This window comes from Xenorhabdus anantnagensis (assembly GCF_028598555.1).
GTDB classification, from domain to species: Bacteria; Pseudomonadota; Gammaproteobacteria; order Enterobacterales; family Enterobacteriaceae; genus Xenorhabdus; species Xenorhabdus anantnagensis.
Map to the genome: position 1 here is coordinate 57,672 of NZ_JAQRFN010000003.1, position 115,343 is coordinate 173,014.

95 protein-coding genes and 1 pseudogene (2 of these 96 cut by a window edge) are annotated in these 115,343 nt (G+C 41.2%); 52 read left to right on the plus strand and 44 right to left on the minus strand.

What is annotated here, in order from left to right:
• Both PSI14_RS03375 and queC read left to right on the plus strand, forming a co-directional pair.
• Nucleotides 1-580: the 3' portion of a PLP-dependent cysteine synthase family protein gene (locus tag PSI14_RS03375; RefSeq protein WP_273574410.1), read on the plus strand. 473 nt of this gene lie to the left of the window's left edge; only the last 580 of its 1,053 coding nucleotides appear in the window; its start codon lies beyond the left edge, outside the window; the stop codon is at nucleotides 578-580.
• A 32-nt stretch (nucleotides 581-612) separates the two neighbouring features.
• The gene (queC, locus tag PSI14_RS03380; RefSeq protein ID WP_273574411.1) at nucleotides 613-1,311 is read left to right on the plus strand and encodes a 7-cyano-7-deazaguanine synthase QueC; all 699 of its coding nucleotides are present in this window, start codon (nucleotides 613-615) and stop codon (nucleotides 1,309-1,311) included.
• A gap of 212 nt (nucleotides 1,312-1,523) precedes the next feature.
• On the opposite strand, the gene PSI14_RS03385 is transcribed toward queC, so the two are convergent.
• From PSI14_RS03385 to bolA, 9 genes are all read right to left on the minus strand, one after another.
• Nucleotides 1,524-1,916 (minus strand): acyl-CoA thioesterase, encoded by a 393-nt coding sequence (locus tag PSI14_RS03385; protein WP_273553229.1) that lies wholly within the window; start codon nucleotides 1,914-1,916, stop codon nucleotides 1,524-1,526.
• A gap of 148 nt (nucleotides 1,917-2,064) precedes the next feature.
• Nucleotides 2,065-2,457: a ComEA family DNA-binding protein gene (locus tag PSI14_RS03390; RefSeq protein WP_273574585.1), complete on the minus strand. Its 393-nt coding sequence runs from the start codon at nucleotides 2,455-2,457 to the stop codon at nucleotides 2,065-2,067.
• A 148-nt stretch (nucleotides 2,458-2,605) separates the two neighbouring features.
• On the minus strand, nucleotides 2,606-4,486 hold the full coding sequence (gene ppiD, locus PSI14_RS03395) for a peptidylprolyl isomerase (RefSeq protein WP_273574412.1): 1,881 nt from the start codon (nucleotides 4,484-4,486) through the stop codon (nucleotides 2,606-2,608).
• Nucleotides 4,487-4,673: 187 nt separating this feature from the next.
• Nucleotides 4,674-4,949: a nucleoid-associated protein HU-beta gene (gene hupB / locus PSI14_RS03400; protein ID WP_503016452.1), complete on the minus strand. Its 276-nt coding sequence runs from the start codon at nucleotides 4,947-4,949 to the stop codon at nucleotides 4,674-4,676.
• Nucleotides 4,950-5,220: 271 nt separating this feature from the next.
• A complete protein-coding gene (gene lon / locus PSI14_RS03405; RefSeq protein ID WP_273574413.1) occupies nucleotides 5,221-7,575 on the minus strand; it encodes an endopeptidase La in 2,355 nt (784 codons plus the stop codon).
• 208 nt (nucleotides 7,576-7,783) lie between these two features.
• Nucleotides 7,784-9,055 carry an ATP-dependent protease ATP-binding subunit ClpX gene (clpX, locus tag PSI14_RS03410; protein WP_273574414.1) on the minus strand — a complete coding sequence of 424 codons (1,272 nt, stop codon included), beginning with the start codon at nucleotides 9,053-9,055 and terminating at the stop codon, nucleotides 7,784-7,786.
• 134 nt (nucleotides 9,056-9,189) lie between these two features.
• Entirely contained in the window at nucleotides 9,190-9,813 is a 624-nt protein-coding gene (gene clpP / locus PSI14_RS03415; RefSeq protein ID WP_273574415.1) for an ATP-dependent Clp endopeptidase proteolytic subunit ClpP, read from the minus strand.
• A gap of 260 nt (nucleotides 9,814-10,073) precedes the next feature.
• Complete coding sequence (gene tig, locus PSI14_RS03420; protein WP_273574416.1) at nucleotides 10,074-11,378, minus strand: trigger factor; 1,305 nt, start codon at nucleotides 11,376-11,378, stop codon at nucleotides 10,074-10,076.
• Nucleotides 11,379-11,882: 504 nt separating this feature from the next.
• Complete coding sequence (bolA, locus tag PSI14_RS03425; RefSeq protein WP_273574417.1) at nucleotides 11,883-12,206, minus strand: transcriptional regulator BolA; 324 nt, start codon at nucleotides 12,204-12,206, stop codon at nucleotides 11,883-11,885.
• Nucleotides 12,207-12,461: 255 nt separating this feature from the next.
• On the opposite strand from bolA, the gene PSI14_RS03430 reads away from it, so the two are divergent.
• From PSI14_RS03430 to PSI14_RS03470, 9 genes are all read left to right on the plus strand, one after another.
• A complete protein-coding gene (locus PSI14_RS03430; protein WP_273574418.1) occupies nucleotides 12,462-13,049 on the plus strand; it encodes a lipoprotein in 588 nt (195 codons plus the stop codon).
• A 74-nt stretch (nucleotides 13,050-13,123) separates the two neighbouring features.
• The gene (gene ampG, locus PSI14_RS03435) at nucleotides 13,124-14,650 is read left to right on the plus strand and encodes a muropeptide MFS transporter AmpG (protein WP_370688812.1); all 1,527 of its coding nucleotides are present in this window, start codon (nucleotides 13,124-13,126) and stop codon (nucleotides 14,648-14,650) included.
• 253 nt (nucleotides 14,651-14,903) lie between these two features.
• Nucleotides 14,904-15,671, plus strand: coding sequence for a nucleoside-specific channel-forming Tsx family protein (locus tag PSI14_RS03440; protein WP_273574420.1), 768 nt, complete (start codon nucleotides 14,904-14,906; stop codon nucleotides 15,669-15,671).
• Nucleotides 15,672-16,021: 350 nt separating this feature from the next.
• Nucleotides 16,022-16,987, plus strand: coding sequence for a cytochrome o ubiquinol oxidase subunit II (cyoA, locus tag PSI14_RS03445; protein ID WP_273574421.1), 966 nt, complete (start codon nucleotides 16,022-16,024; stop codon nucleotides 16,985-16,987).
• 4 nt (nucleotides 16,988-16,991) lie between these two features.
• Nucleotides 16,992-18,974 carry a cytochrome o ubiquinol oxidase subunit I gene (cyoB, locus tag PSI14_RS03450; RefSeq protein WP_273574422.1) on the plus strand — a complete coding sequence of 661 codons (1,983 nt, stop codon included), beginning with the start codon at nucleotides 16,992-16,994 and terminating at the stop codon, nucleotides 18,972-18,974.
• Entirely contained in the window at nucleotides 18,974-19,585 is a 612-nt protein-coding gene (locus PSI14_RS03455; protein WP_273574423.1) for a cytochrome o ubiquinol oxidase subunit III, read from the plus strand. The genes cyoB and PSI14_RS03455 overlap by 1 nt, the downstream gene beginning before the upstream one ends.
• Nucleotides 19,585-19,917 (plus strand): cytochrome o ubiquinol oxidase subunit IV, encoded by a 333-nt coding sequence (locus PSI14_RS03460; RefSeq protein WP_273553215.1) that lies wholly within the window; start codon nucleotides 19,585-19,587, stop codon nucleotides 19,915-19,917. Before PSI14_RS03455 ends, PSI14_RS03460 begins: the two co-directional genes overlap by 1 nt.
• A 12-nt stretch (nucleotides 19,918-19,929) precedes the next feature.
• Nucleotides 19,930-20,814, plus strand: coding sequence for a heme o synthase (gene cyoE, locus PSI14_RS03465; protein ID WP_273574424.1), 885 nt, complete (start codon nucleotides 19,930-19,932; stop codon nucleotides 20,812-20,814).
• A 142-nt stretch (nucleotides 20,815-20,956) separates the two neighbouring features.
• Nucleotides 20,957-22,324: an MFS transporter gene (locus PSI14_RS03470; RefSeq protein ID WP_273574425.1), complete on the plus strand. Its 1,368-nt coding sequence runs from the start codon at nucleotides 20,957-20,959 to the stop codon at nucleotides 22,322-22,324.
• A 464-nt stretch (nucleotides 22,325-22,788) separates the two neighbouring features.
• Here PSI14_RS03470 and PSI14_RS03475 read toward each other — a convergent pair whose 3' ends face one another.
• Nucleotides 22,789-23,280 (minus strand): YajQ family cyclic di-GMP-binding protein, encoded by a 492-nt coding sequence (locus PSI14_RS03475; protein WP_273574426.1) that lies wholly within the window; start codon nucleotides 23,278-23,280, stop codon nucleotides 22,789-22,791.
• 174 nt (nucleotides 23,281-23,454) lie between these two features.
• On the opposite strand from PSI14_RS03475, the gene panE reads away from it, so the two are divergent.
• Complete coding sequence (gene panE, locus PSI14_RS03480) at nucleotides 23,455-24,369, plus strand: 2-dehydropantoate 2-reductase (protein WP_273574427.1); 915 nt, start codon at nucleotides 23,455-23,457, stop codon at nucleotides 24,367-24,369.
• A complete protein-coding gene (gene yajL / locus PSI14_RS03485) occupies nucleotides 24,329-24,925 on the plus strand; it encodes a protein deglycase YajL (RefSeq protein WP_273574428.1) in 597 nt (198 codons plus the stop codon). The genes panE and yajL overlap by 41 nt, the downstream gene beginning before the upstream one ends.
• A 179-nt stretch (nucleotides 24,926-25,104) precedes the next feature.
• Here the strand turns inward: yajL and thiI are convergent, their stop codons facing one another.
• A complete protein-coding gene (thiI, locus tag PSI14_RS03490; protein WP_273574429.1) occupies nucleotides 25,105-26,553 on the minus strand; it encodes a tRNA uracil 4-sulfurtransferase ThiI in 1,449 nt (482 codons plus the stop codon).
• A 243-nt stretch (nucleotides 26,554-26,796) separates the two neighbouring features.
• On the opposite strand from thiI, the gene xseB reads away from it, so the two are divergent.
• The 12 genes from xseB to pcp all read left to right on the plus strand — a co-directional run bounded on the left by xseB (nucleotide 26,797) and on the right by pcp (nucleotide 40,405).
• On the plus strand, nucleotides 26,797-27,054 hold the full coding sequence (xseB, locus tag PSI14_RS03495; RefSeq protein WP_273574430.1) for an exodeoxyribonuclease VII small subunit: 258 nt from the start codon (nucleotides 26,797-26,799) through the stop codon (nucleotides 27,052-27,054).
• Nucleotides 27,055-27,058: 4 nt separating this feature from the next.
• Nucleotides 27,059-28,006, plus strand: coding sequence for a (2E,6E)-farnesyl diphosphate synthase (ispA, locus tag PSI14_RS03500; protein WP_273574431.1), 948 nt, complete (start codon nucleotides 27,059-27,061; stop codon nucleotides 28,004-28,006).
• Between the two features lie 165 nt (nucleotides 28,007-28,171).
• Complete coding sequence (gene dxs, locus PSI14_RS03505; RefSeq protein WP_273574432.1) at nucleotides 28,172-30,037, plus strand: 1-deoxy-D-xylulose-5-phosphate synthase; 1,866 nt, start codon at nucleotides 28,172-28,174, stop codon at nucleotides 30,035-30,037.
• A 772-nt stretch (nucleotides 30,038-30,809) separates the two neighbouring features.
• Nucleotides 30,810-31,484: a helix-turn-helix transcriptional regulator gene (locus tag PSI14_RS03510; protein ID WP_273574433.1), complete on the plus strand. Its 675-nt coding sequence runs from the start codon at nucleotides 30,810-30,812 to the stop codon at nucleotides 31,482-31,484.
• Nucleotides 31,485-31,639: 155 nt separating this feature from the next.
• On the plus strand, nucleotides 31,640-32,641 hold the full coding sequence (locus PSI14_RS03515; RefSeq protein ID WP_273574434.1) for a LacI family DNA-binding transcriptional regulator: 1,002 nt from the start codon (nucleotides 31,640-31,642) through the stop codon (nucleotides 32,639-32,641).
• 40 nt (nucleotides 32,642-32,681) lie between these two features.
• Nucleotides 32,682-34,136, plus strand: a complete 1,455-nt coding sequence (nhaC, locus tag PSI14_RS03520) for a Na+/H+ antiporter NhaC (protein WP_273574435.1) — start codon at nucleotides 32,682-32,684, stop codon at nucleotides 34,134-34,136.
• The gene (locus PSI14_RS03525) at nucleotides 34,123-35,301 is read left to right on the plus strand and encodes a MalY/PatB family protein (RefSeq protein ID WP_273574436.1); all 1,179 of its coding nucleotides are present in this window, start codon (nucleotides 34,123-34,125) and stop codon (nucleotides 35,299-35,301) included. The genes nhaC and PSI14_RS03525 overlap by 14 nt, the downstream gene beginning before the upstream one ends.
• 838 nt (nucleotides 35,302-36,139) lie before the next feature.
• Nucleotides 36,140-36,820 (plus strand): PAS domain-containing protein, encoded by a 681-nt coding sequence (locus PSI14_RS03530; protein WP_273574437.1) that lies wholly within the window; start codon nucleotides 36,140-36,142, stop codon nucleotides 36,818-36,820.
• Nucleotides 36,821-36,855: 35 nt separating this feature from the next.
• Entirely contained in the window at nucleotides 36,856-37,539 is a 684-nt protein-coding gene (locus PSI14_RS03535) for a helix-turn-helix transcriptional regulator (protein ID WP_273574438.1), read from the plus strand.
• 417 nt (nucleotides 37,540-37,956) lie between these two features.
• Complete coding sequence (locus tag PSI14_RS03540; RefSeq protein WP_273574439.1) at nucleotides 37,957-38,685, plus strand: DUF969 domain-containing protein; 729 nt, start codon at nucleotides 37,957-37,959, stop codon at nucleotides 38,683-38,685.
• Nucleotides 38,682-39,701, plus strand: a complete 1,020-nt coding sequence (locus PSI14_RS03545; RefSeq protein WP_273574587.1) for a DUF979 domain-containing protein — start codon at nucleotides 38,682-38,684, stop codon at nucleotides 39,699-39,701. The genes PSI14_RS03540 and PSI14_RS03545 overlap by 4 nt, the downstream gene beginning before the upstream one ends.
• A 56-nt stretch (nucleotides 39,702-39,757) precedes the next feature.
• Nucleotides 39,758-40,405, plus strand: a complete 648-nt coding sequence (gene pcp, locus PSI14_RS03550) for a pyroglutamyl-peptidase I (RefSeq protein WP_273574440.1) — start codon at nucleotides 39,758-39,760, stop codon at nucleotides 40,403-40,405.
• A gap of 34 nt (nucleotides 40,406-40,439) precedes the next feature.
• Here pcp and pgpA read toward each other — a convergent pair whose 3' ends face one another.
• The 11 genes from pgpA to queA all read right to left on the minus strand — a co-directional run bounded on the left by pgpA (nucleotide 40,440) and on the right by queA (nucleotide 50,526).
• Complete coding sequence (gene pgpA, locus PSI14_RS03555; protein WP_273574441.1) at nucleotides 40,440-40,931, minus strand: phosphatidylglycerophosphatase A; 492 nt, start codon at nucleotides 40,929-40,931, stop codon at nucleotides 40,440-40,442.
• Nucleotides 40,924-41,970 (minus strand): thiamine-phosphate kinase, encoded by a 1,047-nt coding sequence (thiL, locus tag PSI14_RS03560; protein ID WP_273574588.1) that lies wholly within the window; start codon nucleotides 41,968-41,970, stop codon nucleotides 40,924-40,926. Before thiL ends, pgpA begins: the two co-directional genes overlap by 8 nt.
• 101 nt (nucleotides 41,971-42,071) lie before the next feature.
• Nucleotides 42,072-42,488, minus strand: a complete 417-nt coding sequence (nusB, locus tag PSI14_RS03565) for a transcription antitermination factor NusB (RefSeq protein ID WP_273574442.1) — start codon at nucleotides 42,486-42,488, stop codon at nucleotides 42,072-42,074.
• 29 nt (nucleotides 42,489-42,517) lie between these two features.
• Nucleotides 42,518-42,988 carry a 6,7-dimethyl-8-ribityllumazine synthase gene (gene ribH, locus PSI14_RS03570; RefSeq protein WP_273574443.1) on the minus strand — a complete coding sequence of 157 codons (471 nt, stop codon included), beginning with the start codon at nucleotides 42,986-42,988 and terminating at the stop codon, nucleotides 42,518-42,520.
• A 96-nt stretch (nucleotides 42,989-43,084) separates the two neighbouring features.
• The gene (ribD, locus tag PSI14_RS03575) at nucleotides 43,085-44,206 is read right to left on the minus strand and encodes a bifunctional diaminohydroxyphosphoribosylaminopyrimidine deaminase/5-amino-6-(5-phosphoribosylamino)uracil reductase RibD (RefSeq protein WP_273574444.1); all 1,122 of its coding nucleotides are present in this window, start codon (nucleotides 44,204-44,206) and stop codon (nucleotides 43,085-43,087) included.
• A gap of 30 nt (nucleotides 44,207-44,236) precedes the next feature.
• Nucleotides 44,237-44,686, minus strand: a complete 450-nt coding sequence (gene nrdR / locus PSI14_RS03580) for a transcriptional regulator NrdR (RefSeq protein ID WP_273574445.1) — start codon at nucleotides 44,684-44,686, stop codon at nucleotides 44,237-44,239.
• Between the two features lie 122 nt (nucleotides 44,687-44,808).
• Complete coding sequence (gene secF, locus PSI14_RS03585; protein WP_273574446.1) at nucleotides 44,809-45,777, minus strand: protein translocase subunit SecF; 969 nt, start codon at nucleotides 45,775-45,777, stop codon at nucleotides 44,809-44,811.
• 10 nt (nucleotides 45,778-45,787) lie between these two features.
• Nucleotides 45,788-47,635: a protein translocase subunit SecD gene (gene secD / locus PSI14_RS03590; protein WP_273574447.1), complete on the minus strand. Its 1,848-nt coding sequence runs from the start codon at nucleotides 47,633-47,635 to the stop codon at nucleotides 45,788-45,790.
• A 28-nt stretch (nucleotides 47,636-47,663) separates the two neighbouring features.
• Entirely contained in the window at nucleotides 47,664-47,996 is a 333-nt protein-coding gene (yajC, locus tag PSI14_RS03595; protein ID WP_273553282.1) for a preprotein translocase subunit YajC, read from the minus strand.
• Nucleotides 47,997-48,165: 169 nt separating this feature from the next.
• A complete protein-coding gene (gene tgt / locus PSI14_RS03600) occupies nucleotides 48,166-49,290 on the minus strand; it encodes a tRNA guanosine(34) transglycosylase Tgt (RefSeq protein WP_273574448.1) in 1,125 nt (374 codons plus the stop codon).
• Nucleotides 49,291-49,401: 111 nt separating this feature from the next.
• The gene (gene queA, locus PSI14_RS03605; RefSeq protein WP_273574449.1) at nucleotides 49,402-50,526 is read right to left on the minus strand and encodes a tRNA preQ1(34) S-adenosylmethionine ribosyltransferase-isomerase QueA; all 1,125 of its coding nucleotides are present in this window, start codon (nucleotides 50,524-50,526) and stop codon (nucleotides 49,402-49,404) included.
• 104 nt (nucleotides 50,527-50,630) lie between these two features.
• Between queA and PSI14_RS03610 the strand changes: the two genes are divergently transcribed.
• From PSI14_RS03610 to ggt, 3 genes are all read left to right on the plus strand, one after another.
• Nucleotides 50,631-51,218, plus strand: a complete 588-nt coding sequence (locus PSI14_RS03610) for an acyl carrier protein phosphodiesterase (RefSeq protein ID WP_273574450.1) — start codon at nucleotides 50,631-50,633, stop codon at nucleotides 51,216-51,218.
• Nucleotides 51,219-51,439: 221 nt separating this feature from the next.
• Nucleotides 51,440-52,042 (plus strand): peroxiredoxin C, encoded by a 603-nt coding sequence (locus PSI14_RS03615; protein WP_092517121.1) that lies wholly within the window; start codon nucleotides 51,440-51,442, stop codon nucleotides 52,040-52,042.
• 257 nt (nucleotides 52,043-52,299) lie between these two features.
• The gene (ggt, locus tag PSI14_RS03620) at nucleotides 52,300-54,060 is read left to right on the plus strand and encodes a gamma-glutamyltransferase (RefSeq protein ID WP_273574451.1); all 1,761 of its coding nucleotides are present in this window, start codon (nucleotides 52,300-52,302) and stop codon (nucleotides 54,058-54,060) included.
• A 148-nt stretch (nucleotides 54,061-54,208) separates the two neighbouring features.
• Here the strand turns inward: ggt and brnQ are convergent, their stop codons facing one another.
• From brnQ to phoB, 3 genes are all read right to left on the minus strand, one after another.
• Complete coding sequence (gene brnQ / locus PSI14_RS03625) at nucleotides 54,209-55,549, minus strand: branched-chain amino acid transport system II carrier protein (RefSeq protein ID WP_273574452.1); 1,341 nt, start codon at nucleotides 55,547-55,549, stop codon at nucleotides 54,209-54,211.
• A gap of 381 nt (nucleotides 55,550-55,930) precedes the next feature.
• On the minus strand, nucleotides 55,931-57,241 hold the full coding sequence (gene phoR, locus PSI14_RS03630; protein WP_273574453.1) for a phosphate regulon sensor histidine kinase PhoR: 1,311 nt from the start codon (nucleotides 57,239-57,241) through the stop codon (nucleotides 55,931-55,933).
• A gap of 118 nt (nucleotides 57,242-57,359) precedes the next feature.
• Nucleotides 57,360-58,049, minus strand: coding sequence for a phosphate regulon transcriptional regulator PhoB (gene phoB / locus PSI14_RS03635; RefSeq protein ID WP_273574454.1), 690 nt, complete (start codon nucleotides 58,047-58,049; stop codon nucleotides 57,360-57,362).
• Nucleotides 58,050-58,325: 276 nt separating this feature from the next.
• Here phoB and sbcD point away from each other — a divergent pair, with 276 nt between their 5' ends.
• From sbcD to PSI14_RS03655, 4 genes and pseudogenes are all read left to right on the plus strand, one after another.
• Nucleotides 58,326-59,543 (plus strand): exonuclease subunit SbcD, encoded by a 1,218-nt coding sequence (gene sbcD, locus PSI14_RS03640; RefSeq protein ID WP_273574455.1) that lies wholly within the window; start codon nucleotides 58,326-58,328, stop codon nucleotides 59,541-59,543.
• A 17-nt stretch (nucleotides 59,544-59,560) separates the two neighbouring features.
• Nucleotides 59,561-63,271 carry an AAA family ATPase gene (locus tag PSI14_RS03645; protein ID WP_273574456.1) on the plus strand — a complete coding sequence of 1,237 codons (3,711 nt, stop codon included), beginning with the start codon at nucleotides 59,561-59,563 and terminating at the stop codon, nucleotides 63,269-63,271.
• Between the two features lie 21 nt (nucleotides 63,272-63,292).
• Nucleotides 63,293-63,382, plus strand: a pseudogene (locus PSI14_RS03650) (type II toxin-antitoxin system HicA family toxin); the annotation flags it as partial.
• A 60-nt stretch (nucleotides 63,383-63,442) separates the two neighbouring features.
• Entirely contained in the window at nucleotides 63,443-63,835 is a 393-nt protein-coding gene (locus tag PSI14_RS03655; RefSeq protein ID WP_273574457.1) for a type II toxin-antitoxin system HicB family antitoxin, read from the plus strand.
• Nucleotides 63,836-63,874: 39 nt separating this feature from the next.
• Here the strand turns inward: PSI14_RS03655 and PSI14_RS03660 are convergent, their stop codons facing one another.
• The 10 genes from PSI14_RS03660 to mak all read right to left on the minus strand — a co-directional run bounded on the left by PSI14_RS03660 (nucleotide 63,875) and on the right by mak (nucleotide 81,743).
• A complete protein-coding gene (locus PSI14_RS03660; RefSeq protein WP_273574458.1) occupies nucleotides 63,875-65,497 on the minus strand; it encodes an ABC transporter substrate-binding protein in 1,623 nt (540 codons plus the stop codon).
• A gap of 527 nt (nucleotides 65,498-66,024) precedes the next feature.
• Nucleotides 66,025-67,647, minus strand: a complete 1,623-nt coding sequence (locus PSI14_RS03665) for an ABC transporter substrate-binding protein (protein ID WP_273574459.1) — start codon at nucleotides 67,645-67,647, stop codon at nucleotides 66,025-66,027.
• A gap of 95 nt (nucleotides 67,648-67,742) precedes the next feature.
• Nucleotides 67,743-69,389 carry an ABC transporter substrate-binding protein gene (locus tag PSI14_RS03670; RefSeq protein WP_273574460.1) on the minus strand — a complete coding sequence of 549 codons (1,647 nt, stop codon included), beginning with the start codon at nucleotides 69,387-69,389 and terminating at the stop codon, nucleotides 67,743-67,745.
• Nucleotides 69,390-69,516: 127 nt separating this feature from the next.
• A complete protein-coding gene (locus PSI14_RS03675; RefSeq protein ID WP_273574461.1) occupies nucleotides 69,517-71,151 on the minus strand; it encodes a peptide ABC transporter substrate-binding protein in 1,635 nt (544 codons plus the stop codon).
• A gap of 323 nt (nucleotides 71,152-71,474) precedes the next feature.
• On the minus strand, nucleotides 71,475-73,112 hold the full coding sequence (locus PSI14_RS03680) for a bifunctional metallophosphatase/5'-nucleotidase (RefSeq protein WP_273574462.1): 1,638 nt from the start codon (nucleotides 73,110-73,112) through the stop codon (nucleotides 71,475-71,477).
• Nucleotides 73,113-73,243: 131 nt separating this feature from the next.
• Nucleotides 73,244-75,199 (minus strand): bifunctional 2',3'-cyclic-nucleotide 2'-phosphodiesterase/3'-nucleotidase, encoded by a 1,956-nt coding sequence (locus PSI14_RS03685; protein WP_273574463.1) that lies wholly within the window; start codon nucleotides 75,197-75,199, stop codon nucleotides 73,244-73,246.
• A 63-nt stretch (nucleotides 75,200-75,262) separates the two neighbouring features.
• Nucleotides 75,263-76,459 carry a porin gene (locus tag PSI14_RS03690; protein ID WP_273574464.1) on the minus strand — a complete coding sequence of 399 codons (1,197 nt, stop codon included), beginning with the start codon at nucleotides 76,457-76,459 and terminating at the stop codon, nucleotides 75,263-75,265.
• Nucleotides 76,460-77,313: 854 nt separating this feature from the next.
• Nucleotides 77,314-78,561, minus strand: coding sequence for a porin (locus PSI14_RS03695; RefSeq protein ID WP_273574465.1), 1,248 nt, complete (start codon nucleotides 78,559-78,561; stop codon nucleotides 77,314-77,316).
• Between the two features lie 250 nt (nucleotides 78,562-78,811).
• Complete coding sequence (locus PSI14_RS03700; RefSeq protein WP_273574466.1) at nucleotides 78,812-80,071, minus strand: porin; 1,260 nt, start codon at nucleotides 80,069-80,071, stop codon at nucleotides 78,812-78,814.
• A 760-nt stretch (nucleotides 80,072-80,831) separates the two neighbouring features.
• A complete protein-coding gene (gene mak, locus PSI14_RS03705; RefSeq protein ID WP_273574467.1) occupies nucleotides 80,832-81,743 on the minus strand; it encodes a fructokinase in 912 nt (303 codons plus the stop codon).
• Nucleotides 81,744-81,911: 168 nt separating this feature from the next.
• On the opposite strand from mak, the gene rdgC reads away from it, so the two are divergent.
• Nucleotides 81,912-82,823 (plus strand): recombination-associated protein RdgC, encoded by a 912-nt coding sequence (gene rdgC, locus PSI14_RS03710; RefSeq protein ID WP_273574468.1) that lies wholly within the window; start codon nucleotides 81,912-81,914, stop codon nucleotides 82,821-82,823.
• Nucleotides 82,824-82,915: 92 nt separating this feature from the next.
• Here rdgC and PSI14_RS03715 read toward each other — a convergent pair whose 3' ends face one another.
• Entirely contained in the window at nucleotides 82,916-84,064 is a 1,149-nt protein-coding gene (locus tag PSI14_RS03715) for a porin (RefSeq protein WP_273574469.1), read from the minus strand.
• 550 nt (nucleotides 84,065-84,614) lie between these two features.
• Here PSI14_RS03715 and PSI14_RS03720 point away from each other — a divergent pair.
• Together PSI14_RS03720 and PSI14_RS03725 are read left to right on the plus strand one after the other, a co-directional pair.
• Complete coding sequence (locus PSI14_RS03720) at nucleotides 84,615-85,253, plus strand: TetR/AcrR family transcriptional regulator (RefSeq protein WP_273574470.1); 639 nt, start codon at nucleotides 84,615-84,617, stop codon at nucleotides 85,251-85,253.
• Nucleotides 85,254-85,416: 163 nt separating this feature from the next.
• On the plus strand, nucleotides 85,417-87,822 hold the full coding sequence (locus PSI14_RS03725; RefSeq protein ID WP_273574471.1) for a beta-N-acetylhexosaminidase: 2,406 nt from the start codon (nucleotides 85,417-85,419) through the stop codon (nucleotides 87,820-87,822).
• A 111-nt stretch (nucleotides 87,823-87,933) separates the two neighbouring features.
• Here PSI14_RS03725 and PSI14_RS03730 read toward each other — a convergent pair whose 3' ends face one another.
• From PSI14_RS03730 to PSI14_RS03740, 3 genes are all read right to left on the minus strand, one after another.
• Nucleotides 87,934-88,986: an alpha-xenorhabdolysin family binary toxin subunit B gene (locus PSI14_RS03730; RefSeq protein ID WP_273574472.1), complete on the minus strand. Its 1,053-nt coding sequence runs from the start codon at nucleotides 88,984-88,986 to the stop codon at nucleotides 87,934-87,936.
• A 42-nt stretch (nucleotides 88,987-89,028) separates the two neighbouring features.
• Nucleotides 89,029-90,243, minus strand: coding sequence for an alpha-xenorhabdolysin family binary toxin subunit A (locus PSI14_RS03735; RefSeq protein ID WP_273574473.1), 1,215 nt, complete (start codon nucleotides 90,241-90,243; stop codon nucleotides 89,029-89,031).
• Nucleotides 90,244-90,782: 539 nt separating this feature from the next.
• The gene (locus tag PSI14_RS03740; RefSeq protein WP_273574474.1) at nucleotides 90,783-92,696 is read right to left on the minus strand and encodes a BglG family transcription antiterminator; all 1,914 of its coding nucleotides are present in this window, start codon (nucleotides 92,694-92,696) and stop codon (nucleotides 90,783-90,785) included.
• A 207-nt stretch (nucleotides 92,697-92,903) separates the two neighbouring features.
• On the opposite strand from PSI14_RS03740, the gene PSI14_RS03745 reads away from it, so the two are divergent.
• The 6 genes from PSI14_RS03745 (at nucleotide 92,904) to PSI14_RS03770 (ending at nucleotide 97,095) form a co-directional block, all read left to right on the plus strand.
• Nucleotides 92,904-93,230 carry a PTS sugar transporter subunit IIB gene (locus PSI14_RS03745; protein WP_273574475.1) on the plus strand — a complete coding sequence of 109 codons (327 nt, stop codon included), beginning with the start codon at nucleotides 92,904-92,906 and terminating at the stop codon, nucleotides 93,228-93,230.
• 64 nt (nucleotides 93,231-93,294) lie between these two features.
• Nucleotides 93,295-94,539, plus strand: a complete 1,245-nt coding sequence (locus PSI14_RS03750) for a PTS transporter subunit EIIC (protein ID WP_273574476.1) — start codon at nucleotides 93,295-93,297, stop codon at nucleotides 94,537-94,539.
• A gap of 35 nt (nucleotides 94,540-94,574) precedes the next feature.
• Nucleotides 94,575-94,916: a PTS sugar transporter subunit IIA gene (locus tag PSI14_RS03755; protein ID WP_273574477.1), complete on the plus strand. Its 342-nt coding sequence runs from the start codon at nucleotides 94,575-94,577 to the stop codon at nucleotides 94,914-94,916.
• 11 nt (nucleotides 94,917-94,927) lie between these two features.
• A complete protein-coding gene (locus PSI14_RS03760; RefSeq protein WP_273574478.1) occupies nucleotides 94,928-96,367 on the plus strand; it encodes a glycoside hydrolase family 1 protein in 1,440 nt (479 codons plus the stop codon).
• 28 nt (nucleotides 96,368-96,395) lie between these two features.
• A complete protein-coding gene (locus PSI14_RS03765; RefSeq protein ID WP_273574479.1) occupies nucleotides 96,396-96,656 on the plus strand; it encodes an HPr family phosphocarrier protein in 261 nt (86 codons plus the stop codon).
• 46 nt (nucleotides 96,657-96,702) lie between these two features.
• A complete protein-coding gene (locus PSI14_RS03770; protein WP_273574480.1) occupies nucleotides 96,703-97,095 on the plus strand; it encodes a cytidine deaminase family protein in 393 nt (130 codons plus the stop codon).
• A gap of 162 nt (nucleotides 97,096-97,257) precedes the next feature.
• Here PSI14_RS03770 and exbD read toward each other — a convergent pair whose 3' ends face one another.
• Both exbD and exbB read right to left on the minus strand, forming a co-directional pair.
• A complete protein-coding gene (gene exbD, locus PSI14_RS03775; RefSeq protein WP_273574481.1) occupies nucleotides 97,258-97,683 on the minus strand; it encodes a TonB system transport protein ExbD in 426 nt (141 codons plus the stop codon).
• 6 nt (nucleotides 97,684-97,689) lie between these two features.
• Nucleotides 97,690-98,715, minus strand: coding sequence for a tonB-system energizer ExbB (gene exbB, locus PSI14_RS03780; protein WP_273574482.1), 1,026 nt, complete (start codon nucleotides 98,713-98,715; stop codon nucleotides 97,690-97,692).
• A gap of 480 nt (nucleotides 98,716-99,195) precedes the next feature.
• Here exbB and metC point away from each other — a divergent pair, with 480 nt between their 5' ends.
• The 5 genes from metC (at nucleotide 99,196) to PSI14_RS03805 (ending at nucleotide 104,130) form a co-directional block, all read left to right on the plus strand.
• Nucleotides 99,196-100,389, plus strand: a complete 1,194-nt coding sequence (metC, locus tag PSI14_RS03785) for a cystathionine beta-lyase (protein ID WP_273574483.1) — start codon at nucleotides 99,196-99,198, stop codon at nucleotides 100,387-100,389.
• Nucleotides 100,390-100,683: 294 nt separating this feature from the next.
• Nucleotides 100,684-101,355 (plus strand): DedA family protein, encoded by a 672-nt coding sequence (locus PSI14_RS03790; RefSeq protein ID WP_273574484.1) that lies wholly within the window; start codon nucleotides 100,684-100,686, stop codon nucleotides 101,353-101,355.
• A gap of 120 nt (nucleotides 101,356-101,475) precedes the next feature.
• The gene (yqhD, locus tag PSI14_RS03795) at nucleotides 101,476-102,636 is read left to right on the plus strand and encodes an alcohol dehydrogenase (protein ID WP_273574485.1); all 1,161 of its coding nucleotides are present in this window, start codon (nucleotides 101,476-101,478) and stop codon (nucleotides 102,634-102,636) included.
• Between the two features lie 25 nt (nucleotides 102,637-102,661).
• Complete coding sequence (gene dkgA, locus PSI14_RS03800) at nucleotides 102,662-103,492, plus strand: 2,5-didehydrogluconate reductase DkgA (RefSeq protein ID WP_273574486.1); 831 nt, start codon at nucleotides 102,662-102,664, stop codon at nucleotides 103,490-103,492.
• A 344-nt stretch (nucleotides 103,493-103,836) separates the two neighbouring features.
• The gene (locus tag PSI14_RS03805) at nucleotides 103,837-104,130 is read left to right on the plus strand and encodes a hypothetical protein (RefSeq protein WP_273574487.1); all 294 of its coding nucleotides are present in this window, start codon (nucleotides 103,837-103,839) and stop codon (nucleotides 104,128-104,130) included.
• A 9-nt stretch (nucleotides 104,131-104,139) separates the two neighbouring features.
• On the opposite strand, the gene PSI14_RS03810 is transcribed toward PSI14_RS03805, so the two are convergent.
• Complete coding sequence (locus PSI14_RS03810) at nucleotides 104,140-104,808, minus strand: YtjB family periplasmic protein (RefSeq protein WP_273574488.1); 669 nt, start codon at nucleotides 104,806-104,808, stop codon at nucleotides 104,140-104,142.
• 132 nt (nucleotides 104,809-104,940) lie between these two features.
• Here PSI14_RS03810 and serB point away from each other — a divergent pair, with 132 nt between their 5' ends.
• The 4 genes from serB to PSI14_RS03830 all read left to right on the plus strand — a co-directional run bounded on the left by serB (nucleotide 104,941) and on the right by PSI14_RS03830 (nucleotide 110,634).
• A complete protein-coding gene (gene serB / locus PSI14_RS03815; RefSeq protein WP_273574489.1) occupies nucleotides 104,941-105,918 on the plus strand; it encodes a phosphoserine phosphatase in 978 nt (325 codons plus the stop codon).
• A 39-nt stretch (nucleotides 105,919-105,957) separates the two neighbouring features.
• Entirely contained in the window at nucleotides 105,958-107,340 is a 1,383-nt protein-coding gene (radA, locus tag PSI14_RS03820) for a DNA repair protein RadA (protein ID WP_273574490.1), read from the plus strand.
• A gap of 660 nt (nucleotides 107,341-108,000) precedes the next feature.
• The gene (nadR, locus tag PSI14_RS03825; RefSeq protein ID WP_273574491.1) at nucleotides 108,001-109,227 is read left to right on the plus strand and encodes a multifunctional transcriptional regulator/nicotinamide-nucleotide adenylyltransferase/ribosylnicotinamide kinase NadR; all 1,227 of its coding nucleotides are present in this window, start codon (nucleotides 108,001-108,003) and stop codon (nucleotides 109,225-109,227) included.
• 678 nt (nucleotides 109,228-109,905) lie between these two features.
• The gene (locus PSI14_RS03830; RefSeq protein ID WP_273574492.1) at nucleotides 109,906-110,634 is read left to right on the plus strand and encodes an ATP-binding cassette domain-containing protein; all 729 of its coding nucleotides are present in this window, start codon (nucleotides 109,906-109,908) and stop codon (nucleotides 110,632-110,634) included.
• Nucleotides 110,635-110,700: 66 nt separating this feature from the next.
• Here PSI14_RS03830 and ettA read toward each other — a convergent pair whose 3' ends face one another.
• A complete protein-coding gene (ettA, locus tag PSI14_RS03835) occupies nucleotides 110,701-112,368 on the minus strand; it encodes an energy-dependent translational throttle protein EttA (RefSeq protein WP_273574493.1) in 1,668 nt (555 codons plus the stop codon).
• Nucleotides 112,369-112,725: 357 nt separating this feature from the next.
• On the opposite strand from ettA, the gene sltY reads away from it, so the two are divergent.
• Nucleotides 112,726-114,645 carry a murein transglycosylase gene (gene sltY / locus PSI14_RS03840; RefSeq protein ID WP_273574494.1) on the plus strand — a complete coding sequence of 640 codons (1,920 nt, stop codon included), beginning with the start codon at nucleotides 112,726-112,728 and terminating at the stop codon, nucleotides 114,643-114,645.
• Nucleotides 114,646-114,721: 76 nt separating this feature from the next.
• Nucleotides 114,722-115,045 (plus strand): trp operon repressor, encoded by a 324-nt coding sequence (gene trpR, locus PSI14_RS03845; RefSeq protein WP_273574495.1) that lies wholly within the window; start codon nucleotides 114,722-114,724, stop codon nucleotides 115,043-115,045.
• 142 nt (nucleotides 115,046-115,187) lie between these two features.
• Here the strand turns inward: trpR and yjjX are convergent, their stop codons facing one another.
• Nucleotides 115,188-115,343 carry the final stretch of an inosine/xanthosine triphosphatase gene (yjjX, locus tag PSI14_RS03850; protein WP_273574496.1) on the minus strand. 372 nt of this gene lie beyond the right edge of the window, so only the last 156 of its 528 coding nucleotides appear in the window; its start codon lies off the right edge, out of view — the gene reads right to left on this strand; the stop codon is at nucleotides 115,188-115,190.

Here is a 115,343-nt window from a genome sequence, read left to right on the forward strand (position 1 = left end):
GCGAGGAAACAATAATATTGCAGAAAGCATTTTCCGTCAGATGCAACTAGAACCCTTTCCTGAGCCAACTTACATTGTAATGAGTGCAGGAACCGGTGGTACATCTGCAACTCTTGGTCGCTATATTCGCTATCAGGGATATAACACCAAACTCATTGTTGTCGATCCTGAAAACTCCGTCTTCTACGATTGCTATCATCAGAACCGCCGCGATATTTGTGGAAGTACAGGCAGCAAAATAGAAGGCATTGGCCGTCCACGCGCAGAACCTTCTTTTATTCCTACAGTTATCAATGAAATGATCCAAGTTCCCGATCCTGCCACTATTGCTACCATTTATTGGCTTGAAAAATTAATTGGCAGAAAAACCGGAGCATCAACCGGAACTAACGTTTGGGGAGCGTTACAACTCGCCAAGAAAATGCACGATAACAACCAACAAGGGGCAATCGTGACATTACTCTGTGATAGCGGAGAGCGTTACCTTGATACTTATTACAACCCAGAGTGGGTTCGCAATAATATCGGTGATGTCACACAGTATCTAACACAACTACCCAAGTTAAACGGTTATGAGTAACATATCTCCTTCAATTTACAGAGGTAGGTATCATGAAACGAGCCGTTGTTGTATTCAGTGGTGGGCAGGACTCCACCACTTGTTTAATTCAGGCACTCCGTCAATATGATGAAGTTCACTGTGTCACCTTTGATTATGGACAGCGTCACCGTGCTGAAATTGATGTAGCTTGTCATATAAGCAAAGAATTGGGAGCCGCTGCCCACAAAGTACTTGATGTTACTCTATTGAATGCGCTCGCAATCAGCAGCCTGACAAGAGACAATATTCCTGTACCCGATTTCAGCGAAAGTGAAAAAAGTGGCCTCCCAAGTACATTTGTGCCTGGCCGTAATATTTTATTTTTAACTCTGGCGGCAATTTATGCCTATCAGGTTGAAGCTGAAGCCGTCATTACTGGCGTTTGTGAAACTGATTTTTCGGGATACCCTGATTGCCGTGATGAGTTTGTCAAAGCCCTCAACAAAGCAGTCAGCCTTGGTATTGCTCGCGATATTCGTTTCGAAACTCCTCTAATGTGGTTAAACAAAGCGGAAACTTGGGCATTGGCAGATTATTACCAAAAATTGGATTTTGTCCGCAATCAAACCCTCACTTGCTATAATGGCATTCAGGGTGATGGATGTAGCGAATGTGCTGCCTGCCACCTCAGGGCTAAAGGATTAAATCATTATTTAAGCGATGCCCAGACCGTTATGTTAGAAATGAAATCCAAAACACATCTAAGTTAGTCACACCGTTTTATCTAATTACATTGTCTGTGAGAGGTTCGTCGAACCTCTCACTTCATCGCTATTATTTCACTTATTACTTACTTCACTGCTTGCTGTCTAAATTCGTTCCTTTGCCATTGCACGACAACTTCAATACTATTTTGTTAAAAAACACCATTCTGTTAAAAAACGACTTAAAGAATATCCAGTATGATTATTCGGTGTAGCTCTTAATAAGCTTCCATTCTTTTACGCAACTCACCTTCTAAAACCAGTGCCTTTTGAGTTTTCAAATCAATACAGACAAATGTAGTTAAAGCATCAGCAATAACTTGATTATCACTCCTACGTACAATTTCCTGAAAAAATGTGCCGCTTTTATTACGCAATTCCTGCATAGAAGATTTCACTTCTAGCTCATCTGTAATTACAGCAGGATGACGATAATTAATATTGATATTCACCACAACAAAACCAATATTTTTATGATTTAACCATTCCAGCGTGTCATCTTCAGTAAGTAAGTCCCAGCGGGCAGCTTCCAGAAACTCTAAATAGCGGGCATTGTTCACATGCTGGAAAAGATCAATATGATAACCCCTAACTTTGATAATCGTACTCATTGCTATTTTTTCCTTTAAACTCATCCGACCAGATAAGATGTAACAATAGCAAAACAATTTAATTACAATAGTGTTTGATGAATTATTCTTGATCAATGTCACAGCCCTCTTGATCAAATCCCTTTGAATACACAAGAGGGCCTAACACTTAATAAGTTAATTTATCTCGATTTTTTTCTATAAAAATAGGACCAATACCTTGAACTTCCTGCAATTGTTCTATTGCTGTAAAAGGACCATATTTTTCACGATATTCAATAATCGCCTGCGCTTTTTTAGCACCAATGCCATTGAGTTCTTTAGCCAACTCTTCTGCATTTGCAGTATTGATATTAAGAACTCCCTTTCCCTGTATGCGCTGACTTGAAACTTGTTCTCCTCCCTCTTTCGTCTCACTGCTCTCAATAGTGGTTTTATGTTGACCAATAGGTTGTTTCACCATTTTATCAGTAGATTCATTTACTGTAGCGGCATGAGATAATGGCGTGCTAATACACAATGCCATAATGAGTGAATTGAATAATATCCTTAAATATTTCATGTAAATCCCTCTATATTTTGTTGGTGAGCGAAAGATTGCCACAACAATATTTTTGGGCAACAGGCAGGTTTCAAATATGCGAAAGGCCACGAAAGTGGCCTTTTTCTATTACGATTTTACACAAATAGATGCGAGTAACTTCGCAATTTTATTCAATTTGACCGAACTTAATATCCGCATCACTACGTAAATTCATTATTAGTGACTCCAGCATGCTTGCACCAGTCTGATACTGATAACCTATCATATATTGTTTGAGTTGCTCATCTGTAACAGAACCCGGAACCACTTTATCCAATTGGATAAGCACAGCGTTACCAAGCTCGTCTTGAGCTAACCCATATACAGGCTTACCTTCTTTAGGATGCGGTAAAGTGAATGCCACATCAGTAGCTTGGTTGGTTTGTGACATATTTTTTATCACAGTAGGTTGTGCGAACTGAATTCCTGCGGTTTTCAATGCTTGCTCGCCTTTACCTTCTTTCAGAGCAGCCAGTAGTTTTTCACTTTCAACCTGAAGTTGTTTTTCCGCTTTCTGGCGCTTCACCAATTCAGCTACCTCAGATTTAGCCTGTTCAAACGGCTGGACTGTTTCAGCTTTAAAATCATCAACACGCACTATAAAGGCTCTGTCGCCTTCCACTGAAATAACATCAGAGTTAATTCCTGTCGCGCCTTTATCATCAACCAAATTGCCTGAGAAAATGGCCTGAACAACTTGGCTGAAATTAATGTCAGCAGGAACATTATCACGATCAAACCAGTCAGTGGTCACGGCCTGATAACCTGCCGCTTTTTCTGCTACTGCCAAAGATTCATTATTATTAGCCGCTGCATCACTCACTTTTCTCTGTAATGCATAGAACGCATCAACCGCTTTTTCCTGTTTGACAATTTTTTCTATTTCAGGGCGTATATCCGCCAATGGTTTAACTTCCTGAGGTTTAAGATCATCCAAACGGAAGATTGCATATCCATTAGATAATTTGATCACATCCGAAAGCTGCCCTTTCTGTGTCAAATTTGCTGATTTAAGCTCATTAGGTAGGGAGTTTTCTTCCATCCAACCAAGATCACCACCTTTTTGAGCAGAAAATTTGTCTGTCGATTTTTCTGATGCCAATTGACTGAAATCAGCCCCTTTCTTTAATTCATCCAAAACCGATTTAGCAGCAGAATCTGAAGCCAGTTGAATAAAGCTATACTTCTTCTGTTCAAGCTTCGTGTATTGCGACAAATTGTCTTTATAGTACTTTTCAATATCAGTATCAGATACAGTTACGTTCTTCAGCTCATTGGCAGCATCCATTTTGATGTAACTGACTTTAACTTTTTCTGGCACAGTGAAATGCTTACTATTCACATCATAATAATTTTTCAGCTCTTCATCCGTCACAGTTTGCTTTGCTTCAATTGATTTCAACTCAAGGGTAGCAAAATGTACTGTTCTTTCTTGAAAAAGTAGTGCTGCTTCCTGTTTTATTTCTGTCGGTAATGCAATTTCTGCACCGATAAGGACTTGCTCCATTTGACGATTAATCAGATCCTGACGAATCTGTTCCGCAAAACTATCAGGGCTGATGTTTGAGCGGGCAAGCAAGTTTAAATAATCCTGATATTTGTTGTTGTCAAATTTACCATCAATTTGGAGAAACGGTAGATTACGTATCTCCTGTGCAACCTGCTCATCACTTGCTGATAAACCCAGCTTATGGACATATTGCTCAATCAAAGTAGCATTAATGAGTTTCTCCAATGACTGGCGACGAAGCTGCTGTAGCCTCTGTTCATCGCTTAACAAAGTTGAGAACTTATCTCCCAGCTTCTCCTGCTGAGCATTTTTTTCTTGTAAAAATGCCTGCTCCAGCTGAGCACGACTAATGGTTTGGCCATTCACTTTGGCAGCATAACTACCACTTTCACTTGACAGGTAACCTGTTACACCAGTCAACAAAAAAGTCAGGATAATTAGAGCCAACACAATTTTGAGCACAGGACCGTTCGCCGCCGTGCGTAGGTTGTCCATCATAAAGACGTAAAACTCCGCTTTAGTGAAAAAGAAACTGTCATATTACGCTAATTCAAACGCTAAGAGAAAAAAAGCGCACCAATCAATTGATGCGCTTATATTCTAGACTATCAACACGGCCTAGTCAGTTGAAGTTTACCGCGATAACAAAAAACCAGAGCCTGTTTTCTGTTCATTAACTATTACATTAACTATTAACAGCATCTTTTAAACTCTTTCCAGATCGGAAAGAAGGTACTTTTGCTGCTGCAATTTTGATTTCCTTGCCTGTCTGGGGGTTGCGTCCTGTACGTGCAGCGCGTTCACGCACAGTAAACGTACCGAACCCCACTAAAGCGACATCATCACCGTCTTTCAATGCACCAGATACTGAAGAAATGAATGCATCTACTACACGTCCGGCTGCTACTTTAGAAATGTTTACATCAGCAGCAATTTTGTCGATCAGTTGTGATTTATTCACTCTTATCATCCCCATTTTAGTTTTACTATAGTAACGAAACCGATATTAACGAAACCAATAGTAACGAAAACCAATTTATAACGGATAACACGGCTGTTATGCCGTCATATTAATCCTTTCCAGTATTAGCAAGAAATCATGGAACAGCAAAATATTTAATCAGATAATTAGACTAACCTAATTTAGTGGCACAAAAAAAGCTGGCAAGTCTGAATTTACTCGCCAACCTATATTTTATACATAGTTCTTGAGTTAGCTCACTATTTTTGTACTACTTTAGTGATACTACTTCTGCACCAAATACTGGTTCCTGCAAAGCGATAGATAAAACATCTTCTATACGCTTAACTGGATGGATCTCCAAATCTTGGATCACATTCTGAGGGATCTCTTCCAGATCTCGCTTATTGTCATCTGGGATCACAACCGTCTTAATTCCCCCACGGTGCGCCGCCAGTAGTTTCTCTTTTAGGCCACCGATTGGCAGAACTAAACCACGCAGAGTAATTTCTCCCGTCATGGCTACGTCAGCACGAACTGGATTACCCGTCAGGCAAGAAACCAACGCCGTGCACATTCCAATCCCCGCACTTGGGCCATCTTTTGGTGTTGCACCTTCCGGTACGTGAACATGAATATCACGTTTTTCATGGAAATCAGAACTGATCCCCAGCTTATCAGCCCGTGCCCGAACAACAGTCAATGCCGCTTGGATAGATTCCTGCATCACTTCACCCAATGAACCGGTATAAGTCAACTTACCTTTACCCGGTACACTGGCTGTTTCAATCGTCAGCAAATCACCACCGACTTCTGTCCACGCCAGACCTGTTACCTGACCAACTCGATTTTCTGTATCAGCACGACCATAATCCACTCGCTGCACACCCAGATAATCTTTCAAATTTTCTGCGTTGATTTCGATATGCTTAAGTTTCTTATCCATCAATAATGTTTTGACTGCTTTACGACACAATTTAGAGATTTCACGTTCCAAACTACGAACGCCAGCCTCACGAGTGTAGTAACGAATAATGCCAAGAATTGCGCCATCATCTATAGTCAGTTCGCCTTTCTTCAAAGCGTTACGCTCAATCTGTTTTGGCAGTAAATGACGTTTAGCAATATTTAATTTCTCATCTTCGGTATAACCCGATAGACGAATAACTTCCATACGATCCAGCAATGGAGCCGGGATATTCATAGAATTAGAAGTTGCCACGAACATGACGTCGGAGAGATCATAATCAACTTCAAGATAATGATCGTTAAATGCTACGTTTTGTTCAGGATCAAGCACTTCCAACAACGCTGAAGCTGGGTCACCACGCATGTCGGATGACATTTTGTCAATTTCATCCAATAAGAACAGTGGGTTTTTAACCCCTATTTTGGACATTTTCTGGATTAATTTGCCCGGCATTGAGCCAATATAGGTGCGGCGATGCCCACGGATTTCGGCTTCATCACGTACTCCACCTAATGCCATACGCACATATTTACGCCCAGTTGCGCGTGCGATAGAACGACCCAATGAGGTTTTACCCACACCAGGAGGCCCTACCAGACAAAGTATTGGCCCCTTGATTTTGCTAACACGGCTTTGTACCGCGAGATATTCAAGAATACGCTCTTTGACGCGTTCCAAACCATAATGGTCTGTATCCAGCACTTCCTGAGCTTTTACTAAATCTTTTTTTACCTTGCTACGTGAAACCCAAGGAACTTGCACCATCCAATCAATATAACTACGAACAACCGTTGCTTCAGCTGACATAGGGGACATCATTTTTAATTTCTGCAACTCAGCTTCGGCTTTTTCACGTGCCTCTTTAGGCATTTTCGCGTCTTCGATCTTGCGTCTTAGCGTCTCATGTTCATCAGGTGCATCATCCATCTCACCCAATTCTTTCTGGATCGCTTTCATTTGCTCATTCAGGTAATACTCGCGCTGGCTTTTTTCCATCTGTTTTTTAACGCGATTACGGATACGTTTTTCTACCTGTAGCAGATCGATTTCTGATTCCATCATTGCAATCAGATACTCAATGCGCTCAATAACGTCAGACATTTCTAAAACTGCCTGCTTGTCATTGATTTTCAAAGGCATATGTGCAGCGATGGTATCTGCCAACTTTGCCGCATCTTCAATACTGTGCAACGATGTCAATACTTCTGGTGGGATCTTTTTATTCAGTTTGACATAGCCTTCAAACTGATTAATAGCTGTTCTTACCAGAACTTCTTGCTCACGCTCATCAACTTCAGGGGATTCAAGATATTCAACTTGCGCATAAAAATATTCGCCATTATCCGTCAACGTGGTAATGCGGGCACGCTGCAAACCTTCAACCAGAACTTTTACTGTGCCATCTGGCAATTTTAGCATCTGTAAAACAGAAGCCACTGTACCTACGGAGAAAAGATCATTGACTCCCGGCTCATCAGTAGATGCTTCTTTTTGCGCGACCAACATGACTTGTTTGTCATGCTCCATTGCTGCTTCTAGGCAATGAATCGACTTCTCACGCCCAACAAACAGAGGGATCACCATATGTGGGTAAACCACTACATCGCGCAAAGGCAATACAGGGATTTCTATGCGTTCGGAACGCTCAGGATTCATAGAGCTCTCTCTTCGTTTAGCTTTCGCCAGTTTTTAGGAATCTCTTGAAACACGGTTTTCACGAGTTTCACTTCAAAGAATACAAAATATATGGGGACAGGAATCTGACATTCAATAGCCTATACCTGTAAAAAACAAAATGAGGGAGAATCCCTCATTTTGTTTTTTCAATGCATATTGATAATCAGCACTTCCTACCCTATTTTCCTCACTCACCAGAAACTTGGGCATCCGGCTTACTATATATCAATAATGGTGCGGAACTATCTTCAACAACCGTCTTATCAACGACAACTTTCTCTACGTGTTCCATTGATGGCAGGTCGTACATTGTATCCAGCAGGACTCCTTCAACAATTGAACGAAGACCACGGGCACCAGTTTTACGCGCCATTGCTTTTTTCGCTATAGCAGTCAATGCTTCTTTTCTGAACTCCAGTTCAACACCCTCAAGATTAAACAGGGCCTGATACTGTTTGGTCAGTGCATTTTTCGGTTCCTGTAGGATTTGAATCAGTGCTTCTTCACTGAGTTCAGTCAGAGATGCCACGACTGGAAGACGACCAATGAATTCAGGAATTAACCCAAATTTGATCAAATCTTCCGGTTCAACCTGAGCCAGCAATTCACCTTCTGTTGCTTTCTCCGATTCGCCTTTAACTGTAGCACTAAAACCAATACCTGAACTGACATTCAAACGCTGGCTGACAACTTTGTCCAAACCTGCGAACGCTCCCCCACAAATAAACAGGATCTTGGAAGTATCAACTTGCAAAAATTCCTGTTGTGGATGTTTACGACCACCTTGAGGTGGAACTGCCGCCACAGTACCTTCAACCAGTTTCAACAGAGCCTGCTGAACACCTTCTCCCGATACATCGCGAGTAATTGAAGGGTTATCAGACTTACGGGAAATTTTATCTATTTCATCAATATATACGATACCACGTTGTGCTTTCTGCACATCATAGTCACATTTTTGCAGAAGTTTCTGAATAATATTTTCTACATCTTCCCCAACATAACCGGCTTCGGTCAATGTCGTGGCATCAGCCATAGTAAACGGAACATCTAAATAGCGAGCCAATGTCTCTGCTAACAACGTCTTACCGCTACCTGTCGGGCCAACCAACAGAATATTACTTTTACCAAGTTCCACACCGTTACTGGAGTCACCATTACGTAGTCTCTTGTAATGGTTATAGACAGCAACTGCTAACACCTTTTTCGCTGCTTCCTGACCAATGACGTAATCATCCAGATGCTGGCGAATTTCATGAGGAGTAGGCAATGCGCTACGCTCACGATGTGGTACTACCTCTTTAATTTCTTCGCGAATGATATCATTACAGTAACCGATACAATCATCGCAGATATACACTGACGGGCCGGCTATTAATTTCCGTACTTCATGTTGGCTTTTCCCGCAGAAAGAGCAATACAGCAGCTTTCCTGAACCGTCTTTGCGCTTATCTGTCATCAGTCAACCTCACTTTATGAGCTGTTATCCCGTTTATCCGGCATAACAGAAAAAACGCTGTTATTACTCCGTCTAGTTTTTGGCGTCAACGTCAAGAAACACTAGTATAGGAGTAATAAAGTAATTATTAATAATTAGTTGCGCTGGGTGAATATACTATCAACCAGTCCGTATCCCACGGCCTCCTCGGCTGATAAGAAACGATCACGTTCTGTATCCTCAACAATCTTCTCAAGTGATTGCCCGGTATGCTTCGCCATCAATTCGTTCATACGAGCTTTAACTTTGAGTATTTCCTGCGCATGGATTTCAATGTCAGTCGCCTGCCCTTGGAAACCACCTAATGGCTGGTGAATCATAACTCTGGAATTTGGCAGACAGAAACGCTTACCTTTTGCTCCAGCGGTCAACAGGAATGCCCCCATTGAACAAGCCTGCCCCATACAAATAGTACTCACATCTGGTTTGATAAACTGCATTGTGTCATAAATAGACATACCTGCCGTAATAACCCCACCCGGTGAGTTGATATATAAATGAATATCTTTTTCTGGATTTTCTGCTTCCAAGAATAACATTTGGGCAACGATCAAGTTCGCCATATGATCTTCAACAGGCCCAGTCATAAAAATAATACGATCTTTTAATAAGCGGGAATAGATATCAAATGCACGTTCTCCACGCGCCGTTTGTTCAACCACCATCGGCACCAAAGACATGTTAGGTGCATATTGATCTTGCTTGCCACTGTATGACATTTCCGTCTCCTAATAGAACTCACGCTGGTGCCATTCATAACTGATTCTACTCGAGATAAGCGATGATGACCATGATCCAAAGTTAACTAACAAGGGGATTTTCCCCCTCTAAAAAGTAGTAAGCTCTTACATAATAGTAAGAAAGGATATGAGGTTAAATCTGTTTTTTTCAAGGACAATAAAAAACCCGCAAGCATCGCCTGCGGGTTTACTTTATTGAGAGCGAGATTTCATCATCTCAGGCAATCAATAAATGAAACTTATGCCATTTGATTTTGGTTCATAAGATCATTGAAGCCAGTTTCTTTTTCAGAAACTTTCGCTTTACTCAAAACAAGTTCAACAGCCTGCTCTTCTAAAGCAATGTTGCGAATATTGTTCATCATTTCTTTGTTTTTGCTGTAGTAATCAACAACTTCTTTCGGATCTTCGTAAGCTGCTGCCATCTCTTCGATCAACGCGGTAACGCGCTCTTCTTCGACTTTCAGCTCATTGCTGCTGATAACTTCGCCTAACAGCAAACCAACAACAACGCGACGTTTAGCCTGCTCTTCAAACAGTTCACGTGGCAGTTCCAGAGCTTGTTGTTCGTTGCCGCCAAAACGCTGAGCAGCCTGACGACGCAGCACATCGATTTCACCATCAACAACTGCCGCAGGAACTTCAACTTCGTTAGCCTTAACCAGACCATCAAGAACCTGAGTTTTGATGTTATTACGAACAGTATTTTTCAGTTCACGTTCCATGTTCTTGCGAACTTCAGCACGCAGACCTTCAACAGTACCGTCAGCAATACCAAAACGCTTAATGAACTCTTCAGTCAACTCTGGCAGTTCACGCTGTTCAACTTTTTTCAGGTTGATCACGAACTTCGCAGCTTTACCTTTCAGATTTTCTGCATGGTAATCTTCAGGGAATGTCACATCAATGGTAAACTCTTCACCAGCTTTGTGACCAACGACACCATCTTCAAAACCTGGGATCATACGACCCTGACCCATTGCCAGAACGAAATCAGTTGATTTACCGCCTTCGAACTCTTCACCATCAATAGAACCAGTGAAATCAACAGTTACACGATCTTCCGCAGTGGCTGCTTCATCGGTTTCTTTCCAATTTGCCTGCTGCTTACGCAAAGTGTCCAGCATGTTGTCAACGTCTGCATCTTTAACTTCAACAACAGGTTTTTCAACTTCGATTTCTTCCAGACCTTTCAGTTCAATTTCTGGATAAACTTCAAATTCAACTGCATAAGTGAAGTCTTCACCTTCTTTAAATTGCTCAGGTTTGTAGCTTGGTGCGCCTGCCGGGTTGATTTTCTGCTCAATGATCGCATTGATGAAATTGCGCTGCATCAGATCACCCAGAACATCCTGAAGAACAGAAGCGCCATAACGCTGCTGAACGATCTTCATTGGCACTTTGCCCTTACGGAAGCCATCAATACGGGCTTTCTTTGCTACATTAACCAGTTCACTGTTAACTGCTTTTTCGATATCGGCAGCAGGAACGGTGATTGACACACGACGCCCAAGGCCTTGAGTGGTTTCAACAGAAACTTGCATCTTGTTACCTCAAAAAAATCATAGTGCTCGGTCAACTTCAGAATGGCTGCAATGCTTAAAAAAAAGCTAATTGCAGCATTCTTTAAGAACCGGGGCGGTCGCATTTAAAAACCGAGAATCCCTGTGATCAGAAGCGTCCCGAAACCATTCTAAAAATTTAGACGGAACATTATAGCGACGCAGACAGTATGAGTCGAGAATTGCAGACAAAAGCATGCATGATTCGTTGACTTATGTGATAAACGTTGCTCAATGGTTACATCACTTTATTGTTTATACCCTTCGTCTTTCAAGTTGCTTCTTTGTTGGCTGCGCTCACTCACCTCGGTCACATCGTTATCTATGCTCCCGGGGATTCGCTCCCTGACCGCCGCGACGCACCGTGAAATCCATTAGGTATATACACTTGCTGCATAAACAAAAATACAGCCCGAAGGCTGTTTTCAAAATTAAATCTAGATTAATAAAATAAAGACAAACAATCTATTAGATTATCCCGAAAAATCATGAGATTGACGTCGTTGTACTTCCACCGCGACACTCAGGAGAAGCCAGAACGGCATCTCCCAGTTCTGCCCATTCCTTTTCCGTATAAGTATGAAGCGCCAATGCATGCACTCCTTCTTCCAGTTCTTTAGCCAAGACACTATATATTGAGCGGTGGCGATTAAGCATTCTTTGTTCAACAAAATCATTGCTTACCACAATGATTTTAAAATGGCTTTCAGAACCTGCTGGCACATTGTGGCGGTAACTTTCATCGATCACTTCCAGATGAGAAGACTTAAATGCCGCCTGTAATTTTGCTTCTATTTCTTGACGAACCATCTCATTCTCCTAAATCACCAAAGGTTACTTATCAATCAAATAATTGATTCTATTTTATTTCCCATGATTTATAACATCGGGATAACTAAATCTCTTTAACCGAATTTACGTAAAGCATTTCTCTCTGTGTTTCAATCATCAGGGATATGCCGCTACCAATGGCGATGCTATGATTACGGCGGTTTATACTATCAGTATTTATATATCCAAGTATTAATATATCGAATATCCGAATCTTGAATTGAGAAAACCTAAATGCTAAAGAAAATATTTATTCCATTGATTACGCTTTTCTTTTTAGCTGGATTATCTGGCTGCGCAGACTCAGGCAATACTTTAGCCATTCAGCCAAAAATCACTCTGCCCCCAACAGATCCAACCATGAAAGCGATTACAATTAGTATTAGTGGGGCCGATCATCGTCAAACTCAAGCCCTAGCCCAAATTAACCGTGATGCGCGATTAGTCACATTAGTTCCTTCCCGCGACTTGCGTTTTTTATTGCAAGAAGCGCTGGAAAAGCAAATGGTAGCTCGCGGCTATATGATTGGCTCTCCCGCCAATGCCAATTTGCAAGTCATTGTAAATCAACTCTATGCCAACGTGAAAGAAGGTAGCCTTCGTCACGATATTTCAGCAAAAGCTGAAATATCCATCATTGCATATGCACAAGACGGTAGTAAACAAATCAAAAATTATCGTACCAGCTACAATGTTCAAGGGCCATTAGCAGCGACAAACGCAAAAATTTCTGATGCAGTTAACACAGTCTTATCTGACGTGATCGCAGATATGGCTCAAGATGCCTCTATCAGTACCTTCATCAAACAAAACGTCCACTAACAGGATAATAAATAAACTTTCTGTCTGATTCTGACAAAACTAGATGATATGCAGAAAGTTTTGGGAGGCCCATGATTAACCATCATTATTTCAACCTATCTGCATTACGAAATTATCGTACCCTTCTATTGCTGGGCTTTGCCTCAGGTCTACCTCTTGCGCTCACGGCTGGAACGTTACAAGCATGGATGACTGTCGAAAATATCGATATCCAAACTATCGGTTTTTTCACTTTGGTTGGTCAAGCCTATGTTTTTAAGTTTCTCTGGGCACCCACAATGGACCGATATTCCCCCTCCTTTTTAGGGCGTCGGCGGGGGTGGATGCTTGTTATTCAACTTTTCCTGATCGTCAGTATTGCGGCCATGGGGTTCCTTCAACCTTCCCAGCATTTATGGTGGCTCGCTGCACTGGCTGTTTCTGTAGCATTTTTCTCAGCTTCCCAAGATATTATTTTTGACGCCTATAAAACCGACTTGCTGTCACAGGAAGAACGAGGATCAGGTGCCGCGATTTCCGTACTGGGCTATCGGCTGGCTATGCTAGTCTCTGGTGGATTAGCCCTATTGCTGGCCACCTATATTGGCTGGCAAAATATGTATTGGGTCATGGCCGGCATGATGTTGATTGGTATTTATGCCACACTGACAGCCAAAGAACCGGAGCTTAATACAGTACCGCCAAAAACATTGAGTCAAGCGGTGTTCGAGCCATTATCTGATTTTTTCAACCGAAACAATGCTTGGCTTATCCTGCTGTTGATTATACTGTACAAACTGACTGATGCTTTTGCTATCTCACTCAGTACTCCTTTCCTTATTCGTGGTATTGGTTTCAATCCAGCCGAAGTCGGTATGATCAATAAAACCCTCGGACTCGCTGCAACCATTGTTGGGGCATTGTACGGCGGTTATTTGATGCATAAGATGAGCCTGTTCCGCGCCCTGATGATCTTTGGCATTCTCCAAACCGTATCGAACTTCGGTTATTGGATACTTGCTATCACCCCTAAAGACATCTATTCAATGGGAGCCGTGATTTTTCTGGAAAATATCTGTGGTGGCATGGGAACAGCAGCTTTTGTCGCCCTTCTGATGACCTTATGTAATAAATCATTTTCAGCAACACAGTTTGCTTTGCTTTCTGCATTATCAGCAGTTGGTCGAGTTTATGTTGGCCCGGTAGCAGGATGGTTTGCGGAAGCATATGGTTGGCCACTGTTTTATTTATTTTCTATTGTTATTGGATTACCGGGACTTGTATTATTGTTAGCCTGCCGTAAAACACTGGCTTATACTCAAAAAAATGATAGCTTTATCCCCCGGACATTATTCAAGAACGCTTATAAGTCTGCCTTCATTATCATGATATTGGCCGCGCTGATGTTCATGGTTTGGTTAGTTATCAGCAGCATAGTGTTTGTCATAATTCATTTAGTTTCCCTGATATACGCCATATCTCCAGAATATATTCTATATCTCCATAAAGTCAGTGACTGGATATCCCCACTATTATCCTTAAGTATAATCATTGGAACCCTAGGCCTTCTTTTAGGAGGAACGTTGGATTATTTGGCTTTAAAGAAAAGCAAACTCACTTAACCTATTTTTCTATTCAATACCTTTTTCACTTCTGCACTACAACAAAAGACTGACAAAGTTCAGTCTTTTGTTGCTATTTTATAGTGATGGATATCACAAAAAGAATAAAAATCACAATTATGTGACTTGAAAAACATCTTTTTCAAGACGGTATTATTTATATTCATACGAACAAATATTATTATTTGAAGATATTTTATTTCGAACTATTCGAAATATCGTTAACCACTTTAAAACCATATAAAGGGAATTTATGAAAAGACATATTTTGACACTTACCGCAGTGGCTGCGGCCTTAGTTTCTGCTTCAGCTAGCGCGGAATACCAGTCAGGGTTTGGCAATGTCAGCATGAACTACCTTGACTGGAATAAACATACCACTCATAAAACCGGACAAACTTCCCATAAGGACGATTTTGCTTACTTAGAACTGGAAGGGGGAGCAGGATTTAGCTGGGGTGAATTATATGGTTTCGCTGATTTAGAGAATACTTTTAACAGTAAAACAGCCCAACCTGGTGATAACCAACGTTACACTTTCAAGACAACAGGCCGTTTCTATCTGGGTGATACTGGTTTCAACCTTTATGGTCATGTTTATGGAACCTATTCATTACCAGGCAAAGCAAACGGTGGAAACTTCCATGAAGTTAATACACTCTATGGATTAGGTTACAATACTAATATTGCTGGCCTGTGGTTTAAACCTTTCGTCGCACTTCATTATGTTGACCAAACTTTCTATTCAGGAAACAACGGTTATGTCGTAGGCTGGGTTGCAGGATACGATTTCAACCTTTGGGAACAAAAATTCAGTGTCACAAACTGGAATGAAATTGAATTAAATCGCAATAAACGTTACGGCAACGGCGGACGCGAAGGCATTAATGGAGCCATCGGATTATGGTGGACTCCGCATACTTCATTTACAACTGGTGTTCAATACCGCTATGCAGATAACAAACTGGGAGAAGATTTCTTGCAGGATGGTATTGTTTACAGTATAAAATATAATTTCTAACAACTAGTTTAGTGGGTGAGCAGTCTTAGACTGCTCACTAGAACCAATAAATAATAGTTACTCCACTGATAACAAAGCGTATTTCAGCGTTTTTTCTTTGTTTTTTATCAAAGTTTTTCTTTTTAAAATAGGGAGTTATTTGAAATTAATTGTCTATTTTGATTTTTTGGTTAAGATAACTATCCGAAATTAACGTTTTGTTAAATTTAGAATCACATGTGATCCCTCTAGCATAAAAAGCCTACAAGCCAACCTGCTTCTATTACAATTGTTTACACTCCGGTAACCATACCGTAGAATGCCCCCACTGATGAAACGACAATAAAGCTTTTGTTATCTGGGGTCGCTCAATGAGACTTATGAAATACAAAAAAACTATTGGGTTATCATCACTATTCGCAGCCACTTTAATGCTAAGTGGTTGCGATATGGTATTGATGAATCCCAAAGGGGCGATCGGCGTTGAACAAAAAACGCTGATACTAACAGCGTTTGGCTTGATGCTGATCGTTGTTATTCCGGCTATTGTAATGGCAATCATTTTTGCCTTACGTTACCGGGAAGCCAATAAATCTGCAACTTATCGTCCAAACTGGGCACACTCAAATAAAATTGAGCTTGTCGTTTGGACAGTGCCTATCCTGATTATCATCACTTTGGCAACTATTACATGGAAAACGACGCATCAGCTCGATCCATATAAGCCATTGGACAGTGATGTAAAACCGGTGACGATTGAAGTTATTTCCCTTGACTGGAAATGGCTGTTCATCTATCCGGAACAGGGCATCGCAACTGTAAATGAAATCGTATTCCCTAAAGATGTTCCAATTAACTTCAAAATCACCTCAGACTCTGTGATGAACTCTTTCTTCATCCCACAGTTGGGTGGTCAGATTTATGCAATGGCAGGTATGCAGACAAAACTGCACCTGATTGCTAACTCAGCGGGTAAATACGATGGATTCTCAGCAAGTTACAGTGGTCATGGCTTCTCAGGCATGAAATTCACTGCAACAGCAACTGATGATCGCGCAGGTTTTGAAGAGTGGGTGCAGAAAGTGAAAGCATCACCTAAAACCCTGGATACCGTGCAAGCATTCAATAAATTGGCTGAACAAAGCCAAAACAACCCTGTTGAATACTTCTCAAGCGTGAAACCAAAACTGTTCCAAGAAACTATCACCAAATTCATGGGTGATATGGGCCATGCCGGTATGTTTGGTATGTCTGGTCACGGCAAAACAGAACATGGTAAAGCTGCGGATCATAATATGAATATGAGTCAGCCGGCTCATTCAGGTGTTGAGGAATAAAGGCATGTGGGGAAAATTAACACTGGATGCGATCCCATTACATGAACCCATTATTGTGGTGACATTGTTGGGGATTCTGCTCGGGGGACTGGTAGTTGTTGGTTCCTTGACTTATTTCCGTAAATGGAAATGGCTCTGGACTGAATGGTTAACCAGCGTTGACCATAAAAAAATTGGTGTCATGTACATCGTCGTTGCCATGGTAATGATGCTCCGTGGTTTTGCTGACGCCATCATGATGCGTGGACAGCAAGCCTTGGCCTCCGCTGGCGAAGCTGGCTTCCTGCCCCCGCACCATTATGATCAGATCTTCACCGCTCACGGCGTTATCATGATCTTCTTTATGGCGATGCCTTTCGTTGTCGGCCTGATGAACATTGTTGTTCCTCTGCAAATTGGCGCACGCGACGTTGCATTCCCATTCCTGAACTCTTTGAGCTTCTGGTTATTTGTTGTCGGTGTTGCGCTGATTAATATCTCTCTGGGGGTTGGTGAGTTTGCTCAAACTGGTTGGTTGGCATACCCGCCTCTATCTGGTCTGGAGTACAACCCGGGAGTCGGTGTCGATTACTGGATATGGAGTCTCCAGCTCTCCGGTGTGGGTACATTGTTGACAGGTGTTAACTTCTTCGTGACTATCCTGCGCATGCGTGCACCAGGTATGTCCATGATGAAACTCCCTGTATTTACATGGGCTTCACTGTGTACCAACGTTCTTATCATTGCCGCTTTCCCAATCCTGACAGTTACTATTGCGTTGTTAACTCTGGATCGTTATCTGGGCACCCATTTCTTTACCAACGATATGGGCGGCAACATGATGATGTACATCAACCTGATCTGGGCTTGGGGCCATCCTGAAGTTTACATTCTGGTTCTGCCTGTCTTTGGTATCTTCTCTGAAGTTACCGCAACCTTCTCGAAAAAACGCCTGTTTGGTTATACCTCTCTGGTGTGGGCGACAATCGTTATTACCATCCTGTCGTTCATCGTATGGTTGCACCACTTCTTTACCATGGGCTCTGGCGCGAACGTCAACGCCTTCTTTGGTATCGCCACAATGATTATCTCTATCCCAACCGGGGTTAAGATCTTCAACTGGCTGTTCACCATGTACCGTGGTCGTATTGAATTCAAAACCCCAATGCTGTGGACTGTTGGCTTCTTGGTCACCTTCTCCATTGGTGGTATGACTGGTGTTCTGTTAGCTGTACCTGGCGCAAACTTCGTTCTGCATAACAGTCTGTTCCTGATTGCCCACTTCCATAACGTCATCATCGGCGGTGTGGTATTTGGCTGCTTCGCAGGTACAACTTACTGGTTCCCGAAAGCATTCGGTTTCACTCTGAATGAAAAATGGGGTGTCCGTGCATTCTGGTTCTGGATCACTGGTTTCTTCGTTGCCTTTATGCCGCTGTACGCACTGGGCTTCATGGGTATGACCCGTCGTCTGAGCCAGGATATCAATCCAGAATTCCACCCATTGCTGGTTGTTGCAACTGGTGGCGTTGTCTTAATTGCTCTGGGTATTCTGTGTCAGGTTATCCAGTTCTACGTCAGTATCCGCGACCGCGACCAAAACCGCGATTTGACTGGTGACCCGTGGGGTGGCCGTACTCTGGAATGGGCAACTTCATCTCCACCTCCATTCTATAACTTCGCTGAAGTTCCACACATCCAGACTCGTGATGCGTGGTGGGATATGAAAGAAAAAGGTACTGAATATAAGCGCCCAGCAAAATATGAAGAAATTCATATGCCTAAAAATACCAGTGCAGGTGTGATTATCAGTGCTTTCTGTCTGACCTTAGGCTTTGCTTTGATATGGCATATCTGGTGGATGGCTATCGCAAGCTTCGCTGGCATCATCATCAGTTGCATCGTGAAAAGCTTTGACGAAGACGTTGATTATTACGTTCCTGTAGCTGAAGTCGAGAAAGTTGAAAATCAGCGTTACGAAGAACTGAGAAAGGCAGGTGTGAAATAATGTCGACTCAAACCCTTAATAACACAGCCGCCCATGACGCTCATGGGCACCACGATACAGGAGCCAACAAGGTATTTGGCTTCTGGGTCTACCTGATGAGTGACTTGATCCTGTTTGCAAGTTTGTTCGCTACCTATGCAGTGCTGGTCAATGGCACTGCTGGTGGCCCGACAGGTAAAGAAATTTTTGAACTGCCATTTGTACTGGTAGAAACCTTCCTGCTGCTGTTCAGTAGTATCACCTATGGTTTCGCCATGTTAGGCATGAACAAGGGTAAAGTTGCACAGGTTAACCTGTGGCTGTTCATTACCTTCCTGCTCGGCCTTGGCTTCGTTTCAATGGAAGTTTATGAATTCCATAAACTAATTTCAGAAGGCCTTGGTCCTGATCGTAGTGCATTCCTGTCTGCTTTCTTCGCACTGGTAGCTACTCACGGTCTGCACGTTACCTTCGGTTTAATTTGGATCATCATCCTGATGATTCAAGTTTCACGCCGTGGCATAACTGATGTGAGCCGTATGCGTCTGAACTGTTTGAGCCTGTTCTGGCACTTCCTTGACGTTGTATGGATCTGTGTATTTACTGTCGTTTATCTGATGGGAGCGATGTAATGAGTCATCCAAATACTTCTCATTCCGGCGCCAGCCACGGTAGTTTCAAAACCTATATGATTGGTTTTGTTCTGTCAGTCATACTGACCGTGATCCCATTCTGGATGGTGATGGAAGGTACTGCTTCACACAGTACAATCCTGATAACAGTAGTCGTTATGGCTGTTATTCAGATCTTTGTCCATTTCATTTGCTTCCTGCATATGAATACATCATCTGAAGAGCGTTGGAACCTAGTTGCCTTAATATTCACATTATTGGTCATCGCTATCGTTGTTGTTGGCTCCCTGTGGATTATGTACAACCTGAACATCAATATGATGGTTGATTAAGGGTTGATTTGAATGATTAAGCAATACCTGCAAGTGACCAAACCAGGAATTATTTTCGGAAATCTAATTTCTGTGATTGGTGGTTTTCTACTCGCTTCCAAGGGCGTAATAGATTACCCCTTGTTCTTTGCAACGATGGTTGGGGTATCGCTGGTAGTCGCATCAGGTTGTGTATTCAACAACTATATCGACCGCGATATCGACCGTATCATGGAAAGAACGAAAGAAAGGGTCCTTGTAAAAGGGCTTATCAATCCGAAAATCAGCCTGATTTACGCCTCAGTGTTAGGTATTGCCGGCATAGTGCTGCTCTATGTAGCAGCCAATGCCTTAGCAATGCAGTTAGCTCTCATCGGGTTTATCATTTATGTTGGGGTCTATAGCCTCTACATGAAAAGAAAATCTGTTTATGGCACGCTGGTTGGTAGCTTGTCAGGTGCAGCACCTCCCGTGATTGGTTACTGTGCAGTAACGGGACATTTTGATACAGGCGCGCTGATCTTGTTGTTGATCTTCAGCTTGTGGCAAATGCCCCACTCTTATGCCATTGCTATTTTTCGGTTCAAAGATTACCAAGCGGCTAACATTCCAGTATTACCAGTGATTAAAGGTATTTCCGTCGCGAAAAACCACATCACTCTATATATTCTGGCCTTTATGGTTGCCACTTTGATGCTGGCTATCAGTGGTTATGCGGGTTATAAATACCTCATCGTAGCTACTGCAGTAAGTATCTGGTGGCTAGGTATGGCATTATCAGGTTATAAAACCTCTAATGACCGTATCTGGGCCCGTAGGTTATTTCTGTTTTCTATCGTCGCTATCATGTCATTAAGCGTCATGATGTCTGTAGATTCATCAGCATCTCCAGAAAACCTACTGACTTACGTCTGGTAATATTTAGATGACAGGGTTTACCCTGTCATCTTTTTCCTTTCCTTTATCTCCTTATTCAATGACAACTTATTCGGTTACAAATACTGCTTGTTCGTTTGCTCTCACCTAAATGAAATGTCATATCAGATTTTTTGAGGTATCCATGAACGATAATAAAATGACTCCGCTTGAACTTCGAGCGACATGGGGCTTAGGTTCCGTTTTCTCTCTGCGCATGTTAGGCATGTTCATGGTCTTACCTGTTCTGACAACCTATGGCCTAGAATTACGTGATGCCACTGAAGCTCTTATCGGAATTGCCATTGGCATCTATGGTTTAACCCAAGCAATATTCCAGATCCCACTTGGGCTTCTTTCAGACAAAATTGGCAGAAAACCTTTAATCATCGGTGGACTTCTCATTTTTGTCTTAGGCAGTATTATTGCCGCCTTAAGCGACTCTATTTGGGGGATTATTATCGGACGGGCCTTACAAGGCACAGGGGCCATATCCGCCGCTATCATGGCATTGCTTTCAGATTTGACTCGTGAGCAAAATCGAACAAAAGCAATGGCATTTATCGGCATTAGCTTCGGCATTACATTCGCCTTTGCAATTGTTGTCGGGCCGATTATCACCCACCAAATCGGTTTGAATGGCCTATTTGGGGCAATTGCAATCCTTGCTGTCTGCGGAATATTTATCACACTGCTGGCTGTACCAAACACACACAAGCATTCGCTAAACCGCGAATCAGGAATCGCACGCGACAGCTTCAAACGAGTACTTTCAGATCCTCAACTACTAAAACTCAATTTTGGTATTCTCTGCTTGCATACCTTATTGATGTCAAGTTTTGTTGCTCTCCCCCTTGTTATGGAAAAAGTAGGCTTTCCTCCACAGCAACACTGGAAAGTGTATTTAATTACCACACTCATCTCTTTTGTCGCCGTTCTGCCTTTCATTATCTATGCAGAAACAAAACGTCGCATGAAGCAGGTCTTTTTACTGTGTATAGGCATGCTGTTCATTGCTGAAGCCGTTTTATGGTCTCAGGGATCGCATCTTTGGGGGATCTTTGCAGGCATTCAAATTTTCTTCCTTGCATTTAACATCATGGAAGCTATTTTACCTTCACTCATCAGCAAAGAAGCACCTGCGGGTTATAAAGGCACTGCCATGGGTGTTTACTCTACCAGCCAATTCCTTGGCGTTGCTTTAGGAGGCATTCTTGGGGGAATGCTTTACGAATTACAAGGTGCATCACTCGTCTTTATGGGAGGCATTGCACTGACCGCACTCTGGTTTATTATCAGCCTAACATTACGGCAGCCTCCATACGTCAGCAGCATCAGACTCATTTTGCCAGAGCAACTAAGTAACCCAGAGGTTTTGGAGAAAAAAATATTGGCGCAAGCTGGCGTAAAAGATGTTGTCATCGCACCAGAAGAGTTCAGTGCATATATTAAAGTTGATACCAAACTGACCAATCGCGAACAATTAGAACAACTGGTATTATCCCATGAATAATATGCTGTATTTGTAACAATTCGAAACTTATAACAGAAAAGTACGGTGTATGATAAGTATGACCAAACACCGTACTATTTTCATATCAACGTGCCATTTACTTACGCATCAAAGTACTAGGCGGATTCGACTAATATTTATTATTAACAAGTATACCTATTATTCCCGAAGTATAGCTATATTTTGTTATTTCTGTCGCTGGAACGAAATGATCTATTTTGTAGAAATCTTTAATGAGTTTATCTACCTGAGTTATTTTGACATAAACTCTATTTTTTAAAATTAGAATTATATTATGAAACTCATTCTGTAAAATAAAACCATATATTATTCCCAATATAAATAATCAAGTTTATTTCATGGTTATAATTAAGGGAAGCATTAGTCATTATTGAAATTACTCAGCTTCCCTTTTATTATTTAATTAGTTCAAAATAACATATTTATCTTATTCAAGACGTAAATTAATCACGGAAATTAGTAAACTGGAAAGGCTGTCCCAATTCTGCACCGCGAACCAATGCAATGACACTTTGCAGATCATCACGCGCCTTGCCTGTTACCCGTACTTGCTCACCCTGAATCTGAGCCTGTACTTTCAGTTTATTGTCCTTAATCAGCTTCACAATCTTTTTCGCCAACGGCGTATCAATACCTTGCAAAAAAGTCGCTTCTACACTGTATGTTTTACCGCTATGAACCATGTTTTCAGGAACGTTGAGTACGGAACCATCAATTCCGCGTTTAGCAAATTTTTCACGCAGAATATCGACTAATTGATTCACCTGAAAATCAGATTCACTAGCAATTTTGACCGATTCATTCTTTTCGTTTAATTCAAAGCTCGCGTTGACGTTGCGGAAATCCCAACGACTGGTTAATTCCCTTTGTGCGTTTTCTACTGCATTACGCACTTCCTGCATATCAACTTCAGAAACAATATCAAATGATGGCATGACCCGTCACCTCCTGCTAATCAATAAGACGGCATGATAACCGCTTTCCATTATTGGCAAAAGCTCTATACTCGGGAAGCTCAACGATCTTTTTGAAATTATCCTATTTTGAAACCAAGTAGCGTTAAATAACGAGCCGAGGTTCCCCATGAAAGCGTCCCTCAAGGAAGAAATATGAAAATCACCGTTCTTGGCTGTGGCGCTATAGGTAAACTGTGGTTTGCTGCTTTATCCCAACAAAATCATCACGTTCAGGGATGGCTAAGAGTTCCACAGCCAGTTATTTCTGTCCAGATCGAAAAATTTAATGGCCAGACCTTTAATCAGCAATTTCCTGCCAATGACGAAAAACACCTCGCTGAAAGCGAGTTACTCCTTGTTTGTTTAAAAGCATGGCAAGTTTCTGACGCGATTAACCACCTTGCCGACAAACTGTCCCCTCACTGCCCAATTCTGTTATTACATAATGGAATGGGGACCCAAGAAGAATTTGCTCCTTTGCCCAACCCCATTTTACTTGGCGTCACCACTCATGGAGCCTATCGAAAAAATGGCATTGTTTACCACAAGTCACAAGGTATAACCCATATTGGGGCCATAACAGCCAGTGCTGCCAAACTCAGTGATCTGGCAGATACTTTACACCTCGCCCTGCCCGATGTGGCATGGCACAATGAAATACATGCTATCAGTTGGATGAAACTTGCCGTCAATTGTGTCATTAATCCACTTACCGTCATCCATGAGTGCAAAAATGGTGATTTACGGCATCACTATACACAAATCCAGATATTATGTGATGAAATTCATGAAGTTATGGAACATGATAGTATCCATACAACCAAACAAACCCTGATTGATTATGTCATGAACGTGATTGAGCAAACCTCTGAAAATTACTCATCCATGCTACAAGATATATGGGCACAGCGACATACAGAGATAGACTACATTACCGGTTTTTTAATGCGTCGAGCCCGTACCCACGGTTTACCAATCACAGAAAATACCGCTATTTATCATTATATTAAACGTAAGGAGGAAGAATATGAGCGCCTCAGCCCTTATTTGCCTGGCTCACGGCAGTGAAGAAATCGAGGCTGTCACTACTATTGATTTACTTGTCCGGGCAGGAGTGGATGTCACTGTAGCCAGTACAGAAGCTGATGGCTCCCTAACATTAACCTGCTCACGCGGCGTCAAAATCGTTGCAGATGTTCCTTTGATTGATGTCGTTGACGAAGATTTTGATGCCATTATTCTACCGGGCGGGATAAAAGGTGCAGAATGTTTTCGTGACAGTTTATTAGTCGTAGAAAAAATTCGAATCGCACAAAGTCAGGGGAAAATCATTGCGGCAATCTGTGCATCTCCTGCAATCGTATTGGAATACCATCAACTTTTCCCCGTCGGAAATATGACTGGCTACCCCAGCATGCAGGATGAAATTTCGCCAGAAAAATGGATTGATAAACGCGTTTATTTTGACGAAAGAGTTAACTTACTGACCAGCCAAGGGCCTGCCACTGCTTTTGACTTCGCCTTGAAACTGATTGAATTATTGAAGGGAAAAGAGAAAGCAGCAGAAATTGCCGCTCAACTTGTTTTGCCGCCCGGTATTAATAATTACCAAAATTTCCAGTAATTATCTCACTGCATAATATATCTAATAGCTTTATATCTAACAGCTTTATACTTAATAGCTTTCAAGTTACAACCAATAAAGGAACAACTTGAAAGCTAAAGACGGAATACATAGGCTGCCTATCAGACCAATTTCCATAAGCAGCCCTGTTTCCTATTTACAAATTAATTGACTGCAAATTAAGGCCGATACACCTTCACATTGTCAAAGCCTTGTTCACGCAGATAAAGTGCCTGTAAACGACTCATCACGCCACGCTCACAATACAGCAGATAAGTTTTTTCTTTCGGCAGATCACCAAACTGAGTGCCCAGTTTATAAAAAGGTAATGAGTGAATTTCAATGCCATCCATATTTAACGGACGATCATCCTGCTCATCTGGGGAACGGATATCCAATAACACATCATTAGAGGAAAATGCTGATACCATTTCCACCTCCACCACTTGCTCACTGGTCTGTTCTGCAATTTGGCGGATATCCATATTCTGGGCTTCACTAATTACTCGTTCCAAAATCTCGAAGTCAAAATTATTTTCTTCTTCTTCAATTTTGGCTTTAACGGCTTTCACTGTTGGACTTTTTGATATAACACCACAAAATTCTGGCATAGTGCGGGCAAAATCTTCGGTGCCAATTTCACGAGCCAACTTGATAATGTGCTCTTTATCATGAGAAATCAGGGGACGGAGGATCAACGTATCTGATGCATTGTCGATCAATCTTAAGTTAGTCAACGTCTGGCTGGATACCTGACCCAAGGCCTCACCAGTTACGATCGCCTGCACACCGTAGCGTTCTGCAATCTTGGAAGATGCCCTGACCATCATTCTTTTCAGCACAACGCCCATCTGGCCGTCATCAACTTTTTCCAGAATTTCAGCCACGACAGGTTCAAAATCGACAGCAACAAAGCGGACTTTATGCGAACTACCAAACCGATTCCACAAATAATGGGCAACCTGCTTCACGCCAATTTCATGGGCAGAGCCACCAAGATTAAAGAAACAGTAGTGCACACGACAGCCACGACGCATCAACATATAACTGGAAACGCCGGAGTCAAATCCACCAGAAATCAGCGACAGCACATCCTCCTGCGTACCGATAGGGAAACCGCCAATTCCTTCATGACGAGCTTTAACCAGAATCAATTTATCCTGATCAACTTCCAGATTCACGGTTACATCAGGCTGAGTCAGTTTCACTTTAGCTGATTCAATATGTTGGTTGAGTCCGCCACCAACATAGCGTTCGGCTTCATTGGAAGTAAAATTATGTTTACCACGGCGCTTTACACGGACACAAAATGTTTTCCCATGCAATAAATGGCCATATGTTTCGTAGGTTTGCTCAAAGATATGATGCAGATCACAAAAATCTCGCTCTTCTACTTGCAGGATATGGTGAATACCCGGAATACGTGTCAGTGCGTCACAAATTTCTGGGCTGAGGTTATCATTCTTAACCCGAACTTCGATATTATCCCAATGGCGAACAACAGCAATGCCCTCTCCGAATTTTTTCAGCACATTGCGGATATTGCTGGCAAGGATTTTAATAAAACGTAACCGGACTGTCTGGCTCTTGATCGTAATTTCTGGGAATAATTTAATGATAAACTTCATAGTAAGATATAGTAGTCATTTAATGTTGAACTATCACAAACAATATCAATGATTGTTCTTAAAATGATTGTTCTTAAGTGTTCAGTTGGATAGGGTGCAGAGTATAACACCATCTGGCTATATCACCTGTAAAAAAACAGTGGTATTACATGATTTATTTTTCTTGGTGTAGTAGGGTACTCTGCAATTCTGTAACGAACTTGTTTAGCTATAATTCGTTAAATAACCATACGTTAAGTCATTATGTCTAAAGCAAATCACACATCAGAAACCGAACAAATGCCAGCATTCGAGACATCTCTCAAAGAGCTGGAGCAAATTGTTATCCGGCTGGAATCCGGGGAACTCCCGTTAGAAGATGCGTTGAATGAATTTGAACGCGGTATTCAACTTGCAAGACAGGGCCAGAAAACTCTTCAGCAGGCAGAGCAACGAGTGCAAATTCTATTGAATCATGATGCACTATCGCCACTTGATGAATTTCCGTCCGATGCTGAGTAAATTTATGTCTGAACAACATGATGCTCCTTTTGAAGAGCAGTCTTTTGAAGAACAGTCTTTTGAAAAAAAACTGCGGGCTTGTCAGCAACATGTGAATGACAAGTTAATGGCAACATTTGCTTCATTGCCTTTTTTAAACAGCCCATTAGGCACCGCAATACAGTATGGTGCCGTGCTGGGCGGAAAACGGCTGCGCCCATTTTTAGTTTACAGCGTGGGAGAAATGTTTGGTCTTTCCAAAAAGAGTCTAGATGCCGCCGCCCTCGCATTAGAGTGCATCCATGCTTATTCTTTGATCCATGACGATTTACCCGCAATGGATAACGACGATTTACGTCGTGGGCAACCCACCTGCCACATCAAATTTGGTGAAAGTCAGGCTATTTTAGCCGGTGATGCATTACAATCGCTGGCCTTTGAGATTCTGGCAAAATACGACATGCCAAATGTTGCCTTATCCGATCGCCTTGCCATGATCGCTGAATTGGCAAGCGCCAGTGGTTTTGCCGGTATGTGTGGTGGGCAGTCACTGGATTTGGAGGCAGAAGGTAAACAAATTGATCTTGCCTCGTTGGAACAAATTCATCGCCATAAAACAGGTGCATTAATACGAGCAGCTGTCCGATTGGGAGCTTACAGCGCAGGACAGCGGGGCCGAGACGCACTCCCTTTACTGGAACAATATGCCCAAGCTATTGGCCTGGCGTTTCAGGTACACGATGATATTTTGGATGTTATCGGTAATACTGAAGTTATCGGTAAGCGTCAGGGCAATGATCAGCAACTTGGAAAAAGTACTTATCCAGCATTATTAGGTTTGGAACAAGCTAAGAAAAAAGCCCAGACTCTGTATGAAGAAGCGCTCACAGCCCTCACTGAACTGGAAAAACAGTCTTATAACACCACAACCTTAAAAAAACTGGCTGGTTTTATCATTGAGAGAAGCAGCTAAAACATAGACCATATTAATCATCGATTAATATGGTCATTAATTATATAACAGCCCAATAATCAATAAAAAACGCCTCATGGGGTGAACCCGAAAATTACACACGGATAATCACAGGGTTCTTAATATTCAACTTCTAACGGGTATAGCATTTTATACAGGCATAGCATGAGCATTGATATAGCGAAATATCCAACATTGGCATTGGCGGAAACTCCAGAAGAACTTCGCCTGCTACCCAAAGACACTTTGCCAAAGTTATGCGATGAACTGCGCCAATTTTTACTGAACAGTGTCAGCCGCTCCAGTGGTCACTTCGCTTCCGGCCTTGGCACTATAGAATTAACCGTCGCACTCCACTATGTTTATAAAACCCCTTTTGACAATTTAGTCTGGGATGTTGGTCATCAGGCCTACCCACACAAAATTTTGACTGGACGTCGTGATCGCATTGATACCATTCGCCAAAAAAATGGCCTTCATCCATTCCCCTGGCGAGAGGAAAGTGAATATGACACCTTATGTGTTGGTCACTCATCCACTTCAATCAGTGCAGGATTGGGGATGGCAATTGCGGCCAAACACGAAGGCAAAGGCCGTAAGACGGTGTGTGTCATTGGAGACGGTGCCATTACTGCGGGTATGGCTTTCGAAGCCATGAACCATGCCGGGGATATCGATCCTGATATGTTGGTTATTCTCAATGACAATGAAATGTCTATCTCTGAAAACGTAGGAGCGTTGAATAACCATCTGGCACAATTACTGTCAGGTAAACTGTATACAACCTTACGTGAAGGGGGCAAAAAAGTTTTTTCCAATCTGCCACCTATCAAAGAATTATTGAAAAAGACAGAAGAACACCTCAAAGGCATGGTTGTTCCCGGAACGCTGTTCGAAGAGCTTGGGTTCAACTACATCGGGCCTATTGATGGTCATGACATACTGGCGCTGACCCAAACCTTAAAAAATATGCGTGAGCTGAAAGGGCCACAGTTCCTGCATATTATGACTAAAAAGGGTCGTGGTTATGCGCCAGCGGAAAAAGATCCCATTAGTTGGCACGCCGTTCCTAAATTTGATCCTGCAACAGGTTCCTTGCCAAAAAACGCAGATACTCGCCCGACATTTTCCAAGATTTTCGGTGATTGGCTATGTGAAGCAGCAGTCAGTGACAAAAAACTGATGGCAATCACCCCAGCCATGCGGGAAGGTTCAGGTATGGTGCGTTTCTCTCGCGAGTACCCTGAGCAATATTTTGATGTCGCAATTGCCGAGCAGCATTCCGTCACGTTTGCGGCCGGTCTGGCTATCGGTGGTTACAAGCCTATCGTCGCCATTTACTCCACCTTCCTGCAACGCGCTTATGATCAGTTGATCCACGATGTTGCCATCCAAAAACTGCCAGTCCTGTTTGCTATCGACCGTGGTGGCATCGTTGGTGCAGATGGTCAGACCCATCAAGGAGCATTCGATCTTTCCTTCCTGCGTTGCATCCCGAATATGGTGATTATGGCTCCCAGTGATGAAAATGAATGCCGCCAGATGTTGCATACTGGGCATCACTATCAGGAAGGCCCTACTGCTGTCCGTTACCCTCGAGGTACAGGAACGGGGGCTGAACTCCAACCATTGGAAACATTGCCAATCGGCAAGGGTATAATCCGCCGCCAAGGTGAACGCATTGCGATCCTTAACTTTGGTACGTTGTTATCCTATGCACAAGAAGTGGCTGAAATCCTGAATGCAACCGTTGTAGATATGCGCTTTGTCAAACCATTGGACAAAGAACTCGTACTGAAAATGGCCGCCAGCCATGAGCTACTGGTGACTTTGGAAGAAAATGCCATTATGGGCGGTGCAGGCAGTGGTGTTAACGAACTACTGATGCAGGAAAAATTATCAGTTCCCGTATTGAATCTTGGTTTACCAGATTACTTTATACCGCAAGGAACCCAAAAAGAGCTTCATGCCGATTTAGGACTCGATGCAGTTGGGATTCAAAATAGTATCGAGAAATATCTGGCTAAATAATTCCTAATAAAATAATGGATAAATGTTTTTATTAAACATTTATCCATTTTTCCTCCAATTTCATTTCTTAACTTCCTCTAATATTTTCCATAACAGATATATTATTTGTTATAGATCTAATTCTTATAATTTTAAAAAATAATTATAAATAACAATAGGGTTGCATATTCAATCCGTTGATTGGTATTAAATGATGCTGGCTTTTTGGTAATAGGTTGTAGGCCTTGAAATTATCGGCACACAAAGAAAACAGTGATATTTGATGTTGAAAATCGACTGAACTGACAGATTATTTTTCCTAGATTAGATATTTCGCCATAAAAGTAAACAAATAGGTATGCTATACATGATTCAGTAAATTGATATCACAACCATTATCTTTATTTACGCACAATCGAACTGGTAACTGCTATGGTTCTGTCTTTGCTTATTCGATAATAAGCAAGATCAAAAATCGTTACCTAAGTCACATTTTTACACCCCATGAAACCGGTTACATGGATAGCAAACTCTTCTCACATTTCTTCTGAAATAAATTCGTTATTTTTCCTATAACAATGCCTATAACAACCGACTAGAAACTGGAGTTCACAATATATGATGAAGACTTTTAATGGAAGGCCAACCATGCGGTTAAAATCATAGCAAAGGGAGCTAGTACAAAAGCACATAGATAATATAGATAATTATGTGGCTAGCGTGGGTGAAGCCAACAAAACTGGGTTTGCAGTTTAATGGATATATTATACTCAATATTTATTGAAGGTTATGCATGAGTAAAATCACTCCTCAGTTAACAAATATGTGGGATAAAAGTCATGATCCATGGTTTGTAAAAGATAAGGAACTCCGTTTTATATATGCAAATAAGGTGTTTATTAGGTTAAGTAATTTACCTGAAGACTTTGATGTTACAGGATATACTGAGAAAGAATTACCGACACCTTTTAATCATCTTGTTCATCTTTTTGAAGGAAATGACCGTAAGGTCTTACAATCCATGCAACGAACATCATCTATTGGTGCTTATTTTCAACGCAACTCTCAACAACTAAAGTCCTATTTTTGTGAAAAGTATCCATTAATGAGCGAAAAGAACCAATGTATCGGAATAATCTGTCACGCTAAAGAAATAAATCATTTTTCAGTACATCATTACATTAAAAATGATGCCTCCATAGCTATTAATCTTAACCCTCCCAACAGCATTCTTACGGAGAAAGAATGGTTGGTTATTTTTTTATTCTGCCGTGGCATCAGCAATAAAAAAATTTCTAATGAGCTAAAACTATCATGCCGTACCTTAGAAAGGTATTTTCAAATCATCTATGAGAAGCTATCAATAAACTCAATCATTGAATTAAAATCTCTTTGTGAAAAAAACAATTATGACCAATACATTCCACCAAAATATTTAAAATTTACAGACCATGCCTTGCTATATTAAATATAGTATTGGCTCTACACACACTCTGTCGTTTAATCAAAGAAAAATACGTTACTTAATTGAAAAATATATAAAAATACCTTATGACTATCTGAATGAATTTATATATGATTCCATTTCACATTTATTTTGTATAAATAACTATCGGAGATAGCATGGCCACGATGAAAGATGTAGCACATCAAGCTGGAGTGTCCGTAGCCACTGTTAGCCGTGTCATTAATAATACCGCTTATGTCGAGCCTGGCACCCGTGAACGGGTAGAAAAAGCCATGCGTAAGTTCAACTACCACCGTAATTCCACCGCGCTTGCATTGGCAAAAAGGAGTGGGAATATGTTGGGCTTATTGACTGGTAATTTGGCTGATCCCTTTTTTTCCCTTTTGGCTCGCGGAGTTGAAAAAATTGCCCGGAAACAAGAAGCTAAACTCATGGTTTGTAGTGGCGGGCATCGAGCTGAACTGGAGAAATCTGCCTTGGATTTTTTAATCAACCAAGGGTGTGAGGCAATAGTCGCCCATATCAGCAGAATGAGTGATGCAGATATATTACGTTATGCAGCTCATACTCCAGGATTAGTGATTATCAATCGATATTTTCCTGTTATCGCTAACCGATGCATCTGGCTGGATAATGTCAGTGCCTCTCAAACTGCTACCAACTATCTTCTCCAAAATGGCCATAGAAAAATTGCTTATATAACGGCAGATCTACCGATCGATGATAGAAGGCTCCGTTTGGAGGGATATCATGCCGCAATGAGTAATGCAGGTATAACAGTACCTAGTGATTGGGTTATTAGTGTTCCATTTAACGAAAAAGGCGGGGAGCAAGCAGCAGGAAAGCTCTTAGACAGCGGCATCAACTTTACTGCTGCCATAACATTCAATGATGTTATGGCAGCTGGTATGATGCGAGCCCTACATCAACGGAAAATCAATTTACCGGAACAACTGTCAATCGTTGGCTTTGATGATATTGTCACCGCCCGATATCTCTACCCTCCCTTAACTACCGTACATAACCCAATCGAACAAATGGCTCAACGGGCAGCTAATCTGGCATTACAGCTCAGCGCCAAAAAAGAATTGCCTCCACAAATGAATATGTTTTCAGCGGAATTAATCATCAGAGATTCCGTTTTTTTGATAGAGTAACTTTTTATTTCAATAACCTATCTGAAATTGGAATTTTCATATGGATGGCAAGAAAACACTTAATCTAAAGCTAGCTATACTACCTATTGCAGCAATGCTTTTACTGCTAATTATTGGCTATGGTCAATTAAGTCTGCGCATCGAATCCTTGTTGCTCGTATCAGCGGCAATAGCAGCAGCCTTGGCATATTGGCAAGGCTATCGCTGGAATGACATTATTGATGCCATTGTGGCAAAGCTAACCAAAGCAATGCCAGTGATCATGATACTGATTTGTGTCGGGGGCTTAATTGGCACCTGGATGTTCAGCGGAACCATACCTTACATGGTTTATTGGGGATTAAAGCTAATTAGCCCTCAATATATACTCATTGCCGCCTTCTTTATCACGAGCGCTATTTCAATTTGTACTGGTACATCATGGGGAGCAGCCGGAACAGTAGGCGTAGCCCTAATGGGAGTAGCCGCAGGACTTGACGTATCTTTGGCTGCGGCAGCGGGTGCGGTTGTTTCGGGCGCCTATTTCGGTGATAAAATCTCACCGTTATCCGACTCAACGAATTTCGCGGCAATAGTTGCTGACACCGATCTTTATAGCCATATTCAACATTTGATGTATACCACTATCCCAAGCTTTGTTTTAGCCGCTGTTGTTTATTTCATAGCAGGCCATACAAACTTAACAGGTAGTATGGCAACACCCGAAAAAATTACAGAAATCATACAATCCCTTGAAAACCTGTATCACTTCAATTTATTTCTGATTTTGCCCCCGATGCTGGTTTTATGGGGAGCCATGACAAAACGTCCGGTGATACCCGTCATGCTGGCTGCCTGTACATTGGCTATTGCTATCGGTATGGCTCTTCAGGGGTTCACGCTTAAACAAGGTCTTAATGCGTTAATTGATGGTTTCAATCTCTCAATGCTCTCTGACCAAGGATACAACATCACTAGTGTCGTTAGCGATGTCCCCCGTTTGCTCAATCGCGGTGGTATGTTCTCAATGATGAGTACTATATTGCTTGTGTTTTGTGCATTTGCGTTTGCCGGCACGTTAACACTCACTGGTGCCCTGACCATCATCATTAACCAGCTTCTGAAAGCTGTTCATACAACAGGACAACTCATCGCTGCAACCCTGGCCACAACCATTATGCTAACTGGTGCAACCTGTGATGGAAAGCTGGCCCTTCTCATCCCGGCAGAATTGTTCAAAGGAGCTTATCGCAGGATGGGGCTGGATAATAAAAACCTATCACGAACAATAGAAGATGGCTGTACTGTCATTGAACCTCTGATCCCTTGGACCTCTGCTGGTATCTACATGGCCACAACATTGGGTGTCAGTACGCTTGATCTACTACCTTGGGCAATCCAGTGCTATGCTGCTGCGTTTTTGGCTCTTATTTATGGCTTTACTGGTTTTGGTATTGCAAGAGTCACACCGGAAAACTCCCTGAAGAAAAAGGAAATTCAACGTGAAATCTCCTGATTTCAACCAGATCATCGATCGCCACAATACAGGCTCTGTTAAGTGGGATTTTTTAGATCGCTACCTGCACTTAAACACAACAGACCTTCTACCAATGTGGGTGTCTGATTTCGATTTTGAAAGTCCAAAAGAAGTCCTGCAAGCCCTATCTTCCCGAATTGATCATGGTATTTTCGGTTATAGTGAACGTGACGAACTCTACTACCAAACAGCAATAGATTGGTTTTCAAGACGTCATAAATTGACCTTGCACAGGGATTGGTTCACATCAATAGAAGGTGTCATACCTGGATTAGCGCTGCTAATACAAATGCTGAGTAAAACAGGCGAAGGAGTCATTGTACAAGGCCCCTATTACGCTTCATTTGCCAACATTATTACTATGAACGCCAGAGTGATTATTGAAAATCCTCTTCTTGAAAGCCCAGAGGGTTACAAAATTGACTACAACCACCTAGAACATATATTAAAGCAACACCGACCACCTCTATTATTATTATGTAACCCACATAATCCTACAGGCCGATGCTGGAATCGTGATGAACTGCTACAACTATTAATACTCTGCAAAAGATACGGTACGACGGTAATTTCCGATGAAATTTGGGCTGATTTAACGTTGCCTTGGGGAGAATTTACCTCAATCTTGCATCTTGGGAGTGAATGGCATAGCAATATTATTGTTGCCACCTCTGCAAGTAAGACGTTTGGGCTTTCATCACTACGTATATCAAACTTTCTTATTCCAGATCTGACCCTCCGACAAGCCTTTAATAGTCGGTTAAATGCTCACGGATTAGATGTATTCAATTCATTATCGATGACTGCAGCTACAGCAGCTTACCAATATGGGGATATATGGCTTGATAAGTTACAGGATTATTTGGCTGAAAATCGTCGCTGGTTCGAACAGGCTTTAGCGTCTTCCGTCCCTTGGTGTCGAATGACTAAAGCAGAAGGAACATATCTGGCCTGGCTGGACTGTCGAGATTTAGGCTTGGATGATAACACTTTGCAACAGGTATTAATCCAAAAAGCTAAAATAGCTGTTTCAATGGGGTGCAATTTCGGCAATAAAGGAAAAGGATTTATCCGAATAAACTTGGGTTGTCCTCGTCAATACCTTGAAAAAGCAATCACCGGTTTAGCTCAGTTAACACTATGAAATAAAAAGGCATCCGAGAAACCAGAAAAAGTACAATGACAAGGCTGTGATCATACCTGAAACTTTTTACAAGAAAAGTTTCAGGTAATTAATTCTTTCCTACTGATTTCTGAGTGAAACATTTGTGTTAAATTTGAAAATGGCAATTCATTTAAAATATCTGCTTTGTGCTAGTCGATTGCTATAATCTTTCCTTTTTCTTCCTCCCTGTTTGGTTATGCAAAGTGCGATGTTTCAAGGTGCAATGTTTCAAAGTGCTATATTTTTAATCAATTCAGATTAATTTTTTATATTATTATAGCTTTTCCCTGGAGTTGACACTGGTAAAACACTAAAAATACCTGAACTAAACGTTAATCTCCGCTAAGAACAGTCAAATACTTTCCGAATGAAAAATGTTACATCTAGTTACCCAAAGATCACTCATTAATTCAATCAGCAAAAATCAAAAGAAAAACACCCAAACGGATTATTTTATGACTGATAATATATTTAAAAAGTTTAATTGTTTTTGAAAATGTTGGAAGCGTATAAAATACTTAAATTAACATCTATGACCTTATAACAAATAAATAGCATTAAATATTTAATTACCATAAGTGAATATTATAATGTTAATATTATGTAAATTAAAAATAAAGATAGGTTACCTATTTCAGGTAACTGACTGACAAGATAAATTCAAGATGAAACAATATTATTTATATTAATAATGCTATATTAAAATTTAATAAATATACTATCTTTGACTGACCAATTATTTTTGTCATATTATATGATTAAGTTATTCCTATCGTAAATAAGTTAAGCCAATGATTAAAAAGTCAACATATAAAATATGAAAAAATCAAATAATATCACTCCGCAATTAGTTCATATGTGGGAAAAAAGCATTGATCCTTGGGGAGCCAAAGATCACCAATCCAGATTTATCTATGCCAACCCTGCTTTTTACCAACTTCTCAATCTACCTGAAAATTTCGATATTATAGGATGTAATATAGGTCAATTACCTTCACCTATTACAGAATATGAAGAAAAATTCCACCATCAGGAACAAAAAGTTATTCAGACTATGCAACGAGTAACTTCAATGGAAACTCATCTATTTGGAAAAAATAAAATTAAACAGGCTTATCTATGTGATAAATATCCACTTTTGGATGATAACGGCGATTGTATTGGCATCACTTTTCATATGTATAAAATGCCAAATTTCTCCACCTCTTACTACTATGAAAAAGCAAATTCTGCAACGCTGGAATTTACTCCTCCTGACAATATTCTGACACAAATTGAGCGGGAGATTCTTTTTCTGATTTTGTGCTCATTGGATGAAAAAAATATCGGAAAGGAATTAATGGTAAGCACAGAAGATGTTGTTAATCATATACAATCAATTTATCAAAAATTTAATATTTTAAGAGATACAGATCTTAAATGTTTTTGCAGAAAACAAAAACTTGATAGCTATATCCCAGAACGGTTTATCACTGTTGGCAGTAGAGAAATAAATTAATTATATTATTTAAAAAATAACAAAGGAATAATGACATGAGCAACAAAAAGAGCATCATTTCACCTCAAATAATCAACACATTATCAGTAAGTAATGATCCTTGGGGAATAAAGGACAAAAACTCATGTTTTATTTATGGTAACAAAGCATTAAATGCCATTAAAGGATTTTCTGATTCATTTGATTTTGAAGGGTTTTATGATAATGAGCTTCCTTGGGAAGGTGCAGAGTTTGCAAAAGAATATATTCATCATGACCAAAAAGTAATGAAAGAAGAAAAGTCATATGTTTCACTCGAAACACATATTTGGGGAGAAGATAAAATATTATCATCCTATTTTTGTGAAAAATCACCTCTTTATCATGAAAATGGTGATTGTATAGGGATTATATATCATTTGTGGAAAGCTCAAGATTATTCATTAACCCGCCTATATCATGGAAAACTCCCTGCTTCTATTATGTTTCAACCACCTACTCATTTATTTACCCAACGAGAATGGGATATCATTTTTCTCTCTCTACACAAATATACCAGTAAACAAATTGGTAGAATATTAAATATTTCCTATCGTACCGTCGAAAATTATACAGCACAAATATATAAAAAGACGGGTGTTAGTTCTGCTCAACAATTAGAAGAATACTGCCGATTTAATAATTTTGATCTCTATGTACCAGAAAGATTTTTGCGTCCTGAAAGCCGTATTCTTCTTTGAGTCTGAACTTTTGGTAATCTCCACAATAAAAAGTGGTCAATCTCAGTTATCGTTATACATCACAGTGAATTTTTAAAATAACAAATAACGCTAATGACCACCTTTATCTGTACTTGTTAAGATACCTTAAAAAGCCAGAATATAATAATTCAAATAACGCTGGAATCGCATTACTGTTCTTCAGATTTTTATCCCCCTTATCTTCCAAGTAGCTGGCAAAACATTTTCGTCCAATAAACGCGTTTTCATTCAAGAAGTGATCTATATTCCATTTTTACAATCCAATGCGAATTTTATTTGCCTATTTGTTAAGCACAATCTATTTATTGTTCAACAATAAAAAACAATTAATCAACAATAACCACAATTCAAACCAACAATAAAACAACACAAAGTTTATTCATGAGGAAGTCGAATATGCAGCAAGCCATCAATTTTTGGCCTCTAATCGGGATCGCCGTCATTATCATCGGTTTTGTCATCAGGTTTAATCCTGTTCTGGTCGTCACCATTGCCGGCCTTGTCACGGGATTGGCTGCTCACATGCTTATCGCCGATATTCTGGAAAAGCTAGGTTCTGGGTTTGTTAACACACTGAATTTAACACTGACCATCCTATTTCCTTTAGTTATCATTGGGCTACTGGAAAGGCATGGCTTAAAAGAAAGAGCCCAGCAATCCATTGCTCATATCAAAACTGCTACCACCGGGCGTTTATTGATTGTCTATCTGTTTATACGAGAAACCGCTGCCGCCTTAGGGTTAACCAGTTTAGGTGGGCATCCACAAATGGTTCGCCCCCTGCTGGCTCCTATGGCAGAAGGCGCTGCTGAAAACCAATATGGTGAGTTACCGGATTCCGTTCGTCATCGTATTCGCGCCATGTCGGCAGCAACGGATAATATCGGTCTGTTTTTCGGGGAAGATATTTTTGTCGCTTTTGGGGCAATTATCTTTATGCACAATTTCATGTTGGAATCAGGGGGGATTCAAACCGAACCACTACATATTGCTCTTTGGGGGATCCCTACCGCCATTTGCGCTTTTCTGATCCATTCGGTTCGGTTATATCGCCTTGATTACCATCTTGCTAATGAAATGAGTGCCTTGAATCACACCAGACTGCATAGCAAGGGGAAGAAATAATGTTTCAGTTACAATATCTCTATATGTTGGCTGGACTGCTCTTGATCGCTGTCGCTATTATGTCATGGCGTGATAAAGCTAACCCTCGCCGTTTAACTACAGGCTTATTTTGGGCGCTTTACGGTTTGATTTTCCTGATGGGGAAATCGAGTCATCATCTAGTGAATATCTGGATCAGCAATGAAGTCGATGCCCAACGGATTGCCCATATTAGTATCGGTGTACTGGTCGTTCTTATGGCAATATTGGCAGGATTCGGTGGGGTGAGACAGGGAAATTATCATCAACGTACCCCAGAACAACGGCAGGAAAGTGCTGATCGTCTTGGAAATCGGTTATTTCTTCCCGCCTTGCTGATCCCCGTTGTCACAGTGATCAGTGTGTTGATGTTTAACCATATTCCCAGCTTACAACAAGCCGTCTTCGGAGAGGGAAATCATGCAACACTGGTGACTCTTTTTTCAGTGACTCTCGGCTGTCTGATAGGGTTAATTATCGCATTAAGTATGGGTCGTGAAGCCATGACACAACCAATACAGGAGACTCGTCGTCTGCTCGACTCCATTGGTTGTGTATTTATCCTGCCACAACTTCTGGCTACGCTCGGATTGCTGTTTACCATCGCCGGTATAGGTACTGTGATTGCCCACTTAACTGAAAATCATGTCGCCGTCGATAATCGCTTTATTGCCGTAGTATCGTATGTATTTGGGATGGCGCTGCTGACCATGATTATGGGAAATGCTTTCGCAGCCTTCCCTATTGTTACCGCTGGTATTGGTATCCCTATTTTGGTCTTACATCATGGTGGCAATCCAGCCGTTATGGCAGCCATTGGTATGTTTTCTGGCTATTGCGGTACATTGATGACTCCCATGGCTGCAAATTTCAATATCGTTCCTGCTGCTCTGTTAGAGTTGCCCGACCGCAATGCCGTCATCAAGGTACAAATCCCTACGGGATGCGTTTTGCTGATTACCAATGTCTTTCTACTCTATTTTCTCATGTTCTTATAAAACAATAATTTCTTATAAACCAATAATTTCTTATAAATCAATAATGAGGAACCGTCATGAAAAATGTTTTAGTCACTGGTTTTGAACCTTTCGGTGGTGAGACGATAAATTCATCATGGGAAGCTGTTCGTCCATTGCAGGGATGTCAAATCGCAGGTGCTAATATTGAAGTTTGCCTGCTCCCTTGTGTTTTCGATACTTCTCTGGAACATCTTTATGCCGCAATTGAACGCCTTAAACCAGAATTGGTCATTTCAGTAGGGGAAGCTGGAGGCCGATCAAATATCAGCGTAGAACGCGTCGCAATCAATATTAACGATGCCCGTATTCCTGATAATGCAGGTAAACAGCCCATTGATATCCCTGTTATTACAGATAGCCCTATGGCTTATTTTTCTACTCTGCCCATCAAAAAAATCGTTAATGAATTAAATAAGGCAAGAATACCTGCAACCGTATCCCAAACTGCGGGAACCTTCGTTTGCAACCATGTTATGTATGGTTTGCTGCATTATCTGAGCCAGCATTTTCCCGCTGTACGTGGCGGCTTTATCCATGTTCCTTATTTACCAGAACAGACCACAATTCATTCGAATATGCCAAGTATGGCGGTAGAGACAATAATAGCAGCCTTGAAAATAGTTATCGAATCAGCATTGCTGAATGGAAAAGACATTGCCGTTGCAGGAGGAGCAACAAACTGAAAAAATAGCCACTGAATTCCAGTGGCTATTTACTTTAGAAAGGTAACACTTGGTAGAAATTCAGCAACCAGATGACCGCTACCGCAAAGATGGCTGCGATAATGTCATCCAGCATGATGCCAATTCCACCTTTTACATAACGGTCGAACCAGCGAATCGGCCACGGTTTCCACATATCGAAAATGCGGAATACCACAAAACCAACCAAAACCCATTGCCAGTTGAGCACAGGAATCGCCATCAGTGTGATCCACATACCAATGAATTCATCCCAGACTACACAGCCTGGATCTTCCACGTTCATGGCATCAGCAGCTTTCTGGCAAATCACACAACCAATGATGGTTCCCAACACAATAGCCAACCAAATTCCCCATGCCGGTAACTGCACCAACAGTAACCAGAAAGGGATCGCCGCTACTGAACCCATCGTGCCCGGCATAATCGGCGATAAACCACTACCGAATCCCGTAGCCAGTAAATGCCACGGGTTACTCATTTTTAAGTGGCGTTTTGCGTCATCCATGGGTTCCCTCCGTTTGATCTTTTTCTTCCTGATGTGTTGCCAGACAGGGAGCCACGGGTTTCTTATCCGCTTTAAAGTGATCAAAGCCGCTCAGATCCAGCTCAATTTCTTCGTTATTGTTAAAATAGCGGATGCCTTCTGATTCTGGCCTGATTTGCCCAATACAGCAAAAACTCGCCCCCGTATGGGCCAAAGCCATATTTAACGCACCACGGTTAAGCTCAGGTACGGTGAAGCACAACTCATAATCTTCCCCACCACTCAGCGCCCATTTCAATGCCTGTTCAGAGGAGACATATTGCTGCATCGCTTCTGAATAAGGCAACGTGTCCAGATTAATACGCGCGCCACATTGGCTGGCTGTCAGAATATGGTTGAGGTCAGAAATCAATCCATCGGATAGATCAATCGCGGAAGAAGCCAGATCACGCAGTGCCTGTCCTTGTAAAACGCGTGGTTGCGGGCGAAGATGACGTTTAGCCAGCCAATTGTGGATCGCTGTATCTTCCACTGTCAGACGCTCTTGTAACAAAGCAAGCCCTGCGGCACTATCACCCAATGTTCCGGTGACATAAATCCAGTCACCGTTCTTCGCTCCAGCACGACGCAACGCCCTGCCAGCCGGTACTAACCCATGTACGGTTAGCGTTAAGCTCATGGGGCCTTTTGTAGTATCCCCACCAATCAATTGCATACCGTAATAGTTCAATTGTTCAAACAGGCTATCACTGAACCGTTTTAACCAATCCTCATTGACGTCGGGCAACGTTAACGCCAGAGATGCCCATGCGGGATCTGCCCCAACGGCAGCCAGATCACTGATATTGACAGCCAGTGCCTTATAAGCCAAATCTTCCGGTGAGATATCAGGAAGAAAATGGACACCAGCAACCAACGTATCCGTTGTTACTGCTAATTCTTGCTTATCTGCAACGGTCATCAGTGCACAATCATCGCCGATCCCTAGGCTTACATCACGTCGGCGGGTGAGACGGCGATTGAAGTAACGTGCAATGAGGTCAAATTCACCACATGCCATAATAGAATTCCAGAAAGTGACTAATGATGAGCACATGAGGCCGGATTTCCGGCCTCATGTGTAAAATCATCGAGTTATAATGGGGAACTCCTGGCAAGCAATCACTTTTTCTTGCGTGCTGCTGGGCCAGCTTTATCCAGCACCCCATTCACGAATTTATGGCTATCTTCAGCGCCAAACACTTTTGCCAGTTCGATGCCTTCATTAATAACCACTTTGTAGGGAACATCATCACGAAAGCTTAGTTCAAACATCGCAACGCGCAAGATGGCTTTTTCTACCTGACCTAACTCTTCGAGCTGGCGGGAAAGATAAGGCACCATCAAGGCATCCAATTTTGGAGCATTGACCGCTACCCCGGACAGCAATTCACGGAAATAGGTGATATCAACACCGGTTACGTCCTGCTCTGACAAAAACTGCAATTCAACATCAGCAATGCTGTTTTTAGATAATTGCCATGAATAAATTGCCTGAACAGCACACTCACGAGCACGACGACGAGCAGCAGGTTTCACAAAATTCCCCTTAATTAAAACTAAAAAATTCAGCCTTTAATGGCTTTGATTACATTAATCATTTCCAATGCGGTCAAGGCAGCTTCCGTACCTTTATTGCCCGCTTTAGTACCAGCGCGTTCAATCGCCTGTTCGATATTTTCAGTTGTCAGAACACCAAATGTAACAGGAATGTCGCTGGACATTGCCACACTGGACAAGCCAGAACTGCACTCGCCGGCAACATATTCGAAGTGGGCTGTGCCGCCACGGATAACTGTCCCCAAAGCGATAACCGCATCATATTTTTGGGATTCAGCCAGCGCCTTGACCGTCAATGGCAGTTCATAGGCACCCGGTACCCATGCTACGGTGATATTGTCTGAAGAAACCTGACCGATGCGTTCCAACGCATCAATGGCTCCTTCCAGCAGGCTGTCATTAATGAAGTTGTTAAAGCGGGCAATTGCAATTGCAATGTGGGCTTCAGGAGCTGCAACAACACCTTTGATTACGTTCATAGCCTTCCTTTACCTTATTCATATCCGCAGGGGCGCGGATCTTATCACATTATTTTTCTCTGCGTCTTGGTTTATGTCCAAACTTAAATCAGGGCACTAAAGCGGTCGCAAGCGAAGGCGCACATCAGGCCCAATCTGTTGTACATCAAACAGAGAAAATTCAGGAGCATTCGATAATTTTTGCAATTCAGGGATATCGAACAACCCACGGGCATTGTTTCCCAATACCTTAGGCGCGATATAAAGGATTAATTCATCTACCAATCCCAATGATAATAAAGCCCCGGCTAAAGCAGGACCACATTCTGCCCAAACAGAATTTATCTGGCGCTTACCAAGCTGCATCATCAACAATACTAAATCAACACCGTTACCGTGTTTTGGCAATAAAATCTGTTCGACATTATCAGGCCATTCTTGATCAGACCATTCTTGCTGATCTTGGTTAGTACGCGCTAACCAACATTCTCCTGTTTGCTGCACGACTTGATGCTGTGGAGTTATACGATTTTGACTATCCGTAATAATACGAATTGGTTGGCGGAGCAGCTCTTGAGGATAAATTGCTTGTGTTTCAGCATCCAATTCATTCCAACGGACAGTCAGAGCAGGATCATCCGCCAGAACTGTTGCGCTGGAACTCAAAATGGCACTGCACTGCGCCCGTAGTTTCTGCACATCCTGACGAGATTCTGGTGAGGTAATCCACTTGCTTTCACCCGATGCCAACGCAGTTCGTCCATCCAATGATGCTCCCAGTTTCAATTGCAGGTAAGGGAATCCTGTACGCATTCGTTTGAGAAACCCCTTATTCAAGGATTCCGCTTGTCCCATCATCAAACCATGTTCAACTGCAATACCTGCCTGCTGCAATTTATACAAACCACGCCCAGCAACTTGAGGATTAGGATCTTGCATTGCTACCACAACACGGCTTAAGCCTGCGGCAATCAAAGAATCAGCACAAGGAGGAGTTTTGCCGTGATGGCTGCACGGTTCAAGGGTAACGTAAGCTGTAGCACCTTTAGCTTTTTCGCCTGCCATACGAAGGGCATGAACTTCTGCATGAGGTTCGCCAGCCCGTAAATGAAAACCTTTCCCTACTATTTGCTCATCCTTAACGATGACACAACCTACATTTGGATTCGGGGATGTTGTAAAACGTCCCTGATGCGCCAGTTCCAGTGCTCGGGACATATATATTTCATCAAGTGTCATAGTATTTATTAATTAGTGAGTATCTAGTGTTTAGTCTTGTAGTTTGGCAATCTCTTCACCAAATTCACGGATATCTTCAAAGCTGCGGTAAACAGATGCAAAACGGATATAGGCCACTTTATCAAGTTTTTTCAGCGCATCCATGACAAAGTTTCCGATCATTTTTGACGGAATTTCACGCTCTCCCGTTGCCCGTACCTGTGACTTAATGTGGCTGATTGCCGTTTCTACATCATCAGAGCTGACAGGACGCTTTTCCAGCGCCTTCTGCATTCCACGACGCAATTTCTCTTCGTCGAAAGACTCCCGAATATCATCACTTTTAATGACGCGCGGCATCACCAGTTCTGCAACTTCAAACGTAGTAAAACGTTCATGACATTCTAGGCACTGCCGGCGACGGCGCACTTGTGAGCCATCCCCAACCAGACGGGAATCAATAACTTTAGTATCAACGGCTGCGCAAAATGGGCAATGCATATCGTTTCCTGACAGTTAACCGAAGGGATCACAGTGTACCTTGAAGTGATGATGAAAAACACCCTGTCAGTAAGTACTCACAGGGCGTTTAAGTGATATCAACACTCGATCATGCAAAATAATCAAGGAAGTATGGAAGGTTGATCTGCCCCTTCTTTCTCAACTTTCTGCTGAATCATATGTTCGCGCTTCATACCCAACTTCAACGCCAGTGCAGAAGCAACATAAATGGAAGACACTGTACCGATAGAAACACCGATTAACATTGCCAGTGAGAAGCCCTTCAGCATTTCACCACCGAAAATGTACAGCATCAGTACAACCAACAAAGTAGTTGCGGAAGTCATGATCGTGCGGCTCAGAGTCTGAGTCAGAGAAACGTTGGTAATTTCATATGACGTACCACGGCGTATCTTGCGGAAGTTCTCACGGATACGATCTGACACAACGATACTATCGTTCAATGAATAGCCAATAACGGACATCAACGACGCAATGATAGTCAGGTCAATTTCGATGTGGAACAACGACAGAATACCCAGCGTAATAACCACATCATGCGCAAGCGCAATAACCGCCCCCAATGCCAGACGCCACTCAAAGCGGAAACCGACATAAATCAGGATACAGACCAGTGCAGCCAATAACGCCATCGCTCCGGTTTGTGCCAGTTCGCTTCCCACACTTGGGCCAACGAACTCCACACGCTTGACTTTGGCATCTTTATCGATGTTTTGGTTAATAACCGAAATAATCTTGTTGCCAAGTTCTTGCCCTGCTTTACCTTCCACAGGTGGCATACGAACCATCACATCACGGCTGCTGCCAAAATTTTGCAAAAGTGGATCAGCAAAACCATTCTGGGCCAGACTTTGACGCATCTTGTCCAGATCAGCGGGTTTACTCAGCTTCACCTCAATGACCGTACCACCGGTAAAATCAAGCCCCCAGTTAAACCCACGAGTTCCCATCATAATGATGGAAGCAACCAACAGCAGGAACGAAATCCCAAAGGCAACGTTGTCCCAGCGCATAAAGTCGATAACTTTACGCCCGTAGTTTAATTGTTCAACAGTATAATCCTGTGCCACAACGTGCTCCTTAAATTGACAACTTATTGACGCGCTTGCCACCGTACAGCAAGTTCACGATTGCACGTGTTCCCACAATAGCAGTGAACATCGAAGTCGCCACACCAATGCTGGTAGTGATCGCAAAGCCCTTGATAGAGCCAGTACCCACTGCATACAAGATGATGGCAGTAATCAGCGTGGTCAAGTTTGCGTCGATGATACTGGAGAACGCCCCTTTATAACCTTCATGAATTGCCTGCTGTACCGTACGGCCATTGCGCAATTCTTCTTTGATACGTTCGTTTATCAATACGTTCGCATCCACAGCCACGGCAAGTGTCAAGACGATACCGGCAATTCCCGGCATGGTCAGCGTCGCTCCTGGCAACAAGGACATAATACCAACGATCAGCACTAAGTTAGCCAACAACGCACTGCTCGCAATCAGGCCAAACTTGCGGTAGTAAATCACCATAAAGACGATGGAAGCAATCAAGCCCCACAAACAAGCATCAAGACCCTGCTTAATATTCTGCAAGCCCAAAGTTGGCCCAATGGTACGCTCTTCCACAATCTGGATTGGCGCAATCAACGCTCCCGCACGCAGTAACAGAGATAACTGACGGGCTTCAGCCGGATTGTTAATGCCGGTAATGCGAAAACTATTACCCAAGCGTGACTGAATAGTGGCTATGTTGATAACTTCTTCTTGCTTAGCCAGAATCGCACGACCATTGGCATCTTTCTTACCGCTGTCCTTGTATTCCACAAACAGCGTTGCCATTGGTTTATGCAGATTATCTTTGGTGAAGTTAGACATTGCTGTGCCACCAGCATTATCCAGAGAAATATTTACCTGAGGATAACCATTCTCGTCAGTACTGGAAGTCGAATCGGTGATATGGTCGCCTGTCAGAATAACGCGCTTATACAACACAACAGGAGTGCCATCACGGGTATCTTTCACTTCTGAATCAGCCGGAATACGACCATATTGCACTACGTTTTGGTCAACATTGCTATTTACCAGACGGAATTCCAGTGTTGCAGTAGCTCCGAGGATTTCTTTCGCACGGGCAGTATCCTGAATACCGGGTAGTTCAACAACAATACGGTCTGCACCTTGACGTTGAACCAACGGTTCCGCAACACCCAATTGGTTGACACGGTTACGCAAGATAGTGATGTTCTGCTGCACTGCATAAGAACGGGCTTCACGCAAGCGCTCATCACTCATAACAACTTTCAGCGTGCTGTTTGCACCAGCGGAGAAGACTAAATCACGGTGGCGAGGTTCAAGATAGCTTTCTGCTTTAGAACGTGCATCGTTATCACGGAAACGAACTTCGACGCCATAATTATCAATTTTGCGGATAGTAGAATAAGAAATGCTTTGAGTGCGCAGTTCTGATCGCAGGCTATCGATATTCTGTTCCTGCAATTTGCTCAGAGCAGTTTCCATATCCACTTCCATCAAGAAGTGAACACCACCACGCAGGTCAAGCCCCAGTTTCATTGGTTCAGCACTGATTGCTCTCAACCAGACAGGCGTTGCCGGCGCGAGGTTCAATGCCACGACATACTGTTCACCCAATGCAGAAACCAACGCTTCACGCGCACGGAGCTGCACATCAGTGTCACTGAAACGAGCAAGGATTGCCCCATTTTCCAATGCAATGGACTTGCTCTTGATTTGATCTTTTTCTAAAACATTACGGACTTGGTCCAGCGTTTTTTCACTGGCGGCGATGCCTCGCGCACCAGTGATTTGTACAGCCGGATCCTCACCATAAAGGTTGGGAAGTGCATAAAGCAAACCGATGAGGATCGCAGCGATCAGCATCAGATACTTCCACAAAGGATAACGGTTCAACACGGCAGTTCCCTTCGGGAAAATCGGAAAATTAAATAGCCTTCATTGTACCTTTCGGCAAAATGGCAGCGACGAAATCACGCTTGATAGTTATTTCTGTGGTGTCATTCAAAGCAACAACAACGTAGCCTGTATCAGACACTTTAGAGACACGACCAACCAAACCACCAGAAGTCAGCACTTCATCTCCTTTGGAGATGGAATCCATCAATTTTTTATGTTCTTTGGTACGTTTTTGTTGTGGACGCAGGATCATGAAATAGAAAATCAAACCGAAAACAACCAGCATGATAATCAGAGAATATGGGCTTCCTTGCGCTGGCGCGCCAGCAGTTGCCGCAGCTTCAGAAATAAAAAAACTCATCAAATTTCCCTCATTGTTATCGAATACATTGTTATCGAATACATTACTATTGAAAATATTATTGTCGAAAATGCTGCTGTCGAAAATATTGCTATTGAAAATCGGCAGCGGCTCGATCAAAAACCAGCCCAATATGCTACACATATTGAGACTGATTAGTCACGATAAATTATATATTTAACGGCGGAACGGGTTTACCAATCTGCTGATAAAACTCTTCAACAAACTGTTCCAGTTTGCCTTCTTCAATGGCTTTGCGAATTCCAGCCATCAAACGCTGATAATACCTTAAATTATGTATCGTATTCAGCCTTGCACCAAGGATTTCGTTACAACGATCTAAGTGATGGAGATATGCACGGCTATAATTGCGACAAGTATAGCAATCACAAAGCTCATCCAATGAAGAAGTATCTTCTTTATGTTTGGCATTGCGGATTTTGATAACCCCTTCAGTCACAAACAAATGACCATTGCGGGCATTACGGGTTGGCATCACACAGTCAAACATATCGATACCACGACGAACACCTTCAACCAAATCTTCTGGCTTGCCGACCCCCATTAAATAGCGAGGCTTATCCTGTGGGATCTGAGGACAAACATGCTCCAGAATACGGTGCATATCTTCTTTAGGTTCACCGACAGCCAAACCACCTACAGCGTAGCCATCAAAGCCGATTTCCACCAGCCCTTTTATAGAAACATCACGCAAATCTTCGTAGACACTGCCCTGAATAATGCCAAACAAGGCATTTTTATTATCCAACTCATCAAAACGTTGGCGACTACGGGCAGCCCAGCGCAATGACATTTCCATGGAACGTTTCGCATAATCCCAATCAGCAGGATATGGCGTACATTCATCAAAAATCATGACAATATCAGAACCCAAATCATATTGGATTTCCATTGATTTTTCTGGGCTGAGGAATACTGGCGTTCCATTGATTGGGTTACGGAAGTGAACGCCTTCTTCCTTAATTTTACGCATAGCACCGAGGCTAAAAACCTGAAAACCACCAGAGTCAGTCAGAATCGGGCCTTGCCACTGCATAAAATCATGCAGGTCACCATGTAATTTCATGATTTCCTGCCCCGGGCGCAACCAAAGGTGGAAAGTATTTCCCAATAGGATCTGCGCTCCCGTTTCTTTTACTTCTTCGGGGGTCATGCCTTTTACCGTACCGTAAGTACCTACAGGCATAAATGCCGGGGTTTCCACAACGCCACGATCAAAAATCAATCGACCACGACGGGCATTTCCATCCGTCTTTTGTAACTCAAATTTCACTTAACCTCCAGACAACAGAAAAACAGTCTGATGTTTGTTTATACGCCATTCAAACCAGCGAAGCTGAAATGAAGAACAATTTTGATTTTAGAATCTTTTATTCCAAACTATTTATTTCGATACCGCTGCTTCCGATGCTACCAATTCTTCCGATGCGACTAATTCTTTTGAAGCTACCAATTCTTTTGAAGCCACAGTATTGCGATTGATAAACATCGCATCACCATAACTGAAAAAGCGATATTTTTCTGTTACCGCTTCTTTATAGGCATTCATGGTGTTTTTATAGCCCGCAAACGCCGAAACCAGCATGATAAGTGTGGATTCTGGCAAATGGAAATTCGTAATCAGTGCATCTACAACCTGATATTCAAATCCAGGGTAGATAAAGATCTGGGTATCATCAAAAAATGGCGCGATAACCCCATCCTGGCAAGCTCTCGCGGCACTTTCCAGTGAACGGACGGATGTTGTTCCTACAGCAATAATTCTATTGCCACGCGCTTTACATGCCAGTACCGCATCCACAACATTCTGTGGCACTTCAGCATATTCGGCATGCATCACATGATCTTCGATAGTTTCTACCCGCACCGGCTGAAAAGTACCCGCACCAACGTGCAAAGTGACAAAGGCCATTTCAATGCCTTTTTCACGCAGGGCAGCCAGAAGAGGCTCGTCAAAATGCAATCCGGCAGTCGGTGCAGCCACCGCGCCCGGGCGTTCGCTATAGACTGTCTGATACAACTCGCGATCCGCATCTTCATCAGGACGATCAATATAAGGAGGCAGAGGCATGTGACCAATTTGATCCAAAATGGTCAACACATCACGCTCATCATCAAAACGGATTTCAAACAAAGTATCGTGGCGCGCCAGCATCGTTGCCTTAACGCTCTGAGTTTCACCGAGAATAAGTTCAGCGCCTTCTTTCGGTGCCTTGGAAGCCCGAACGTGAGCAAGCACTCGCTTATTATCCAGTATCCTTTCGACTAAAACTTCCAATTTTCCGCCCGTTGCTTTATGGCCAAACAGGCGCGCAGGAATGACGCGGGTATTATTGAAAACCAACAGATCACCGGCTTCCAGCTTATCCAGCACATCAGTAAAAATACCGTGCGTCAGCTTTCCTGTTTCACCATCAAGGGAAAGCAGGCGACAAGCACTTCGCTGCGGCTGGGGATAGTGAGCAATTAGCTCTTCTGGCAGTTCAAATGTAAAATCAGCGACACGCATTTTATCTGTATCATTCAAAAAAACAGGCGGACTAGTCTAGTGCTGCAAACGCAAGGGTGCAACAAAGAAGCACCTAGTTTAACTATTTACGGTATACTCCCACTATGAATTTTCTCGCACACCTTCATTTAGCTGCATTATCAGAAAGTTCTTTATTGGGGAATTTGATGGCGGATTTCGTCCGAGGTTCTCCAGAAGGCGCATTCAGTTCTGACGTTGTAGCGGGTATCCGTATGCACCGTCGGGTAGATAGCTTGACGGACAAGCATCCGCTTGTCACAGAAGCACGCAAATTATTCCGCTACGAATATCGACGCGTTGCACCAATTACGCTTGATATCATCTGGGATCACTTTCTTTCCCGACATTGGAACAAATTTGAAAAAAATTACTCTCTGCCAGAGTTTGTCAATTTTGCCCGCAACAATATAGAACCTCATCTCGCTTCAACACCTGAAACATTTCAAGAACTGAACAATTATCTCTGGTCACAGAACTTGCTCATCCGTTATGCCGATATGTCATGCATCGCCAATGTTTTGCAGAGCATGGCACGCAGGCGCCCGAAATTATCCGCACTGGCGGGATCATATCAGGATATAGAAAATCATTACCTTGATTTTGAGGCACTATTTTGCCGATTCTATCCAGAAATGATGACACTGGCATCAAATAAGCGTTTACTTGAGTAGGAGGTTTTCCAGACCTCATATTTTGCATATCTTGTATTTTTCACAACTTGCACTTTTCATAAATAGCTTTATCTTATGTAGGCTAAAAGGAATTAAAAACAAATTATTGATAGGTAAAATCTATTACATTGATTGGTATTTTATCCTTTATTGCTATACCCTAATTCCTTATGCTGTAACCCGTTTTTACATAACACCTTTTAAAATCACAGGAGTCAATTATGGTTTTAGTAACCCGCCAAGCCCCTGACTTTACAGCTGCTGCAGTTCTCGGTAACGGTGAAATCGTTAATAACTTCAATCTGAAAAAACACCTGAATGGCCGCCCTGCTGTTATTTTCTTCTGGCCAATGGATTTCACTTTTGTCTGCCCTTCTGAGCTGATCGCTTTCGATCATCGCTATGAAGAATTCCAGAAACGTGGCGTTGAAGTTATCGGTGTATCCTTCGACTCTGAGTTCGTTCACAACGCATGGCGTAAAACCCCAATCGACAACGGCGGTATTGGCGAAGTCAAATACCCAATGGTCGCTGACATCAAACGTGACATCATGAAAGCTTACGGCATTGAGCACCCAGAAGCTGGCGTTGCTCTGCGTGGTTCTTTCCTGGTTGACAAAAATGGTGTTGTTCGTCATCAAGTGGTTAACGATCTGCCGCTGGGCCGTAACATTGATGAAATGCTGCGTATGGTTGACGCTCTGCAATTCCACGAAGAACACGGCGAAGTTTGTCCTGCACAATGGGCGAAAGGTCAGGAAGGTATGGGCGCTTCACCTGAAGGCGTAGCAAAATACCTGACCAAAAACGCTGACAAGCTGTAATATCCGTCAAGCTTAAATAGTTCATAACATTTGAACTACCATAAACCAGCCGCTCAGTCGGCTGGTTTTTTATACTTAATTCAATCTCCTTTCCTTTCTGCTCATCTAGCTGAAATTTCTTATTTTATTGACTACCCCATAGAAAATTACCTTCCAAAAATCCTGAGCTTTAGATAAGGTAAATTACACATTCACAACACAAACACTACAACCTTTCAAATCTATTAACAGTAATCTTACCCTCAGGAGAACAACACATGTTCAAAACATGGAAAATTCCACTTATAGCTGTATCCCTACTCATTTCCACCCCACTTTATTCTGCTACTGAACCTGCTGTTGAGGCCAAACAGGGTATGGTTGTCAGCTCACAACACCTTGCTTCACAAGCTGGCATCGATATTCTCAAAATGGGCGGAAACGCCATTGATGCCGCTGTTGCTGTTGGATATGCCCAAGCAGTGGTTAATCCTTGCTGCGGCAATATTGGCGGTGGCGGCTTTATGACCATTCATCTCGCCAATGGCAAAGATACTTTCATTAATTTCCGTGAAACAGCCCCTGCCGCAGCCAGCGCTGACATGTATCTGGACAAAGACGGAAATGTTATCAAAGGTGCCAGCCTGTATGGTTATAAAGCGATTGGTGTACCGGGCACAGTTATGGGACTTGAAGAGGCATTGAAAAAGTACGGTACATTGACCCGCGAACAAGTCATGGCACCGGCCATCAAACTGGCACGCGAAGGCTATATTCTTACTCGTGGCGATACTGATGTTCTGGACACCACAGTTAAGCGTTTCGCTCAAGATCCGGAAGCTGCCCGTATTTTCCTGCGCAAAGATGGTACGCCATTCGAACCCGGTGACAAACTCATCCAAACAGATTTGGCTAATACACTGGAAATGATTGCCAAACAAGGGCCTGATGCTTTTTATCACGGCAAAATCCCCCAGTTAGTTGAAGCAGCATCAAAAAAATCAGGAGGAATTATTACCGCAGCAGATTTTGCCAATTACCACATCACAGAAACAGCTCCCGTCACTTGCAGTTACCGTGGCTATAAATTCATTTCTTCTCCACCTCCCAGCTCTGGTGGTGTTACGTTATGTGAGATATTGAACATAGTTGAAGGCTATGATCTTAAATCCATGGGATTCAACTCTGCTGCCTATATTCATACATTGACCGAGTCCATGCGCCACGCCTATATGGATAGAAATACCTATCTGGGCGATCCAGCATTTATCAACAACCCCCTTGATCGGCTGTTGAGTAAAAGCTATGCAGAATCGATCAGAAAAGAAATCCAGCCCAACAAAGCCACTCCATCAGTGAATATTCAGCCGGGCATCAGCCCTCATGAAAAACCAGAAACCACACATTATTCCGTAGTGGATAAAGAAGGAAACGCAGTATCAACAACTTATACCATTAATGGACGCTTTGGGGCTGTCGTTATTGCACCAGGGACAGGCTTTTTCCTAAACGATGAAATGGACGACTTTACAACTAAAGTTGGCGAGAAAAACCTGTATGGGCTAGTACAAGGTGCAACCAATTCAATCGCCCCTGGTAAGCGCCCACTATCATCCATGAGTCCAACACTCGTGACCAAAGATAATAAAATCTTTCTGGTCTTAGGTTCACCGGGAGGCTCACGCATTATCTCCATCACGCTACAAAGTGCCCTGAATATCATCGACTTCAACATGCCACCACAAGAAGCCGTCAATAGTCCACGAATCCACCATCAATGGCTACCTGATGAAGTTTATTATGAGCAACGTGGTCTGTCGAAAGACACTCTGAATTTACTGGAAAAAATGGGTTACAAAATGGTGGAACAGACACCATGGGGAGCGACAGAATTAATCATGATCGGATTACCGGGCGCAGCCGGTGTGACCCCGGATTCATCAGGCAATGATTCAGCTGTATCCGGTATTGTCCGTGAAGGTTATATCTACGGTTCCAATGATGTACGGCGACCTGCCGGTGCCGCCATTGGTTATTAATTCAGCATAAATAAACAAGGGTGAGTTGTTTTTAACAACTCACCCTTCTCATCTCTATATCACCACTTATATCATGAACAGAACCTTGTATCATGAGCGGGCTTATGGCGTTAGCAGGTAACCGTTTGTAATGAGCAAACCTTACTTCCTACTTTTCGTCATGCTGCACTTCATACTTTGGGAGTTTTACTCCTCCTATGATGCGGTCATAAATAGCACATACAGCAATAGTCAGCGCAGTAGGCAGTAACCAAGCCAGACCTTGATCTGCCAGTGGCAGATGCTTCGCCCACTCAGGCAGTAAATGAGACAGATACTCAGAAGATTTTACTGCATCCAAAAGCCCGAACAGCAAGCTAATAGACATTGCAGGTGCCAAAATGCGTGTGGAGTTATGCCACCAGCGAATTGTAAAACTCAGCAATATCAGCACGATACATGGTGGATAAATTGCCGTCAGTACTGGAATTGAGAACTTAATCAAATGGCTTAAACCCAGATTAGAAACCAGCATCGAGAACGTACCCAAAATCAGCACCAGAGTACGATAGGACAACGGCAAATAACGGCTGAAAAATTCAGAGCAAGCACAAGTCAAACCAACAGCGGTAACCATACAAGCAATGAAAATCAGCACCGCGAGGAAGAAACTACCATAGTTACCAAAAACATTTTGGACATAGGCATGCAAAATCACCGCACCATTTTCTGCTGTAGGCACTAATGTACCGCTGCTTTCCCCTAGTTTGAATAAGGAAAGATACACCAGCGCCAAACCAAGACCTGCAATCAGACCAGCCCACATGGCATAACGAGTCAATAGGGAAGAAGCCTCAACCCCTCTGGAACGTGCTGCATTGACAATCACAATACCGAATACCATTGCGCCCAGCGTATCCATTGTCAAATAGCCATTGACAAAACCATTTGAAAACGGAATTTCCTGATAGGTTTCAGTGGCAGGAATAGGCCCCCCAGCTGGCCATAGCACAGCCGCAATACCCAAAATTGCCAATGCCAGAATTTTGATTGGAGCCAATATATGACCGACGCTATCCAGCAGCTTGCCCGGATACAATGAAATCAGCATCACTAGCGCAAAATAGATCACGCTATAGATGAATAGAGGAAGCTCACCCGTTCCGGTAAGAGGTGCAATACCCACTTCAAAAGAAACCGTTGCGGTTCTTGGGGTTGCAAACAGAGGGCCAACAGCCATATAGCAGACAGTTGCCAGAATCAAACCTGCAACTTTTCCAATGGGTGAACTGAGTGCCTCAATTCCTCCACCCACTTTCGCCAAAGCGATTACAGTAATGACTGGCAAGCCAACAGCAGTTAGCAAAAAGCCTACTGCAGAAATCCAAACATTCTCTCCTGCCTGCAAACCAACCATAGGCGGAAAAATAATATTTCCCGCTCCAACAAACAAGGCAAAGGTCATAAAACCTAATGCCCAAATATCCTTAGATGATAAACGGTGTGTCATAATGATTGTCAATGTATTATTGCCAAAAGAAATGCATGTGCGATAGTCATATCGCAAACACTTGAATTTTCACTGGCGAGACTGAATTCTGATTTAACAGTGAGTGATAAACATAATATTCACTGATAGACGCAAGATACAGAATGATAGTGGTGATACAGCTAGAATCGCCAACAACAGCCCACAAGTAAAACTTTTATAGCGTCAAAAGGCAAGGGTCAAACCAAAAACCAGAACAATATTCCAAACTAATTTTTAAAATTAGTGATTATTGTTATCTATCATTGAATACACACTATATGATTTGCATACTTCTTGTTCACATTGATTAATAAATCATTTTTTTGTCCGTATTGTTATCATTTAGTTATATTAAGCTTGTCATTTTCTTATGAAATTTTTTTTAGCAGAAACGATAAGCCGAGACGCCAATAGAAAACTAAAAACAGATCCTTTCCCTAAGGCACTCGAAATATCAAGATGAGTATTGTAGTGATGCAATGCATGTTTCACTATCGCCAAACCTAACCCACTGCCCCCAGTCTGACGCGAACGGGAACGATCTACACGATAAAAGCGCTCTGTCAGGCGCGGTAAATGTTCAGCGCTAATTCCATCACCATTGTCTTTCACTTTGAACAGGGCACCCTGAGAAACATGTTGCCAACTAACCTCAATTCTTGTTCCCGGAGGAGTATGTTTAATAGAGTTGTAGACAAGATTGGACATTGCACTGCGCAATTGTTCTTCATTACCGAAAACTTTCAGCTTTTCATCAATGCTAAACACAATATCGTACTGCTCATTACCCAAGGCCAGAGCCTCCTGCTGCAATATTTTCAAAATATTAGGAACATCAACAACTTCATTCATATCCACTTGTGGCCCCACTTCAATTTTGGAAAGATGCAACAGTTGCTGAACCAGATTATCCATTCTCCGTATTTGTTCCTGCATCGTACCAACGGCTTTTTGATTTAATTTATTGCCGGACGCCTGATCCTCCATCATCTCCAAATAACCTTGCAGTACAGTAAGCGGTGTTTTCAGTTCATGACTCACATTGGCAAAAAAATCCCGTCTGGCATTTTCCAGCTGTCGTTTTTGGGTAATATCGCGTGCGACCATCAATAATTGTGTCTCGGAATAAGGCATGATGCGGAATTCCATCATATTTCCATTATTCAATTCGATGGATAGAGGGCGGGAAAAATCATTCGCCGTGATATAACGGCTGAAATCAGGGTAACGAAGTAGATTGAAGATATGCTGACCATTATCCTCAGGCCAGCGAAACCCAAGTAAATGTTGTGCCAGACGATTACACCAAAAAATATTGCCTTCCGTGGTCATCATCACAATGGCATCCGGCAGTGATTCAGCCCCACTGCGAAATCGCTTGATTAATAATGCCAGTTCACGGCGCCGTTTGCGATTGCGTTGCTGCATCTGGTAAATACCATAAAAGATAGGTTCCCAGCCGCCATGACCGACTGGCGGTAACGTACTGCGGTCCAGCCATAACCAATCGGATAACTTCAACAAATTATAGCCATGCCATACCAGAGCTAAAAATAGCGCGATAACCAGCAACCCTGCCAAGTGACCAATAAAAAGAGACAAAATGACAGCAGGTAAGCAAAAAAGCACAAGGCCCAATACCAACTTTTTCCAAAACAAACGCTCAAGCACGCTACTTTACTCCGGAATCAAAACACTAAGACTGAATTATTATCCACTACCCCAATGCCAACATCATCAATCAACACTAACGAAACTCATCGCTCTCAACAGTGGACATCAATAACGGTCAATAACGGACAGAAAAGCGGTATCCTGTACCACGCACAGTCTGTACCATCTTATCGTGATCTCCTATCTCCAACGCTTTGCGTAAGCGTCGAATATGGACATCAACCGTGCGATCTTCCACATAAACATTTGTTCCCCACACATAATTGAGTAACTGTTCGCGGCTATAAACACGCTCAGGGTGAGTCATAAAAAAGTGGAGAAGTTTGAATTCAGTTGGCCCCATTTCCAAATCCTGTCCCTGACTGGAAACGCGGTGGGATGACGGATCCAGAATCAATCCATCCATATCTATAATATCTTCTGCCTCCATAGGTGAAAGACGACGCAAAACGGCCTTGACGCGGGCAATCAATTCCTTGGGTGAAAAAGGTTTCGTTATATAGTCATCAGCACCGACATCTAAACCACGTACCCGATCTTCTTCTTCTGCCCGGGCAGTTACCATAATGACAGGGATCGTCTTGGTATTATTATCCCGTTTCATTTGCCTGATAAGTTGTGTTCCCGATCCCCCAGGAAGCATCCAGTCCAATAATACCAAATCTGGATAAGGCTCAGACAAACGTCTTATTGCCATATCGTAATCTTCGGCTTCAATGGCCTGATAACCGTTTTGCTCCAGTATAAAACAAACCATTTCACGAATCGGTACTTCATCTTCAACTACCAAAATACGTTTCACCATGGTTAACCCTGCTAATATCATTAAGGTCAGCAACATTTACTTTGAAATAGTATGGGTCAATTTTATGACAATTTTATGAAAACTATTATTTCTTAATCATCAAGAAACAAACCGACTCTCAAAAAAATCTTGTACCTTTGTCATATTTCATTATGGATGCGAACCCGCTCGAAAATTCAGTAAAAGAAGCTGAATTGCACAGGACATCCCTCACACTACCATTATAATTAGCGCCTGTAACAGGTAAGAAAAACACACAGGCAACGGCGGGAAATCATGCGAATCATTCATACATCGGACTGGCATCTTGGCCAATATTTCTTTACCAAAAGCCGCTCCGCAGAGCATAAACACTTTTTACAGTGGCTGATTGAAAAAATAGTGCAGCATCAGGTTGATGCACTGATTATTGCCGGCGATATCTTTGATACAGGCTCTCCTCCCAGCTATGCACGCGAACTTTATAACCAATTCATTGTGACACTACAGCCCACAGGCTGCCAGCTTGTCATTCTTGGAGGAAACCACGATTCCGTTGCCACACTCAACGAATCAAAATCCCTCCTTTCGTACATGAATACTACTGTGATTGCCAATACTGAATCCGAAGATATAACGCAACAGATAAAAATTCTGAATAACAGAGATGGTAATACAGGAGCGATTCTCTGCGCCATTCCCTATCTGCGTCCACGGGATATCATGACTAGTCAGGCGGGGCAATCTGGCGTACAAAAACAACAAGCATTACAAGATGCCATCACCGAACATTACCACAAGCTCTACCAACACGCTTGTGCATTACGTGAACAACTCGGCCAGTTATTACCGATCATTGCCACAGGTCACCTCACTACAGTGGGGGCTTCCACTACGGATTCCGTTCGCGATATCTATATTGGTACATTAGATGCCTTCCCTGCACAGGCATTTCCACCCGCTGACTATATTGCATTGGGGCATATCCATCGCCCGCAAGTCATCGGTAAATCAGAGCATATCCGCTACAGTGGTTCCCCTATTCCGCTCAGTTTTGATGAAGTGGGACAAGAAAAAAGTGTCTGCTTGGTAGACTTTCAATCAGATAAGCTCAATAGCATCACACTCCTGCCAATACCCCATTATCAACCGATGCAGCTTATTCGTGGGAATCTGAAACACATCGAAGAGCAATTACAGGCTTTCAAGGAATATCAGGGAGAACGGCCTGTTTGGCTGGATATTGAAGTCGCAACTCAAGATTACCTGCCCGATATCCAAAAACGCATCCAGACCTTGAGTGAAGGTCTGCCGGTTGAGATCATCCTGCTACGCCGCAGCAAAAGCGCCCGTCAATTTTCACTGTCTGAACAAAATAAAGAAACACTCACCGAACTGAGCGTAAATGAAGTCTTCGAGCGTCGTTTGGCGCTGGCAGAAATAGACGATCTTTCCCAGAAACAACGCCTGACCACCCTGTTTAAACAAACGCTGGATGATATTTCTCAGCAATAACATGAAGAGAACATGCCATGAAAATTCTTAGCTTACGGCTGAAAAATATCAACTCCCTGCAAGGTGAATGGAAAATTGACTTTACGGCAGAACCATTTTACAGCAATGGGTTATTTGCCATTACCGGCTCAACTGGCGCAGGAAAAACCTCCTTGTTGGATGCCATTTGCCTCGCCCTTTACCATGAAACCCCAAGACTCGGCACCATTTCTGCCTCTCAGAATGAATTAATGACCCGCCATGCCGCAGAGTGTCTTGCTGAGGTGGAATTTGAAGTCAAGGGCGTCGCTTATCGAGCCTTTTGGAGCCAGCGCCGTGCCCGCAATCAGGCAAATGGGAAGCTCCAGCCACCAAAAGGAGAATTAGCCCTCAAAAAAGAGGGAAAAATCTTGGCTGATAAGCTCCCAGAGAAAAAAGAAAAAATTGCCGAAATAACCGGACTGGATTTTAGTCGTTTTACTAAATCCATGCTTTTATCACAGGGGGATTTTGCCGCATTTTTAAATGCGCAGGATAAAGACCGGGCAGATTTATTGGAAGAGCTAACCGGAACAGAAATTTACGGTATTTTGTCCCAAGAAATTTATCAACGCCATAAGGAAGCACAATCTGCGCTGAACATCCAACAAGCTAAAGCCTCCTCCATTGAATTACTTACACCAGAACAACAACAAACATATCAAAATCAACAACGACAACTTATTGCAGAAGAAGCCCAACTCAGTCAACAAATGAAAGCGTTGCAAACTGCCGAGCAGTGGCTATTTCGACGTAATGAACTACAACAATCACTAGTAAGCAATGCTTCCCTTTTGCAACAAACCGAGCAAGCCATTCAAGAAGCTCAGCCTCAATTGCAGCAACTTGCCGTCAGCGAACCAGCAGAGAAAATCCGCCCGTTGTGGGATGCACAAAACCGGGGCACTCATGAGAAACAGCGGCTTACTGAACAACGTACAAAAATAGAGAATGAACGCCAGCAACAACTGGAAATGCAGCAACCTGCGGAACAACAACTGATACAGTTGGAAAAAATTCGGGCAGAGCACCAACATCATCAAAATCAGCAAGAAAAGCTCATCTCAGAGCAAATTATGCCGCTCGATCATAAAATTGATATTCAATCCAAAGATCTGCTAAAACTTGAAAAAGAGATCGCAGGGCAAGACCGCGATTTCACTGACATATTATCCCAACACCAAATCGCCCAAAATCAAACAACTATCTTGAATAATGAGCAAAAGGCGTTGGAATCCTATTATGAGCAGCACCCTTATTACGGCAATTTAGATAGCAAACTGCCTGAATGGAAACAGTTATTCACTCGCCAGAAAGAGCGACAAGACAAAATAACCCAACTCACCCAAAGTACCCAACAAATCGCGTCTGAGCTTACCCGCACAACCGATCATTTAAATACATTGAATGCGGAATTAGCTAAACAACAAGAACAGCACCAAACACTAGACAACCGCGTTGCCTCTGCTGAAAAGCAACTCATAGTTTTACAGCACAAGCACCCTTTGGAACAGTTACAGAAAAACTCAGAAGATTATCAGAAACAATTGGCATCACAGAACCAACTGGAGATCTTGCTTCCCCAGATCCAACAGTTTCAAACTGTGATCACGGCTGATCAGAATCAATTGATACAATCTCAAGCATTGATAAAAGCTTTACCGGATCAGATCGCAACCCTCAACCAACAATTAGCAGACAAACAGCAACATTATGATGATCTCACTAACCGAATTCGTTTAGAGCAGCGGATCGTCAGTTTGGAAAAAGAACGAGCACAATTAAAAGAAGGTGAATCTTGTCCGCTTTGCGGCTCAACTCATCATCCTTTAATCAGCGAATACCAGAATATTGCGCTACCACACTCAGAAGAGCGTTTGAAAACTCTGCGCCAACAGATTGATCAACTTCAAGAAAATCGCACAGCTCTACAGCAAAAACAACAAATTCAGCAGCAACACAGCGAACAATTCCAACAAAATATTGCACAATGCAACGCTAAATTGACCGAATTGGTCAAACAGTGGAATCATCATTGCCAGCAGCTACAAGCAATAGAATTACCGATGGATGAAAAGTCGGTTAATCACTTTATCAGTCAGCGGCAATCTGCTTATCACCAGCATCAGGCGCAGCAGGAAGCGCTCTTGCAGGCAGAAAAAAACTATCAAACGGCCGAAAAAGCACTTACCGCCAACCGAGAACAATACCAAGCATGTGAAAAGACCATCGAGCTGGAAAAGTACAAACTGGATTCAGCCCAGAAACAATTGACAGAGAAGACGACAGAAACCCAACAAATAGAAGCCGATTACGCAGCTACATCACAGCAATTAACTACAGAGTTACAGCCAACACCTTTCTCACTTCCCTCCCATCAGGAAACAGAAAACTGGCTGCAACAACGTGAGCAAGAATCAAAAAACTACCATGATTCACGTAAAAAATGGCAGCAACTACAAAATGAACAAGCAGCCTTGCAAAGCAAAGTGAGTGAATTAGACAAGCAAAAAAATAAGCTAACTACCCATATTCATACTTTAAATGAGCAACAGCAGCAGCAAAAGTTGTTATTGGAACAAACATGTCAGGAACGTCAGCGTTTATTTGGCGAACAATCCATAATTGCTGTTCGTCAGGCTTTGCAGCAAAAAACCAATGAACTGGAAGTGGCCTGCAAGCAGGCTGCCATCCACCTGCAAAAACTGCAAAACAAAATGAGTCAATTAACCGGCGCTGCCAGTGAAATTGAAAAAAGCCACACCGCAGCCGAAGCAAACTGCAAACTTGCTGCCAGTCAATTCCAAACAGGCTTGGAGAAGCAAGGTTTTCCTGATCAATTATCTTTTGAACGGGCTTTATTGGAACCGGAACAACGGGAAAAATTACAACAGTTACAGGAAAAGCTTGAACAGCAACAATTGCAAGCCAAAACACGGCATCAAGAATCTCAAATAGCTTTACAGCGGCATACAGAAATGCAGCCTCAGTTACCTGAACAATACGCACTTGAACAATATGCACTTGAACAATATGAAGACCAGCAATTATCCGCCGTGTTGGCGGACGTTACGGCTAAGTTGAAATACAACAATCAACAACAAGGTGAAGTCAGAACCCTATTGAACAGCGATGCAACTCGCCGTCAGCAACAGCAGGAATTGCTAGCACAAATCACTCTTTCACTACAAAACTATGATGACTGGAGTTATCTCAATAATCTCATTGGCTCTGCGGATGGTGCTAAATTCCGCCGTTTTGCTCAAGGACTGACATTGGATCACCTTGTACATCTGGCTAATATCCGGTTGGAAAAATTACATGGACGTTACTACTTGCAACGCAAAGATGACGGCAGTCTGGAATTACAAGTCGTTGATACTTGGCAAGCAGATGCCATTAGGGATACCAAAACTCTTTCCGGAGGGGAAAGTTTCCTTGTCAGTCTAGCCCTTGCTCTCGCCTTATCTGATCTAGTCAGTAACAAGACCCAGATAGAGTCCCTATTCCTTGATGAAGGCTTTGGCACACTTGATCCTGAAACCCTGGATATTGCTCTGGATGCATTGGATCACCTTAATGCCTCAGGAAGAACCATCGGAATAATCAGTCATGTCGAAGCCTTAAAAGAACGTATCCCTGTTCAGATCAAAGTGGAAAAAAAGAATGGATTGGGATTCAGTCAGTTAGCGCCAGAATTTCGGGTTTAAACACAGAGATTAGCTATTAAATTTGCTGTCGTGATAACAGTGCCGCATCCGCGTAAAGATCTTAAACAAGGAACTCTCAACAAGATTAGAAAAGATGCAAAACTCAAATAATCCAGTTAACAAATAACGAATTATCCTGACAAAGCACACAAGTAAAAATGGAATGAAATTATGTTATATCCAGCATTTATCGTAATAGATCAAGATGGTAGCGCCAGTGGTTGGTTCCCTGATGTTGCTGGGTGCATCTTTGCTGGTGACACACTTGAAGAAGCACATGCTGCGATCAATGCACATTTCGAGTTAATGAAAGAGCAAAACCTGGAATTCCCATTTCCAAAAACCATGCAAGAGCACCTCATAGAAAATGATAATGAGTACCAAAATGGGCAATCGCTTTTAATCCCTGTAGACATGAGTCAGTTCGAAGATAAAACAGAGCGTATTAATATCACACTACCATTGCGTTTGATTAATCGTATTGATGCCAAAGTTAAACAGCATCCTGAGTATGGCAGCCGCAGTGCATTCTTAGCTCTGGCTGCGCGTAAAGCATTGCAATAAATCATGGAGAGCCTGCTAAAGCAGGCTCTTGCTCTGATTCTAATGCTTAATAACATAAAGATCTTTCGTTGCTGTTATACCAATAAGATTAGAATAGTAGCCTCCAATATAAGGTTTCACTAATTGATCTGTCACATAATAATAAACGGGAACGATAGGAGTATCTTTTGTCATAATATCTATAGCCTGTTGAAAATCTTTTTGATTATTAGTTTCTCCAGCTTTACGAACCCAATTATCGAAATCTTTATTAGAATAGAATGAGACATTATTGGTTTGATGTGTTGTAAAAATATTTAAAAAAGACATCGGACTATTATAGTCGCTAATCCACCCAGCTCTAACGACATCAAACTTTCCCTGATGCTCGTTATCCAACAAAACTTTCCACTCTTTAGTTTGAATATTAGCAATGACTCCGAGATTTTTTTTCCACATTGAAGTTGCAGCAATGGCAATTTTCTTATGCATTTCTGATGAGTTATAAACCAAATTAAACTCAAGGGGTTTATTTTTATTAAAACCTGCTTCATTCAATAATTGTTTGGCTTTTTTAATGCGTTGAGCTTGTGTCCATTTTTCATACTCAGGCTGTTTAAATTTAAATCCACCGATCCCCGGAGGTAGAATGGTATACGCAGGTATTTGACCTTGGGCAACAACCTTATTTGCAATAATATTTCTATCCAAAGCAAGACTCAGTGCTTGTCTAACTCTGATATCATTGAACGGCGGTTTTTTATTGTTAAACGAATAGTAATATGTGCTAAGTATTGGTGAAATATGAATTTGTGAACCTATACTTTCCTTTAAGGATGAAAAAGATCCCAATGGGATCGTAAATGTAATATCTATCTCTCCGGCAAGATAACGGTTTAAATCTGAAATATCTGATGAAAGTGGAAGATAAGTTACTTTATTAATAACAGTATTTTTATTATCCCAATAATAAGGATTTTTAACACCAACAATTTTTTCGTTTACTTTCCATTCTGATAATTTAAACGCACCACTAGAAACAAAAAATTCAGGTTGAGTCCATTTATCACCATATTTTTCAACTACTTTTTTACTAATCGGAACCGTTATAGGGAAAGCCAGCATCTGTAAAAAATATCCAACGGGTTTTTCCAGTCTGACCTCCAATGTCGAATCATCCAAGGCCTTGACACCAAGCTCCTCCACTTTTTTCTTCCCGGCCAAAATCTCCTTGGCATTCACCACGGAAGCATCAACAAAATAGCTACCGTAAGGAGACATCGTTTTGGGGTTTGTCAGCCGTCGCCAGCTAAAAACAACATCATGAGCGGTAATTGGCGTTCCATCAGACCATTTGATCCCTTTTCTCAAATGGAAAATCCAGGTTTTATTATCTTTTGTATCCCAACTTACAGCCAGTTTGGGTAGGATATTGCCCTTTTTATCCGTGCCCACTAATGTATCAAAAAAATCATTAATAATATTAAGTGCTATATTACCCTCAACTTTATTGACATCCAGTGAAGCTGGTTCAGCACCATTATTACGAACAATCTCTTGTTTTTCCGCTAATTTAGTACCAGATGGAATAACTGCGGCGTAGGATAGCGTGATACTGCCCAACATAATACTCATAGAATAAGTTAATATTTTAATTACCTTTGCATTGATTTTATTTAACATGTTATGTTCCTCTATAGCTGTCTGTATTTAATGTGTAATCCCCATTTTATTTTTAATTCAAGTTTCAGGTTACAGCATGCAGCTCTATTTATGACTCAATAAATAATTGAGCGCAACAACAATAAACAACAAAAAATTAATTTCTCTCATATAATTTATGGAAAGTTGTATTTTTTAATTTTAAATCAATTTGATAATAAAAACACATTCACTAAATTATAAAAAAACAGTGCTGCAAATACAAAACTGTATTTATAAGCATGATTTTATAATCATGTGTTTATGATCACGATATTATAGCCATAGGCGAATTCGACTTATAAGCAATGACTTTGAAATAACAATAATCTTGTTCTTGTTTATCTACCAGTTTTATTCCTACACGTATTATTTCCTGCAAGTACTACTGCCTAATGGGATAAAGTGATATCTCTCCAAACGATAACAATAGAACAGAATAATAGTTTGATAACTTTATTTATTGTTTATTAGAGCCTGTTAATACAGACTCTAAACTTCCTTTTTATTTAGTGTTCAATAACATAAAGATCTTTTGTTGAAACATACCCTGTTGGACTGACATAAAAACCTCCGATATAGGGTTTTACCAATCTTGAATTAACATAATAATAAATAGGTACTACTGGAGAATCTCTGGTGATAACATCCAGTCCCTGTTGCTGATACAATTTATTATTAGTTTCTCCTGCTTTATTTATCAAAGTATCATAATCACTACTTTCGTATGATGCCGTATTTTTAACTTGCCCCGATTGATACATATCTAAAAATGTCATCGGGCTATTATAATCAGCAATCCAGGCTCTTCTGATAACTTCAAACTTACCTTGATGCATATTATCCAGCATCACTTTCCACTCTTGATTTTGTAAAGTGACATCAACCCCCAGATTCTTTTTCCACATTGAGCTGACGGCAATGGCAAGTTTTTTATGCGATTCATGAGTATTATAGAGCAGGTTAAATTTTAGAGGGTTATCTTGACCAAACCCAGCCTCATTCAATAACGCTTTAGCTTTTTCAACACGCTGAGCTTGTGTCCATGAAGCATAATCTGGCTCTGTAAAATTAACACCTCCAATATTGGGCGGCATAATAGTATAAGCTGGTTTTTGCCCCTGCCTTAATACTTTATATGCAATGACATCTCTATCCACAGCTAAATTTAATGCTTGCCTTACTTTAATATTATCAAATGGAGGTGTCTTATTGTTAAATTCGTAAAAATAGCTTCCAAGCTTAGGTGATATATGCACTTGATCATTTATTGTTTTTTTCAACGATTCAAAAGATTCCAATGGAATTGTTTTAGTAAAATCGATTTCTCCTGATAAATAACGATTTAAAGCCCCCTTTTCCGAACCAGTAACAAGATAAATGACTTTATTTATTACCGTATTTTTATCATTCCAATAATTAGAATTCCTTATACCAATAACTTGTTCATTCACCTTCCAATCAGATAATTTAAAAGGCCCACTGCCAACAAAACTTCCCGGTCTTGTCCATTTATCGCCATGTTTCTTTATTACTTTTTCATTAAGAGGAACCATAACAGAGTGAGTCAATATCTGTAGAAAATCACCCATTGGTCTTTCTAACCTGATTTCTATCCTCATATCATCCAGTGCTTTTACCCCCAACTCTTCCCCTTTCTTTTTACCAATAAGTACATCATTAGCATTCATGATCGCTGCATTTTCCAGATAACTTCCATAAGGTGATACAGTATTGGGGTCAACCAGACGCCGCCAACTAAATACCACATCATGCGCCGTGATTGGTGAGCCATCTGACCATTTAAGCCCTTTTCTTAGATGGAAAATCCATGTTTTATTATCTTCCGTTTCCCAACGTTCCGCCAATCTTGGTTCAATATTGCCTTTCCTGTCGGTATAAACTAATCCATCAAAAAAGTCATGAATAATATCGAATTCAACATCGCTGGAAACTTTATGAGCATCCAATGAGGCAGGTTCTGACATATTATCACGCACGATTTCTTGTTTATCTGCCAACCGTGTTCCTTCTGGGACAATCGCCGCATAAGATAGTGATATATTTCCAAAAATTAAAGCAATGGCACAGGGTAATAATTTTATTTTTTTACTGCTCGTTATTTTCCTCATATTTTAACTCTCCATAATTGTCTTTATTTTTCGAATCCAAGTTAGATTAATAATTACTATAACAATCAGAGCCTGTTAACAGGCCCTGATCTAATTTAATGTTTAATGATATAGAGGTCTTTTGTAGAAATATAATCCATCGGGCTTACATAGAACCCGCCAACATACGGTTTTACCATTCGATTACTGACATAACTATAAATCGGAATTACAGGCATATCATTGTTGAAAATATCCATCGCCTTTTGGTAATAAGCGATATCATTGGTTTCACCGGCTTTAATCACCATCTGGTCGAAAGCACTATTTTCATAGAGCGGAATATTATGGCTGCTTCCTGTCAGGAAAGTATCCAAGAAAGACATAGGACTATTGTAATCGGCTGTCCATGCATATCTGACGACATCAAACTTGTTCTGATGCATATTATCCAACATCACTTTCCACTCTTGGTTTTGTAAGTTGGCTTGCACTCCTAAGTTCTGTTTCCACATTGAAGTGACAGCAATAGCAATCTTTTTATGCGATTCTCTTGTGTTATAAAGTAAGTTAAATTTGAGTGGATTACTTTGATTAAAACCTGCTTCATTTAACAATTTTTTGGCTTCTTTAATCCTTTGTTCCTGTGTCCATGAGGCATATTCTGGTGGATTTAATACAATGCCTCCAATATTAGGAGGAAGAATATTGTAAGCGGGAAGTTGCCCCATTCCCAATACCTTTTCAGCGATCACATCTCTGTCTATAGCTAAGTTTAATGCCTTCCTGACTCTGACATCATTAAATGGCGGTTTTTGAGTATTGAAGACGTAATAGTAGGTACTGAGCATCGGATTAATATGAACTTGATCACCCAATGTTTTCTTTAATGATGCAAAAGAGTCCAAGGGAATGGTCATGGTCATGTCAATTTCACCAGCAAGATAACGATTTAAATCCGACTTTTCTGATGTAAGAGCAAGATAAGTGACTTTATTAATTATCGTGTTTTTATCATCCCAATAATGGTGATTCCTGACCCCAATAACATTTTCATTCACTTTCCATTCAGACAATTTAAACGCACCACTGCCTACAAAAGTATCTGGATGTGTCCATTGATCTCCCTGCTTTTTGACCACTTTTTCACTGATAGGAACTAAAATTGGATGAGTTAGCATCTGCAAGAAATAAGCCACTGGCTTATCAAGTTTTACTTCCAGTGTGAAATCATCCAGAGCTTTAACACCAAGCTCTTCCACTTTTTTCTTACCTAACAATACGTCGTTTGCATTAATGACATGGGCTGTTCCAAGATAACTGCCATAAGGAGAACCCATTGTCGGATCAAGTAAACGCCGCCAGCTAAATACCACATCATGCGCGGTGATTGGCGAACCATCAGACCATTTCGCTCCTTTTCTTAAATGAAAAACCCATGTTTGATTGTCATCGGTTTCCCAACGTTCTACCAATCTCGGTTCGATATTGCCTTTTCTATCGGTGTAAACTAAACCATCAAAAAAATCATGGATAATATTCAGTTCGACATTACTTTCTACTTTATGCACATCCAATGAAGCGGGGAAAGAGCCATTATTACGCACAATCTCTTGTTTCTCAGCCAATTGAGTGCCCGGTGGAATAACTGCGGCGTGGGATGGTGTGATATTTGCTACGATATTTGCTAATAGTATTCCCATTGAGAAAGTAAGGATTTTAGTCATCTTGTTTTTACGTATCTTCGCCATGATTTTTTTCATGTTTTTATTCTCCATTAATTTCAGGCTTTATTATTACATTACGCTACCATGTTTGTTTTAATTATAATTTCAATTAATTTAATCAAGTAATAAGAGCCTGATTTAATCAGCTCTTATTATTTAATATTTAGTTTTTTATAATATAAAGATCTTTTGTTGGAATATTTCCCAATGAATCAATATGAACGCCACCAACATGAGGCTTAATTAATTTCACACGGACATAATAATAAACTGGAATAGCAGGAATCTCTTTATTGAGAATATCAATGGCCTGTTGGTAATCGGCTGGATCGTTAGTTTCGTCTGCTTTTAAAACCCATTTATCAAATTCCTTATTTTGATATCTCATGTGGTTATTGGTATTTCCTGATGTGAAAATATCTAAAAAGCTGGTCGGGCTACTATAATCAGCATTCCACGCGTATCTCGTCAGCTCGAAGTTGCCTTGGGTCATACTATCATTCTGTGTTTTAGTTTCCTGATTTTGTAAAATAACCTCTACACCGAGATGCTTTTTCCATGCCGAGCTGGCAGCAATAGCAATTTTTTTATGAGCTTCGGAGGTGTTATATAGCAAGGTAAACTTAAGTGGGTTCTTTTCATCAAAACCCGCTTCACTCAGTAACGCTTTGGCCTTTGCAACACGTTGTTCTTGTGTCCATGAAGCATGTTCAGGATGTTTTAAATATATGCCCCCACTGCCTGGCGCCATCACGTCATAAGCGGGTTTTTGTCCATTACCCAATACTTTGTCGGTGATAATGTTTCTATCCAATGCTAAAGTCAGCGCCTGTCTGACCCGAACATCATTAAACAACGGTTTTTGCATATTAAACAGATAATAATAAACACTCATTACGGGTTTGACATGCAATTGATCACCAAACTTTTTCTTAACCATTGGCAAGAATTCTGATGGCCCACCATTGGATATATCAATCTCTCCGGTCATATAACGGTTAAGGTCAGCTTTATAATCTGATAATGGCAGGTAATTGACTTTATTTATTACGGTATTTTTATCGTTCCAATAATAAGGGTTTCTGACACCAACAATTTTTTCATTCACCACCCATTCAGAGAGTTTAAAAGGCCCATTACTGACAAAATTTTGTGGCAGAGTCCATTTACTGCCATGTTTTTTGATAACCTTCCCACTAACAGGAGATACTGCGGGATGTGCCATCATATGCAGAAAACCCGCTTTTGGCCTTTCCAGTGTAATTTCTACCGTTTCATCATCCAGTGCGTTGACACCCAGCTCTTCTGGTTTTTTCTTGCCAGACAACACATCACGGGCATTTACAATCTTAGCTTGGATCAAGTAACTACCGTAAGGAGAAATGGTGTCGGGCGTAACCAGACGCCGGAAAGAAAAAACCACATCATGGGCTGTAATTGGTGTTCCGTCAGACCATTTAACCCCTTTCCTTAAATAGAAGATCCAGGTTTTATTATCTTTGTCTTCCCAGCGTTCAGCCAAAGCGGGGATAATATTCTCTTCTTTATCCTTATCAACCAAGCGTTCAAAAAAATCCTGCAAGATATCAAATTCACTACTACCCTCAGATTTATGCGGATCTAAAGAACTTGGCTCAGAGAAATTATTACGGGTGATTTCTTGCTTATCCGCCAATTGAACATTGGGAGGAACAACAGCAGCATAAGAGAGAGTAACGCTTCCTAAAATGAGACTGATAAAATAGGTTGATATTCTGGCTATTTTATTTTTTATTATCCTTACTAGGATGTTCTGCATATTAGAGATCTCCATAACTGTTTTTATTATTAAATAATCATTACATATATCACTATTACCTTATAGCTATTACCTTATAGCTATTACCTTATAACCATTACCTTATAACCATTACTGATATATAAATTACTACATTCAGTTATACCTTAGAGTAATTAGAATTCGCTTTAAAATTAAATTTTTTCCAATACATGTTCCAATACAGAAGTGCAACGCATAATAATTAGCGTTGCACTTCTAATTTGGATCAAACAACCGTTACAGTATCTTTGATCTATCTGTTTTATCTACCGCAAGTTGCGTTATCTTTTACCGCTGTCACATTATTTTGCCCCAAGATCAATGATTCGATCTTGTTTCGGGTAATGGATTGGGGATTTTTCCGAGAAGTATTTCACTACCGCATCGATATCCGGCACGTTATATACTGGATCGGTTCCCTCTTTGAATACGGAGAAGCTACTTCCGCCCGTCGCCAGATATTCATTGGCTGCTACACGGTATTTTGCTTTCAGATCAATTGGCTTCCCATTGATTTTGATCGAATTGACAATCACGCGATCGCCCACGGGTTTAGTGCTGTCCCAAGAATATTGGAGACTATGGGATACCGCCAGAACCTGCGGACGTGAACGATCCCACTGCTGCTCCAGCAATTGTTTGATCTGCTCACCAGTCAATGTCTTGGTCACCATCACATTGGAGAATGGCTGAACGGTATAAATTGCGTTATAAGTCACATCTCCCGCATCCATAGGCGCCCGGATACCGCCGTTGTTTACGAACGCGATCTGTGCCCCGCCATTTTCTTTGGCGGTTGTTGCGTATAAATGGGCATCCGCGATGACTTTACCCAATGCAGATTCCCCACCAGCGCTGGTTTCCTTGGTCAGATTGCTTTCCAACTTGCCAATAACGCGATTCGCCAGTGGTGTGGCTATTTTTTCGTAGGATGACAGTAGTTCGGTGATTTTTGGATCTTTGCCGTATTTACGGTTATCAACCCAGATATTTTTAGCCTTGAAGTCCACCACATCTTTGGTGGTTTTATCCAATTTCAGATCTAATTGAGTAAGCAGTGCTCCATTGGATTGAGCAGACGTGACGGATTTACCATTAATCACGCAGTTATAAGCCTGATGGGTATGACCGCTGATCACAAAATCCACTTCTTTATCCAGATGATTGACGATCTCCAATACTTTGCCCGTCACATCATTACAGGCGTTGACGTCAATGCGCCCTCCGTCACGTTTTTGTGCAGCACCTTCGTGGATCAAAACCCCTATCGCTTTCACCCCTTTTTTCTGCAATTCCGGCACTAAGGCGTTAATGGTTTTGACTTCATTGGAAAACGTCAGTCCTTCTGTGCCTTGCGGAGTCACAATAGCCGGGGTTCCTTCCAGCGTCAGACCGATAAAGGCAACCGGAATACCATCAAATTCTTTGATGACATACTCAGGGAACAGCGTTTTCCCCGTTTCATTAACCGTAACGTTGGCAGACAGATATTGGAACTCCGCACCTTTAAACGGTTTTGGCCCCTGACACCCCGTCACCGGATGGCAACCGCCATTTTGCTTGCGCAGCAATTCACTTTTACCTTTGTCGAATTCATGGTTGCCGACCGAAGTCGCTTCCAATCCAGCCAGAGACAGCGCTTCGATGCTCGGTTCATCATGGAACATGGAGGAAAGCAGTGGGCTGGCGCCGATCATATCCCCTGCGGCAACGACGATATTATTCGGATTCTCTTGTTTCAGCGCCTTAATCAAGGTCGCCATATGTTCGATGCCGCCCGGCTGGTTAGGGCCTGGGGCTTTTAGTGCGCCATGAAAATCATTCAGGCCCAGAACCCGCACATCCACGATATTTTCAGGATCATAAGCTGGCTTAGTTACACACCCTGCCAATAATGCAACACCAATCGCAATCGGAATTAATTTATATTTATAATTCATTTTGTTATCTCTCAAGGTTCAGGTTTCAGACAATCAATTACTTCAAAATGTTTGCTATCACAGATAAATAATTTGCCTGCCCTCCAGCTATGCAGAAGGGCAGGTATCTCTATCATTAAGTTCAGTAAGGTTTATTTCTTCTCTGTCAGATCAATTTGATAGATCGCAAAACCGATATCATCATTTTTCAAGAACTTCACTGGATATTGGGCATGTTCTTTAATGAATTGCGCCGCTTTTTCTGATGGTGAAGTTTCAAAGCGAATATCTAACTTTTTATCTGTTTTAATTGGCAAGAATGACCAATTTTTCTCAGCCTGTGTGGATACTACGCCCTTCTCCTTGGTGATTCTGGAAATGTAAGAAGCCAGAATGGTGCGGTTTTCATCCGGTGATGCAAACGCAATGTGATCTTCTCCGGTTCCTGCGAATTTGCCGCCATAACCACGGTAATTATTGGTAGTGATCAGGAAAGTAGCTTTCGGATCAATCGGCTTGCCCTGATAGGTCACATTTTTGATGCGGTTCGCCCCTTTATTGATAAGCTGGCAATCTGTGTCGTATTTTGCAGGTTGGGTTAAGTCTATCTTATAGTTAACTCCCGCGATGGTATCGAAGTTATAAGTGCGGAAACCATCCCAGTTCAACAACTCTTGAGGTTTCGCAGAATCTGGATCGATCTGGTTAAACATGCCCGCAGAGCATTCCAGCCATTCAACCACATCCACCCCGGTTGCCTTCACTACTACCAGTGTATTTGGATAGAGGTACAAATCAGCCGCGTTACGGAAAGTCAAATCACCTTTTTCCACTTCGACAAAGTCAGCCGGTGCATTTTTACGTCCACCCGCTTTGAAAGGTGCGGCTGCCCCCAGAACAGGCAGCCCATCCAGATTTGGATCGCCTTGAACAAAACGTTTAGTGTAATCCACCTGCGCATCATTGACGATCTGCACGGTTGGATCACTCTGGATCAGCGCCAGATAGCTGTACATATTGGCAGAGGCTTTACCGATGAATTTACCAACGAAATCGCGGGTTCCCTGATGATCTTTTGCGATGATGGAGGCCAGTTTACTATCACGTTCAACCAGTGCTTTTTTATGCACTTTGTCATAGATAGGGCGGGCTTCTGCTTTGGCTGATGCGACTTTCCACTCGCCACTGTCATTATTGATCACCATATCAACAACGCCCAGATGATCGCCCCACTGTCCCGGCATCACAGCAGGAATGCCGTTAACTGTTCCATTGGCAACATCAACGCCCTTGATACCGGCATATTCCTTGCTTGGGAACACGCCATGGGCATGACCAAACATGATGGCATTAATACCCGGAACTTTGCTCAGATAATAAACGGAGTTTTCTGCCATCGCTTTATAAGGTTCCTGAGAAAATCCTGAGTGCGGAATGGCAATAATCAGGTCTGCACCCTCTTTTTTCATTTGAGGAACGAATTTTTTCGCGGTTTCAGTGATGTCATTAACAACAACTTTGCCATCCAAATTTGCTTTGTCCCAAATGCTGATTTGTGGTGGAACAAAACCGATATAACCGACTTTAATGGTATGTGCTTTGCCTTCGCGATCTTTAACTGGGGTATTAACGATAATATAAGGTGTGAAGTAATTTTTGCCGGTTTTGGCATCCATTATATTGGCGTTGATATAAGGGAATTTAGCACCAGCAATGGCCTGTTTCAGATAATCCAATCCGAAGTTGAATTCATGGTTCCCAAAGTTACCCACGGTATAGCCCATGGTATTCATCAATTTGTGGGCTGGGTGAACATCCTTTTTCTCCAACCCTTTTGCCGCCATGTAATCCGCCAGCGGGCTGCCTTGAATCAAATCACCGTTATCGACCAAGATTGCATTGGTTGCTTCAGCTTTGGCTGCCTTAATTAAGTTCGCTGTACGAACTAACCCAAACTGCTCAGTGGATTTATCTTTAAAGTAATCGAAATCGATCAGATTGCTGTGAATATCTGAAGTTTCCATTACCCGTAAATCCACGGTTGCCGCGTTTACATTGAATGCCACCAACATTGCCAATGTTGACACTTTCAACACATTCTTCATCATGCTATGCCCCTTTATAGAATGATACGGGAGAATCTGGGTCAGATTCTCCCTATGAAATTTTGCTTAAAAAGACAAACGTGCTCCTGTTCCCAGAATGGTTTGTTTTTTATTTTTATAAGCCGGATTATCGCTACGGACATCATCGTATGCCGTTTCGACAAATAGGATCAGGTTATTGTACTTAGAAACCGCAAAACATTTATCTAAACCGATCGTGTAAGTCTGTTTTTTATAGTTGAATGTATTGGCATCCCCGTCACGCAGGTAATATCCTGCATACATGCCGCTTTCACTCTTATCCCAGTGCCATTTCATGCCCACGCCATACAAGTTTGCTTTCCAATCTCCTTTGACAGATTTTCTCTGTAGGCTTGTGCCTGCACCCTCCTTGTACACTAACCCTGAGTTTTTGGAACGCGCTATCCCATAATCCAAACCAATGGAGAATTCACGTCCAGGGAAATAATATTCCACGCCAAAAGCCAGCAAGCTATCTTGTGGAGAAGCCAGACCAGCATCAACGGTACTTTCCCTTTTATTTTCGGTTCCTATCGTTACCGGTTTTTTCCTCTCTCCCGTTGCTTGAGAATAACCGGCACTGGCTTCCAGACCAAAGTCCGATTTATAGAAACCAACTATTGAATAAGCGTGACGAATATCACCATGATGGCGTTCGTTATCCGAACCGGATTTACCACTGTAAGTTGCTGCAAGGTTGAAACCTTTATAATTATTAGTTTGAACGAAAATAGTCTGAGGCAAGCGGGTAAGGAAGTTATTGTTACCAACTCCCTTGCTGTCATAACCCGTTGCCCGGCCCAGTACGTCGCTGAAATAAAACACTCCCGTGTTACCGTAGCCGTAACTGGATTTTTTCACCCAATCGATGGGAATATAAGTGCGGCCAATTCGCATTTCGCCAATATCACGATGAGAGGCCCCGATATAACCAACGCGGTTATACATATCGAAGCCCGTTTTGACGTTATCGCTGTTAGTTCTTTGGGTATCAGAACCCCACTCCATTTTACCGAATACGTTAATGTCTTTAGTCAATTCATGACTGGCGTTAACCCCGATGCGGCTACCGTCATCTTTAATTTGAATATCCCGATCATCACTGGTCACTGTCGTTTTCATACGAACTTGACCAGTCAAATCTACCTTGCTTCCTTTGTCGTTATATACTGTAACCGCATTGGCACTACCAGACATAGCCAATAAACCAATTAAAGCAGCTAATGGTTTCATGCTTCTCATAAATAAGACACCCACAAAATATTAAATTTAATAATTTGATTTTCTTTCAGGCAAAAGCTCGCTCTATCGCAGAACAAACTGCAATAAATTTAGGGCAATATATTTAAGACAATAAATACCCGTCACAATTTTTTATCAAAAGAAAATCGCTCAAAAAATGACAAAATTGAATGCTATTTAAAATTATCTAATCTCTATTACATCTTCCCGTTGAGAGTTTTATAAACATCAATATGAAGTAAGTAATCAAAATGAGGTGTAACAAAGTTTCGTTTTATTTTTAAGCAAGAACAGAGATTGGAGAATTAAATAAAATACGCCCAAAAGCCTAGGTTCTCATTTATTACACATGATAATAATAACCTAAAAAAACAGTGTATTTCGTGAAGAAAGCCACATTAACACAAATATATAAACAAATTATTGCAACATTATGTGATACATATCACATAATATCGTCAATTATGGCTTTCATCTTGAATCCGAACTCATGAGAATATTAAAAATATTTTTATTTATCATTGCCTTGACAAAAATCTCATCAGGTATCTCTCTTTTCATCGGCACTCTTTATTTATTTAATATCTCGGATTTTTTATCGCCTAAGAGTTAATAAAATTAAAGTTATACATATTATTTTATTCATTAGAAAATAAATGTATTTTTATTTACATTTAAATATTCATCATAAATATAATGAATGAATTGATTTATTATCCCCATTATTACGGGTAACATGAAAATAGAATTAACTGTTCAAGTTAAAAATTTCACTTAAGCCAACCTTTAATAAATTATCCCTTTTTACAAATAATAAAGGAGAACCCGAATCAGATTCTCCCCACAAATTTTGCTTAAAAAGACAAACGTGCACCCATTCCCAGAATGGTTTCTTTTTTATTTTTGGCCGGATTATCGCTACAAATAGAATTATATTTTACCTCAACAAATATAAGCAGGTCATTACTCCCAAAAGACCTAAATTTTTTATTTAAACCGACCATATAAGCCTGCCTTTGATAGCTTAATCCGTTGTCATTCCTATCACTCAGGTAATATCCCGCATACGGACCACTGCCCAGTTTGTCCCGATACCATTTTACGCCCACTCCGTATAGATTTTCTTTCCCTTCACCTTCGCCCCATTTTTTCTGCAAACCTCTATCATTGCCTTTCTGGTTTACTAACTTTAGATTTTTAGAACGTTTTTGCTCAAAATCCAAACCAATAGAGAATTCACGTCCTGGGAAATAATACTCCGCACTAATAGCTATCAAGCTATCCTGTGAATAAGGCAGATCGGCATCTCTGATGCTCATTTTTTTCCCCTCTACTATTGCTTGAATATAACCCGCACTGGCTTCTAAACCAAAGTCTGATTTATAAAAACCGACGACTGAGTGAGCATGGTGAATATCTCCATAACGGGGTTTGTTATCTGGGTCAGATTTATCACTGTAGGTTGCTGCGAGATAGAAACCTTTATAAGGTTTGGTTCGAACGAAAATAGTCATAGGTTTAATCAAGCGATTCAAGAGATCACCTTTTTTTACTTTTTTTCCATTATTAGTGGTTATACCCATATCGTTAAAAAAAGATGCTCCCATGCCGTAATAGCCATAGTTAGATTTTTTCTTCCACGCGATAGGTATATTAGTACGACCAATTCGCATTTCACCAATGCCGAGGTAAGAAGCACCTACATAACCAATACGTTTATATGTAGTCAAGCCGCGAACTCTTTGAGTACCAGCAGAACCCCATTCCATTCTACCGAATACTTGAATGTCTTTGGTCAGTGTATGGCTGATGTTAACCCCGATACTGCTAGCTCTTTTGTTGCCATTAGCTCTCCACCCCACTTTGCCGAACACTCGAATGTCTTTGGTCAGTTTATGACTCGCGTTAACCCCGATACTGTTATTCATCTCTTTAATTTTGGTCTTACGATTATCGCTGACCATTGTCGCGTTTATACCAAGTTGACCGGTCACATCCACCTTACTTCCTTTATCGTTGTATACTGTAACCGCATTGGCACTGCCAGATATTACCGATAATCCAATTAAAATAAATAACGGATTCATGATGATTTTGATCATAAAATGCCTACCAAAAATCAAGTATAATTATTTAATTTTCTTTCAGATAAAATAAAAACAAATAAGACAGCATATTAGTCAATGAAAAACCAACAAATTTAAAGTAGCATTCCACATTCCATTAATTAGTAATAATTATATTTTTTGTCAATCTGAAAGCATTCATCTAAAATATTATAAATAAGTTTATTACATACTATATAGAATGATACGGGAGAACCCGAATCAGATTCTCCCGATAAAGTTTTGCTTAAAAAGATAAACGAGCCCCCATTTCCAGAATGGATTCTTTTTTATTTTCGGCCTGAACATAACTATGAATAGAATTATATTTCGTTTCAACAAACAAGGTCAGTTTACTGTACTCAGAAGCCATTAAATTTTTATCTAAACCGACTATGTAAGTCTGCTCTTGATGTCTTATTCCCTGCTCATTATTCGCATCACGCAGGTAATATCCTGCATACAAGCCGCTGTCCAGTTCGTCCTGATACCATTTTACCCCCACTCCATATAGATTTTCTTTCCCTTTACCTATCAGTTTTGCCTGCGAACCTTCATCACTACCTTTCTGCACCTCCTCTCTTTTTGAATTTTGGGAACGTCTTTGCTGATAGTCCAAGCCAATGGAAAATTTACGTCCGGGGAAATAATACTCCGCACTAATAGCCATTAGGCTATTTTTCGGGAAAGACGGCCTGATATTCTCACCACCCAATTTTTTATCTTTTTCCTGCCCTGTTACTTGAGCATAGCCCGCATTGGCTTCCAAACCAAAGTCTGATTTATAAAAACCGACGACTGAGTAAGCACTGTGAATATCTCCATGATGACGTTCGTTACCCGAGTTGAATTTATCACTGTAGGTTGCTGCGAGACTAAGACCTTTATAACTATCGGTCTGAGCAAAAATAGTCATAGTTTCCGGCAATTTGTCAAAAAGATTTATTGTTTTATGTTTTTTATTATTGAATTCATATACGTAGTTGAAGTAAGACAGATCGTCGTTAAAATAATCGAATCTGGATTTTGGCCCCCATTTGATGGGCATATCAGTATGACCAATTCTCATTTCACCAATACCGCGATAATGAGCGCCGACATAACCTATTTGTTTATACACACCAAAATTCGTATTAGAATCGTAATTGTATGTTCTTTGAGTTTCAGAACCCCACTCCATTCTGCCGAATACTTGAATGTCGTTGGTCAATTCATGTCTGACATCAGCTCCAACGCTGCTAGCTCCTTGGCTATTAGCATCCCATAATACGTTACCGAATACTTGTATGCCTTTGCTCAATTTATGACTGGCACTAACTCCGATATAGTCATTTTGACCTAAAATTCTGCCCTTAGGATTATCGTTGGTTAGTTTCATTTCTATACCTAGTTGACCGGTCACATCCACCTTACTTCCTTTGTCGTTGTATACGGTAACCGCATTGACGCTGCCAGATATTGCCGATAATCCAATTAAAATAGCCAACGGTTTCATGATAGTTTTCATAAAAAAGCACCTATCAAATATCAAGTCTAATAATTAGATTTTCTTTCAGACAAAAGCTCGCGCTATCGCAGAATAATCGACAAAATATTTATGGCAATAAATGCCCGTCACGAATTTTTCACCAAAGAAAATCGCACAAGAAAAAAGATGATAAACTTTAAATAATATTTAAAGTTATCTAATCTCTATTAGATTTTTACATTACCCACTTAATAAATAAAAAAATGCGAGGTAAATAATTAAAACTATGAGTATAAATGTTTACATTTTCTTTTAAACAAGAATTGAAACGGAACATACCAACAATACGATACTAACAGTCTAAAGTCCAATTGATTGCCAAGCTAACAACAATATAAATAAGACTGTGTTTTCGCGAAAAAAACAGTAAATGAATTTAAAACAACATACTATATTTTATTGATTAATAATGAATCTATTTTTATTAACTAAAAAAATCATTACAAATATTAAAAAACATATTAAATTATTATCAACATAATTACACACAACTTATAATGATAATTAATTGATTAGATTAAAAATCTTTATTAAGTAAACTTTTAATCAACTATTTTTCTTTTTCCAAATAAGAAAAATAAGACAACCCCAAATAGAATTAACTTATCATGATTATTCATCTTTCAAGTTGCGGTTTTTTAGTCACTTTCTTTACCATGACACGCAACTTGAAATTTTCTGGATAGATTAAAGTGAAATGTATTCTAAGGTATGCCGTTATCGTTGGCAGGAATACGGTTTATTGCTGAGGAGGCCATAACCAAGCCGCACCACGTACACCACTGGAGTCACCATGTACTGCTTTTCTGATTGGCGTGGCACACTCTCCACCAAAAACCCATTCTTTGACTAAATCCGGCAATGTTTGGTAAAGACGATCGACATTGCTCATTCCACCGCCGAGTACAATCACATCCGGATCCAGTAAATTAATCACCTGCGCCAGTGCCCGCGCCAAACGCCTTTCATAGCGACACATTGCCAATTCGGCGAACTTATCTCCCTGAGCCAAAGCCTCTATGATTTCATAACCTTTTTTCTGAGTTCCGCTTAAACGAAAATAATCCGTCATAAATCCAGTGCCCGACACAAAAGTCTCCGTACATCCCGGTTTGCCACAAAAACAGCGAATTTCATCCTGATATGCCCGATCTTCTTCATCCATCCATGGTAATGGATTATGTCCCCATTCCCCTGCCAATCCATTGCCGCCGGCGTGAACCCGCCCCTCAAATGCAATTCCTGAACCACAACCCGTTCCAATGATAACGGCAAATACCATTGGCATTCTTTCACCAGCACCATCAGTGGCTTCTGATACCGCCAGACAATTTGCATCGTTGGCGATACGTACTTCACGCCCCAACAAAGCGGCTATATCCTTATCCAAAATTTGTCCATTCATCCAAACTGAGTTAGCATTTTTTACTTTTCCGGTAAAAGGCGAAATGGCGCCAGGAATGCCAATTCCCACAGTTCCTTGCTGTCCGGTTGCCTGTTCCGCATCGATAATCAGCCCAACAATGGCTTCCAGTGTTTTCTGATAGTGATTACGGGGGGTATCCACCCGCTTGCGAAATAACTCTTTCCCCTGATCACCTAATGCAATCACTTCAATCTTGGTTCCACCGAGATCAATTCCTATACGCATAGCTTACCTTTCCTATTTAGCTGGACGACGCTTTTTATTATATGAAACTGAGGAAGTTATTATATGAAACTGATGAAGTTCTAGGGCTTCGTCACATGATTCGTTATCATGCCCCCTTATGTTTTAAGATAACCTTTGTCACGATGCGCAACAATATGGGGTAACCGCATGTTATGGTTCAAAAATTTAATGATTTACCGTCTAAACCGAGAGATTTCCCTTTCGGCAGATGAACTGGAAAAACAATTAAGCCCATTGGCATTCACCCCATGTGGTAGCCAAGATATGATGAAAACTGGCTGGATTTCTCCAATGGGTTCCCACGGTGAAGCATTAACCCATGCTTCCGGCAATCAAATCCTTATTTGCGCACGCAAGGAAGAAAAAATGCTGCCTTCTCCTGTCATTAAGCAGGAATTACAGGCCAAAATAGCCCGTCTGGAAGGTGAACAGCACCGCAAGCTGAAAAAAACTGAAAAAGACTCACTGAAAGATGAAGTGATCCACACTCTGCTGCCGAGAGCGTTCAGCCGTTTTAGCCAAACCTATATTTGGATCGATACCGTCAACCATTTGATCATCGTTGATGCTGCCAGCGCAAAACGCGCTGAAGATAATCTGGCATTGCTGAGAAAAACATTGGGTTCCTTGCCCGTTGTTCCCCTTACTTTCACCGATCCCATTGAGCTGACCTTAACCGAGTGGGTACGTTCAGGTGATCTCCCTACAGGCTATGCCCTGATGGATGAAGCTGAGCTGAAAGCCATTCTGGAAGAAGGTGGAGTTATCCGCTGTAAGAAACAGGATTTGGTCTCAGACGAAATTGCGGCACACATTGAATCCGGTAAATATGTCACTAAGCTGGCTTTGGATTGGGAAGAACGCATTCAGTTTATGCTGTCAGATGATGGCGCTTTCAAACGTATCAAATTCAGCGAAACCTTACGTGAACAAAACGATGATATCGATCGTGAAGATGTTGCCCAACGATTCGATGCTGATTTTACCTTAATGACGGGTGAATTAAGTGCGCTGATCAAAAATACGATTGATGCACTGGGCGGAGAGGCCGAAAGATAATAGCCGCTAACAGCAAATAACGTCATAACAAGCGAACTGCCTCAACAGTTAACCCATTGAGGCAGTTCGATAAAAAATAAACGTTATCTCAATTAGAAGCGATAAACCAAACCGACACCAAAGACGTCGTCAGTACCGATCTGTGCTTTCTTGGTGAAATCATTATCTTTCAATAAGTTGAATTGATATTCAGCATACGTGCCCATATTTTTATTGAAATTATAGAAGGCACCGACTGAGACATATTTCACTAAATCTTCAGATCCCTTGTCTGTCAGTATGCTCTTGTTAGCCAAGTCATTACCCAGATCTTTACCTTTGGAATAAACCAAAGCAACAGATGGACGCAAGCCAAAATCAAACTGATACTGAGCCGTCAGCTCAATGTTTTGGGTTTTATTGGCAAACATCGTGTGGCTATCTACAGAACGGCCAAATCGGGTTAAGTTACGGGTTTCCCCATACATGGCCGCCAGATAAACGTTATTTTTGTCATACTTGGCAGAGACGATCCATGCTTCTGCTTTATTCCCTTGTGCCAGAACCTTGGCGGCACCAGTACCCAATTTCTGTGCCGAAGTACGGTTAGAGTTGCCGTATGAAGCTCCAATGTTGATACCATTACCAAAATCATAAGTACTGGAAAGGCCAAAACCATCGCCATTCTGTCTTGCAACATCGTTACGGCTATTTTTAGTACCATCGTCATTTTTAGCTTGATATTGCAAAGCAAAATTCAGGCCATTGACCAAACCAAAAAAGTCAGTGTTACGGTAGGTTAATAACCCTGTTGACCGTCCCATCATGAAGTTATCGGTGGCTGCCATGGAATCCCCACCAAAGACTGGCAAGGCATCTGTCCATGAGTTGGCATCATAAACGACACCATAATTACGTCCATAATCCAGCGAACCGTATTTGTCAAATTTTAACCCTGCGAAAGCCAAACGTGTTCTGGTGTTTGCCCCGCTCTCCACTTCTGTTCCATTGGCGCCCATATTGAATTCCCAGCGCCCAAAGCCAGTCAGTTTATCCGTAACTTGGGTTGAACCTCTAATACCTATACGACCAACAGAGCTGTCACCAGCCTCGCTATTTGATTTAGAGAATGTTCTCTGAACATCAGCCTTTCCGTATAAATCGATTTTATTGCCTTCTTTATTATAAATCTCAGCGGCATTTACAGCCCCTGCCATAAGAAGTACCGGAATTGCCATTGCTATTGTGTTGCGTTTTATCATTATCGTGATCCTCATTGGTCTTGTTATTATTTCGCCACCGCCAAAAAATCCATATCCCAAGAAATGTTTTTTCTGGAATAAGGAATCAGGTGAGCGGAATGTTTTACACACTTTCGTTACTTAAATGTTAAATTTGTAACAAATCAATGACGATACTAAGATCTAAATAAACCTTTTGCTAACAAAAATTAGCAAAAAATGCCATCCTGTGAAGAGGGTCACATCATAGGCATAAATCCCATAACTAAACAGCATTAATTATGACAATAACTTATTTAAAACAGTAAGTTATAAATAATAAGTGAATTGATAAAAAATGAGTTTTTCCATAGCAGAAGACTGCTTGATTATTTTGAATCTGTATTTTTCACGAATATTTATAATAGCTTATGTGATAGTCATTATTCGATACTGTTGACAAGCACCTAAGAGTTCTGTATTTGGTGAAATGTGATTTATTTCTTCCATTTAAACTTAAATCAGTATGTTCTGTTTATTAATGGGATCACGCCAGTGCGGTACAAATATTCACAACTTATAAGGTGCTAAAATGGCAGAAAATCATTCACGTCCACGAGGCCGACCCACAATTCCAGAGCAAGAAATACGCCAAAAAATTCACGAAGTCACCTTACTACTTCTTATTAATCAAGGTTATAGCAAAACGACCATGGATATGGTTGCCAAAAAAGCGGGTATTGCCAAAAAAACTCTCTACCGTTTTGTCAAAAATCGAGAAGATTTACTCGAACAGATTGTTACGCGTTGGAAAGATAGTTCTATTCCTGCTTTTGAGAAAGAGGCCAATAATTACCAGAAATTCATAAAATTATTGAAAATATATTTAACTGAACTGGCAGAGAAATCATTATCTATGGAAGCCGTAGGGTTATTTAGATTATTACAGTCTGATTTCCCTTATCGTGAAGCATTATTGGATAAATATCAAAAAAGTAGTATTGAAATAAGCAGAAATGTTTTGGCCCATCGGCTTGAACGCCAATATCAGCAAGGATTACTGAAAAAAATGGATTTTAATATCACCAGTGAACTCATAATCTCAATGGTCATTGCCGAACCGTTAAGACAAATGGCACTGGGGCTGCTTCCGCCACTACCAGAAACAGACATTACGCCTCGCATTACCGCAGCAGTGACTTTGCTTAAGCATGGGATTGTCGAGAAATAGCCATTATTGATTGATTAATAAGTGACTTACTGGCTATCTCAGTTTCACAAAAATATAATCGGCGCTGAAACAGCTATTTCATCAGCGCCCTTTCTAATCAAAAAAATCATGTTATAAAAAATTTCTTACTGATTCATAAAAATAAGATACGAGAAGAAATACCATGAAATTTCCCTTTCGCCCTTTATTATTAGCTGCTGCCTTAAGTTGTAGTTTTTCATCCATTGCAGATCCTGCCAATCACCTGCCCCTTATGCCGTGGCCACAGCAAGTTTCAGTGCAACAGGGACGCCTTTATCATATTGACCGGAAATTAAATATCATCGTCACAGGGGATGATATGCAGGATGCGATATCCCGCTGGCGAAAACGCATTGAAGCGCAAACTGGCTGGATATTACCATCACCCGAAGCGGCTGTTTCCCCTGTCTCGACGATCAGAATTAATATCGCCAGAAAAACAGCACCGATTCCCCAGCCCAATAGCGATGAAAGTTATCAGTTGGCCATTAACCCAAACGGTGCCACATTGAAAGCTGCAACTCGCTTTGGTGCCATGCGTGGCATGGAAACCCTACTACAGTTACTCCAAAATGATGCCAAGGGGACTTATTTTCCACTGGTCAATATCAGCGATAATCCACGATTTTCATGGCGCGGTGTAATGCTTGATTCAGCCCGTCATTTCCTGCCCGTTGAGGCGATAAAACGCCAACTGGAGGGTATGGCGGCTGCCAAGATGAATGTCTTTCACTGGCACTTGACTGATGATCAAGGCTGGCGCTTTGCTTCCGGGCATTACCCCAAACTGCAACAACTTGCCAGCGACGGACAGTTTTACAGCAAGGAACAAATGAGGGATGTCGTTGCCTATGCGAGTAGTTTAGGTATCCGTGTTGTACCTGAAATTGATTTACCGGGTCATTCCTCCGCCATTGCCGTTGCTTACCCTGAACTGATCAGCGCACGTGAAACTTACGCAATGCAGCGCACATGGGGAGTTCATAAACCAACACTTGATCCGAGCAATCCTCAAGTGCATCAATTTGCTGATACCTTGATTGGGGAAGTCGCTGAAATTTTTCCTGATCCCTATATTCACATTGGTGGTGACGAAGTCGATGCTTCCCAATGGCTGGCTTCCAAAAAAATACAGGCATTTATGCAGGAAAAAAGTTTAAAAGATACACATGCCCTGCACGCTTGGTTCAATCAGGAACTGGAAAAACTCCTTGAAAAGCATGGGCGCAAAATGGTGGGTTGGGATGAGATCTACCATCCTTCATTGCCTCGCTCAATCGTCATTCAATCATGGCAAGGGCAAGATTCATTGGGCAAAACAGCCAACGATGGCTATCAAGGGATTTTGTCCACGGGATTTTACCTCGATCAACCCCAAAGTACCGCCTATCACTATCGCAATGAAGTATTACCACAACCACTCAATATTGATGGCAACGTGAAAGCGGATGAGACAGTACAGAGCTGGTCGTTTACGATGCCACGTTTAAAGGGCAGCCCCGTGACGGGCAGTTTTACCCTGATTCAAGACAACAAAAATAATTCGCGTGGTTTTATTGATTTCGCAGGAAAATCACGTCGCGCCATTGATAAAATTGTTTGGCGAGGAGATACAGTCAGGTTTACGGTGGATAGCTGGATGGGAGAAACCACGCCTGTTGTGACGCTCGATCAGAAACGGAAAACGGCTGGCGGTTATATTTTACTGGGCAATGTACGCTATCCGATCACCGGAGAAAAACTGGCAGAGGCTCCCGCTGGTAAACAACCTGTCGTGCCAGCGAACGATCATCAACAAAATATTCTTGGGGCTGAAGCCGCGTTATGGTCAGAGAATGTCACCACAGAAATGCTGGATATTAAACTCTGGCCACGCACCTTCGCCATCGCTGAACGGCTCTGGTCTGCCAAAGATGTGACAAACGAGAAGCACATGTATCAGCGTCTGCAAGTCATGGATGCATGGACAACGGTATCTGTCGGCTTACAGCAGCAGGCCAATAGCCAGCGTTTGATGACCCGTCTGGCAAACAGCACGAATATTGAGCCATTGCAGATTTTAGCTGAAGCTGTGGAACCGGCTCAATATTACTCCCGCCATCATGCCAAATTTCAAGCCGGTAATTACCATCAATATGAACCGCTTTACCGTTTTGCTGACGCGATAGGGCCAGAAAGTCATGTTGTCAGGGAAATGGAGACTTTAGTTAATCGATTATTGAAGAACAAACGGGATTGGCAAGCGGAACAGGTACTACGTGATCGGCTGATACGCTGGCGGGATAATCATGATTCCCTGATGAAAATCGTCAATGCGAATTATATGATGCGTGACCTTGTGCCCGTTGCCAATGATGTTGGTGAGATTGCTGAACTCGGTTTAGTCATGCTGGATCACCTCAAAGCCGGAAGAACGTTTTCCCCACAACAACGGCAAGATGCCCAGAAGCTACTGTCACGGGGAGCGCAAATGCGTGATGAAGTGGTGATACGAGCAATATATCCATTGGAACGGATGCTTGATTATTTGAATAATCAGGCTGATTAAAAATAAAAGTATTTCATCATAATAAGGTTGTGAATAATAAATCCGCGAATAATAAAACTACAAATAATAAGGCTGAGAGTATTCTTCTCAGCCTTTTCATTATCAATATATTTATTTCAACATATTATATTGCGATACCAAATCATCCAAGAAATCTAATTGGTCGTTTATCAGAACCGTTATATTGGCCTGATTAATTTCCTTGCCTGATAATTTGTGTAATTGATTGGCGAATGAACTCCACGTTTGCTCCAGTTTAACCGCCTCGGAAAGCATAGTGGTGCGTTCTGTATCGATTTGCATCACATCTTTTAAACCAGAAAGCCGCTGCTCTGTTTCCCATAATGTGGTTTTCAGTGCATCAGTTTCTTGCATCAACTGCTCAATTTGATCACTGAGTTTCATTCTGGCATTTGCCAAATCGATATATTTCAACCCTTCAGAAACTTTACCCAATATTTTTCTGGCGATCTCCGCACCTTGTTTAATCGCTTGTTTAATGGCTTCTTTTTTAGGTTGCGTCAGATCCAAACTGTCGATATCACTGGCGCTTGGGATAAAGTCCTTAAACATGTCTGCGATATTATTTGCGCGAATGACATCTTGGCTTTCGATAATTTTATCCCGTTCTGCATCCAACTTATTTCTTTTTTCGGCTTTCTTTTCGATATCACTCTGTAATTCTGCTTTTCGTGCTTCCGTTTGCACTAAAATATCTTCCAAACGTTCTGCAATCACGATATTACCAATATCTCTAATTTTTTCAGTCAGTTGACTGGCTCTACCGCTGAAATTAACAATCACATGATCGATATCTTTCGATAATTTCAGGATCAATTGCTCGCGTTCTTCCAGTAAAGCTTTGCGATCATCATCGCTCAGATCAGCGTCTGCCAAAGCTTCATCGATTTGGCGAATAGCATCGAAAGTACTTCCCGCAGTGAGCTGGCTTAGGATTGGTGTTAATTGCGCTAGAGAATCACGTATCATTTCATCGAGGTCGCGGCTATAAATACCAACTTGTTTAGCTTTCCCACCAATAATTTCAATACCTGATGTTTGTCGTTGCGCCAAAAGCCAAATATTATTTACCGCATGATTAAAATCTTTAATATTGATTTCTGGATACAGGATTTTTTGTTGTGAGATAATATTTTCAGACATTTTAATATTCCTTTTTATTTTATAAATTATTATAAGCAGAGGTTAGCTATAGAGCTTCCTATATTCTGCCAATGCCTCATCGAAAGTTCTTACTAATTGCGCCGCAGAACCTTTTACTTCTTCCCAAGGACTAATAACTTGCTTAAACGTTGCTACAAAAGAGGTTAATTTCAATGCATTATTAATTTCAGCAAATTTATCTTTTGAAGTCGTAATTTGCGTTAACATTGTGTTCCACATGAAATCCAAGTGGTTTAAAGCAACTTCTGCATCCAGCATACATGTATGAATGCCATAAAAATTCAGGGATAAGTCTTGAATAGCCGTTTGCAAGGCACTTTTATCTTTCACTTGATTTTGCAAACCATTGACTTCGTCGATCAGTTCATTTTTTCGTTTACGGGCTTTTTCTGCTTTGTCACCAAAAATACCACCGGTAATCGCCCAGCCAATGATCCCTCCAGGCATACCAGAAAATGCCAGACTAACGTATTTATCATAGTCTTTCTTGAGTTGTTCTATCTCTTTATTCTTCTCATCAATTTTGTTTTGTAATCCTTTGATAGTAGAAGAAAGATGATTATCATCCATTAATTTTTTCTTATTATTAACCTGTGGCTGCAACCCTTGCACAATATTTTCATCTGATAATTTCCCGCCAATCAGTGTAATTTTAAAATCGGTTACCGCGTTTTTAACTCGCAGAGTATTTTTCTGCTGTTTTATAATATCTTTTTTCATGCTTTCAAGGATATTACCCAACTCGACAGCAATTTCTTTATCATCATTGGTATAAGTTATTTCAGCTAATTGCTCATCAGTTAAATCGCCTAACTTTGTCTTGACGCGTTCAATAATAGGCATTTGGTCAATAACACTGATTATTTCCCCTCCTGTTTCGGTAATTTGTCTACCCGAATTTTCCAGATCGATACTTTGCTGTTGAACTTTACTTTCCACATCACTCCAGCTAATCGCATGGTCGTGAATGTCTTTAAATAAAGTGGTAATATTAGCAGGTTTCAAACCATCGATATCAATATCATTGTAACCGATATATTCCTTTACTCCCTGTAAAGTAATAGGAAGCTCTAAACCATGCTTAACATATAATTTGATACTAATGAGATCTTGTTTAGTAAATATACCTCCAGAACGGGCAACTCCTTCTACCTGACTGGTTAATATTTTTAAGGTAACTGAGGGAACTTCTGATACGTTTATTTTATTTTCTACTAAAGATTGATTTAATCTCATATCGTTCTCCATTAATGTTATCAACTTAATTCATACTAATTAAACTTTGTATTTCTCCATCTGAAAACCCTTTTATCTTAATATGATTAAAATATGCACATTTACATTAAACCTAATGTAAAAAGGTGATATTTTCATCTGGAAATTTATTTTAATTTGTCTGATTTATTTTGTTTATTTTCATTAAGCAAGAGCTTCAATAAAATTGAAATATTATTCATTTACTATTTAATTAACTAAAATAATTAGTTTAATAATTCATTATCAATATTTGTTTATAGCATATCATATAATATATTTTCACTATTCATGAAAAATTAACCCAGAAGATATCTCCATCAGAAAATAAAATGACAGAAGAATAGTACAAGCTAAAGACAAATATAATTATATGCCTACAAATAAATATAGAAAAAACAATCTGGTCATTACTTTTTTTAATACACAAGCCAAACCTGATAGCCGCAAGAATAAACAAAAAAAATAATGCCATTATAAATGGCATTATCCTGAAAAATTTACATTTTGGTGAAACATCGCTACTGGTATCTATATTTAATTAAAATATTGCGAAACTTTTCAAAATCGGTGATTTTATCAAGCATACCACTGACACCATCACGATTGAAGATATCTAACAATGCATCATAACTCTCTGCAAAACATGTTCTGTCTACCCGATTTATCGCGATCAAAAACACCACATGGACCCGTGCATCTTTTCCCCAGCGGATGCCTTTAGGGCTTATTATTACTGCTATACAAGTCTTCACTGCATTCATCTTTATTGAGTGAGGTAATGCTAAAACGCCAAATGCCGTTGATGATGCATTCTCACGTTCATATACATAGTTGATGAAATCAGCTTCAACATATCCCCTTGTGAACATTTTATGACAAACAATTTCGAGTAATTCATCCCGATTGCGAAAATCAGGATTAAACAGAAAAAGCTCAGGATCAAAGAATAAATCCACATTTCGCTTGAGCGTTGCCCATTTCCGATTTGCATTAACTGTGTCAATTTTATCGATCAGCTCAGAGCGTTTATCCCTCAAGTGGAAGGGAGAGATGTAAACTGTTTCATAACAACGTTCTGGAGAAAAATTGATGGTGGTAATCAATAATTCAAACTCTATGCCTTCCAATTCAGAAGGTTGAGAAATTACCTTAATAATATTGATTTCATCACCAAAATCACGCAATAACTGATGATAGATTTTATTTTCAATTCCCCGATAACCCGGGCACAGAAGCACAGTCCCAACTTTAGTGATATTTCTTTTCTGTCGCTCAAATTCCGCCCCGACATGTAATGCAATGAAAGAAATTTCATCTTCATTCAATTTATTGCTGAAAAACCTATTTAATTGCAAGGAAATGAAGATAGCGATATCAAAGATAATCCTGCATTCCTTTTTGATTATGTCCAACATTGGGTTTCTAGTATAAATATTGTGCTTAAGCCTTGTTTGTAACCCTGATAAATGTAAAGCCAGTAAAGAAATAAAATCATCGGAATTTAAATTGATCAGATAATGTTCTTGCACGGATTCAGCTATCTGCCGAGTGAATTGATAAAGTTCAGTGCCAACTAAATCAATAAGTTCATTATCTGTTCTATTAAAGTTAGTGTTGGTTTTCAAAAAAAGGTAGCAAGACCTTCTTTCATTTTCGGGAACAAATATTCCAAAACAGAGTTGAAGATTGTCGCATAATTCATCCGAGATCAATTTTAGGTCGTTATTTTCTATATGCAATGCCTGATTGTCCAAATGCCTGCTCTTTTTCAGTCTTTCAATAAGTATCAGGAAATGTAAAACAAGGTTGATATATGAAAAATCACTAAGATACAGCTCCGATCTATCAAAGACACCTTTAATTATTTCAACGACGTCTTTAACCTGCTTACTTTCAAATATTTTTTCTAGTACTTTTAAATCGATGAAACGATAATTTGTTTGTTCAAAGATTGAGTAAGAAACTAATTTCCTTAAATCATGCTCAGCGCCCAATATTTCAACATGACTGTTTTTACATAAAAATTTCACATTAAAGCGTTGAAATGATGAGTTCATTTTATATATCAATGCTTTTAATGTAGAATCACTTATGCACAAATCATTACTGAGATCATAAAGATTACTGCTTCTCTTAAATAATAAGATCGCTTTTATAACAAAGTGTGCTCTATCTTGATACGTTTTAGGAAAACTATTTTTCTGAGAATGTAATTGCTTTATTCTATTTCGTGACAATAAATTGTGTGATAAAAAGTATCCCTGCCGGCTGGAGATAACAATTTTTTGTTCATAGTCTCCATTAATATCTACGACATAGTTTTTTATAGATCTTATTGATACCTGTAAGATTTGGGATAATTTCAAAGCCGACACCGGAGAATTTTTAGTGAGTAGATAATCTAATAACTCTTTCTGTTTAGCCCTTAGCATAATAACACCTATAAAATTAAAATATAATCAATCCATGTTACTGTTTCTATTTTTATTTAAAAATAGAAACTTGCCCTCTATGAGTGCAAATCGATATTTGAATATTAAATAGACATGATAGAAAGTATGCTCTGCATCCAAAAGTAAAAATCCATCATTAACATGAACAATTAACACAATAAATCAACACAATAACAAGAGGTCTACATGAAGAAAATATTTATTATGTTGTGCTGTGGTGCCGGTATTTCCAGTGGAATGCTGGCGACCAGAACCCGAAATGCGGCAAAAAATAAGGAGATTCCTGTCACTGTTGAAGCCAGAAGTGAAAGTGAGGTTGCAGAATATTTTTCCGTTATCGATATTCTATTCCTTGGGCCACACTATGCTTCACAGCAAAAAGAATTCCAGAAACATGCCGGGCGTTATCATATTCCGGTCATTGTTGTACCACAAGAAATATATGGAAGATTGGATGGTGAAGCATTACTTGAATTAGCCATAAGAACAGTTACCCACGCCCCTGAAAACTAACTTAATCACCTAAATTAACTTCACCGGGGAATTTTAGAGGAAAATAATTAAAGAGAGACGCAGAATGAAAGCATTTATGTCTTGGTTATCTGATTCATTTGCACCCGCTATGCAGAATTTTACTAAACGACCTTGGGTAGCTGCAATTTCTGGGGCAATGCAGAAAAATATTCCTTTTATTTTAGCGGGTTCACTTATCTTTTTTTATAACGTATTTCGTTCTTATTTTTTATTCTTGCCTGATCTTGGCAAAATCGCCAATTATTCCTTCGGAATGCTCGGCTTGATTACTGCTTTTATGATTGCTAACCAAATGATGGAGAAACTACATCATTTTCGTTATACGCTCATTGCCGGACTCACTTCGATTTGTGTCTACATGATGTTCATCAAACCCGAATTTGTCGATGGCAATATGGTCGTGAGTTTTGATCGCTTTGGCCCTGCGGGGATTTTATTGGGGATTGTCACGGGCTTGTTTGTTTCTTACCTCTTTCACTTATATACCAAGACAGGATTTTTGAAAGAGAGTGCTTTACCTGATTTCGTTGTTAGCTGGATACATGCAATTATTCCCATACTGGTTTCCATCAGTTCTGGAACTTTACTGGTCTTCACCTTTGATATTGATATTTTTTCCAAGTTACTGTCATTCTTTTCACCTATTGCCGCGTTCGGGCAAACCCTGCCCGGGTTTATCCTCATGGCGCTAATTCCTGCAATAGCCATGTCCATGGGTATTTCGGTCTGGACATTTACTGGCCTGCAAATGCCAATTTTCATGCTTGGGATTTCTGCCAATATTGCACAGGTTGCTGCCGGACACCCCCCGACCAATATTGTGACTTATGAAACCATGTTCACCGCAGCTTTAATCACGATGGGAGGAACAGGCGCAACTCTTGCCCTCAATATTTTAATGCTATTTTCAAAATCCAGAGAATTGAAAACAACAGGTTATATCTGTATCGGCCCTTCTTGCTTCAATATCAACGAACCATTGGTGTTCGGGGCACCAATTGTCCTTAATCCACTACTCATGCTGCCAATGTGGATCAATGCAATCACCAGCCCCATTATTGTATGGATTTTCATGCGCTCAGATTGGCTGAATATACCCGCGAAAATGATTCAAGTTGGTCAGATACCTGCGCCGTTTTCCAGTGTCATCATTACAGAAGACTGGCGAGCCATCATTTGCTATGTAGTACTCATGGCCGTTTTCCTCATGACTTGGTATCCCTTCTTTAAGGTTTATGAAAAAAAACGTATTGAGGAAGAAAATGCCAATGCAAGTACACAGAATTAGATTGAATTGTATAACTTTATCAGGAAATTTAAAAAATGAACCGTGAGGACAATATCTTAACTCCCATTGCGCTGGAAATTATTCTCAATGCAGGTAATGCCAGAGAAAAAAGTGAAGAAGCCATTAAATATGCCCATATTGGTGATTTTAAAAATGCTCATTTATATCTGGATAAAGCCAGAAAAATGATGTTATCGGCTCATCACGCACAAACTGAAGTTATTCAAAAAGAGGCTCAAGGCGAAAGTTTTTATTTAGGCCTGTTGTTTATTCATGCTCAAGATACATTAATGACAATACGCAGTGAGCTTAATCTGAGAAAAGAAATCATTGGTCTTTATGAATTTATTCACAATATGACCAATAAAAATAAGTAAAGGAAAATATCATGATAAATAATAACGATTTATTCCCAGAGAATTTTCTTTGGGGAGCATCAACCAGCGCTTATCAAGTTGAAGGAGCGGCGGAGAAATACGGTAAGAAACTCTCACAGCAAGATATTCTCAATAACAATCCAGATTTTGCAGATACTCATATAACCAGTGATCATTATCATCGCTATAAAGAAGATGTCGCATTAATGAAAGAGCTTGGTTTGAAATCTTATCGTTTTTCCATTGCATGGTCACGTATTTTTCCAGAAGGTATTGGAAAGGTAAATGATAAAGGAGTCGAGTTTTACCATAATCTTATTGATGAGTTATTGAAAAATGATATAACGCCGATTCCTACTCTTTATCATTATGATATGCCTATGGCGCTAGTCGAAAAATATCATGGCTGGATCAATCGGCAAAGTGTAGAATATTTTGCTTATTACGCAGAGTTTGTGATCAAAGAATATGGCAAGAAAGTTAAATATTGGCTAACGATCAATGAACAAAGCATTATTGTGCAATTCTGGACGAAAAAATGTTTAATTCCAGATCATTATCTTCATGATGAACAGATCAAATATCAGATTAATCATCATATGAATCTCGCCCATGCCACTGCCTGCAAGCTGGTTCATCAATGGGTTCCCAACGGTTTGGTCGGGGCGGCATTAGGTTATTCCGCCATTTATCCGCTGACCAGCAAACCGGAAGATAATGTAGCCGCTCAAAATGCCAATGATCTGCGTAATTACTATTTCACAGATATCTATTTGAAAGGACACTATAATCAATCGGCGTTAACCTACCTAAGAAATCATGGCCTAGCACCACATATTGAAGTAGGTGATATGGAGTTAATTAAAGAAGGTTATTCTGATTTTCTGGCAATTAATTACTATTGCAGCCATGCCGCCGCCGCTGCGCCTAAAAATGCTCAACGGCGGATGGACGGCTTTAATCCAACAGGCGTTAAAGGACAGATAGACGGATATGAAATTCAACCGAATTTCTTTCAAATCCATAAAAATCCACACCTCGATACGACTGACTGGGATTGGGCGATCGATCCTATTGGATTGGAATATCTCTTGCGTGATTTATATAGTCGTTATCAAAAACCTTTAATGATCACGGAAAATGGTTTTGGAGCCGATGATAAACTGGAATCTGATAATTCTATTCATGATGATTATCGTATTCATTATATTCAACAACATCTTAATGCCATTAAACGAGCAATGAATTATGGAGTCGAGGTTATTTCCTATAATCCGTGGAGTTTTATTGATGTACTTTCCACCAGCAATGGATATAAAAAAAGATATGGTTTTGTCTATGTTAATCGAACAGATAAAGATATTAAGGATCTCTCCCGTTATAAGAAAGATTCGTTTTATTGGTATCAGAATGTAATTAAAACTCAGGGTGGATCATTAACAAAACGCTAATCTTATTTTTTATTGGCAGGTAAATTTTATGGTTGAATATTCGGTGATAGTTATTGCTCCTTCAGGGCTGCATACTCGACCTTGCGCCCAACTCTGTAATTTTGTCAAAAATTACAGTGGTAAGATTGAAATTATTAGAGGAGATAAGAGTGCTAATCTGAAAAGTATGTTCAAAGTTATGTCGATGGGAATCAAAAATGGTATGGAAGTAACGATTCGGGTTGAAGGAGATAACGAACAGGAAATGGCACAATCAGTTATTGCATTTATCCGTAATATAAAAGACTGAGCCGTTTGTTTCATTAATCCGTTCAATCATGAGTAAGGAGCTTTTTGTGATTTCTTTTGATGAAATGGAACATATAGCACATCAATTAATATCTCCAACACAATTAAATAAATATATTAAATATGGTCATGTCAGTGCCGTTATTCAGAGTGAATCCGGCCATATTTATACTGGAATTAATATTGATACTGCCTGTTCCATGGGGTTTTGTGCCGAACACGGCGCAATCGCGGAGATGATAAAACAGGGAGAAACACGGATAATCAGGCTTATTGCTGTCAATCGACATGGCGATATCATTCCTCCCTGTGGCCGTTGCCGGGAGTTTATCAGCCAAATAAACCCAGAGAATATTCACGCTAAAGTGAAAATCACCCAAGAAAAGATTTTATCTCTTAATGAACTGTTGCCTTTTGACTGGAAGAAACGGCATTGGTGATTTCTTGATAGGATGTTCACCTCAAGGTGAGGTAACTTTCAGGAATTAAGCGAGATAGAATAATAATATTTCATGATTACCTTAGAAGTTAAAACTGCCCGATTTCACTATTCGGGCAGTTTACTATTTCAATAATTTATCTTCTCAGATAATCAAATCGGATTATTGGGCGGAAACGGATTCCATTCCCACTAATCCGACTTTGAGGTAACCTGCTTTGCGTAGAGAATCCATTACGCTCATCAGGGTTTCATAATCCACAGTTTTATCTGCCTGGAAGAAAATCGTTGTTTCTTTGTTGGATTGCGTAGTTTGATCCAATACTAAAGACAAGTTATCACGATCAACCGCCTTTTCCCCCACATATAACTGTTTATCTGCTTTCACAGTCAAAAATACGGGTTTTTCCGGTCGTGGTTGCGGTTTAGCGGTCGATGCAGGCAAATCAACTTTAATATCTACGGTTGCCAGTGGCGCTGCCACCATAAAAATAATCAGCAGCACCAACATCACGTCAATAAACGGCGTGACGTTAATTTCATGCAGCTCACCGCTATCGTCCAAATCTTCATTAAGACGTATTGCCATAATTTATTACCTTGCTTCTGCTTTTTCTGCTTTACTTTCAGCCAGATCAAGATCACGCCCCAGCAACAGGATTGCCTGAGCGGCCATATCTCCCACCTGACCACGGTATGATGAAATAACACGGGCGAAGACGTTATAAATTACTACCGCAGGGATCGCCGCCACCAGACCCAATGCTGTTGCCAACAGTGCTTCCGCAATACCCGGTGCGACAACGGCCAAGTTAGTGGTTTGTGAGTGGGCGATACCAATAAAGCTGTTCATGATCCCCCAAACAGTACCAAACAGCCCCACAAATGGTGAAATTGCGCCAATGGTCGCCAGATAACCGTTACCACGTCCCATATGGCGGCTGATTGCTGCAACGGTACGTTCCATGCGGAATGAAGTTCGCTCTTTGGTTCCAACCTTGTCAATGCTGTCAGAAGACAGGGCGCGCTCTGATTGTGCTTCACTCAACAGCAAACGGCTGATGCTGCGATTGCCAAAGTCTGCTGCAATTTTCACTGCCGTATCCAGATTGGCAACGTTAACCAAAGCCAATTGCTCTTTACGTAAACGGCGACGAGCCATTAAGAGTTCAACGCCTTTGGAGAAAAACAGCGCCCAGGTAATAACAGAAGCGATCACCAGCCCCACCATGACAGTTTTTACTATCGCATCCGCGTTTTGGTACATGCCCCAAACAGACAGATCGGTTGCGAAGCCACCGGACAAGTTTTCAGCGTTGTCTTGGATTGGTGCCACCACTGTTTCAGTGGCCGGAGTTTCTGTTGTTGTCGGGGTTTCTGCCGTTACCCGATTTTCTGCTGTATCAACCGCCGCAGTTTGCGCTGTTGTGGTTGATGTTACGTCAGTTTTCTGCGTGTTAACTGTTGGCTCAGTCGCTTGGGGAGCTACGGGAGATGCTGGTGTTGCCGGAGCGGCTACCTGAGCAGCAGCCTGATTTTCTGGCGCGGCTGGCACTGTATCAGCCCATGCTGAACTTGTTAATCCGAGTGCCAATAGAATAGAAGCTGTCAAATTACGCATCAGTTAGCCTTACTCTCTTTCTTATAGATTCTGTTACTTAGCAGTGAATCACATTTACTCATCTTGCTAATCCTAATATTTCCTGAATCAAGGCTCTCTTCTTCACCTTGTATCTCCATCATCTTGCAGTTTGCGGCTTGATTACTGCACTGCGAGGTGAATTCAGGGAGATGCAGACCAAATTTGAACCCTGGTTCATGTTCATGCTTCTTACCACGAAAGGGGAAAAAGTCCGCTGCAAATAATATCAGACATTGTGCGATTTGATAGTAATTATCATTACTATTTAATAAAAAAGTACAAATTAAGGATGTTCCTTCGTTAAACTATTCTGATTTACCTTCAACAACTCACCTTGAATTTTCGTCAAGTTGCGCGAATCCTTTTGGCAAAACCGCCCTAAATCTTTTAACTTGCTAATCATTATTTGAACAATTTTATTGAAATCATAAGCAAGAAATTAACTTGGGGAACGCCACCATGACAGAAAAAAAGCTAGAAACTTTATTGGTCAATGCAGGGAGACAAAAAAAATTTACGCAAAGTGCTGTCAATCCCCTTATTCAACGCACTTCATCTGTCATTTTCGATACTGTTGAAGACTTAAAGCAAGCCTCGAAGAACCGTACCAAAGGTGAATTATTCTATGGACGCCGTGGCACATTGACACATTTTGCCTTTCAAGCTGCGATGGCGGAGCTGGAAGGCGGTGCAGGCTGTGCCCTCTACCCTTCCGGTGCGGCAGCGATTACCCATTCGATTCTGGCCTTTGTGGAAACCGGTGATCATGTTCTGATAACAGGTAGTGCTTATGAACCCACGCAGGAATTTTGCGATCACTTTCTGAAAAAAATGGGGATTTCCACCGATTATTTTGATCCAATGATCGGAGAGAATATTGCTTCGCTGATTCAACCCAATACCAAAGTTCTCTTTCTTGAGTCGCCCGGTTCCCTGACGATGGAAGTGCAAGATATTCGCACCATCGTGCGCGCTGTTCGGCAAGTTAATCCTGACATTGTGATTATCATCGATAATACATGGGCGGCAGGAGTACTGTTTAAAGCCCTGGAGTTCGGCATCGATATTTCCGTTCAATCCGCCACAAAATATATCATTGGTCATTCAGACGGAATGCTGGGTACAGCAGTCGCTAATGCACGATGTTGGGATCAGCTCAGAGAAAGATCTTACTTGCTGGGGCAAATTGCCGATCCCGATACGGTATACATGGCAAACCGAGGGCTGCGCACATTAGCAATCCGCTTAAAACAGCACGAAGAAAACAGTATCAAAATTGCAAAATGGCTCGTACAGCGACCGGAAGTCGCTGAGGTCTATCATCCTGCTTTGCCTTCTTGCCCAGGACATCCGTACTTTCAGCGTGATTTCACGGGCTCCAGCGGGCTATTTTCTTTTATCTTGCATACTCAACTAACACCTCAACAATTGGCTGATTATCTCGATAATCTGAGCCATTTTAAGATGGCCTTTTCGTGGGGAGGTTTTGAGTCATTGATTTTGGGAATTCAGCCGGAAATGCTTAAACAACTACGCCAGTACCACTCGCCACAGAAAACCGGCACCTTATTCCGCCTTCATATCGGGCTGGAAAATCCACAGGATTTGATTGATGATTTGGAAGCGGGCTTTGCTCGTCTGGCGATTCGTTAACGTCAAGAGAGCCTTAATAAAGGCTCTCAACATCCCAAAATGGTTAAATCATTGCTCATCGCTTATTGTAAGGGACTGAATCAAATCACCCCCCATCCCATCATTTTGCGGTACACTGGGATATCCCCTTCGTCTTTCAAGTTGCCTCTTTGTTGGCTGCGCTCAATCACCCCGGTCACATAGTTATCTATGCTCCTGAGGATTCGCTCTCTGGCCGCTGCGATGCACCTTGAAATCCATTGGGTATAGATCTGTTTGTTAATTATTTTACTCGCAAAAATCACAGGATAAACAATGGAAACGTTAAGCGGGATCGTACATGCACTCTGGCATCATGATTTTAACCAACTTGCCAATCCGGATGTCATCTGGGTTATTTATGGCGTCCTCTTTATCACGCTCGTGTTGGAAAACGGACTACTGCCAGCCGCCTTTTTACCCGGCGATACTTTGTTGGTGCTTTCCGGTGCCTTAATTGCCAAAGGTGTCATGAGTTTCATCCCCACGGTAGTTCTGCTGACCATCGCAGCAAGTCTGGGTTCTTGGCTGGGTTATTTGCAGGGGCGATGGCTCGGGCACACTCACATTGTCAAAAACTGGCTGGCTCAGCTTCCCCTTCAATATCGTCAACGTGCCAATGTGTTATTTTCCAAACACGGCCTGTCTGCCTTGCTTATCGGGCGATTTTTAGCATTTGTTCGTACTCTCCTGCCAACATTTGCCGGAATTTCTGGCCTAAATAATAAACGCTTTCAATTTTTTAACTGGTTAAGTGGCTTTTTATGGGTCATTATTATTGTGGGTTTTGGCTATATCTTGAACCAAATCCCTTTCATTAAAGCACATCAAGATCTGGTCATGAACATCTTGATGATCTTGCCCGTCATTCTACTGATCAGCGGATTGTCTGCTTCTCTTCTGATGTATTGGCGTCACAAGAAAGGAGCATCAAAGAAGAACAAGTAACATGCTGAACAACGTCCCCTGAATGGGATGGACAATTTCATAAACCAATATCAAAACATAAAAATAGATTCGCTGGTACAGCCAAAAACTTACATGGTTCTGTTAGTAAGGGCAGTTATTATGCATAACTTCACACTACACACACCCACCAAAATCATTTTTGGTAAAGGGCAAATTGCCCAATTGGGTAATGAAATTCCCAAAGATGCCAAGGTATTGTTAATTTATGGCGGCGGCAGCATTAAATATAATGGTGTTCTTGCTCAGGTTTATGCCGCTTTGAAAGATTTTTCAGTTAAGGAGTTCGGTGGTATTGAACCCAATCCCGCCTATGAAATACTCATTGGTGCCGTCGAATACATTCACCATCACGAAATCGATTATTTGCTGGCGATCGGTGGAGGTTCTGTTATTGATGGAACGAAATTCATTGCGACAGCGGTTAATTATCCTCATGAGAATTTGTGGGAAATCCTGTCAACCAACGGTGACCATATCACTTCAGCCCTGCCGTTTTCCTGTGTGCTGACTCTCCCAGCAACAGGCTCCGAAACCAATAATATTTCAGTTATCAGTCGTCGTGAGACGAATGATAAGCAACATTTCACCTCCCCTTTTATTTTTCCAAAAATCGCTATCCTCGATCCCGAAGTAACTTTCTCTCTTCCAGAACATCAGATAGCCAATGGCATTGTTGATGCTTTCATCCATACTTTGGAGCAATACCTGACTTATCCCGTCAATGCCAAAGTGCAGGATCGTTATGCTGAAGGTTTGTTGATGACGTTACTTGAAGAAGGATCAAGGGCACTGAAAGAGCCTGAAAACTATGATGTTCGTGCCAATATTATGTGGGCAGCAACTCAAGCACTGAATGGAATCTTGGGGGCCGGTGTACCTCAGGATTGGGCAACGCACATGCTGGCCCATCAATTAACGGCCTTCCACGGCTTAGACCATGCCCAGACACTGGCAATTATTTTGCCAAACCTTTTGCAGGAAAAACGGAGGGCGAAACAAGACAAACTTCTACAATATGCCCAGCGTGTTTGGGGTTTTACGGAGGGTTCGGAAGAAGAGCAAGTTAATCAGGCTATCCATGCCACACGTCAGTTTTTCGAAAACCTGGGCGTAAAAACCCACCTTTCCGATTATCAACTTGATGGCAGGTCTATTCCAGCCATGATCAAAAAATTGGAACAGCAAGGTTTGGTTGCCCTGGGTGAACACCAAGATATTACGCTTGATGTCAGTAAGCGAATTTATGAAGCGTCCATCTAAAGTTCCAAACCTAAAGGAGGTCAGAATGGGTCAGCAGACAATTATTAAACTCGTTGATGAAAATCGCATGCCACAATTGGGGCTTGGGGTTTGGAAAGCGAGTAATGAGCAGGTTGTTAAGTCTATCCATACCGCGTTAGAAGTCGGTTATCGCTCCATTGATACGGCAGCGATTTTTCATAACGAGGAAGGTGTGGGGAAAGCCTTGACGGAAACTGATATCCCACGCGAAGAAATTTTCATCACCACCAAACTTTGGAATGATCGCCATCTGGATGCGAGTGCGGCATTACAAGAAAGCTTGGACAAACTACAGCTAGATTATGTTGATCTCTATCTCATTCAGTGGCCTGTGCCCGAACAAGATCATTATGTTGCTGCCTGGAGACAACTGATTGAACTGAAAGAAGCTGGTTTGACTCGCAGTATTGGTGTGTGTAATTTTCATATCGAGCACTTGCAAAAAATAATGTTGGAAACTGGCGTGGTTCCCGTAATCAATCAAATTGAATTGCATCCCTTATTCCAACAGCGGCAACTTCACTCATGGAACGCCACCCATCATATTACAACCGAGTCCTGGAGCCCGTTATCACGAGGTGGAAAAGGTGTTTTTAATTCTCCACTGGTTGAACGCCTGGCACTTAAATACGGTAAAACCCCAGCACAAATTGTGATTCGCTGGCATCTTGAATGTGGAATGATTGTCATTCCTAAATCTGTTACTCCTTCCCGTATTAAAGAAAATTTCGATGTATTTGATTTCAGACTGGAAAAAGAAGACCTGACAGCGATGGCTGAGTTGGATATTGGCAAGCGGATAGGGCCAGATCCCGATACTTACAATCAGTTTTAGTATAAAACGTTAAAAAATAATAAATCGCCATGCAACACATCCACCCACTTAATTCCATCCATTCCTGTAGACCTGAATTCTGTTTTTCAACAGGGTTCAGGTCATGTACCTCATCATGCGCCTAAGCAAAACCTTCTTCTTAAAACACTATAATTCATAGATCAAATCAAAAATATTAATAATAACTATGTTTACTATTTATGTATGATTGATGATATAAACTTATTTCACGACACCAAATAATATTAATATTAAATGGATAATTGAAATGTTCAGTGTGTCCATGACAACCATCAATCCATCTATTCACATTAACACCTCAAACAAAACTTAAGGAAATGATAATGATTTACATAGTTATTTCTTTATTAATGCTTGTCCCTTTTTTCTTCACCTTAAAATGGCTCCTACTGTCGCACCAGATCCACTACAATGCGGCAGGAATCATGCTTGCAATAGCAGCTATGGCCTTTCATATGTATATCTTTCGTTTTGACAATATTCCAATTGTGAATATTGATGTTTCTCATCAGCCAGTTGTGTTTTATGCCGCTGTAGTGATTGCGCTTTTACACGGCATGCTCTATTCCATTTGTTACAAACGGTATTATGAGGCAGACATTTATGATGAGGATTGATGAGGAACGTTACCGTCTGGACTCATCATCTTTATTCTTATCTTCTGCATCTTCATCGGAAGGTTTAGTATTGGCGGTCAGCAGATAGGGGGATTGTTGCCAGCGGCTGGGAGATAGTTTCAGTAAGGTGTGAGCCAGAATAAACCCAATCGCCAAAGATAGCAGGAGCATTATCCTAAGTAAGTTAGTCGTGTTATCGACCTGCTTGGCCTCAGTTGCCAATTGATGAGTATCCAGAGTCAGACGAAGAAAACCTTTTGGGCGATCTTTTCCCTGTATAGGTACTACGATTTGTTGGTTGAAATAGCCACTGGATTTTTTACCTTTCAACGATAATCGTTCACTAACAGAAATAGGTTCACCACTTTGTGCTATCTGTGTTCCGTTCTCCAGATAAACGGCAGCATCTAAAATACGGCTGTAGCTAGTCAAGTAATCTAAACTAGCTACAATCTTTTTGTTATTAATATCTTGGCTATCATTCCCCATATCATCAGACAAGCTGAATGCGACCTGTTTTGCCAAAGTTTTCGCCAGATCTTCAAACTGATCCATCGGAACCAATTGTTGAGAACGGCTGAAATAGGAAACTCCCTGCAACAGCAGAACTAACAGTGCTATACATATTAATATAATCGCTGTCTTGTGCAGTCTAAGTTTTAGCTTTGCTTTTATCATAATTATCTCATTCCATGCTCATAAAGCACATGTTGCCAGATGTAGTATTGATAGGATAGTTTGAAAATAGAATAGTTTGAAAAGCGTTTTTTGCCTCCACCAAATTATATGGAATTACAGGAGTCTATGTTCATGTCGAATAATCTGGCCTATCGTTACTTACCGGATGAGATCCATAAATGGCCCGGGTTACCTTTGTCCCTCAGCGGCGATGAAGTCATGCCACTGGATTACAGAGCAGGAGATAGTGGCTGGTTGCTGTATGGACGTGGTTTGAATAAACAGCGTATCAGTGATTTTCAGCACCGGCTGGGAGCCGCCATTGTGGTGGTTTCTTCATGGCGGATTGATGATTATCAGGTTGTCCGCATTGCCGGTAGCCTTTCTCCCCGCATTAAACGACTGGCTGATGAGTGCCGTTTGGATGTCGTTCCATTGGGGCAAATCCCGCGTCTTCGCTCCCCCGGTTTATTGGTAATGGATATGGATTCCACCGCAATACAAATTGAGTGTATTGATGAGATTGCCCGTCTGGCAGGTGTTGGCGATAAGGTAGCGGAAATCACCGAACGAGCTATGCAAGGCGAACTGGATTTTTCAGACAGTCTGCGCGAGCGAGTTGCTCAGTTGGCCGGTGCCGACGCATCCATCTTGCAGCAAGTAATGGAAACCCTTCCCCTTATGCCGGGGCTGACCAGCCTTGTTCGCAAGTTACAATCATTGGATTGGCATGTCGCAATTGCCTCCGGCGGCTTCACTTTCTTTGCCGATAATCTTCGCCAACAACTGCGTCTTTTTGACGCAGTCGCCAATCAGTTGGAGGTAAGAGATGGCAAGCTAACCGGTAAAGTCAAAGGCCCGATTGTCGATGCAAAATATAAGGCAACCACGTTGATAAGATTGGCAAAAACGCTGGATATTCCTCTGGGTCAAACCGTCGCCATTGGAGATGGTGCCAATGATCTGAAAATGATCCGGAAGGCAGGATTGGGAATAGCCTATCACGCCAAGCCAAAAGTGTATGCCCAAGCCAAAGTTGCTATCCGCCATGCAGATTTAATGGGCGTTCTGTGTGTGTTGAGCGGTGGTTTAAAACACGAAGAACGTTAATGCCAACAGGCAAAAATCATTATATTGAGGGAGAACAAAGTGGCAAAAGCAGCAAAGCGGGCATTTGTCTGTAACGAGTGTGGCGCGGATTATCCCCGCTGGCAGGGGCAATGCACCGCATGCCACGCATGGAATACCATTACGGAAGTACGTTTGGCCGCAGCTTCATCATCCCGTAACGAGCGTTTCAGCGGTTATGCGGGAGAGACAGGTATCAGTAAGGTACAAAAACTCTCTGATATCAGTCTGGAAGAACTGCCCCGCTTTTCAACCGGGTTTAAAGAATTTGACCGTGTTCTCGGCGGCGGAGTGGTTCCCGGCAGTGCCATTTTGATTGGTGGTAATCCCGGAGCAGGGAAAAGTACTCTGCTTTTACAAACCATGTGCCAATTATCAGCCCAGATGAAAACCCTGTATGTGACAGGGGAAGAATCATTGCAGCAGGTGGCGATGCGAGCACATCGGCTGGGTTTGCCGACAGATCAACTCAACATGCTGTCGGAAACCAGCATTGAACAAATTTGTCTGATTGCAGAGCAAGAACAACCCAAACTCATGGTGATTGATTCAATTCAGGTCATGCACATGGCTGATATTCAATCGTCACCAGGCAGTGTTGCCCAGGTAAGGGAAACCGCAGCCTACCTGACACGGTTTGCCAAAACCCGTGGTGTAGCCATAATCATGGTTGGGCATGTGACAAAAGATGGCTCTTTGGCTGGCCCCAAAGTGCTCGAACACTGTATAGACTGTTCCGTTATGTTGGATGGTGAAGCTGATTCCCGTTTCCGTACCTTACGCAGTCATAAAAACCGCTTCGGTGCCGTTAATGAGCTGGGCGTGTTCGCGATGACCGAACAGGGATTGAGGGAAGTGAATAACCCTTCCGCCATTTTCCTGAGTCGTGGTGATGAAATTACCTCAGGTAGTTCGGTCATGATTGTCTGGGAAGGTACTCGCCCTTTACTTGTTGAAATCCAGGCATTGGTAGATCACTCCATGATGTCAAACCCACGCCGTGTAGCCGTAGGACTTGAACAAAACAGGCTGGCTATTCTACTCGCGGTTTTGCATCGACACGGCGGTCTGCAAATGGCTGACCAAGATGTTTTTGTGAACGTTGTTGGCGGGGTAAAAGTCACGGAAACAAGTGCTGATCTGGCGTTATTGCTCTCTTTAGTTTCCAGCTTTCGTAATCGACCTCTGCCCCGTGATCTGGTGGTCTTTGGTGAAGTGGGGTTGGCAGGTGAAATACGTCCCGTTCCCAGTGGACAAGAACGCATTTCAGAAGCAGCTAAGCACGGTTTTAAACGAGCTATTGTTCCTCATGCCAACATGCCGAAAAAATCACTGCCTGATATGAAAGTATTTGGCGTCAAAAAATTGGCCGATGCCTTATCTATTCTGGATGATTTAGATTAAGAAAAATTTTTTTATTTCTTTTGGTTCTATACACCCAATAGATTTCAGGTAATAACTTGAAATCTATTGGGTGGAGATTTAGGTGTTTTTCCTAATTATCAAGAATATTATTTGCCTTCCGTCACATAGTAAATGGGGAATTTAATTAAATTAACACTCTCTATTTATCGATTTAAATTTTAAAAAATGTTATTCCAAAATGAAAAATTCAGAATATTCCTAATTTAAGAATGTAATCTAATAAAATTTTAGAAAAGTATTTTTATTCATTCTGCTTAAATAAAAAATCAAGCAGTTAAACATCATATTATTTAAATTTTTTCTATTCTTACTAAACGTCATTATTTATTGGTTACGAATTATTGATTAAATTTAAACCACAAATGGTTGTATAATCATTTACACAACGAGAGAACCAATCAACCTACCTAATAAGCATTCAACAATTCCTATTGCTATTCATTTTTTGAATTAAACTACTAATTTAGTATTTGGTTATTTTATTTTATATATATTCATAATTATACAATTTTAAATACCAAGGGTAGTTAAAATGACAGAATTTAACCCCAAAGCATCAATAAACAACCAATTTTGTTTTTACCTTTCATAATAAGCATGCTACTTTGTTTAGTATACTAAACATAAGGAGGGGGTTTTATGGGACAATTTGACTATTTAAAAGAAGCGATTAAACAGGCAAGTTACACGTTACAGCAGGTTGCTGATGCCAGCGGAATGACAAAAGGCTATCTAAGCCAACTTATTAACGACAAGATAAAGAGTCCTAGCGCTCAGAAGCTGGCTTCTCTTCATCAATACCTAGGATTGGCGTATCCCATGGAAAAGAAAACAACTGGAGTTGTGTTTGGTAAATTTTACCCATTACATACTGGACACATTTATTTGATTCAACGGGCATCCAGTCAAATTGATGAACTACACGTTGTGCTTTGTTATGACGAAGTGCGTGATCGTGAGTTATTCATTAATAGTTCGATGTCTCAGCAACCTACTGTGAGTGACCGCCTGAGATGGTTACTGCAAACATTCAAGTATCAGAAGAATATTCATATTCATGCATTTGATGAACAAGGAATGGAGCCATATCCAAACGGCTGGGAAGCATGGAGTAAAGGCGTTAAGTCGTTTCTGGCAACAAAAGGCATCAATCCTGAATATATCTATTCCAGCGAATCACAGGATGTTTCTCGCTATAAAGAGTACTTCGACATTGAAACCGTACTTATCGATCCACAACGCTCATTCATGAATATTAGCGGTAGCCAAATCCGTCAGGCTCCTTTCCGTTATTGGGAATATATCCCTACAGAAGTGAAGCCATTCTTTGTACGTACAGTAGCTATTCTTGGTGGCGAATCGAGCGGAAAATCGACATTAGTAAATAAACTGGCCAATATGTTTAACACTACCAGCGCATGGGAATATGGGCGTGAATACGTATTTTCCCATCTTGGGGGAGACGAAATGGCCTTGCAATACTCAGATTACGATAAAATTGCATTAGGTCATGCTCAATACATTGATTTTTCCGTTAAATATGCTAATAAAGTTGCGTTTATTGATACTGATTTCGTGACAACACAGGCATTTTGCAAACGCTATGAAGGAAAAGAGCATCCTTTTGTTCAGGCAATGATTGATGAGTATCGCTTTGATTTAGTTATTTTTTTAGAAAACAATACTCCATGGGTTGCGGATGGTTTAAGAAGTTTAGGCAGCGAACGAGACCGCAAAGAATTTCAACATTTACTTGAGAATTTGTTGAAAAAAAATAATATCAATTATGTCTGCGTCAACTCACCGGATTATGATCAACGTTTTCTACGTTGTGTTGAACTCGTTCAAGAAATGTTAATGGAGTAACTAACTTTTATATATAAAATAGATTACACTTATATTATTATCATGATTAATTGATAGTGACTTATTATTCACGGCAATCTTTATCACCTTGTATTCATACTATTTTAACATTGAAACAAATGTTAACTTTAGTTATTTTTACAATGATAATAAAATAAATTGTGATAATAATATTTTTTGATACTTTAATTTTACTGTTTTGACTTGAATTACAGGGAAATAAGTCATTTAATGAACAGACCTATTGATTTATTTATATAAAATTTATTAGTCATTAACAAACCCACAAATATTCTAGGTGTTTTTATCAATAACGGAGGTAATGAGAAGTCGCTTTAAAACATTAACAAAATATAAAATGACTTTTTTCCTTATTATCAAAGTGGAATAAAAATAGAAGAATTTATGCTATTTTTATTTGTTTTAATCATTGTCTTAAGCATAATTTATTAATATTCTTGATTTTTTTATTCTAAGACTAAGAAACATCTCATTTATTAGATAGTCATTGTAAATAATAATTGACATAAGATGAGCATATCCTTGGTGAAGATGTTTCACATATAGACTATTTTTATTCGTACAATACCATAAGGACATTAATGTTATTACGAATGGATTTAGACAGCATATGTTAAGGAAAAAGTTTTAATCTTTTAACCTAATTGTGTTGAGAATATGAACTTAAATCAATTTAAATCGATTGAGGTTATCAATATTTCATATGGTTTAACTGGTGCTACAGTTAATCATGAAATGATTTCAGATATCACATTTTCTATTATACCAGGTGAAATTACTTTGATAACAGGGCCGAAGGCATCGACTAACCGTACAATGTTGTCGATTGCGTCGGGTATGTTACAACCAGATCAAGGAGATGTATTAATTAATAATAACAAGTTGAAACTAATGAATGATGTAGAGTTAGGAAAATTTCATAGTGAAACTAGTGGGTTTATTTTCCAAGATTTCAACTTATTTAGTGAACTCACACTATTAGATAACTTGTTATTATCAACGTCTTATGGATTATCGCTTTCTCGCGAACAAGCAGAAAGAATCGCGCAAAAATCGTTGGATGTTGTGAAATTAGGCGATAAGAGCCGTTATTATCCAGGGGAATTGTCTGAAAACGAGAAACAGCTGGCTGCAATGGCGAAAGCCATAGTCAGAAGACCTGAATATTTATTTGCAGATGACCCGACACGCAATTTAGATCATCAGGCATTTCAGACGTTCATTAATATCTGTAAATTTATTGCACATGAACAAAAAGGCACAGTTGTCATTGCCTCCCAAGATAAGCGCCTGATGCAGCATGCAAGTAGCGTTATCACTTTAGCAAGGGGAAAGGCGGTTAAAACTTATGAGTCCGTTATGGAACAACGAGTTTTAGTGCAGTAATGCAATAATTTAGTGACTATCAATAAAAAACGGCCTGATATCAGGCCGTTTTTTTATCTCACAAATTTACTTGCTGATCTTTTTATATTTGATGCGGTGAGGCTCCAGAGCTTCAGCCCCCATAGTTCGCTTCTTGTAATCTTCGTATTCACTAAAGTTTCCTTCAAAGAAGGAAACTTTGCCTTCATCCTGATAATCAATGATGTGGGTCGCGATACGGTCAAGGAACCAACGGTCATGGGAAATAACCATCGCACAGCCCGGGAATTCCAGCAGGGCATTTTCCAAAGCACGCAGAGTTTCAATGTCTAAATCGTTGGTGGGTTCATCGAGCAGCAGCATGTTGCCGCCAACTTGCAACAGTTTGGATAAATGCAGACGACCACGCTCACCACCAGACAATTCGCCAACACGCTTGCCTTGATCTACCCCTTTGAAGTTAAAGCGGCCAACATAGGCACGGCTTGGAATTTCAAAGTTGCCAATGCGCATGATGTCTTGACCGCCTGAAACTTCTTCCCAAACGGTTTTGCTGTCATCCATGTTATCGCGGAACTGATCAACAGATGCCAATTTAACAGTCTCACCCAGTGTAATCGAACCAGAATCTGGTTGCTCTTGACCGGATAACATACGGAACAGAGTTGATTTACCCGCACCGTTCGGACCGATGATCCCAACAATCGCTCCTTTCGGCAGGGAGAAACTCAAGTTGTCGATCAGAACGCGATCACTGTAAGATTTGGTCAGATTGGTAACTTCCAGTACCTTGTCTCCCAAACGTGGGCCAGGTGGAATAAACAATTCACTGGTTTCATTGCGCTTCTGGTAGTCGACGTTATTAAGTTCTTCAAAGCGAGCCAGACGTGCCTTGCCTTTTGCCTGACGTCCTTTCGGATTTTGGCGAACCCACTCAAGTTCTTTCTCAATGGATTTACGGCGAGCCGCTTCTGACGCTGCTTCCTGTGCCAGACGAGCGTCTTTTTGTTCCAGCCATGAGGAGTAGTTGCCTTCCCATGGAATGCCTTCACCACGGTCAAGCTCCAAGATCCAGCCAGCAACGTTATCAAGGAAGTAACGATCGTGGGTAATCGCAACCACAGTGCCTTCGTAATCATGCAGGAAGCGTTCTAACCATGCGACAGATTCAGCGTCAAGGTGGTTAGTCGGTTCGTCGAGCAACAGCATGTCTGGTTTTTCCAGTAACAGGCGACAAATCGCTACACGACGACGCTCACCACCGGACAGGAGTTCAATCTTGGCATCCCATGCAGGCAGGCGCAGGGCATCAGCCGCTCGCTCAAGCTGGTTTTCCAGATTGTGTCCGTCATGAGATTGGATGATCGCTTCCAGCTCGCCCTGCTCTTTTGCCAGCTTATCAAAATCCGCCTCTGGCTCAGCATAAGCTGCATAGACTTCATCAAGACGAGTCAGGGCATTTTTGACTTCGCTAACAGCTTCTTCCACTGCTTCACGAACGGTATGTTCAGGATTAAGTTTAGGTTCCTGCGGTAGATAGCCGATTTTAATGCCCGGTTGTGGGCGAGCTTCTCCCTCAATATCTTTATCAATACCCGCCATGATGCGCAGTAAGGTAGATTTACCCGCACCATTCAAGCCGAGAACACCGATTTTTGCTCCAGGGAAAAAACTCAGAGAAATATTTTTCAGAATATGCCTTTTCGGGGGCACAATTTTACCCACCCGATGCATACTATAAACATATTGAGCCAATGTATTTTACCTTTTAATTAATCAGGAAATTTTCAAAATTGTTTGCGTTTATAGGACTTGAATGGCGTATTTTTACATATCATGTCGCCACCTAATTAGAGTTAAATTTAGGCATTCCGTGGCCACAAACGGTAAAAATCAATAACACAATTCCAGTCAAATAACACTATATTCAGTCAAATAACACTATATCCAATCAAATAACACTATTCCAATGCGTTCCATTCTGCCTTCGCCAATTGTAATAACTTGTATCAATAATATGATTATAATTACATAGCATTTAGACAATGCACTTGGGTATTGGGCATTAGATATTGGGACACTGATAGTAGTCTTCTGGAGGAGTATGTGGCAATGAATAAGTGGCAGCATTTCGTTATGGCTGTAAGTATGGTTTCTGTTGTTGCTGGAGCGGCACATGCTGATTCTCTGGATGCTCAGCGTCAGCGATATAAAGCAATACAACAGGCATGGGACGCAAAAAATATGGCGGAAGTGGCACGGTTGATGCCAACGCTGAAAAATTACCCGCTGTACCCCTATCTCGAACATCGTCAATTATCTCAAGATTTGGCAATTGCAACTCCTCAGCAAGTACACCACTTTATTAATACTTACCCTACTCTGCCATTGGCGCGTTCACTGACTCCGAAATTTATCAATACACTGGCCAATAATGGTGACTGGAACGGCATTCTGGCATTCAGTTCCAGCCCTCCAAGTACAATTAAAGCACGCTGTAATTATTACTTTGCGCAATGGGCAACAGGACACCAGCAAGTTGCCTGGAAAGGAGCACAAGAAATTTGGCTGAACAGCAACTCACTGACTGATGATTGCAATAAACTATTTAATGTCTGGGAGCAGGCTGGATACCTCTCCACCAATTTAATTTTGCAGCGTATCCAATTGGAAATGAAAGCCAATAATGCCACGCTGGTTACCTCTATTGCCAAGCGTTTGCCATTGGGTTATCAGCGTTTGGGCGCAAGTTTGATAAAATTGCAACATAATCCTGTATTTATTGAACAATTTGCCACAACCACAACTCCAACCGATTTTACCCGCTCGGTTATCATGACAATCTTTCCCCGGTTTGCCCGCATCAATGCTGAACGTGCCATAGAAAGTCTCCCGATACTTGTCCGCTCACAAAAGATGAATGATGCTGAGCGACAGCAATTAAAAGATAGCATCGCATGGCAATTGATGAAAAACGTCACACCAGAATTGGCAAAATGGCGGGACGATACCATTCTCCATTCACACTCAATCGGGTTGCTTGAACGACGTGCTCGCTTGACATTACAGTATACTGGTCATCCTGGGCTTGAAAAATGGATTGCATTGATGCCCCAAAAAACGTTGCAACAAGATGAATGGCAATATTGGAGTGCCATGATTCTGCTCAATCAGGGAAAAACCGCTGAAGGCAAGGCCATCTTACGTAAACTGACCGGGTATCGTGGTTTTTATCCCATGGTGGCAGCCCTGAAATTACCTATGCCCTATTCTCTGATCATCAATAAAATAGAGAAATCCGATAGCTCCCTTGCCAATATGCCGGAAATTAAGCGCATCCGCGAGTTACTGTATTGGAATATGGATGACCGGGCACGCTCAGAATGGATTAACTTGGTTTCTTCGCAAAATCCCGTGAAACAAGAGCAATTGGCTCGTTATGCGTTTGAGCAACACTGGCCTGCATTCAGTGTACAGGCAACCATTACGGGAAAAATGTGGAATCATCTCGAAGAACGTTTTCCGCTGGCGTGGAAAAACGAGTTTGCAAACTTCACGTCAGATAAAAGTATTTCACAAAGCTATGCAATGGCAATTGCCCGTCAGGAAAGTGCATGGAACCCACGAGCCCGTTCTTCCAAAGGAGCCAGCGGGTTAATGCAGATCATGCCAAAAACCGCCGAACATACGGTAAAGAGTAAGAAAATTCCGGGTTATGTCGGCAGCAGTCAATTAATGAACCCTATTACGAATATTAAAATTGGTACGGCTTACCTTGACTCGGTCTACCAGCGTTTTGGTAATAACCGGATTCTTGCCAGTGCTGCTTATAATGCTGGCCCTGCAAATGTCGATCGTTGGTTGGCTAATACCTCAGGAAACATCGATCCAATCGCCTTTATTGAGAGCATTCCTTTTCCTGAAACACGCAATTATGTCAAAAACGTTCTTGCCTACGATATGTTCTACAATCATCTTATGGGGAAAATGACAAACGTGCTGACTGATGACGAATGGAAAAGACGTTATTAATTTAAGAGATATAATGTGATATGCTGCTGTACTAGTTAAATAGTATAGCAGTTACTTAATAGTATGGCAGTTAATTATGACACCAAATCACTTGATTGATCCTGCACTTTCCCCAGAAGATGGTGATGACTGGCTCACTTTTGTCGGGCTGTTACAAACCTCATTTGAACAAAATTTGCAACATTCTATTTTGCAGTTATTATTGTCTCCCGATGAACGTACTGCTTTGTCAACTCGGGTGAAAATCATTCAGGAATTGATACGTGGGCAAATGAGCCAACGTGAACTGAAAAATGAGTTGGGTGTAGGCATTGCAACAATTACGCGTGGTTCCAACAGCTTAAAGAACGCACCAGATCATGTTAAGAAATGGCTGGAAACGCAGTTATTAACTGATTGATAATAGCCACTATAAAATAACGGCTGAAGTCACTCGGTGGGGGCCATCCAATTGTGCCCCCAAACAGCTACTGTATTACATATCGCGTATTTATATACAGTCAGCGATATACAGTCAGCGTTAGGTAGACGTACCGTTAAGATTAGTTATTCAACTCTTTGTAAACTTCATGATGGATAGGTACAAGAGCCAGTATCAGAGCTTGATGATAAACGCTGGTACGCGTCAGAATACCGTTGGTAAAGAAGCCGATCGCACCGCCTTTCTGCTTGATATTATCGACGCCAGCCACGCTTGC

What these genes read in the sequence shown, in the direction of transcription:
- ribD (WP_273574444.1), bottom strand. Translation starts at nt 44,206, where the DNA reads ATGACACTTGATGAAATATATATGTCCCGAGCACTGGAACTGGCGCAT.
- tig (WP_273574416.1), bottom strand. Translation starts at nt 11,378, where the DNA reads ATGCAAGTTTCTGTTGAAACCACTCAAGGCCTTGGGCGTCGTGTGTCA.
- PSI14_RS03725 (WP_273574471.1), top strand. Translation starts at nt 85,417, where the DNA reads ATGAAATTTCCCTTTCGCCCTTTATTATTAGCTGCTGCCTTAAGTTGT.
- PSI14_RS03540 (WP_273574439.1), top strand. Translation starts at nt 37,957, where the DNA reads ATGCAGCAAGCCATCAATTTTTGGCCTCTAATCGGGATCGCCGTCATT.
- PSI14_RS03470 (WP_273574425.1), top strand. Translation starts at nt 20,957, where the DNA reads ATGAACGATAATAAAATGACTCCGCTTGAACTTCGAGCGACATGGGGC.
- PSI14_RS03655 (WP_273574457.1), top strand. Translation starts at nt 63,443, where the DNA reads ATGTTATATCCAGCATTTATCGTAATAGATCAAGATGGTAGCGCCAGT.
- cyoE (WP_273574424.1), top strand. Translation starts at nt 19,930, where the DNA reads ATGATTAAGCAATACCTGCAAGTGACCAAACCAGGAATTATTTTCGGA.
- PSI14_RS03385 (WP_273553229.1), bottom strand. Translation starts at nt 1,916, where the DNA reads ATGAGTACGATTATCAAAGTTAGGGGTTATCATATTGATCTTTTCCAG.
- PSI14_RS03680 (WP_273574462.1), bottom strand. Translation starts at nt 73,112, where the DNA reads ATGAATTATAAATATAAATTAATTCCGATTGCGATTGGTGTTGCATTA.
- PSI14_RS03810 (WP_273574488.1), bottom strand. Translation starts at nt 104,808, where the DNA reads ATGATAAAAGCAAAGCTAAAACTTAGACTGCACAAGACAGCGATTATA.
- PSI14_RS03715 (WP_273574469.1), bottom strand. Translation starts at nt 84,064, where the DNA reads ATGATAAAACGCAACACAATAGCAATGGCAATTCCGGTACTTCTTATG.
- PSI14_RS03515 (WP_273574434.1), top strand. Translation starts at nt 31,640, where the DNA reads ATGGCCACGATGAAAGATGTAGCACATCAAGCTGGAGTGTCCGTAGCC.
- thiI (WP_273574429.1), bottom strand. Translation starts at nt 26,553, where the DNA reads ATGAAGTTTATCATTAAATTATTCCCAGAAATTACGATCAAGAGCCAG.
- PSI14_RS03740 (WP_273574474.1), bottom strand. Translation starts at nt 92,696, where the DNA reads ATGCTAAGGGCTAAACAGAAAGAGTTATTAGATTATCTACTCACTAAA.
- nadR (WP_273574491.1), top strand. Translation starts at nt 108,001, where the DNA reads ATGGGACAATTTGACTATTTAAAAGAAGCGATTAAACAGGCAAGTTAC.
- yajL (WP_273574428.1), top strand. Translation starts at nt 24,329, where the DNA reads ATGAGCGCCTCAGCCCTTATTTGCCTGGCTCACGGCAGTGAAGAAATC.
- pcp (WP_273574440.1), top strand. Translation starts at nt 39,758, where the DNA reads ATGAAAAATGTTTTAGTCACTGGTTTTGAACCTTTCGGTGGTGAGACG.
- yajC (WP_273553282.1), bottom strand. Translation starts at nt 47,996, where the DNA reads ATGAGTTTTTTTATTTCTGAAGCTGCGGCAACTGCTGGCGCGCCAGCG.
- PSI14_RS03755 (WP_273574477.1), top strand. Translation starts at nt 94,575, where the DNA reads ATGAACCGTGAGGACAATATCTTAACTCCCATTGCGCTGGAAATTATT.
- clpX (WP_273574414.1), bottom strand. Translation starts at nt 9,055, where the DNA reads ATGACAGATAAGCGCAAAGACGGTTCAGGAAAGCTGCTGTATTGCTCT.
- PSI14_RS03510 (WP_273574433.1), top strand. Translation starts at nt 30,810, where the DNA reads ATGAGTAAAATCACTCCTCAGTTAACAAATATGTGGGATAAAAGTCAT.
- nrdR (WP_273574445.1), bottom strand. Translation starts at nt 44,686, where the DNA reads ATGCATTGCCCATTTTGCGCAGCCGTTGATACTAAAGTTATTGATTCC.
- ispA (WP_273574431.1), top strand. Translation starts at nt 27,059, where the DNA reads ATGTCTGAACAACATGATGCTCCTTTTGAAGAGCAGTCTTTTGAAGAA.
- PSI14_RS03760 (WP_273574478.1), top strand. Translation starts at nt 94,928, where the DNA reads ATGATAAATAATAACGATTTATTCCCAGAGAATTTTCTTTGGGGAGCA.
- bolA (WP_273574417.1), bottom strand. Translation starts at nt 12,206, where the DNA reads ATGGTTCGTCAAGAAATAGAAGCAAAATTACAGGCGGCATTTAAGTCT.
- PSI14_RS03830 (WP_273574492.1), top strand. Translation starts at nt 109,906, where the DNA reads ATGAACTTAAATCAATTTAAATCGATTGAGGTTATCAATATTTCATAT.
- PSI14_RS03685 (WP_273574463.1), bottom strand. Translation starts at nt 75,199, where the DNA reads ATGATGAAGAATGTGTTGAAAGTGTCAACATTGGCAATGTTGGTGGCA.
- sbcD (WP_273574455.1), top strand. Translation starts at nt 58,326, where the DNA reads ATGCGAATCATTCATACATCGGACTGGCATCTTGGCCAATATTTCTTT.
- xseB (WP_273574430.1), top strand. Translation starts at nt 26,797, where the DNA reads ATGTCTAAAGCAAATCACACATCAGAAACCGAACAAATGCCAGCATTC.
- panE (WP_273574427.1), top strand. Translation starts at nt 23,455, where the DNA reads ATGAAAATCACCGTTCTTGGCTGTGGCGCTATAGGTAAACTGTGGTTT.
- ribH (WP_273574443.1), bottom strand. Translation starts at nt 42,988, where the DNA reads ATGAACGTAATCAAAGGTGTTGTTGCAGCTCCTGAAGCCCACATTGCA.
- sltY (WP_273574494.1), top strand. Translation starts at nt 112,726, where the DNA reads ATGAATAAGTGGCAGCATTTCGTTATGGCTGTAAGTATGGTTTCTGTT.
- PSI14_RS03765 (WP_273574479.1), top strand. Translation starts at nt 96,396, where the DNA reads ATGGTTGAATATTCGGTGATAGTTATTGCTCCTTCAGGGCTGCATACT.
- lon (WP_273574413.1), bottom strand. Translation starts at nt 7,575, where the DNA reads ATGAATCCTGAGCGTTCCGAACGCATAGAAATCCCTGTATTGCCTTTG.
- clpP (WP_273574415.1), bottom strand. Translation starts at nt 9,813, where the DNA reads ATGTCATACAGTGGCAAGCAAGATCAATATGCACCTAACATGTCTTTG.
- ppiD (WP_273574412.1), bottom strand. Translation starts at nt 4,486, where the DNA reads ATGATGGACAACCTACGCACGGCGGCGAACGGTCCTGTGCTCAAAATT.
- PSI14_RS03455 (WP_273574423.1), top strand. Translation starts at nt 18,974, where the DNA reads ATGTCGACTCAAACCCTTAATAACACAGCCGCCCATGACGCTCATGGG.
- cyoA (WP_273574421.1), top strand. Translation starts at nt 16,022, where the DNA reads ATGAGACTTATGAAATACAAAAAAACTATTGGGTTATCATCACTATTC.
- thiL (WP_273574588.1), bottom strand. Translation starts at nt 41,970, where the DNA reads ATGGCATGTGGTGAATTTGACCTCATTGCACGTTACTTCAATCGCCGT.
- metC (WP_273574483.1), top strand. Translation starts at nt 99,196, where the DNA reads ATGACAGAAAAAAAGCTAGAAACTTTATTGGTCAATGCAGGGAGACAA.
- yqhD (WP_273574485.1), top strand. Translation starts at nt 101,476, where the DNA reads ATGCATAACTTCACACTACACACACCCACCAAAATCATTTTTGGTAAA.
- PSI14_RS03535 (WP_273574438.1), top strand. Translation starts at nt 36,856, where the DNA reads ATGAGCAACAAAAAGAGCATCATTTCACCTCAAATAATCAACACATTA.
- PSI14_RS03615 (WP_092517121.1), top strand. Translation starts at nt 51,440, where the DNA reads ATGGTTTTAGTAACCCGCCAAGCCCCTGACTTTACAGCTGCTGCAGTT.
- trpR (WP_273574495.1), top strand. Translation starts at nt 114,722, where the DNA reads ATGACACCAAATCACTTGATTGATCCTGCACTTTCCCCAGAAGATGGT.
- phoB (WP_273574454.1), bottom strand. Translation starts at nt 58,049, where the DNA reads ATGGTGAAACGTATTTTGGTAGTTGAAGATGAAGTACCGATTCGTGAA.
- PSI14_RS03670 (WP_273574460.1), bottom strand. Translation starts at nt 69,389, where the DNA reads ATGAAAAAAATCATGGCGAAGATACGTAAAAACAAGATGACTAAAATC.
- PSI14_RS03475 (WP_273574426.1), bottom strand. Translation starts at nt 23,280, where the DNA reads ATGCCATCATTTGATATTGTTTCTGAAGTTGATATGCAGGAAGTGCGT.
- PSI14_RS03690 (WP_273574464.1), bottom strand. Translation starts at nt 76,459, where the DNA reads ATGAGAAGCATGAAACCATTAGCTGCTTTAATTGGTTTATTGGCTATG.
- serB (WP_273574489.1), top strand. Translation starts at nt 104,941, where the DNA reads ATGTCGAATAATCTGGCCTATCGTTACTTACCGGATGAGATCCATAAA.
- PSI14_RS03695 (WP_273574465.1), bottom strand. Translation starts at nt 78,561, where the DNA reads ATGATCAAAATCATCATGAATCCGTTATTTATTTTAATTGGATTATCG.
- exbD (WP_273574481.1), bottom strand. Translation starts at nt 97,683, where the DNA reads ATGGCAATACGTCTTAATGAAGATTTGGACGATAGCGGTGAGCTGCAT.
- PSI14_RS03665 (WP_273574459.1), bottom strand. Translation starts at nt 67,647, where the DNA reads ATGAGGAAAATAACGAGCAGTAAAAAAATAAAATTATTACCCTGTGCC.
- pgpA (WP_273574441.1), bottom strand. Translation starts at nt 40,931, where the DNA reads ATGGATGACGCAAAACGCCACTTAAAAATGAGTAACCCGTGGCATTTA.
- PSI14_RS03530 (WP_273574437.1), top strand. Translation starts at nt 36,140, where the DNA reads ATGAAAAAATCAAATAATATCACTCCGCAATTAGTTCATATGTGGGAA.
- PSI14_RS03660 (WP_273574458.1), bottom strand. Translation starts at nt 65,497, where the DNA reads ATGTTAAATAAAATCAATGCAAAGGTAATTAAAATATTAACTTATTCT.
- PSI14_RS03735 (WP_273574473.1), bottom strand. Translation starts at nt 90,243, where the DNA reads ATGAGATTAAATCAATCTTTAGTAGAAAATAAAATAAACGTATCAGAA.
- PSI14_RS03790 (WP_273574484.1), top strand. Translation starts at nt 100,684, where the DNA reads ATGGAAACGTTAAGCGGGATCGTACATGCACTCTGGCATCATGATTTT.
- PSI14_RS03645 (WP_273574456.1), top strand. Translation starts at nt 59,561, where the DNA reads ATGAAAATTCTTAGCTTACGGCTGAAAAATATCAACTCCCTGCAAGGT.
- brnQ (WP_273574452.1), bottom strand. Translation starts at nt 55,549, where the DNA reads ATGACACACCGTTTATCATCTAAGGATATTTGGGCATTAGGTTTTATG.
- PSI14_RS03750 (WP_273574476.1), top strand. Translation starts at nt 93,295, where the DNA reads ATGAAAGCATTTATGTCTTGGTTATCTGATTCATTTGCACCCGCTATG.
- PSI14_RS03675 (WP_273574461.1), bottom strand. Translation starts at nt 71,151, where the DNA reads ATGCAGAACATCCTAGTAAGGATAATAAAAAATAAAATAGCCAGAATA.
- PSI14_RS03805 (WP_273574487.1), top strand. Translation starts at nt 103,837, where the DNA reads ATGATTTACATAGTTATTTCTTTATTAATGCTTGTCCCTTTTTTCTTC.
- PSI14_RS03700 (WP_273574466.1), bottom strand. Translation starts at nt 80,071, where the DNA reads ATGAAAACTATCATGAAACCGTTGGCTATTTTAATTGGATTATCGGCA.
- PSI14_RS03720 (WP_273574470.1), top strand. Translation starts at nt 84,615, where the DNA reads ATGGCAGAAAATCATTCACGTCCACGAGGCCGACCCACAATTCCAGAG.
- nhaC (WP_273574435.1), top strand. Translation starts at nt 32,682, where the DNA reads ATGGATGGCAAGAAAACACTTAATCTAAAGCTAGCTATACTACCTATT.
- ggt (WP_273574451.1), top strand. Translation starts at nt 52,300, where the DNA reads ATGTTCAAAACATGGAAAATTCCACTTATAGCTGTATCCCTACTCATT.
- PSI14_RS03610 (WP_273574450.1), top strand. Translation starts at nt 50,631, where the DNA reads ATGAATTTTCTCGCACACCTTCATTTAGCTGCATTATCAGAAAGTTCT.
- PSI14_RS03440 (WP_273574420.1), top strand. Translation starts at nt 14,904, where the DNA reads ATGAAAAGACATATTTTGACACTTACCGCAGTGGCTGCGGCCTTAGTT.
- queA (WP_273574449.1), bottom strand. Translation starts at nt 50,526, where the DNA reads ATGCGTGTCGCTGATTTTACATTTGAACTGCCAGAAGAGCTAATTGCT.
- queC (WP_273574411.1), top strand. Translation starts at nt 613, where the DNA reads ATGAAACGAGCCGTTGTTGTATTCAGTGGTGGGCAGGACTCCACCACT.
- PSI14_RS03745 (WP_273574475.1), top strand. Translation starts at nt 92,904, where the DNA reads ATGAAGAAAATATTTATTATGTTGTGCTGTGGTGCCGGTATTTCCAGT.
- rdgC (WP_273574468.1), top strand. Translation starts at nt 81,912, where the DNA reads ATGTTATGGTTCAAAAATTTAATGATTTACCGTCTAAACCGAGAGATT.
- PSI14_RS03430 (WP_273574418.1), top strand. Translation starts at nt 12,462, where the DNA reads ATGCTAAAGAAAATATTTATTCCATTGATTACGCTTTTCTTTTTAGCT.
- mak (WP_273574467.1), bottom strand. Translation starts at nt 81,743, where the DNA reads ATGCGTATAGGAATTGATCTCGGTGGAACCAAGATTGAAGTGATTGCA.
- PSI14_RS03730 (WP_273574472.1), bottom strand. Translation starts at nt 88,986, where the DNA reads ATGTCTGAAAATATTATCTCACAACAAAAAATCCTGTATCCAGAAATC.
- dxs (WP_273574432.1), top strand. Translation starts at nt 28,172, where the DNA reads ATGAGCATTGATATAGCGAAATATCCAACATTGGCATTGGCGGAAACT.
- cyoB (WP_273574422.1), top strand. Translation starts at nt 16,992, where the DNA reads ATGTGGGGAAAATTAACACTGGATGCGATCCCATTACATGAACCCATT.
- PSI14_RS03460 (WP_273553215.1), top strand. Translation starts at nt 19,585, where the DNA reads ATGAGTCATCCAAATACTTCTCATTCCGGCGCCAGCCACGGTAGTTTC.
- dkgA (WP_273574486.1), top strand. Translation starts at nt 102,662, where the DNA reads ATGGGTCAGCAGACAATTATTAAACTCGTTGATGAAAATCGCATGCCA.
- exbB (WP_273574482.1), bottom strand. Translation starts at nt 98,715, where the DNA reads ATGCGTAATTTGACAGCTTCTATTCTATTGGCACTCGGATTAACAAGT.
- PSI14_RS03390 (WP_273574585.1), bottom strand. Translation starts at nt 2,457, where the DNA reads ATGAAATATTTAAGGATATTATTCAATTCACTCATTATGGCATTGTGT.